The sequence below is a fragment of the Lysinimonas soli genome, from assembly GCF_042655435.1.
In the GTDB taxonomy this organism is placed as follows: Bacteria; Actinomycetota; Actinomycetes; order Actinomycetales; family Microbacteriaceae; genus Lysinimonas; species Lysinimonas soli.
Map to the genome: position 1 here is coordinate 57,260 of NZ_JBHSMG010000005.1, position 101,140 is coordinate 158,399.

The 101,140-nt window shown below is 69.3% G+C and carries 101 protein-coding genes, 2 tRNA genes, 1 pseudogene and 1 riboswitch (1 of these 105 only partly in view); of the genes and pseudogenes, 46 read left to right on the plus strand and 58 right to left on the minus strand.

Translation table 11 applies throughout. From position 1 onward, the window contains the following. The 3 genes from ACFPJ4_RS14400 to ACFPJ4_RS14410 all read right to left on the minus strand — a co-directional run. Window positions 1–843: the 5' portion of a sensor histidine kinase gene (locus ACFPJ4_RS14400; RefSeq protein WP_386741147.1), read on the minus strand. The gene continues 435 nt to the left of window position 1, outside the view; 843 of the gene's 1,278 nt are visible here — the first part of the coding sequence; it begins with the start codon at window positions 841–843; the stop codon falls past the left edge of the window. Further along, window positions 833–1,537 (minus strand): response regulator transcription factor, encoded by a 705-nt coding sequence (locus tag ACFPJ4_RS14405; protein ID WP_386741148.1) that lies wholly within the window; start codon window positions 1,535–1,537, stop codon window positions 833–835. The genes ACFPJ4_RS14400 and ACFPJ4_RS14405 overlap by 11 nt, the downstream gene beginning before the upstream one ends. Before the next feature lie 104 nt (window positions 1,538–1,641). Continuing rightward, window positions 1,642–2,922 (minus strand): class I SAM-dependent RNA methyltransferase, encoded by a 1,281-nt coding sequence (locus tag ACFPJ4_RS14410; protein WP_386741149.1) that lies wholly within the window; start codon window positions 2,920–2,922, stop codon window positions 1,642–1,644. A gap of 92 nt (window positions 2,923–3,014) precedes the next feature. Here ACFPJ4_RS14410 and ACFPJ4_RS14415 point away from each other — a divergent pair, with 92 nt between their 5' ends. Further along, complete coding sequence (locus tag ACFPJ4_RS14415; RefSeq protein ID WP_386741150.1) at window positions 3,015–3,668, plus strand: Maf family protein; 654 nt, start codon at window positions 3,015–3,017, stop codon at window positions 3,666–3,668. Between the two features lie 92 nt (window positions 3,669–3,760). Continuing rightward, window positions 3,761–5,521 carry an acetyl/propionyl/methylcrotonyl-CoA carboxylase subunit alpha gene (locus ACFPJ4_RS14420; protein ID WP_386741151.1) on the plus strand — a complete coding sequence of 587 codons (1,761 nt, stop codon included), beginning with the start codon at window positions 3,761–3,763 and terminating at the stop codon, window positions 5,519–5,521. A gap of 108 nt (window positions 5,522–5,629) precedes the next feature. Here ACFPJ4_RS14420 and ACFPJ4_RS14425 read toward each other — a convergent pair whose 3' ends face one another. Continuing rightward, on the minus strand, window positions 5,630–6,586 hold the full coding sequence (locus ACFPJ4_RS14425) for a hypothetical protein (protein WP_386741152.1): 957 nt from the start codon (window positions 6,584–6,586) through the stop codon (window positions 5,630–5,632). Between the two features lie 193 nt (window positions 6,587–6,779). After that, on the minus strand, window positions 6,780–8,216 hold the full coding sequence (locus tag ACFPJ4_RS14430) for an NAD(P)H-quinone dehydrogenase (RefSeq protein WP_386741153.1): 1,437 nt from the start codon (window positions 8,214–8,216) through the stop codon (window positions 6,780–6,782). 54 nt (window positions 8,217–8,270) lie between these two features. Between ACFPJ4_RS14430 and ACFPJ4_RS14435 the strand changes: the two genes are divergently transcribed. Both ACFPJ4_RS14435 and ACFPJ4_RS14440 read left to right on the plus strand, forming a co-directional pair. After that, entirely contained in the window at window positions 8,271–9,134 is an 864-nt protein-coding gene (locus tag ACFPJ4_RS14435; protein WP_386741154.1) for a purine-nucleoside phosphorylase, read from the plus strand. Next, window positions 9,131–10,792 (plus strand): phospho-sugar mutase, encoded by a 1,662-nt coding sequence (locus ACFPJ4_RS14440; protein WP_386741155.1) that lies wholly within the window; start codon window positions 9,131–9,133, stop codon window positions 10,790–10,792. Before ACFPJ4_RS14435 ends, ACFPJ4_RS14440 begins: the two co-directional genes overlap by 4 nt. Before the next feature lie 4 nt (window positions 10,793–10,796). On the opposite strand, the gene ACFPJ4_RS14445 is transcribed toward ACFPJ4_RS14440, so the two are convergent. Genes ACFPJ4_RS14445 through ACFPJ4_RS14465 form a run of 5 tightly spaced genes read right to left on the minus strand, consistent with a single transcriptional unit; the run spans window position 10,797 to window position 14,582 of the window. Further along, the gene (locus ACFPJ4_RS14445) at window positions 10,797–11,069 is read right to left on the minus strand and encodes a PTS sugar transporter subunit IIB (protein WP_386741156.1); all 273 of its coding nucleotides are present in this window, start codon (window positions 11,067–11,069) and stop codon (window positions 10,797–10,799) included. Then, complete coding sequence (locus ACFPJ4_RS14450) at window positions 11,066–11,548, minus strand: PTS sugar transporter subunit IIA (RefSeq protein ID WP_386741157.1); 483 nt, start codon at window positions 11,546–11,548, stop codon at window positions 11,066–11,068. The genes ACFPJ4_RS14445 and ACFPJ4_RS14450 overlap by 4 nt, the downstream gene beginning before the upstream one ends. Further along, window positions 11,548–12,666, minus strand: coding sequence for an adenosine deaminase (locus ACFPJ4_RS14455; RefSeq protein WP_386741158.1), 1,119 nt, complete (start codon window positions 12,664–12,666; stop codon window positions 11,548–11,550). The genes ACFPJ4_RS14450 and ACFPJ4_RS14455 overlap by 1 nt, the downstream gene beginning before the upstream one ends. Before the next feature lie 9 nt (window positions 12,667–12,675). Further along, window positions 12,676–13,383 carry an IclR family transcriptional regulator gene (locus ACFPJ4_RS14460; protein ID WP_386741159.1) on the minus strand — a complete coding sequence of 236 codons (708 nt, stop codon included), beginning with the start codon at window positions 13,381–13,383 and terminating at the stop codon, window positions 12,676–12,678. Further along, a complete protein-coding gene (locus ACFPJ4_RS14465; protein WP_386741160.1) occupies window positions 13,383–14,582 on the minus strand; it encodes an adenosylhomocysteinase in 1,200 nt (399 codons plus the stop codon). Before ACFPJ4_RS14465 ends, ACFPJ4_RS14460 begins: the two co-directional genes overlap by 1 nt. Window positions 14,583–14,644: 62 nt before the next feature. On the opposite strand from ACFPJ4_RS14465, the gene uriH reads away from it, so the two are divergent. Continuing rightward, entirely contained in the window at window positions 14,645–15,592 is a 948-nt protein-coding gene (gene uriH, locus ACFPJ4_RS14470; RefSeq protein ID WP_386741161.1) for a uridine-preferring nucleoside hydrolase UriH, read from the plus strand. Window positions 15,593–15,616: 24 nt separating this feature from the next. On the opposite strand, the gene ACFPJ4_RS14475 is transcribed toward uriH, so the two are convergent. The 7 genes from ACFPJ4_RS14475 to ACFPJ4_RS14505 all read right to left on the minus strand — a co-directional run bounded on the left by ACFPJ4_RS14475 (window position 15,617) and on the right by ACFPJ4_RS14505 (window position 23,913). Further along, window positions 15,617–16,912 (minus strand): thymidine phosphorylase, encoded by a 1,296-nt coding sequence (locus ACFPJ4_RS14475; protein ID WP_386741162.1) that lies wholly within the window; start codon window positions 16,910–16,912, stop codon window positions 15,617–15,619. Next, window positions 16,912–17,328 carry a cytidine deaminase gene (locus tag ACFPJ4_RS14480; protein WP_386741163.1) on the minus strand — a complete coding sequence of 139 codons (417 nt, stop codon included), beginning with the start codon at window positions 17,326–17,328 and terminating at the stop codon, window positions 16,912–16,914. Before ACFPJ4_RS14480 ends, ACFPJ4_RS14475 begins: the two co-directional genes overlap by 1 nt. Next, window positions 17,325–18,608 carry an ABC transporter permease gene (locus tag ACFPJ4_RS14485; RefSeq protein ID WP_386741164.1) on the minus strand — a complete coding sequence of 428 codons (1,284 nt, stop codon included), beginning with the start codon at window positions 18,606–18,608 and terminating at the stop codon, window positions 17,325–17,327. The genes ACFPJ4_RS14480 and ACFPJ4_RS14485 overlap by 4 nt, the downstream gene beginning before the upstream one ends. Next, window positions 18,605–19,915, minus strand: a complete 1,311-nt coding sequence (locus ACFPJ4_RS14490; RefSeq protein ID WP_386741165.1) for an ABC transporter permease — start codon at window positions 19,913–19,915, stop codon at window positions 18,605–18,607. The genes ACFPJ4_RS14485 and ACFPJ4_RS14490 overlap by 4 nt, the downstream gene beginning before the upstream one ends. Continuing rightward, entirely contained in the window at window positions 19,912–21,426 is a 1,515-nt protein-coding gene (locus ACFPJ4_RS14495; RefSeq protein ID WP_386741166.1) for an ABC transporter ATP-binding protein, read from the minus strand. The genes ACFPJ4_RS14490 and ACFPJ4_RS14495 overlap by 4 nt, the downstream gene beginning before the upstream one ends. Window positions 21,427–21,499: 73 nt before the next feature. Beyond that, the gene (locus ACFPJ4_RS14500; protein WP_386741167.1) at window positions 21,500–22,630 is read right to left on the minus strand and encodes a BMP family lipoprotein; all 1,131 of its coding nucleotides are present in this window, start codon (window positions 22,628–22,630) and stop codon (window positions 21,500–21,502) included. Between the two features lie 158 nt (window positions 22,631–22,788). Then, complete coding sequence (locus ACFPJ4_RS14505; protein ID WP_386741168.1) at window positions 22,789–23,913, minus strand: mannose-1-phosphate guanylyltransferase; 1,125 nt, start codon at window positions 23,911–23,913, stop codon at window positions 22,789–22,791. A 219-nt stretch (window positions 23,914–24,132) separates the two neighbouring features. Between ACFPJ4_RS14505 and sdhC the strand changes: the two genes are divergently transcribed. The 4 genes from sdhC (at window position 24,133) to ACFPJ4_RS14525 (ending at window position 27,733) form a co-directional block, all read left to right on the plus strand. After that, window positions 24,133–24,564, plus strand: coding sequence for a succinate dehydrogenase, cytochrome b556 subunit (gene sdhC / locus ACFPJ4_RS14510; protein ID WP_386741169.1), 432 nt, complete (start codon window positions 24,133–24,135; stop codon window positions 24,562–24,564). Continuing rightward, the gene (locus ACFPJ4_RS14515; protein WP_386741170.1) at window positions 24,564–25,010 is read left to right on the plus strand and encodes a succinate dehydrogenase hydrophobic membrane anchor subunit; all 447 of its coding nucleotides are present in this window, start codon (window positions 24,564–24,566) and stop codon (window positions 25,008–25,010) included. The genes sdhC and ACFPJ4_RS14515 overlap by 1 nt, the downstream gene beginning before the upstream one ends. Window positions 25,011–25,080: 70 nt before the next feature. Next, window positions 25,081–26,880: a succinate dehydrogenase flavoprotein subunit gene (gene sdhA, locus ACFPJ4_RS14520; RefSeq protein WP_386741260.1), complete on the plus strand. Its 1,800-nt coding sequence runs from the start codon at window positions 25,081–25,083 to the stop codon at window positions 26,878–26,880. Window positions 26,881–26,923: 43 nt separating this feature from the next. Next, window positions 26,924–27,733, plus strand: a complete 810-nt coding sequence (locus ACFPJ4_RS14525) for a succinate dehydrogenase iron-sulfur subunit (RefSeq protein WP_386741171.1) — start codon at window positions 26,924–26,926, stop codon at window positions 27,731–27,733. A 304-nt stretch (window positions 27,734–28,037) separates the two neighbouring features. Here ACFPJ4_RS14525 and ACFPJ4_RS14530 read toward each other — a convergent pair whose 3' ends face one another. Further along, window positions 28,038–29,573 (minus strand): sigma-70 family RNA polymerase sigma factor, encoded by a 1,536-nt coding sequence (locus ACFPJ4_RS14530; RefSeq protein WP_386741172.1) that lies wholly within the window; start codon window positions 29,571–29,573, stop codon window positions 28,038–28,040. Between the two features lie 269 nt (window positions 29,574–29,842). Between ACFPJ4_RS14530 and ACFPJ4_RS14535 the strand changes: the two genes are divergently transcribed. Then, window positions 29,843–30,304 (plus strand): MaoC family dehydratase, encoded by a 462-nt coding sequence (locus ACFPJ4_RS14535; RefSeq protein ID WP_386741173.1) that lies wholly within the window; start codon window positions 29,843–29,845, stop codon window positions 30,302–30,304. 31 nt (window positions 30,305–30,335) lie between these two features. Here the strand turns inward: ACFPJ4_RS14535 and ACFPJ4_RS14540 are convergent, their stop codons facing one another. The 4 genes from ACFPJ4_RS14540 to ACFPJ4_RS14555 form a co-directional block, all read right to left on the minus strand. Then, window positions 30,336–31,082 (minus strand): SDR family oxidoreductase, encoded by a 747-nt coding sequence (locus ACFPJ4_RS14540; protein ID WP_386741174.1) that lies wholly within the window; start codon window positions 31,080–31,082, stop codon window positions 30,336–30,338. A gap of 69 nt (window positions 31,083–31,151) precedes the next feature. After that, window positions 31,152–31,715: a hypothetical protein gene (locus ACFPJ4_RS14545; RefSeq protein WP_386741175.1), complete on the minus strand. Its 564-nt coding sequence runs from the start codon at window positions 31,713–31,715 to the stop codon at window positions 31,152–31,154. Beyond that, the gene (locus tag ACFPJ4_RS14550) at window positions 31,708–32,244 is read right to left on the minus strand and encodes an RNA polymerase sigma factor (protein WP_386741176.1); all 537 of its coding nucleotides are present in this window, start codon (window positions 32,242–32,244) and stop codon (window positions 31,708–31,710) included. Before ACFPJ4_RS14550 ends, ACFPJ4_RS14545 begins: the two co-directional genes overlap by 8 nt. Before the next feature lie 108 nt (window positions 32,245–32,352). After that, window positions 32,353–32,850 carry a hypothetical protein gene (locus ACFPJ4_RS14555; RefSeq protein ID WP_386741177.1) on the minus strand — a complete coding sequence of 166 codons (498 nt, stop codon included), beginning with the start codon at window positions 32,848–32,850 and terminating at the stop codon, window positions 32,353–32,355. A 166-nt stretch (window positions 32,851–33,016) separates the two neighbouring features. Between ACFPJ4_RS14555 and ACFPJ4_RS14560 the strand changes: the two genes are divergently transcribed. The 5 genes from ACFPJ4_RS14560 to ACFPJ4_RS14580 are packed head-to-tail and all read left to right on the plus strand — an operon-like array spanning window position 33,017 to window position 37,296. Next, on the plus strand, window positions 33,017–34,078 hold the full coding sequence (locus tag ACFPJ4_RS14560; protein ID WP_386741178.1) for a YihY/virulence factor BrkB family protein: 1,062 nt from the start codon (window positions 33,017–33,019) through the stop codon (window positions 34,076–34,078). 10 nt (window positions 34,079–34,088) lie between these two features. Beyond that, a complete protein-coding gene (locus ACFPJ4_RS14565) occupies window positions 34,089–34,922 on the plus strand; it encodes an exodeoxyribonuclease III (protein ID WP_386741179.1) in 834 nt (277 codons plus the stop codon). Between the two features lie 54 nt (window positions 34,923–34,976). Continuing rightward, the gene (gene trpS / locus ACFPJ4_RS14570; protein ID WP_386741180.1) at window positions 34,977–35,981 is read left to right on the plus strand and encodes a tryptophan--tRNA ligase; all 1,005 of its coding nucleotides are present in this window, start codon (window positions 34,977–34,979) and stop codon (window positions 35,979–35,981) included. Between the two features lie 8 nt (window positions 35,982–35,989). After that, window positions 35,990–36,556, plus strand: a complete 567-nt coding sequence (locus ACFPJ4_RS14575) for a GNAT family N-acetyltransferase (protein ID WP_386741181.1) — start codon at window positions 35,990–35,992, stop codon at window positions 36,554–36,556. Continuing rightward, complete coding sequence (locus ACFPJ4_RS14580; protein ID WP_386741182.1) at window positions 36,544–37,296, plus strand: HAD family hydrolase; 753 nt, start codon at window positions 36,544–36,546, stop codon at window positions 37,294–37,296. Before ACFPJ4_RS14575 ends, ACFPJ4_RS14580 begins: the two co-directional genes overlap by 13 nt. On the opposite strand, the gene ACFPJ4_RS14585 is transcribed toward ACFPJ4_RS14580, so the two are convergent. Further along, complete coding sequence (locus tag ACFPJ4_RS14585) at window positions 37,221–37,472, minus strand: type IV toxin-antitoxin system AbiEi family antitoxin domain-containing protein (RefSeq protein ID WP_386741183.1); 252 nt, start codon at window positions 37,470–37,472, stop codon at window positions 37,221–37,223. The two genes, ACFPJ4_RS14580 and ACFPJ4_RS14585, sit on opposite strands and share 76 nt — an antisense overlap. 227 nt (window positions 37,473–37,699) lie before the next feature. Between ACFPJ4_RS14585 and ACFPJ4_RS14590 the strand changes: the two genes are divergently transcribed. The 7 genes from ACFPJ4_RS14590 (at window position 37,700) to ribH (ending at window position 42,711) form a co-directional block, all read left to right on the plus strand. Continuing rightward, the gene (locus tag ACFPJ4_RS14590) at window positions 37,700–38,047 is read left to right on the plus strand and encodes an ArsR/SmtB family transcription factor (protein ID WP_386741184.1); all 348 of its coding nucleotides are present in this window, start codon (window positions 37,700–37,702) and stop codon (window positions 38,045–38,047) included. Then, window positions 38,044–38,526, plus strand: coding sequence for an SRPBCC family protein (locus tag ACFPJ4_RS14595; RefSeq protein WP_386741185.1), 483 nt, complete (start codon window positions 38,044–38,046; stop codon window positions 38,524–38,526). The genes ACFPJ4_RS14590 and ACFPJ4_RS14595 overlap by 4 nt, the downstream gene beginning before the upstream one ends. Before the next feature lies 1 nt (window position 38,527). Then, window positions 38,528–38,956, plus strand: a complete 429-nt coding sequence (locus tag ACFPJ4_RS14600; RefSeq protein WP_386741186.1) for a VOC family protein — start codon at window positions 38,528–38,530, stop codon at window positions 38,954–38,956. 90 nt (window positions 38,957–39,046) lie between these two features. Next, a riboswitch (FMN riboswitch) is annotated at window positions 39,047–39,179 on the plus strand. 115 nt (window positions 39,180–39,294) lie between these two features. Continuing rightward, the gene (ribD, locus tag ACFPJ4_RS14605) at window positions 39,295–40,341 is read left to right on the plus strand and encodes a bifunctional diaminohydroxyphosphoribosylaminopyrimidine deaminase/5-amino-6-(5-phosphoribosylamino)uracil reductase RibD (protein ID WP_386741187.1); all 1,047 of its coding nucleotides are present in this window, start codon (window positions 39,295–39,297) and stop codon (window positions 40,339–40,341) included. Continuing rightward, the gene (locus tag ACFPJ4_RS14610; protein ID WP_386741188.1) at window positions 40,341–40,964 is read left to right on the plus strand and encodes a riboflavin synthase; all 624 of its coding nucleotides are present in this window, start codon (window positions 40,341–40,343) and stop codon (window positions 40,962–40,964) included. The genes ribD and ACFPJ4_RS14610 overlap by 1 nt, the downstream gene beginning before the upstream one ends. Next, on the plus strand, window positions 40,961–42,238 hold the full coding sequence (gene ribB / locus ACFPJ4_RS14615; RefSeq protein WP_386741189.1) for a 3,4-dihydroxy-2-butanone-4-phosphate synthase: 1,278 nt from the start codon (window positions 40,961–40,963) through the stop codon (window positions 42,236–42,238). Before ACFPJ4_RS14610 ends, ribB begins: the two co-directional genes overlap by 4 nt. Beyond that, complete coding sequence (gene ribH / locus ACFPJ4_RS14620; protein ID WP_386741190.1) at window positions 42,235–42,711, plus strand: 6,7-dimethyl-8-ribityllumazine synthase; 477 nt, start codon at window positions 42,235–42,237, stop codon at window positions 42,709–42,711. Before ribB ends, ribH begins: the two co-directional genes overlap by 4 nt. 44 nt (window positions 42,712–42,755) lie before the next feature. Here ribH and ACFPJ4_RS14625 read toward each other — a convergent pair whose 3' ends face one another. From ACFPJ4_RS14625 to ACFPJ4_RS14635, 3 genes are read right to left on the minus strand one after another with little or no spacing between them, the layout of a single operon-like run. After that, window positions 42,756–43,580, minus strand: a complete 825-nt coding sequence (locus ACFPJ4_RS14625; RefSeq protein ID WP_386741191.1) for an ABC transporter permease — start codon at window positions 43,578–43,580, stop codon at window positions 42,756–42,758. Continuing rightward, a complete protein-coding gene (locus ACFPJ4_RS14630) occupies window positions 43,577–44,446 on the minus strand; it encodes an ABC transporter permease (RefSeq protein WP_386741192.1) in 870 nt (289 codons plus the stop codon). The genes ACFPJ4_RS14625 and ACFPJ4_RS14630 overlap by 4 nt, the downstream gene beginning before the upstream one ends. Further along, a complete protein-coding gene (locus tag ACFPJ4_RS14635) occupies window positions 44,443–45,369 on the minus strand; it encodes an ABC transporter ATP-binding protein (protein ID WP_386741193.1) in 927 nt (308 codons plus the stop codon). The genes ACFPJ4_RS14630 and ACFPJ4_RS14635 overlap by 4 nt, the downstream gene beginning before the upstream one ends. Window positions 45,370–45,468: 99 nt before the next feature. Between ACFPJ4_RS14635 and ACFPJ4_RS14640 the strand changes: the two genes are divergently transcribed. Both ACFPJ4_RS14640 and ACFPJ4_RS14645 read left to right on the plus strand, forming a co-directional pair. After that, window positions 45,469–45,681, plus strand: a complete 213-nt coding sequence (locus ACFPJ4_RS14640; protein WP_386741194.1) for a hypothetical protein — start codon at window positions 45,469–45,471, stop codon at window positions 45,679–45,681. Window positions 45,682–45,736: 55 nt separating this feature from the next. Further along, on the plus strand, window positions 45,737–47,554 hold the full coding sequence (locus tag ACFPJ4_RS14645) for an ABC transporter ATP-binding protein (RefSeq protein WP_386741195.1): 1,818 nt from the start codon (window positions 45,737–45,739) through the stop codon (window positions 47,552–47,554). Window positions 47,555–47,669: 115 nt separating this feature from the next. On the opposite strand, the gene ACFPJ4_RS14650 is transcribed toward ACFPJ4_RS14645, so the two are convergent. From ACFPJ4_RS14650 to ACFPJ4_RS14670, 5 genes are all read right to left on the minus strand, one after another. Next, window positions 47,670–49,136: an NAD-dependent succinate-semialdehyde dehydrogenase gene (locus ACFPJ4_RS14650; RefSeq protein ID WP_386741196.1), complete on the minus strand. Its 1,467-nt coding sequence runs from the start codon at window positions 49,134–49,136 to the stop codon at window positions 47,670–47,672. Further along, window positions 49,133–49,729 (minus strand): isochorismatase family protein, encoded by a 597-nt coding sequence (locus tag ACFPJ4_RS14655; RefSeq protein ID WP_386741197.1) that lies wholly within the window; start codon window positions 49,727–49,729, stop codon window positions 49,133–49,135. The genes ACFPJ4_RS14650 and ACFPJ4_RS14655 overlap by 4 nt, the downstream gene beginning before the upstream one ends. A gap of 27 nt (window positions 49,730–49,756) precedes the next feature. Next, window positions 49,757–51,259 carry a D-alanyl-D-alanine carboxypeptidase/D-alanyl-D-alanine-endopeptidase gene (locus tag ACFPJ4_RS14660; protein WP_386741198.1) on the minus strand — a complete coding sequence of 501 codons (1,503 nt, stop codon included), beginning with the start codon at window positions 51,257–51,259 and terminating at the stop codon, window positions 49,757–49,759. Between the two features lie 57 nt (window positions 51,260–51,316). After that, entirely contained in the window at window positions 51,317–52,300 is a 984-nt protein-coding gene (locus tag ACFPJ4_RS14665; protein ID WP_386741199.1) for a Gfo/Idh/MocA family protein, read from the minus strand. Between the two features lie 68 nt (window positions 52,301–52,368). After that, window positions 52,369–53,256 carry a hypothetical protein gene (locus ACFPJ4_RS14670; protein WP_386741200.1) on the minus strand — a complete coding sequence of 296 codons (888 nt, stop codon included), beginning with the start codon at window positions 53,254–53,256 and terminating at the stop codon, window positions 52,369–52,371. Between the two features lie 297 nt (window positions 53,257–53,553). On the opposite strand from ACFPJ4_RS14670, the gene ACFPJ4_RS14675 reads away from it, so the two are divergent. Then, window positions 53,554–54,171, plus strand: coding sequence for a hypothetical protein (locus ACFPJ4_RS14675; protein ID WP_386741201.1), 618 nt, complete (start codon window positions 53,554–53,556; stop codon window positions 54,169–54,171). A 42-nt stretch (window positions 54,172–54,213) separates the two neighbouring features. Here ACFPJ4_RS14675 and ACFPJ4_RS14680 read toward each other — a convergent pair whose 3' ends face one another. Further along, complete coding sequence (locus ACFPJ4_RS14680; protein ID WP_386741202.1) at window positions 54,214–54,579, minus strand: hypothetical protein; 366 nt, start codon at window positions 54,577–54,579, stop codon at window positions 54,214–54,216. On the opposite strand from ACFPJ4_RS14680, the gene ACFPJ4_RS14685 reads away from it, so the two are divergent. Further along, a complete protein-coding gene (locus tag ACFPJ4_RS14685; protein ID WP_386741203.1) occupies window positions 54,578–55,237 on the plus strand; it encodes an MFS transporter in 660 nt (219 codons plus the stop codon). The two genes, ACFPJ4_RS14680 and ACFPJ4_RS14685, sit on opposite strands and share 2 nt — an antisense overlap. A 495-nt stretch (window positions 55,238–55,732) precedes the next feature. On the opposite strand, the gene ACFPJ4_RS14690 is transcribed toward ACFPJ4_RS14685, so the two are convergent. Next, the gene (locus ACFPJ4_RS14690) at window positions 55,733–56,128 is read right to left on the minus strand and encodes a PNPOx family protein (RefSeq protein ID WP_386741204.1); all 396 of its coding nucleotides are present in this window, start codon (window positions 56,126–56,128) and stop codon (window positions 55,733–55,735) included. A gap of 238 nt (window positions 56,129–56,366) precedes the next feature. Here ACFPJ4_RS14690 and ACFPJ4_RS14695 point away from each other — a divergent pair, with 238 nt between their 5' ends. Beyond that, complete coding sequence (locus ACFPJ4_RS14695; RefSeq protein WP_386741205.1) at window positions 56,367–57,560, plus strand: FAD-binding domain; 1,194 nt, start codon at window positions 56,367–56,369, stop codon at window positions 57,558–57,560. An 8-nt stretch (window positions 57,561–57,568) separates the two neighbouring features. Then, a complete protein-coding gene (locus ACFPJ4_RS14700; protein WP_386741206.1) occupies window positions 57,569–58,189 on the plus strand; it encodes a TetR/AcrR family transcriptional regulator in 621 nt (206 codons plus the stop codon). Window positions 58,190–58,231: 42 nt separating this feature from the next. On the opposite strand, the gene ACFPJ4_RS14705 is transcribed toward ACFPJ4_RS14700, so the two are convergent. Next, entirely contained in the window at window positions 58,232–58,717 is a 486-nt protein-coding gene (locus ACFPJ4_RS14705) for a MarR family transcriptional regulator (RefSeq protein ID WP_386741207.1), read from the minus strand. A gap of 37 nt (window positions 58,718–58,754) precedes the next feature. Next, window positions 58,755–59,246 carry a nitroreductase family deazaflavin-dependent oxidoreductase gene (locus tag ACFPJ4_RS14710; protein ID WP_386741208.1) on the minus strand — a complete coding sequence of 164 codons (492 nt, stop codon included), beginning with the start codon at window positions 59,244–59,246 and terminating at the stop codon, window positions 58,755–58,757. A 64-nt stretch (window positions 59,247–59,310) separates the two neighbouring features. Here ACFPJ4_RS14710 and ACFPJ4_RS14715 point away from each other — a divergent pair, with 64 nt between their 5' ends. From ACFPJ4_RS14715 to ACFPJ4_RS14735, 5 genes are all read left to right on the plus strand, one after another. Beyond that, window positions 59,311–60,279, plus strand: coding sequence for a cytochrome c oxidase assembly protein (locus tag ACFPJ4_RS14715; protein WP_386741209.1), 969 nt, complete (start codon window positions 59,311–59,313; stop codon window positions 60,277–60,279). Beyond that, on the plus strand, window positions 60,276–61,103 hold the full coding sequence (locus ACFPJ4_RS14720) for a cytochrome c biogenesis CcdA family protein (RefSeq protein WP_386741210.1): 828 nt from the start codon (window positions 60,276–60,278) through the stop codon (window positions 61,101–61,103). Before ACFPJ4_RS14715 ends, ACFPJ4_RS14720 begins: the two co-directional genes overlap by 4 nt. 19 nt (window positions 61,104–61,122) lie before the next feature. Next, window positions 61,123–62,253, plus strand: a complete 1,131-nt coding sequence (locus ACFPJ4_RS14725) for a redoxin domain-containing protein (RefSeq protein WP_386741211.1) — start codon at window positions 61,123–61,125, stop codon at window positions 62,251–62,253. 114 nt (window positions 62,254–62,367) lie between these two features. Beyond that, on the plus strand, window positions 62,368–64,329 hold the full coding sequence (locus ACFPJ4_RS14730; RefSeq protein ID WP_386741212.1) for a chloride channel protein: 1,962 nt from the start codon (window positions 62,368–62,370) through the stop codon (window positions 64,327–64,329). 129 nt (window positions 64,330–64,458) lie between these two features. Then, a protein-coding gene (locus ACFPJ4_RS14735) for an IS3 family transposase (RefSeq protein WP_465262172.1) occupies window positions 64,459–65,696 on the plus strand; the annotation gives its coding sequence in 2 pieces (ribosomal slippage) (window positions 64,459–64,740 and window positions 64,743–65,696; 1,236 coding nt in all). Between the two features lie 75 nt (window positions 65,697–65,771). On the opposite strand, the gene ACFPJ4_RS14740 is transcribed toward ACFPJ4_RS14735, so the two are convergent. From ACFPJ4_RS14740 to ACFPJ4_RS14800, 13 genes are all read right to left on the minus strand, one after another. Next, a tRNA-Thr gene (locus ACFPJ4_RS14740) sits at window positions 65,772–65,847 on the minus strand. A gap of 119 nt (window positions 65,848–65,966) precedes the next feature. Further along, window positions 65,967–66,611 carry a TetR family transcriptional regulator gene (locus ACFPJ4_RS14745; protein ID WP_386741214.1) on the minus strand — a complete coding sequence of 215 codons (645 nt, stop codon included), beginning with the start codon at window positions 66,609–66,611 and terminating at the stop codon, window positions 65,967–65,969. A 51-nt stretch (window positions 66,612–66,662) separates the two neighbouring features. Continuing rightward, on the minus strand, window positions 66,663–68,210 hold the full coding sequence (locus tag ACFPJ4_RS14750) for an alpha/beta hydrolase (protein ID WP_386741215.1): 1,548 nt from the start codon (window positions 68,208–68,210) through the stop codon (window positions 66,663–66,665). Further along, window positions 68,207–69,367 carry a DNA polymerase III subunit delta' gene (locus ACFPJ4_RS14755; RefSeq protein WP_386741216.1) on the minus strand — a complete coding sequence of 387 codons (1,161 nt, stop codon included), beginning with the start codon at window positions 69,365–69,367 and terminating at the stop codon, window positions 68,207–68,209. The genes ACFPJ4_RS14750 and ACFPJ4_RS14755 overlap by 4 nt, the downstream gene beginning before the upstream one ends. A gap of 83 nt (window positions 69,368–69,450) precedes the next feature. Then, window positions 69,451–70,080 carry a dTMP kinase gene (tmk, locus tag ACFPJ4_RS14760; RefSeq protein WP_386741217.1) on the minus strand — a complete coding sequence of 210 codons (630 nt, stop codon included), beginning with the start codon at window positions 70,078–70,080 and terminating at the stop codon, window positions 69,451–69,453. A 27-nt stretch (window positions 70,081–70,107) separates the two neighbouring features. Further along, window positions 70,108–72,873, minus strand: coding sequence for a type I DNA topoisomerase (gene topA / locus ACFPJ4_RS14765; protein ID WP_386741218.1), 2,766 nt, complete (start codon window positions 72,871–72,873; stop codon window positions 70,108–70,110). 81 nt (window positions 72,874–72,954) lie between these two features. Then, window positions 72,955–73,311: an Rv3654c family TadE-like protein gene (locus ACFPJ4_RS14770; RefSeq protein WP_386741219.1), complete on the minus strand. Its 357-nt coding sequence runs from the start codon at window positions 73,309–73,311 to the stop codon at window positions 72,955–72,957. A gap of 7 nt (window positions 73,312–73,318) precedes the next feature. Next, window positions 73,319–73,684 (minus strand): TadE/TadG family type IV pilus assembly protein, encoded by a 366-nt coding sequence (locus tag ACFPJ4_RS14775; protein ID WP_386741261.1) that lies wholly within the window; start codon window positions 73,682–73,684, stop codon window positions 73,319–73,321. 5 nt (window positions 73,685–73,689) lie between these two features. Beyond that, on the minus strand, window positions 73,690–73,878 hold the full coding sequence (locus ACFPJ4_RS14780) for a DUF4244 domain-containing protein (RefSeq protein WP_386741220.1): 189 nt from the start codon (window positions 73,876–73,878) through the stop codon (window positions 73,690–73,692). Window positions 73,879–74,029: 151 nt separating this feature from the next. Further along, complete coding sequence (locus tag ACFPJ4_RS14785; RefSeq protein WP_386741221.1) at window positions 74,030–74,572, minus strand: DUF3558 domain-containing protein; 543 nt, start codon at window positions 74,570–74,572, stop codon at window positions 74,030–74,032. Between the two features lie 8 nt (window positions 74,573–74,580). Then, window positions 74,581–76,065, minus strand: coding sequence for a hypothetical protein (locus tag ACFPJ4_RS14790; RefSeq protein ID WP_386741222.1), 1,485 nt, complete (start codon window positions 76,063–76,065; stop codon window positions 74,581–74,583). 56 nt (window positions 76,066–76,121) lie between these two features. After that, complete coding sequence (locus tag ACFPJ4_RS14795) at window positions 76,122–77,045, minus strand: type II secretion system F family protein (RefSeq protein WP_386741223.1); 924 nt, start codon at window positions 77,043–77,045, stop codon at window positions 76,122–76,124. Then, on the minus strand, window positions 77,042–78,073 hold the full coding sequence (locus ACFPJ4_RS14800) for a TadA family conjugal transfer-associated ATPase (protein WP_386741225.1): 1,032 nt from the start codon (window positions 78,071–78,073) through the stop codon (window positions 77,042–77,044). The genes ACFPJ4_RS14795 and ACFPJ4_RS14800 overlap by 4 nt, the downstream gene beginning before the upstream one ends. Before the next feature lie 545 nt (window positions 78,074–78,618). On the opposite strand from ACFPJ4_RS14800, the gene acs reads away from it, so the two are divergent. Next, entirely contained in the window at window positions 78,619–80,595 is a 1,977-nt protein-coding gene (gene acs / locus ACFPJ4_RS14805) for an acetate--CoA ligase (protein ID WP_386741227.1), read from the plus strand. A 178-nt stretch (window positions 80,596–80,773) separates the two neighbouring features. After that, the gene (locus ACFPJ4_RS14810; protein WP_386741228.1) at window positions 80,774–81,193 is read left to right on the plus strand and encodes a VOC family protein; all 420 of its coding nucleotides are present in this window, start codon (window positions 80,774–80,776) and stop codon (window positions 81,191–81,193) included. A gap of 28 nt (window positions 81,194–81,221) precedes the next feature. Here the strand turns inward: ACFPJ4_RS14810 and ACFPJ4_RS14815 are convergent, their stop codons facing one another. Beyond that, a complete protein-coding gene (locus tag ACFPJ4_RS14815; protein WP_386741229.1) occupies window positions 81,222–81,683 on the minus strand; it encodes a RidA family protein in 462 nt (153 codons plus the stop codon). A 14-nt stretch (window positions 81,684–81,697) separates the two neighbouring features. After that, window positions 81,698–81,838 (minus strand): annotated as a pseudogene (locus ACFPJ4_RS14820) (DUF4177 domain-containing protein); the annotation flags it as partial. Window positions 81,839–81,890: 52 nt separating this feature from the next. On the opposite strand from ACFPJ4_RS14820, the gene ACFPJ4_RS14825 reads away from it, so the two are divergent. Continuing rightward, complete coding sequence (locus ACFPJ4_RS14825; RefSeq protein WP_386741231.1) at window positions 81,891–84,467, plus strand: transglycosylase domain-containing protein; 2,577 nt, start codon at window positions 81,891–81,893, stop codon at window positions 84,465–84,467. Beyond that, window positions 84,464–85,414, plus strand: a complete 951-nt coding sequence (locus ACFPJ4_RS14830) for a metallophosphoesterase (RefSeq protein ID WP_386741233.1) — start codon at window positions 84,464–84,466, stop codon at window positions 85,412–85,414. The genes ACFPJ4_RS14825 and ACFPJ4_RS14830 overlap by 4 nt, the downstream gene beginning before the upstream one ends. Before the next feature lie 508 nt (window positions 85,415–85,922). Here the strand turns inward: ACFPJ4_RS14830 and ACFPJ4_RS14835 are convergent. Further along, window positions 85,923–86,381, minus strand: coding sequence for a peptidoglycan-binding domain-containing protein (locus tag ACFPJ4_RS14835; protein ID WP_386741234.1), 459 nt, complete (start codon window positions 86,379–86,381; stop codon window positions 85,923–85,925). A 250-nt stretch (window positions 86,382–86,631) separates the two neighbouring features. On the opposite strand from ACFPJ4_RS14835, the gene ACFPJ4_RS14840 reads away from it, so the two are divergent. Continuing rightward, window positions 86,632–86,708: transfer RNA gene (locus ACFPJ4_RS14840), tRNA-Pro, on the plus strand. A 68-nt stretch (window positions 86,709–86,776) separates the two neighbouring features. Next, a complete protein-coding gene (locus ACFPJ4_RS14845) occupies window positions 86,777–88,027 on the plus strand; it encodes a chloride channel protein (RefSeq protein ID WP_386741235.1) in 1,251 nt (416 codons plus the stop codon). 4 nt (window positions 88,028–88,031) lie between these two features. On the opposite strand, the gene ACFPJ4_RS14850 is transcribed toward ACFPJ4_RS14845, so the two are convergent. From ACFPJ4_RS14850 to ACFPJ4_RS14865, 4 genes are all read right to left on the minus strand, one after another. Beyond that, entirely contained in the window at window positions 88,032–89,348 is a 1,317-nt protein-coding gene (locus tag ACFPJ4_RS14850) for an LCP family protein (protein WP_386741236.1), read from the minus strand. A 102-nt stretch (window positions 89,349–89,450) separates the two neighbouring features. After that, on the minus strand, window positions 89,451–90,119 hold the full coding sequence (locus ACFPJ4_RS14855) for a thymidine kinase (RefSeq protein WP_386741237.1): 669 nt from the start codon (window positions 90,117–90,119) through the stop codon (window positions 89,451–89,453). A gap of 14 nt (window positions 90,120–90,133) precedes the next feature. Further along, a complete protein-coding gene (locus tag ACFPJ4_RS14860; RefSeq protein WP_386741238.1) occupies window positions 90,134–90,844 on the minus strand; it encodes a response regulator transcription factor in 711 nt (236 codons plus the stop codon). A gap of 58 nt (window positions 90,845–90,902) precedes the next feature. Then, window positions 90,903–91,970 carry an Rv2578c family radical SAM protein gene (locus ACFPJ4_RS14865; protein WP_386741239.1) on the minus strand — a complete coding sequence of 356 codons (1,068 nt, stop codon included), beginning with the start codon at window positions 91,968–91,970 and terminating at the stop codon, window positions 90,903–90,905. Window positions 91,971–92,084: 114 nt separating this feature from the next. Between ACFPJ4_RS14865 and ACFPJ4_RS14870 the strand changes: the two genes are divergently transcribed. The 5 genes from ACFPJ4_RS14870 to ACFPJ4_RS14890 all read left to right on the plus strand — a co-directional run bounded on the left by ACFPJ4_RS14870 (window position 92,085) and on the right by ACFPJ4_RS14890 (window position 95,577). Next, entirely contained in the window at window positions 92,085–93,149 is a 1,065-nt protein-coding gene (locus ACFPJ4_RS14870) for an alpha/beta hydrolase (protein ID WP_386741240.1), read from the plus strand. A 128-nt stretch (window positions 93,150–93,277) separates the two neighbouring features. Next, window positions 93,278–93,637 carry a PadR family transcriptional regulator gene (locus ACFPJ4_RS14875; protein WP_386741241.1) on the plus strand — a complete coding sequence of 120 codons (360 nt, stop codon included), beginning with the start codon at window positions 93,278–93,280 and terminating at the stop codon, window positions 93,635–93,637. Window position 93,638: 1 nt separating this feature from the next. Next, window positions 93,639–94,007: a DUF1048 domain-containing protein gene (locus ACFPJ4_RS14880; RefSeq protein ID WP_386741242.1), complete on the plus strand. Its 369-nt coding sequence runs from the start codon at window positions 93,639–93,641 to the stop codon at window positions 94,005–94,007. Then, window positions 94,004–94,816, plus strand: coding sequence for an ABC transporter ATP-binding protein (locus ACFPJ4_RS14885; protein WP_386741244.1), 813 nt, complete (start codon window positions 94,004–94,006; stop codon window positions 94,814–94,816). Before ACFPJ4_RS14880 ends, ACFPJ4_RS14885 begins: the two co-directional genes overlap by 4 nt. Then, a complete protein-coding gene (locus tag ACFPJ4_RS14890; protein WP_386741245.1) occupies window positions 94,813–95,577 on the plus strand; it encodes an ABC transporter permease in 765 nt (254 codons plus the stop codon). Before ACFPJ4_RS14885 ends, ACFPJ4_RS14890 begins: the two co-directional genes overlap by 4 nt. A 58-nt stretch (window positions 95,578–95,635) precedes the next feature. Here ACFPJ4_RS14890 and ACFPJ4_RS14895 read toward each other — a convergent pair whose 3' ends face one another. Beyond that, window positions 95,636–97,114: a malate:quinone oxidoreductase gene (locus ACFPJ4_RS14895; RefSeq protein ID WP_386741246.1), complete on the minus strand. Its 1,479-nt coding sequence runs from the start codon at window positions 97,112–97,114 to the stop codon at window positions 95,636–95,638. 292 nt (window positions 97,115–97,406) lie between these two features. On the opposite strand from ACFPJ4_RS14895, the gene ACFPJ4_RS14900 reads away from it, so the two are divergent. Next, window positions 97,407–98,294: an endonuclease domain-containing protein gene (locus ACFPJ4_RS14900; RefSeq protein WP_386741248.1), complete on the plus strand. Its 888-nt coding sequence runs from the start codon at window positions 97,407–97,409 to the stop codon at window positions 98,292–98,294. Between the two features lie 123 nt (window positions 98,295–98,417). Here the strand turns inward: ACFPJ4_RS14900 and ACFPJ4_RS14905 are convergent, their stop codons facing one another. Continuing rightward, complete coding sequence (locus tag ACFPJ4_RS14905) at window positions 98,418–99,479, minus strand: aspartate-semialdehyde dehydrogenase (RefSeq protein WP_386741250.1); 1,062 nt, start codon at window positions 99,477–99,479, stop codon at window positions 98,418–98,420. 81 nt (window positions 99,480–99,560) lie between these two features. Between ACFPJ4_RS14905 and ACFPJ4_RS14910 the strand changes: the two genes are divergently transcribed. Beyond that, window positions 99,561–101,018 carry a phytoene desaturase family protein gene (locus tag ACFPJ4_RS14910; protein WP_386741252.1) on the plus strand — a complete coding sequence of 486 codons (1,458 nt, stop codon included), beginning with the start codon at window positions 99,561–99,563 and terminating at the stop codon, window positions 101,016–101,018. On the opposite strand, the gene ACFPJ4_RS14915 is transcribed toward ACFPJ4_RS14910, so the two are convergent. Further along, window positions 101,015–101,140 (minus strand): integrase core domain-containing protein (locus ACFPJ4_RS14915; RefSeq protein WP_386740913.1); only part of this gene is annotated, 126 nt, incomplete at its 5' end. The two genes, ACFPJ4_RS14910 and ACFPJ4_RS14915, sit on opposite strands and share 4 nt — an antisense overlap.

Genomic DNA, 101,140 nt, shown 5'->3' on the forward strand with positions numbered 1-101,140 from the left:
CCGACTGGCCACCACACCGCCGCGGACCATGGCGTCGGCATCAGGCGCGGTGGCGACGGCATCCCGCAGGTAGCCGATCGCGTTGCCCGCCATCGTCGCCGCGAGCTCCTGCGCCTCCGGCGTGTAAGCGCGGGCCGCCGACAGCAGGGTGGTCAGCACGCTGTCGTGCACGATGGCGTCGACCTGCACGCGCTCGGCTTCGGTGGCGTGCTGACGCACGGCGTGCGAATACCGCTCCAGCGCCGTGTCCTGCGCGCGGTCGACCGCCCGTGCGGCGTAGCGCAGGATCGTGAAGATGATCGTGATGACCCCGCCCAGGATCACGGCGTACACCGAGTCGAGGGCCGCCTGCAGCACCGTCGAATGACCGCCGGCGGGGGTCAGACGGATCAGGGCATAGATCGCAGGAACCGCGAGCAGGTACACGATCGCCGTGCGGATGCCGAAACCGATCGCCGCCATCGCCGTCGCGATCGTGAGCAGATAGTAGAGCCACGGGCTGTCGGTCGGGGCATGCTCGGGATCGTTGACGGCGAGCGGCCAGGTCACGAGCATGACGAGGTAGACCGCGCAGAAGGTGATGCTCGCCGTGCGGACCCCTCGGCCCCCGATCGAGGTCGCGGCGGCGAAAAGCAGGGCGGCGACGATGAGGCCCACCGAGGCGCCGAAGTAGACGGGATTGACCGAGGACTGCTGCCCGAGCAGCGCGGGAAGCGACTGCAGGAAGAAGGCGATGCCGAACCCGGCGGCCGATCGTGCAACCGCGGACTCGACTCTGGTCAGGCTGAGGGGGTTGGTGACCCGTCGGCCGGGAGGCGGGGTGGGCGGTCCGCTAGCGGCCATCGCCGCCGTCGGGATCGAGTCCAGGCAGGATGCCGTCCTCGACTGCGCGGCGGAGCAGATCGACCTTGGTGGGCGCGGGGCGACCGACCTCGACGTACTTGACCCGGATGCGGTCGAGATACTCCCGTGCCGTCGAGTAACCGATGCCGAGCTGCTCGGCGGCGAGTTTGAGGGGAAGGCCGGACGCGTACAGGTGCAGGATCTCGCGCTCGCGGCGACCCAGCTGCGCCTTGGCGAAGTCACGGTCTGCGTCGATCGCAGTGGCCCACTCGAGGTTGTTGAGCACCTCGCCGCGAGCGACCGTGGCGGCGGCCGCGATCACGGTCTTGGTGGCCGACGACTTCGGGATGACGCCGGCGGCGCCCGCCGCCAGCGCTTCGCGCACGAGGGCCACACGGTCGGCGATGCTGTGCACGAGCACGGCCGACCCGGCGGCCTGCACGCGCTTGACGTTCTCGGTCACCGAGGAGCCGTCGCCGAGCGACAGGTCGAGCACCGTCACATCGACCTCGCGGCCCGCGAGGCCCTCGATCAGCTCGTCGACGTTCGAGGCCGCGATGACGAAGTCGTAGCCGTCTTCGATGAACGCGGCCTTCAGGCCGAGTCGAACCGACTCGTGGTCGTCGACGACGGCGACCTTCACGTGCGCGGTTCCCGGGTCGGACCCCGGTGGACGTTCGATCGTTTGAGCCACGTTCATCCTGTCTCCCCCAGAATCTGCGGGCGGCGAGACGCCCACAGCACATGGTATCGCTCAGACCCCTCACCGACCCCTGTCGCCGTCGTGGCGTTTGCGCGTCACTCCCGCACGAGCAGACCGACCGCCTCCAGGTGATGCGTGTGCGGGAACAGGTCGAGCGCGCGCAGGGCCTGCAAGCGATAGCCGAAGCCGTCCAGGATCGCCACGTCGCGCGCGAACGCAACCGGATCGCACGCCACGTAGACCAGCTGGGCCGGCTTCACCGCGGCCAGGGCCGCGAGCACGGCCTTGCCCGCCCCGGAACGAGGTGGATCGAGCACGACCGTCCCCGCGGCCAGACGAGACAGCTCCCCCGCCGACGACCCGGCCAACTGCCGTACCCAGTGCTCGACGCGGGCGGTGACCGCGGTGGCTCCGACCCACTCGGCGAGGTTCTCGGCCGCGTGCTCGGTGGCGCGGGCATCCGACTCGACGCTCGTGATCCGCACCGTACGCCCGAACCGGTCGCCCACGGCGGCGGCGAGCAGTCCGACACCGCCGTAGAGGTCGAGGTTCGCGGCCCGCGGATCGAACAGAGCCGGGTCGATGGCCTGCTGGACGGCCTCCGTCAGGGCCGACGCGGCACCGAGGTGCACCTGCCAGAACCCGCCGTCGTCGACGCGGAACTCCCGGTCTCCCACGCGCTCTCGCACGACGCTCGGCGCTTGCCGGCCGATGATGAGCCGCGCTCCCCCGGTGCCGGGGGCGAGCACGTCGACGGTGTCCGATCCCGTGATGCGCTCCGTCAGCGGGGCGATCTCGCGAACGGCGGGGACGGCGAGCGGCAGGCTCGTCACCGGGATGACGCGATGCGACCGCGCCGCGTAGGGTCCGACGGTGCCGGCCTCGACGGTCGTCCCGGCCGCGTCGCGATCCTCCCCCGAGGCGACGTGCAGGCGCACCCGGGTACGCCATCCCGTGCCGTCGGCCGGCCCGGGAAGGGCCTCGACCGCGGTCTCGCGTTCGATCCCGGCCATTCGTGAGAGGGCTTCGGCGAGCACCTCGGCCTTGAGGCGGCGTTGGTGCGCGAGATCGATGTGGCCGAACTCGGCGCCGCCGGCGCGGTCGTCGGGGTCGCGATCCACCGAGGCCTCGGGCCAGACGTGCGCCTGCCGGTGCGGACTCGGCTCGAGCACGCGCACGGTCTCGGCGCGCCAGAAGCTCGGCTTGCTGTCATCCGAGATCCGGGCGAGCACCCGCTCTCCCGGGATCGCGTCCGAGACGAAGACCACTCGGCCGTCGAGCCGGGCGACCGAGATGCCGCCGTGGGCGATCTTGGTAGCCTCGAGTTCGACCTCGTGGCCGAGCATGTCGCCCGCGGCGCCCCGCAGCTCAGCCATTCGCGGCACCGCCCACTCGCCCGCCGCGGCTCATCCGCACAGTTCCGTCCACCCCGCACCGTCCATCCACCCGGAAAGCATAGGAGCGAGCGATGCCGACCACCGACCCGGCCGCGGTGCGCCTCTACCTGGCGTCGACCTCACCGGCCCGCCTGGCGACGCTTCGCGCCGTCGGCATCGAGCCGATCACGATCCCCTCGCGGGTCGACGAGGAGGCCGCCGTGCGGTCGGCGGCACCCGGTACGCCCACCGAGATGGTGCAGTTGCTCGCCCGGCTGAAGGCCGAGGCCGTGGTCGAGGGAGGGTCGCTCGACGGCTCGGCGATCGACGGGCTGGTGCTCGGCGGCGACTCGGCGTTCGAGTTCGGTGGCGCCGTCTACGGCAAGCCCCACCTGCCCGAGACGGCCCGGCAACGCTGGCACGAGCAGCGCGGCCTCTCGGGGGTTCTGCACTCCGGGCACTGGCTGATCGACGCACGCGGCGGAGTCGTCGGGGCCGCGATCGGCGGGGTCGCCGACGCGCGCGTGCACTTCGCCGACGACATCACCGATACCGAGATCGACGCCTACATCGCGACCGGGGAGCCGCTCGAGGTGGCGGGCGCATTCACGATCGACTCCAAGGGCGCAGGATTCATCGAGCGCATCGAGGGTGATCCGCACGCCGTGGTCGGGCTCAGCGTTCCCCTGCTGCGGCGCCTCGTGCGGGCCCTCGGCGTCGAATGGACCGATCTCTGGAACGTGTGACGACGCTTGTCGACACTCCCGCATCCGACCGGGCTCTTTCTGTCGGGGTGCGACAAAGTCGGACGTCCGAGTACCCCATAGGCTGGGTGACTATGGCTAGCATCTCGAAGGTCCTGATCGCCAATCGGGGGGAGATCGCGGTGCGAGTCATCCGCGCCGCCCGCGACTCGGGGATCAGCTCCGTCGCCGTCTACGCCGACCAGGACAGGGACGCCCGGCACGTCAAGCTCGCCGACGAGGCCTACGCGCTCGAGGGCACGACGAGCGCCGACACCTACCTGGTCGCCGACAAGCTGCTCTCGATCGCGCGCCGCTCGGGGGCGGATGCCGTGCATCCCGGATACGGCTTCCTGGCCGAGAACGCCGACTTCGCCCGGGCCGTCATCGCCGCCGGACTGATCTGGATCGGGCCCTCGCCCGAGGCGATCGAGCGCCTGGGCGACAAGGTCAGCGCGCGGCACGTCGCCGAGAAGGTCGGCGCTCCCCTCGCACCCGGCACGCTCGAACCCGTCGCGGACGCGGACGAGGTGCTCGCCTTCGTCGACGAGGTCGGCCTGCCGGTCGCGATCAAGGCGGCGTTCGGCGGCGGCGGGCGCGGTCTCAAGGTCGCCAGAACGCGCGAGGAGGTTCCCGAGCTCTTCGACTCGGCCGTGCGCGAAGCGGTGGCCGCCTTCGGACGCGGCGAGTGCTTCGTCGAGAAGTACCTCGACGAGCCGCGACACGTGGAGACCCAGTGCCTGGCGGACTCCGCGGGCAACGTCGTCGTGATCTCGACCCGCGACTGCTCGCTGCAGCGCCGTCACCAGAAGCTGGTCGAAGAGGCGCCCGCCCCGTTCCTCACCGCGGAGCAGATCGAGCTCCTGTACCGCTCGTCCAAGGCGATCCTCAAGGAGGTCGGCTACGTCGGCGCCGGAACCTGCGAGTTCCTGATCGGCAAAGACGGCACCGTCTCGTTCCTCGAGGTGAACACGCGACTGCAGGTCGAACATCCGGTCTCGGAGGAGGTCACCGGCATCGACCTCGTGCGGGAGCAGTTCCGCATCGCCGAGGGCGGCACGATCGACTACGACGACCCGATCGCGACGGGACACAGCTTCGAGTTCCGCATCAACGGTGAGGATCCGGGGCGCAACTTCCTGCCGACGCCCGGACCCGTTCAGGTGCTGCGCTTCCCGGGCGGACCGGGCGTTCGCGTCGACAGCGGCGTGACGACGGGCGACGTGATCTCGGGGGCGTTCGACTCGCTGCTCGCCAAGCTCATCGTGACCGGATCGACCCGCGAGGACGCACTCGAGCGCTCCCGCCGGGCGCTCGACGAGTTCGAGGTCGCCGGACTGCCGACCGTGCTGCCGTTCCATCGCAAGGTCGTGCGCGATCCGGCATTCACTGCCGCGGACGGGCACTTCGGGGTGTACACCCGCTGGATCGAGACCGAGTTCGTCAACGACCTCGAGCCGTGGGGCGGCATCCTGGCCGACGCCGCCGTTCCCGAGAAGCGCCACAACGTGGTCGTCGAGGTCGAGGGCAAGCGCGTGTCGGTCTCGTTGCCCACGAAGCTGCTGCCGTCATCCGGCTCGGTCTCAAACGCTCCCGCCCCGAAACGGCGCGCGGGCGGCGGAGCCGGATTCGCCACCGCGGGCACCGGGGTCAAGGCACCCATGCAGGCCACGATCGTCAAGGTCGCGGTCAAGGACGGCGACAAGGTCGTCAAGGGCGACCTGGTCGTGGTGCTCGAGGCGATGAAGATGGAGCAGCCGCTCACCGCCCACAAAGACGGCACGATCACCAAGATCGACGCCACGGTCGGCGCGACGGTCTCGTCGGGTCACCTGCTGCTCACCATCGAGGACTGAGCGCGCGGGCCTCTCCTTTTCTTCCCTTCCTGTCCCCTTCCTGTCCTGCCTTTGAAGTCAACCCTCCGGTTTGTTTCCCTGGTTTGACTTCAAAGAGGGTTGATCCGCTCAAGGGCGGAGCCCAGCCGCCAACAGCAGCGTCGCCAGCGCCCGAGGGGATGCCGCGACGCCCGAGCCCCAGCGGGAGAATCGGTGGCCTCGCGCTCGGAGGGCGTCCTCACGCTGTTTCTCTTCGTACAGCACCTCTTCGGCGCTGAGTCCGCCGCGAAGTTCTGCTTCGAGGTACTTGGCCTTCCCGTCGAATTCGCCGATGAGGTTCGACTCCTCCCACCAGAAGTCGACGTACCAGAACCCGCCTCCGGGTTTGGGAAACGCCTTCTGCAGCTCGGGCGCGGGAAGCCCGGCGACGGCGATGGAGACGCGGCTCACCGACTCCCACGGCGATCCGGAGCGCCCGTCCGCGAACTCGAGGACGTCACGAGCCCGAGCGCTTCCATGACGCTGCGGGATCGAAGACAACTGCTTCCGAAGATCCGCATGCCCGACCTTCGGCAGTACCTCGCCTGCCGTCGAGCGACCGCTGAGGGCCGCATCCGCGACGACCACCGCAGCGTATCTGTCGGATGATGCGGCGACGTCCACGACCGTCCTCGCTAACGGCGTCACCCGCAGTCCGTCAATGACCACGAAGTCCAGCGCCCGGAGACCGGCGGCATGCCGGATGACGCGCTTGGTCGTCCGCCCCGCGAGCAGAGTGGGGTCGAAAGCATGGACTCGAGCTGTCCACGGACCGTGCCACGGGAGCCGCCACATCGCCGCCGCCGACTCGCGACCGAAGATCAGCTCCGGGCTTGATGTCGCGGCGACCGCGGCGATGCGGGCTCGGTATCGGGCATCCGGCGTGAGGGCACGCCATAGATCGCGACGAAGGTAGGCACCGCGGGAGATGCGGATCAGTTCGCCCTTCCGCACTGCTGCCGCCATGGCGACGCGCTCGCTCGGAAAGCGGGCGTCTCGGGCGAGCAGGAGTTCGTCTCTCCACGCCTCGGTGACCGCGAACTTCATCGCTCAAGCCTCGACGCCAAGTTCCCCGACTCCCGCCGTCACGGGAATCGTCGTGGGGAACCCTCGCCCTCTACTCCCGTGAAGGAGGCGCCGATCCCGCATCCACCGGCACCTTTGAAGTCAATCGGGCGCTACGAGGCTGTGCTCCGACTTCAGACCGGCAGGAGGTCGGGGGGGCCGCCCGGCGGGCCGGTCAGCTGACGATGTGCATGGCGCGCGCGGCGTCGGTCACGCTCGCCGAGAGCGAGGGATAGACGCTGAAGGCACGGGCGAGCTGGTCGACCGTGAGCCGGTGCTCGACCGCGAGCGCGATCGGCAGGATGAGGTCGCTCGCCTTGGGTGCGACGACGACGCCGCCGATGACGGTCCCCGAGCCGGTGCGGGCGAAGATCTTGACGAAGCCGTCTTTGATGCCCATCATCTTGGCCCGCGGGTTCGAGGCGAGCGGCAGCTTGAAGATGTCGCCCTGGGCGACCCCCTCTTCGATCTGCTTCTGCGACCAGCCGACCGTGGCGACCTCGGGCTGGGTGAAGATGTTCGAGCTCACGTTGCGCAGCTCGGTCGGCGCGACCGCGTCGCCCATCGCGTGGTACACCGCCGTGCGCCCCTGCATCGACGCCACCGACGCCAGGGGCAGGAAGTCGCTGCAGTCCCCCGCCGCGTAGACCATCGGCATCGAGGTGCGGGCGACGCGGTTGACCCGGATGTGTCCGCTCTCGGTGAGCTGGACCCCCGCCTCTTCGAGGCCAATGTCGGCCGTGTTGGGCACGGAGCCGACCGCCAGCAGGCAGTGCGATCCCTCGACCGTGCGCCCGTCGCTGAGGGTGACGAGCACGCCCTCCTTGGTGCGCTTCACGGATGCCGCGCGGCTCTTCGAGAGCACATCCATTCCGTTGCGGGTGAAGACGTTCTCGATGACGCGCGCCGCGTCGGCGTCCTCGCCCGGGAGCACCTGCTCGCGACTGGACACCAGGGTCACCTTCGAGCCCAGCGCCAGGTAGGCCGAGGCGAACTCCGCACCGGTCACGCCGGATCCGACCACGACCATGTGCTCCGGCACCTCGTGGAGCGAGTACAGCTGGGTCCAGGTCAGGATGCGCTCGCCATCCGGCTTCGCGGTCGACAGTTCGCGCGGCCGGGCGCCGACCGAGACGACGAGCGTGTCGGCCTCGATCTCGTCGAAGTCGGTGCGGGTCTTGCCCGTGCCGGTCGAGACGACGAGCCGGTTCGGTCCGTCGAGCCGGCCGTCGCCCGCGACGATCCGCACCCCCGCCTTGATGAGCTGCGACTTCATGTCCTCCGACTGCTGGCGGGCCAGCAGCAGCAGCCGCTGATTCACGGCTCCCAGGTTGACCGCGACCTCGGGGCGCACCGGGCGGCCCGCCTCGTTGCGGATGAAGAACTGCACTCCGAGATCGGCTGCCTCGCCCGCCGCGTTGGCCGCCTCGGCCGTCGCGATGAGCGTCTTCGACGGCACGACGTCGGTGAGCACGGCGGAGCCGCCGACGCCGGCGCGTTCCACGAGGGTCACGTCCGCTCCGAGCTGGGCGCCCGCGAGGGCCGCCTCATACCCGCCGGGCCCCCCACCGAGGATGGCGATGCGCTGGGTCCGCTCGAACTCGTATGGCATGCTCCCATTCTCCCGTACCGGGAGTGCGCGTGTCGCCGTTCTAGGCTGGGCGTCATGTCCAGCGTCATCCAGTCCCACGATTCCGCTCACCCGCTCGACGACCCCGCCGCGGACCCGTTCGCGATCGCGAAGCAGGCGGCGGCCCAGCTGGCCGAGGCGACCGGGGTCGAGCGGCACGACATCGCCCTCACCCTCGGCAGCGGCTGGGCGAAGGCCGCCGACCTGATCGGCGAGACGACCGCGACCGTGGCCGCGACCGAGATCATCGGGTTCAGCAAGCCCGCACTGACCGGCCACGTGGGAACCCTGCGCAGCGTGCTGCTGCCGAACGGCAAGCGCGCGCTCGTGATCGGAGCGCGGACGCACTTCTACGAGGGCCACGGCGTGCGCCGCGTCGTGCACTCGGTGCGCACGGCCGCGGCCGCGGGCGCGACGACCATGATCCTCACGAACGGGGCCGGCGGCATCCGCGAGAGCTGGACGCCCGGAACGCCCGTGCTGATCAGCGACCACATCAACCTCACCGCGGCATCCCCGCTGGAGGGCGCGACCTTCGTCGACCTGACCGACCTGTACGCGCGCCGACTGCGCGATCTCGCCCGCAGCGTCGATCCCGAGCTCGACGAGGGCGTCTACACCCAGTTCCGCGGACCGCACTACGAGACCCCGGCCGAAGTGCAGATGGCGAAGACGATCGGCGGCCACATCGTCGGCATGTCGACCGCCCTCGAAGCCATCGCAGCCCGCGAGTCGGGCATGGAGATCCTGGGCCTGTCGCTGATCACCAACCTCGCGGCCGGCATCTCGTCGGAACCGCTCAGCCACGGCGAGGTGCTGCAGGCCGGGCAGGATGCCGAGCCCGTCATCAGCGCCCTTCTCGCGCGGATCGTCGCCAGGATCACCGAGGAGCAGTCATGATCGACGGCGGTCTCGCGACGGCGGCACGAGCCTGGATGGCGCAGGACCCCGACCCGGTCACCCGCTCCGAGCTCGACGCCCTCCTCGCGGCCGCCGAGGCCGGCGACGCACCTTCGGCGGCGGATCTGGCCGAGCGCTTCTCGGGGCGCCTCGAGTTCGGCACGGCGGGTCTGCGCGGCGCGCTCGGCGCCGGCCCGATGCGGATGAACCGGGTGCTCGTGGCCCAGGCCGCCGCGGGACTGGCCGCCTACCTGCTCGGCCGGGGTGGGCATCCGACCGTCGTCATCGGCTACGACGGGCGTCACAACTCGAGCGTCTTCGCACGCGACACGGCAGAGATCATGCGCGGCGCCGGGGTGGAGGCGACCCTGCTCCCCCGCGCCCTGCCGACCCCCGTGCTCGCCTTCGCCGTGCGCCACCTCGCCGCGAGCGCCGGGGTCATGGTCACCGCGAGCCACAACCCCGCGCGCGACAACGGCTACAAGGTATACCTCGGCGGCGCGGACGGCGGATCGCAGATCGTGCCCCCGGCGGACGGCGAGATCGCGAGCGAGATCGCGCGGGCCGCCGCCGGAACGATCTCTGCGCTGCCCCGATCCACCGACTATGCGACCGCGCGCGAGAGCGTCATCGACGAATACGTGCGCCAGACCGCGGCGCTCGCGTCCGGTCCGTCCGCCCTGCGCACCGTCTACACCGCCATGCACGGCGTCGGATGGGAGACCGCATCGGCCGTGTTCTCGGCGGCGGGCTTCGCGGCACCCGCCCCCGTGGAGGCGCAGCTGCACCCCGACCCCGACTTCCCGACCGTCGCCTTCCCGAATCCGGAGGAGCCCGGCGCCCTCGACCTCGCGATCGAGACGGCGAAGCGGGTCGGCGCCGAGCTGATCATCGCGAACGATCCGGATGCCGACCGACTCGCCGTCGGAGTCCCGATCGCGGGTGACTGGCGCCGACTCAGCGGCAACGAGGTCGGCTGGCTGCTCGGCTGGCAAACCGCGCGGCGGCTGCAAGCCGAGGACCGGCCCGGAACCCTGGCCTGCTCCGTGGTGAGCTCGCCCGCGCTCGGCGCGATCGCGAGGCGGTATCGCCTCGACTTCGTCGAGACCCTGACCGGCTTCAAGTGGATCTCGCGCGTGGGCGGCCTCGCCTTCGGATATGAGGAGGCGCTCGGCTACCTCGTCGACCCCGACAAGGTGCGCGACAAGGACGGCATCTCGGCCGCCGTCGCGGTGATCGGGTTGTTCACCGAACTGGCGGCCGCCGGCACCACGCTCGAGCAACACCTCGCCGAGTTCGCCAGGACCTTCGGCGGATTCGCCTCGTCGCAGATCTCGGTGCGGGTCGCGGATCTGGCCGAGATCCCTCGCACGATGGCGCGATTGCGGGCCGACCTCCCGTCACGGGTGGGCGGCATCCGCGTCGAGCAGATCGACGATTTCGCCGACGGCTTCGACCGCTTCCCGCCCAGCGATCTGCTGCGCTTCCACCTCAGCGGCGGCGGTCGCGTGATCGTGCGCCCGAGCGGAACCGAGCCGAAACTCAAGTGCTACCTGGATGCGGTGTCGACCGAGGGGCCCGCCGCGGAACGGGTCGCGGCGGCCGAGGCGACGGTCGCGACGCTCGACGCGGGGATGCGGCAGCTGCTCGCCGGCTGACCGCTCAGCCCAGGGCCGCCTGCAGCTTGGCCGTCAGCTCCTGCGTGTCGAAGTAGTTCTCGACGACGATCACGTCGGCGAAGGTCGGGCCGATCGCCGTGACGAACTCCGGACTGGTCAGGATGATCTGGGCGTCATCGGCCTCCGCGTGCAGCGAGGCGAGATCCACCGCGACGACCGCGGCGTCGAAACCGAGGCGCTGCAGCACGCGCTCGGCGTTGACCTTCAGGACGCCGCTGGTGCCGACGCCGGCCCCGCAGATCGCAACGATCTTCATGCGCTCGCCGCCGCATCCGCTGCCGGACGCCCGACAGCGGCCACCCCGAGGATCCCGCGCACCTCGTCCGCGGTGATCGCCGCGGCAAGGCGGCCCGTCGCATCGCCGTCGTTGAACACGTTCGCGAGTTCGGCCACGAGGGGCAGATGGTGATCGAGGGAGTGGACCGCCAGACCGAGCACCACCCGCACCGGATCGTTGTGCGGATGCCCGAACGCAACCGGGGTCGCAAGGGTCACGACCGAAAGACCGTCTCCCAGTACCTGGGGCCCGGGTCGCGCGTGGGCGAGCGCCAAGCCCGGAGCGATGACGACGTACGGGCCGTGCTCGTCGATCATCCTGATCATCTCATCGGCGTAATCCGCCCTGGCCGCGCCGCTGCGCGCCAGGGCGGCTCCCGCGAGCCCGACGGCCGCGCGCCAATCGGCGGCATCGGCCCGAAGCACGATCGCGGCATCCGGCAGAGGAGGAAGCGGCATCAGGCTCGACCGAAGCCGTCGCGGATGCGGTCGACCAGCTCCTCGCGGTCCTCCAGCGGGAGGAAGGCCACCTCGGCCGCGTTGAGCTGGAACGCCTCGAGGTCGTCCATGCCGTAGCCGAAGGTCTCTGCCAGAAGCGCCAGTTCTCGGGTGAGACTGGTCGCGCTCATCAGGCGGTTGTCGGTGTTGACCGTGACGCGGAAGCCGAGTTGGTAGAGCAGGTCGAAGGGGTGATCGGCCAGGGTGTCTCCCCAGGCGGCGATGGCCCCGGTCTGCAGGTTCGAGCTCGGGCTGGTCTCGAGCGCGATGCCGCGGTCTTTGACCCACTGGGCGACGCGGCCGAGCGAGACGAAGGTGCTCTCGTCGTCGGCGCGCTCGATCGTGATGTCTTCGGCGATCCGCACGCCGTGGCCGAGTCGCAGCGCATGGCCGTCGACGAGCGCCTCGCGGATGCTCTCCACCCCGTCCGCCTCGCCGGCGTGCACCGTTGCCGGGAAGCAGGCCCGGGCCAGAAGGTCGAACGCCTCGGACAGGCGCGACGCCGGGAAGCCCGCCTCGGGGCCGGCGATGTCGAAGCCGACGACGCCGCGGTCGCGGTGCCGCAAAGCGAGCTGCGCGATCTCGGTGCCGCGATCCAGGTGGCGCATCGCGCTCACCAGCTGGCCGGCGCGGACCCAGCCGCCCGCGGCGCGAACGGAATCCGTCGCCTCGTCGATGCCCCGCTGAACGGCCTCCACGGTCTCGTCGAGGGTGAGCCCGCGACTCAGGTGCTGCTCGGGAGCCCAACGCAGTTCGCCGTAGATGACGCCGTCGTCGGCCAGGTCTTCGACGAACTCACGCGCCACCCGGGTGAGGCCCTCGGCCGTCTGCATGACGGCGATGGTCAGGTCGAAGGTCTTGAGGTACTCGACGAGGGATCCGGAGTCGGACTTCTCGGCGAACCAGGCCGCCAGCTCGGGCGCTGTGGCGGCGGGCAACTCGATCCCGAGGGGTTCGGCCAGCTCGATGATCGTCTGCGGGCGGAGTCCGCCGTCGAGGTGGTCGTGCAGCGAGATCTTGGGAAGGTCGCGGATGCCGATCCGGCTGCCGGGGAGGGTGACGTCGTCGGGCGCGCTCATGGGTCCAATCTACCGAGGCGCGGGCTGAGAGGTCGCTGCCGAGGTCCCGGAGAGACGGGCCGAGATGAGCTCCGCGGTCTGGACGGCGGCATCCATCACGCGGTCGACGGGCATGGCGCTGAAACTGGTGGCGACATAGGGCACGGTGAGCGCGCATCGGGTGGCTCCTCGGCGGTCCCTCACCGCCGCGACCAGGTCGGTGATCCCCGCCTGAAGAGGATCGTCGCGGCGCACCGAGCCGACGGAGGTGGTGAGCACCTCGCCGCTCGCGGTGCTCACCACCGGGAAGACGGCGCCGACGCGCACCCGGTACCCGAAGTCGGCCGGGCTCTCGACCTGCGCGATCACCCGGACGGCACCCGCGTCGAGCACGCTCAGGTTGCACGACTGCTGCACCCGCTCGCTCAGCGCGCGCATCGGCGGCAGGGCGGCGTCGAGCAGACCACGCAGCGCAGGCTGTCGGTGCGCCAGATCGAAGGCGGCCATCGAGAAGGAGTACAGGCCCGAGTCGGCGTCGCGCAGCAGCCAGCCGCGCGCCTCCAGCGTGGCGAGAACGCGGAACAGCGTGCTGACCGTCCGACCGGTGGCCTCGGCGATCTCGGTCTGCGACAGCGGACGGGTGCTCTCGGCCAGCAGTTCCAGCACGTCGAACGCCTTGTCGAGCGCCGGCACTCCGTACTCCGGTCTCGTGCTGCCCGGGCGCGGACCCGCGACCATCAGCGCTGCGCCTGCATGGCGGCGAGCATCCGGCGCGCGATCTCGCGGTCGATGGCATCGGGAACGGGTTGGGCGCCCGGCTGCAGTCCCGCGGCGTCCGTCGCGATCCGCTCCAGGGAGAGCGCCTGGAGCAGGAAGCCGAGGTCCATCGACTCGAGCGAGTTGCCCTTCGGCTCGCGGCCGGCAAGGTTCATCATGCGGCCGTCGGCGAGCAGGATGACGTGGTGCTCCCCGCGTCCCGCGGAGGCGGGCAGGTCGATGCGCTCGATGGCGCCGTCGGCCCCGGCGAGCTGCCGTGAGCCGCTCGACATCGCGTGCAGCGCCGCGACGTCGATCTCCCACGGGAAGTGGCCGCAGTTCGCCAGCACCGCACCGTCGGCGACGGTCTCGAAGAAGGGCGCCGTCAGGATGCCGGGGTGTCCGGTCGCGGTGATGAACACCTCGCCCCACTCGGCGAGGTCCATCAGGGAGGCGACCCGGAATCCGTCGAGGGCCGCCTCGAACGCCTTCAGCTCGTCGATCTCGACCACGGCGACCTTGCCGCCGAGCTGCCGCAGGTAGTGCGCGACGCCGCGACCGCACCAGCCGTACCCGGCGACGACGAAGCGGCGCCCCGGGATCATCAGGTTGGTGATGCGCATGAAGCTCTCGACCACGGACTGGCCGACGGCGTGCTTGTTCTCGCCGATGGCCTTCAAGAGGCTGTCGTTGATCACGATCATCGGGAACGGCACGGCGCCCGCGAGTTCGCCGCGCAGCCGGTCGCCCCCCGAGGTCGTCTCCTCGGTGCCGCCGATGATCGCGGCAGCGGTGCCGCGCGCGACCACGCCGGCCGCCAGATCGCCGCCGTTGTCGAGCAGGATGTCGGGCTGTCCGTCGAGCACGGCGTCGATGTTGGCGCGGTGCTGATCGAGGTCGTCCTCGCGGGAGCCGAACACGGTCATCCCCTGCCCGCGGAGGAACGCGACGATGTCGTCCTGGGTGGATCCGTGGTTGCCGGTCGCGACCAGCTCGGCCCCTCCGGCGGCGAGAGTCTCGAGCAGCACGGCGGTCTTCGGCTCCAGGTGGAGCGACATGCCGATCCGTCGGCCCGCGAATGGGCGCGAGCCGCGGAACTGCTCGCGGGTGGCGGCGAGCAGGGGCATGCGCGAGCGGATCCATTCGACGCGCGCCGCGCCCCGGTCTGCGAGATCTGACATGGCCGCATTGTTTCATATATGAAGACTGTTTTCATATGCGTTTCACCCGATAGGCTCGGAGCATGCCGACGAAGATCATCCTCGACTGCGATCCCGGGCACGACGACGCCGTGGCCCTGCTGCTGGCCTGGGGCAACCCCGACATCGAGCTGGTCGGGGTCACGACGGTCGTCGGCAATCAGACGATCGACAAGGTGACGCGCAACGCGCTCTCGGTCGCCCGGGTCGCGGGCATCGTCGGGGTGCCGTTCGCGCGCGGGGCGGAACGGCCACTGGTCCGTCCCATCGAGACGGCCGGGGCCATCCACGGCGAGTCCGGGCTCGACGGCCCCGTGCTGCCCGAGCCCACGATCGCTCTCGACGCCCGGCCCGCGGCTCAGTTCATCGTCGACACCGTCATGGCCTCCGAGCCGGGCGAGATCACGCTCGTACCCACCGGCGGCCTGACCAACATCGCGCTCGCGGCGCGGCTGGAGCCCCGCATCATCCCCCGGGTCAAGGAGGTGGTGCTCATGGGCGGCGGCGTTCATGTCGGCAACTGGAGCGCGACCTCCGAGTTCAACATCGTCATCGACCCCGAGGCCGCCGCGATCGTGTTCGGCGCGGGCTGGCCCGTCACGATGATCGGCCTGGATGTCACGCACCAGGCGCTCGCGACCGATGAGGTCGTGGCAGCCATCGCCGCGGTCGGCACGGCGCCGGCCCGGTTCGTCGGGGAGCTCATGGAGTTCTTCGCCCACGCCTACCGCGACACCCAGGGCTTCGACCACCCGCCCGTACACGACCCGGTCGCCGTGGCGTACCTCATCGACCGCAGCCTGGTGCGCACCGTGGCGGCCCCGATCGAGATCGAGCGCCGCGGCGAGTTCACCCTCGGCATGACGGTCGTCGATCTGCGCGCCGCTGCCCCCGACGACTGCGTCACGCGGGTCGGACTCGACCTCGACGCCGACCGCTTCTGGGCCCTCGTCGTCGATGCGCTCACCCGGATCGGCGACCCGGAGCGCTGACCCCCGTCGCCGGTCGAGCGCGGCTCAGGCGATGCGGCCGGCGATGAGCGGACCGCCGTCGTCGATCGGGTCACCGCTCTCTCCGATCCGGTAGGCGCCCTCGAGCGCCTCGAGGGCCCGCGGGAAACGATCGGGGTCGTCCGTGCCGAGCGTGAAGAGCGGCTGGCCCTCGGCGATCGCGTCGCCGGGTTTCGCGTGCAGCTCGATCCCGGCGGAGTGCATCACCGGGTCCTCCTGCCGGGCGCGTCCGGCCCCGAGCCGCCAGGCCGCGATGCCGAACGGCAGGGCGTGCTGGGCGACGAGCACGCCCGCGCGCTCCGCGCGCACGACGTGCGTCTCCTTCGGGGTCGGGAGGGCGGCATCCGGATCCCCGCCCTGTGCCCAGATCATGGCCCGCCAGCTGTCCATCGCGCGCCCGTTCTTGAGGGCCGACTCGACATCCGCGTCGGGCACGCCGGCGAGGTCGAGCATCTCGCGTGCGAGCGCGACCGTCAGGGTCACGACATCCGCGGGGCCGCCGCCGGCGAGCACCTCCACCGACTCGCGCACCTCGTTGGCGTTGCCGATCGCGCGCCCGAGAGGCACGTTCATGTTGGTCAGGAGCGCCCGGGTGGCGACCCCGGCGTCATTGCCCAGCCTGACCATGGTCTCGGCGAGTTCGCGGCTCCGCTCCGGATCCTGCATGAAGGCGCCCGAGCCGAACTTGACGTCGAGCACGAGGGCGGCCGTTCCCTCCGCGATCTTCTTGCTCATGATCGAGGAGGCGATGAGCGGGATCGCCTCGACCGTTCCGGTGATGTCGCGCAGCGCGTACAGCTTGCGATCGGCCGGAGCCAGTCCGGCGCCGGCCGCGCAGACGACGGCTCCGACCGACTCGAGCTGCGCCATGAACTCGTCATTGGTCAGGGATGCGCGCCATCCGGGGATGCTCTCGAGCTTGTCGAGAGTGCCTCCCGTGTGCCCGAGCCCGCGGCCGGACAGCTGCGGCACCGCGACACCGAAGGAGGCCACCAGCGGTGCCAGCGGGAGGGTGATCTTGTCGCCGACGCCGCCGGTCGAGTGCTTGTCGGTGGTGCGCTTGGACAGCGTCGAGAAGTCGAGCCGCGTGCCGCTCGCGACCATCGCGAGGGTCAGATCGCGGATCTCGTCGCGCCCCATGCCGTTGAGGAAGATCGCCATCGTCATCGCCGACATCTGCTCGTCGGCAACGTAACCCCGGGTGTAGGCGTCGATCAGCCAGTCGATCTGAGCCGCGCTGAGCTCCCCGCCATCGCGCTTCGTGCGGATGAGATCGACCGCGTCGAAGGGCTCGAGCGCCATCAGCCGGCCTCGCCGTCACGGTAAGCCTCGAGCGTGCGCGGCCCGAACGCGTCGGGGATCACCTCGTCGATCGTCCGGATGCCCGAGACGGTCTCGAGCAGCATCCCCTTGGCCGAGTGCTCGAACAGCAGCTGCCGGCAGCGGCCGCATGGCATGAGCGTGTTGCCGTGCCCGTCGACGCAGGTGAAGGCGACGAGCTTGCCTCCGCCCGTCATGTGCAGCGACGACACCAGAGCGCACTCGGCGCACAGGGTCAGCCCGTAGGAGGCGTTCTCGACGTTCGCGCCCGAGATGACGCGGCCGTCGTCGACCATCGCGGCCGCTCCGACCGGGAAGTTCGAGTACGGCACGTAGGCATGCGGCAGGGCGGCGGTGGCCACCCGTCGGAGCGCATCCCAGTCGACGGGGGCGCTCATGGGGTGGTGTACGGCTTTCCGTCGGCCGCGGGTGCGCGGGACTGCCCCACCAGCCCTGCCACCGCGAAGATCGTGATGACATACGGCAGCATCAGCAGGAACTCGCTCGGCACAGGGGAGCCGATGATCCCGAGCGTGCTCTGCAGGTTCGTCGCGAAGCCGAACAGGAGGCCGGCCAGCGCCGCCCGGATCGGATGCCATCGCCCGAAGATCACTGCCGCGAGCGCGATGAAGCCGGCTCCGTTCGTCATCTCCTTGCCGAACGACGAGACCGCGTCGAGCGTGTAGTACGCGCCGCCGATCCCGGCGACCGCGCCGGCGATCGAGACGGTCCAGAACCGGGTGCGTCGAACGTTGATCCCGACCGTGTCCGCGGCTCCGGGGTGCTCTCCGACGGCGCGGACGCGCAGCCCCCACCGGGTCTTGAACAGCATGTACCAGGTGACGAACACCGCGATGTACATCAGGTACGTGATGATCGTCTGCTTGAACAGCACCGGTCCGAGGATCGGGATGTCGGACAACAGCGGGATCGAGACCCGGGGGAACCGGGTCGTCGAGTTCAATGCCGGATCGGCCGTGAGCACCTTCGAGTAGAGGAAGTTGGTCAGACCGGTCACGAGCACGTTGAGCACGACCCCGACGATGACCTGTTCTACCAGGTACTTGATCGCGAAGGCGGCGAGCACCCACGAGACGAGAACGCCGCCGACGACCGCCGCCAGCAGACCGAGAACGGCCTGGTGCGTCGCCGAACCGACGACCGCCGCCGAGAAGGCGCCGAACAGCAGCTGGCCCTCGATGGCAACGTTGACGACTCCCGCCCGCTCGCCGATGACGCCGCCGAGCGAGCCGAATACCAGCGGGGTCGCCAAGGCGAGGCTGCCGATGAGCAGACCCGGCACGGGCACCGGACGGAGCCCGGCCGCCGCCCAGGTGAGGAACAGGAACAGGAACAGGATGGCGAACACGGCATCGAGCCAGAGCGGCACCTTGCCGGCCGCGCTCCGTGCGACCACGATGTGAGCCGCCACCGCCAGCGCGAACAGCAGAATCGACACCACCACCACCGTGCCGACGGTCGGCAGGGTGACCGGCGGGATCTGGAAGAAGTCGGTCGAGGTGGACAGACCGAAGGTGCTGGACCCGGAGCGCGGGATGCCGAACGCGAACACGAGCGCCAGGATGGCGAACACGTCGAGCACGATCGGGATCTTGAGACTGCGGACGACCGCCTTCTCGAGGACGATCGGCGCCGAGGCGGCGGTGACGGCGGTCACTTGGTCACCACCCCCGCCGAGCGGCGCAGTCTCGGCAGTGCGCCGGGCTTGGGCAGATGGAACACCGTGCGAACCAACGGCGGTGCGGCGATGAGGAGGACGATCACCGACTGCACGACCAGCACGATGTCGATCGGGATCTGCTGCGACGCCTGCATGTTGTAACCGCCGGCCTTCAGCGCACCGAACAGCAGTCCACTGAAGAACACCCCCCATGGCCGGGAGCGGCCGAGCAGCGCGACCGTGATCGCGTCGAATCCGATCCCGGCATCCACGCCGGAGCTGAAGCCCGAGGTCGTGTTGCCGAGCACCTGATCCGCGCCGGCCAGACCGACGAGGCCGCCGGAGAACACCATCGCGAGGACGTAGACCATCTTGACGTTGATGCCGGCGACGCGAGCGGCGCTGGGGTTCTCGCCGACTGCGCGGAACCGAAAGCCCAGGCTCGAGCGGTTGACGATGTACCAGACGAAGATCGTGGCGATGATCGCGATGAGGAAGCCGACGTTGACTCGGTAGGTGGTCGGCCCTCCCCCGAACAGCGTGATCAGATCGCTGAGCTTCGGATAAACCGCCGTGGACAGGGCCGCGGGCGACTTCGGGTTGTTGGATCCGGTCGCCTGCAGCAGACCGGGCGTCCGCAGCATGAATGAGATCAGATACAACGCGACGTAGTTGAGCATGATCGTCACGATCACCTCGTGCGCACCCGTGCGTGCCTTGAGCAATCCGGCGATGCCGCCCCACAGCGCACCCCCGACGATCGCCCCGACGGTCGCCACGAGAGCGTGGACGAAGAACGGCATGGGGAACGACCAGCTGATCCACCCGGCGACGGCCGCCGAGATGAGGATCTGGCCGCGGCCGCCGATGTTGAACATGCCGACCCGGAACGCCAGAGCCACGCCGAGGCCGGCGACGATCAACGGCGTCGCGAAGGTCAAGGTCTCGGTCAAGGGCTTGATGCCGTTGGCGAACCCCGGGCGCATGAAGTTGTAGATCGAGCCCTGGAACAGCGACGAGTACGCGCCCCCGACGGAGTTGCCGATGGCCTGGAAGGTGTCACCCGGGCGCGCGAAGAAGTACCCGAGCGCCGACTGGACCCCGCTGTCGGTCGCGGCGATGAGCACACCGGCGACGAGCAGGGCAAGCACCACGGCGAGCACGGTGACCAGCGCGCTGCCGGAGAAGATCTCGCGCAGGACACGGTTTGCCGCGGGCGGCTCCGGCTGGGCCGGCACGTTGGGAGCCTGCCCGGGTTCTGCGGGGAGCACGCTCGGCGTCGACGATGGCAGCTGCTCGCTCATGCCGCCACCTCCGCCGGGGCCTCGCCGGCCATCATGAGGCCGAGTTTTTCACGCGGCGTGTCGCCGGGAACGATCCCGACGATGCCGCCGCGGAACATCACGGCGATCCGGTCCGCGAGCGCGACCACCTCGTCGAGCTCGGTGGACACGACGATGACGGGAATGCCGGCGTCACGCGCCTGGATGATCCGGGTGTGTACGAACTCGATCGAGCCGACGTCGAGCCCGCGGGTCGGCTGCGCCGCGACCAGAAGCTTCAGTTCGCGGCTCAATTCGCGCGCGAGCACGACCTTCTGCTGGTTGCCTCCTGACAGCTGACCCACCCGGGTCGTGATCCCCTGGGCACGGATGTCGAACTCGGTGAGCTTCTGCTCGGCGAACTTCTCGAGCACCCCCAGCTGCAGGGCGCCGGCACGCACGAAGGGGGCGCTCGTGGAGCGGTCGAGCATGAGGTTCTCGGCGATCGTGAACTCCGAGACCAGTCCGTCTTCGTTGCGGTCCTCCGGGACGAACCCGACGCCGGCATCCAGCACGTCGTTGGTGCTGTGCCGGGTCAGTTCGTGCCCGTTCAGGGTGATGGTTCCCTCGACCCGGGGCTGCAGGCCCATGATCGCCTCAGTGAGTTCGGTCTGGCCATTGCCCTGCACGCCGGCGATGACGAGCACCTCCCCCGCCCGCACCGAGAAGCTCACGTGCGAGACGACGTACTGGTCGCTGTGATCGATGACGGAGAGGTCGCTGACCACGAGCGCCTCGGCTCCCGGCTTCTCCGGCCCCTTCTCGACCATCAGCTCGACGGCGCGGCCGACCATCATCGAGGCGAGCTCCTCATTGCTGGCGGTCGGCGGCGCCTCGCCGACCACCTTGCCCAGCCGGATCACGGTGATCCGATCCGCCACCTCGCGCACCTCGCGCAGCTTGTGGGTGATGAACACGATGGACGTGCCGGCCTCCTTGAGCTGACGCATGATCGTCATCAGCTCGTCGGTCTCCTGCGGCGTGAGCACCGCGGTCGGCTCGTCGAAGACCAGCACCTTCGCGTCGCGCGAGAGCGCCTTGATGATCTCGACGCGCTGCTGCACGCCGACCGGCAGGTTCTCGACAAGAGCGTCGGGGTCGACATCGAAGCCGAATCGAGCGGAGATCTCGCGCACCTTTGCACGGGCGGCGGGCAGGTCGAGTCGCCCGCCTGCCTTGGTGGGCTCGTGACCGAGGATGACGTTCTCGGCGACCGTGAAAACGGGGATGAGCATGAAGTGCTGGTGCACCATGCCGATGCCGGCGTTCATGGCGTCGCCTGATCCGGAGAAGTGCTGGACGACATCGTCGAGCAGGATCTCTCCCTCATCGGCCTGGTACAGGCCGTAGAGCACATTCATGAGGGTGGACTTGCCGGCGCCGTTCTCTCCCAGCAGGGCGTGGATCTCGCCGGACTCGACGGTGAGATCGATGTGGTCGTTCGCGACCAGGGCGCCGAACCGCTTGGTGATGGCGCGGAGTTCGAGCTTCATGGGGCCAATCTAGGCTGACGTGCTCCGGGGAGGCCAGCTTCGCCGACCTCCCCGGAGCACTGATTCGGGATGACTACTTCGGCGTGGCCGCGGACGTCACCTTGATGTCGCCGGAGATGATCTTCGCCTTGATGTCGGCGATCTCCTTGGACAGGTTCGAGTCGACCTTCGACGCGTAGTCGTGGAACGGCGCGAGGCCGACACCGTCGTTCTTCAGCGTGCCGACGTAGGGGGTGTTGTTGAAGTCCCCACTGGCAGCGGCCTTGACGACCGCCTCGACACCGGAGTCGACGCGCTTCTGCACCGAGGTGAGAAGGATGTCGCGCACCGACTTGTCGGTGTTGTAGACATCCGCGTCGACGCCGATCATCACGGTGCCGTTCTTCTTGTCCTTGATCGCCTCGGCTGCGCTCTGGTAGATCGGACCACCGACCGGCATGATGACGTCGGCGTTCTGGTCGAGCAGGCCCTGCGCGGCGGTCTTGGCCTCGACACCGGCCGCGAAGCCGCCCGTGAAGACGCCGGTCTGCGACGTGACGTCCCATCCGACGACCTTGACGCTCTTGCTCTTCACCTTGTCGAAGTACTGAACACCCTCGACGAAACCGTCCATGAAGATCGTCACCGGCGGGATCTGGATGCCGCCGAAGGTGCCGACGACACCGGTCTTCGAGTAGCTCGCCGCGGCGTAGCCGGCGAGGAAGGCGGCCTGCGCCGTGTCGAACAGGATCGGCTTGCCGTTGGCGACATCGACCTTGCCATCGCCGGTGGGCTTGCCGTCCTTGCCGGTGGCACCCTCGTTGTCGAGTCCGTCATCCACGATGGCGAACTTCACGTCCGGGTTGGCCTTGGCCGCGGCATCGGTCGCCGAGGAGAGCAGGAAGCCGACGGTCACGATGAGGTTGCAGCCCTGCCCGAGCAGGCTGTCGATGTTGGGTGCGTAGTCGTCGTTGGTGTTGGACTCGACGTGCTTCTCCTTGACGCCCAGGGACTTGGCTGCGGCCTGCAGACCCTGGAGGCCGATCTCGTTGAACGAGTGATCGTCGAATCCACCGGAGTCGGAGACCATGCACGGCAGGAAGTTGGATGCGGCCTTCGTGGTGTTGGTGCCCGTCGGGGCTGCGGAACAGCCGGCGAGCAGGAGTGCGCTCACCCCAAGGGTTGCAAGACCGGCCAATCCGGTCTTACGCGAAGTCAATGTCACTGTGTCCTCCAAGAGCACGCCGGGCAGGATGCCGAGCGAATTGGCTCAACGTTACCCAATGTGACGTTCACCGCCGAGGGACCTTCGACTCTGAATCTGAAGAGTTACAAAGCCGCGACGGAGCCGTAATGACCCGGAAATGATCGCCCCGGTCCCGGCTACAGAACGTCGGATCGCCCGCTCAGTTTGAGCGCATCCACCACGCTCTTGACCCGCTGCGCGTTCTGGCTCGTGGTCACCAGCAGCGCATCCGGGGTATCGACGACGACGATGTCGCGCACGCCGATGAGGGAGATGATGCGGTCGGTCTGGCTGACCACGATGCCGCTGGAGGAATCCGCGAGCACGCGGGCGTTCTTGCCGAGGATCGCGAGGTCCGAGCTGCGACCGCCCGCGTGCAGTTTGGCGATCGAAGCGAAGTCGCCGACGTCGTCCCAGTCGAACGACCCGGGGATGACCGCGAGGCGCCCTGCCGCCGCCGCGGGTTCGGCGACCGTGTAGTCGATCGCGATCTTGTGCAGCCTTGGCCACACGCGGTCGACGGTCGGACCGCGGCGCGCCGGGTCGTCCCAGGCCTCGGCGAGCTCTTCCAGTCCGGCGAGCAGCTCGGGGTCGGACTCGCCGATCTGGGCGAGAAGCACCTCGGCGCGCGCCACGAACATCCCGCCGTTCCAGAGGTGCTTGCCGTCGGCCAGGTACTCCTTCGCGGTCTCGAGATCGGGCTTCTCGACGAAGCTCTCGGCGACGATCGCATCCGGGGCGCCCGGGATGTCGAGATGGCCCCCGCAATGGATGTAGCCGAATCCGATCGCCGGCTCGGTCGGGGTGATGCCGATCGTCGCGATGTAGCCCGCGTCCGCCGCGGCGACCGCCTGAGTCACGGCACGACGGAAGGCCCGCACATCGGCGATCACGTGGTCGGCGGCGAACGAGCCGACGATGACGTCGGGATCCCGGTGATGCAGGATCGCCGCCGCCAGCCCGATGGCGGCCGTCGAATCCTTCGGCTCGCTCTCGAGCACGACGTTGGCGTCGATGAGCTCGGGGATCTGCTCCTCGACCGCGGCCCGGTGCGCACGGCCGGTGACGACCATGATCCGATCCGGGCCGGCGAGCGGCGCGAGCCGATCCCAGGTCGCGCGCAGCAGCGAGCTGCCGGAGCCGGTGAGGTCGTGCAGGAACTTGGGCGCGTCGGCGCGGGAGAGCGGCCACAGCCGCGATCCGATGCCGCCGGCCGGGATGATGCTGTAGAAGCGGTCGAGACCGGCTGCGTCCTTGCTCATGCGCTCAACCCTAACGACGAGGCCCCCACGCCGAGCCCGGAGCCGCCCGTCGGTCTCCCACAACGGACCGCACACCAACCCGCAACTGTCTCGACATCGAGCTAGTGAGGGCACCCTTGTCTGCGCCCCGCGCGCGGTGGGGCCTAGACTTGCAGCGTCCGATTGACGAGCGAACGGCGTGCCACCCGTCGACCGCAACGTGACGCAAGGAGGAGCCCCGTGTCGAGCCAGGCCGCACGATCCGGAGCAGCCGCCGCCACCAAGATCCGCAGCCCGAGGCGCCCCGCAGGGACGCTCTACCGGGGCCGCGAGGGCATGTGGTCGTGGGTGCTGCACCGGATCACCGGAGTCGCCATCTTCTTCTTCCTCTTGGTGCATGTGCTCGATACCGCGGTCGTGCGGATCAGCCCCGAGGCGTACAACTCGGTCATCAACGAGTACAAGACGCCCCTTCTCGGCCTCGGCGAGATCGCTCTGGTCGCGGCGATCGGGCTGCACGCGCTCAACGGGCTGCGCATCATCCTGATCGACTTCTGGAGTGCGGGCACCCGGCACCAGCGCCTGCTGTTCTGGATCGTGATCGCGCTCTGGGTCGTGCTGCTCGTCGGCTTCGTGCCACGGCAGCTCATGCACATCTTCGGAGGCCAGTGATGACCACGATCGACGCTCCCCGCGCCCCGCACACCCCCGCGGTCAAACGCCGCCGGGTGAACTGGGAGAAGTGGGGCTGGCTCTACATGCGGCTGTCGGGCGTCGTGCTCGTCGTGCTGATCTTCGGGCACCTGTTCGTCAACCTGTTCCTCGGACAGGGCGTCAAGGCGATCGACTTCGCGTTCGTCGCGGGCAAGTGGGCGAGCCCCTTCTGGATCGTGTGGGACACCCTGATGCTCTGGCTCGCCCTCATCCACGGCGGCAACGGCATGCGCACGATCATCAACGACTACGCCCACGGCCGGCTGCGCATCGTGCTGCTGACCCTGGTCGCGGTCGCGGTCGTGGCCCTGATCGTGCTCGGCACCCTGGTGCTCACCACCTTCGACCCCTGCCCCGCCGGAGCACCGGCGAACCTCGTCCCGAGCTTCTGCCCCGCCAAGTAACCGAAGTGAGCCTGAACGCGTGAGCACCGAGAATCCCCGCACCAAGCCCGCCGCATCGAGCCCGACGGGGGTGACGGAGTTCGAGGACGGCGCCGTCATCGACGGCGTGCACTATCACCGCTTCGACGTGGTCATCGTCGGCGCGGGCGGTGCCGGTATGCGCGCCGCGATCGAGGCCGGCCCGAAGGCCAGGACCGCCGTCATCACGAAGCTCTACCCGACCCGCTCCCACACCGGCGCGGCCCAGGGCGGCATGGCGGCGGCGCTCGCCAACGTCGAAGAGGACAACTGGGAGTGGCACACCTTCGACACCGTCAAGGGCGGCGACTACCTGGTCGACCAGGATGCCGCCGAGATCCTGGCGAAGGAGGCGATCGACGCCGTTCTCGACCTCGAGAACATGGGCCTGCCGTTCAACCGCACCCCGGAGGGCAAGATCGACCAGCGCCGCTTCGGCGGCCACACCCGCGACCACGGTAAGGCGCCCGTTCGCAGAGCCTGCTACGCCGCCGACCGCACCGGGCACATGATCCTGCAGACGCTGTTCCAGAACTGCGTCAAGCTCGGCGTCAACTTCTTCAACGAGTACTACGCCCTCGATGTCGTGATGACCAAGGTGAAGGGCAAGGACCGCCCCTCGGGCGTCGTCGCGTACGAGCTGGCCACCGGCGAGATCCACGTCTTCCAGGCGAAGGCGATCATCTTCGCCACCGGCGGCTTCGGCAAGATCTACAAGACCACCTCCAACGCGCACACCCTGACCGGTGACGGCGTCGGCATCATCTGGCGCAAGGGCCTGCCGCTGGAGGACATGGAGTTCTTCCAGTTCCACCCGACCGGACTGGCGGGGCTCGGCATCCTGCTGACGGAGGGGGCACGAGGCGAGGGCGCGATCCTGCGCAACGCGAGCGGTGAGCGGTTCATGGAGCGCTACGCCCCCACGATCAAGGACCTGGCTCCTCGCGACATCGTCTCGCGCTGCATGGTGCAAGAGGTTGCGGAGGGCCGCGGCGCCGGCCCGCACAAGGACTACGTGCTGCTGGACTGCACCCACCTGGGCGCCGAGGTGCTCGAGACCAAGCTCCCCGACATCACCGAGTTCGCGCGTACCTACCTCGGCGTCGACCCGGTGACGACCCCGGTGCCGGTCATGCCGACCGCGCACTACGCGATGGGCGGCATCCCGACCAACGTCAAGGCCGAGGTGCTGAGCGACAACGACACGGTCGTACCCGGTCTGTACGCGGCGGGCGAGTGCGCGTGCGTCTCGGTGCACGGGTCGAACCGGCTCGGCACCAACTCGCTGCTCGACATCAACGTCTTCGGCAAGCGGGCGGGCAACAACGCCGTCGAGTACGCCAAGACGGCCGACTTCGTGCCGCTGCCGGCCGACCCGGCCGCCTTCGTGCAGGGCCTGGTCGAAGAGCTGCGCGACTCGAAGGGCACCGAGCGCATCGCGGCGCTGCGCAAGGAGCTGCAGGACGAGATGGACAGGAACGCCCAGGTGTTCCGCACCGACGAGTCGCTCGCGAAGGTGACGCAGACCATCCACGAGCTACGCGGGCGCTACAAGAACGTGTCGATCCAAGACAAGGGGCGTCGCTACAACACCGACCTCCTCGAGGCGATCGAGCTCGGCTTCCTGCTCGACCTCGCCGAGGTGGTCGTCTACTCGGCGCGCAACCGCAAGGAGAGCCGCGGCGGGCACATGCGCGACGACTACCCGAAGCGCGACGACGCCGAATACATGAAGCACACGATGGCGTACCTCACCGGCGACCCGCACTCCGCGGATGCCGCGGACCACATCTCGCTCGACTGGAAGCCGGTCGTCATCACGAACTACCAGCCGATGGAGCGCAAGTACTGATGCGCGCCGCCGAGCTGATTGTGAAACAGGAGAGGAAGTACTGATGTCGGAGGTTGCCAGCAGCGAGGGGACGGCCGCTGTCGCCCCCGTGGCGCCGATCCAGGCGTTCACCGTCACGCTCATCATCCGGCGCTTCGATCCCGAGGTGGATGCCGAACCGCACTGGCAGGACTTCGACGTCGAGCTGTACGCCACCGATCGCGTGCTCGACGCGCTGCACAAGATCAAGTGGGAGCAGGACGGCTCGCTCAGCTTCCGTCGCAGCTGCGCTCACGGCATCTGCGGCTCCGACGCGATGCGCATCAACGGCCGCAACCGGCTCGCCTGCAAGACCCTGATCAAGGATCTCGACATCTCGCAGCCGATCTACGTCGAGGCGATCAAGGGGCTCCCCCTCGAGAAGGACCTCATCGTCGACATGGAGCCGTTCTTCGAGTCGTACCGCGCGATCCAGCCGTTCCTGATCGCGAGCGACAAGCCGGAGAAGGAGCGCATCCAGTCCGTCGCCCAGCGTGCGGTCTTCGACGACACGACCAAGTGCATCCTGTGCGCGGCCTGCACCTCGAGCTGCCCGGTGTTCTGGACGGATGGGCAGTACTTCGGCCCGGCGGCGATCGTGAACGCGCACCGCTTCATCTTCGACAGCCGCGACGAGGGCAGCCAGGTGCGCCTCGACATCCTCAACGACAAGGAGGGCGTGTGGCGCTGCCGCACGACCTTCAACTGCTCGGAGGCCTGCCCGCGGGGCATCGAGGTCACGAAGGCCATCTCGGAGGTCAAGCAGGCGATCCTGCGCGGCGGCCCCGATCTGCCGGCGTCGGACCTGACGTCGGAGGCCGTGCTCGCGGGCTGAGCTCGCCGCCGCGGCATGACGTGCCGAAGGCGCTCCGCTTGTGCGGGGCGGCCTTCGGTCTTTGATGGCCGCATCCGGAGCGCAATCGGTGCGGCACGTTGGCCGATGTTGGGTCGGTGCCCGCAGAGGCTGGGATCTCGACGGGCACCGACCGGATCCGCCCTCACTGGGACGTCAGAGGGCGGAGTGTTGGGGAGGTGTTGTCCTCACCCGAAGAGACGTCGCGGGCGCACGATTATGACGCGGATCGCAGAAAAATGTTCTGCGCGCGGTGCGCCGACGGCCATCCGACGACGCGGGACGCTCACTTGTCGAACAGCGTGAGCGACAGGCCCAGTGAGTTGAGGTTCACCGACAGCGGGGTGAGGCCGAGGAGTCCGAGCAGGCTGCCGAGCAGGCTCGTGTTCTGGGTGACCGTCGCGCTCGAGGTGCCCTGCGGAAGACCCGAGATCGCCAACGACCAGTGCCCATCGGATGCCACGACCGTCGTGTAGACCGCTCCCGCCACCGAGGCCGACACCGTGGCCCCCGGAGTGCCCGAGCCCGCCAGGTTCAGGTCGACGGTCGCGGTCACCGCCGGAGCGCCCCCCGTCACGCCCCCCAGGATCGGCGCGGTGACGTTGTTCACGAGCCCCGTGGCGCCGCCGAGCACGCCGTTGACGGCGCTGCCGACTCCGTCGACGGTCGTGCCCACCGTCTGGCCCACCCCGCCGAGAGCAGACCCTGGCGTCGGGGTCGGGGTCGGCAGCGCGGGCGCGCCCGTCGTCCGAACGCTCGGCAGGGGTGCGGCGATGACCGCCTGAGTCGCGTTCGGCTGCGGAGTGGCGACGGGCGAGCCGGCGGCGCCGACGCCGAGAGCGACGCTGCCCCCGATCACCGCGATGACCGCGAGACTGCCCACCAGAGCTCCCGTACCGCTGGCGGCGCCGAGGGCGAGGCCGCCGAGCACGGGCGCGGCGAGCGCGGGCGCGGCGAGCGCACCGCCGGTGACGACCGCATGCACCGTCGCTGGCAGGGCGGGAACGGCCTCGGCGGCGAGGGCCGCAGCGGGGTGGGCGAGGGACGCGAGCACGGCACCGCCCGCGACGCCACCCAGAAGGAGCGGAAGCATCACCATGGCGAGGTGCGACCCAACCTCGTCCACCTCTTCCGAGATCACCTGACACTTGGTGCAGCCGAGCAGATGCGCCTCGATGCGGTCGGACTCGCGCGCGGTCAGGCTCTTGCGGGTGCGATCGCCGAAGCGGGACATCGCCCACCGGCAGTCCGCCGAGGTGCCCGCATTCGAGATGTGCGCCTGCAGCCAGGCGCTGCGGAGCCCCTCGCGGGCACGGTACGAGAGCGCCGCGACCCCGTTGGCCGTCAATCCCATCAGCGGAGCGACCTCGTGCGGGTCCATGCCCTCGACCTCGGTGTACCACAGCACCGTCTGCCAGCGGTCGGGAAGTGAACGGAACGCTCGAGCGGTCAGGGTGCGGTCCAGCGCCCAGGAAGCGGGATCGTCGGGGATCCGCTCGTCTTCGAACTCGTCGATCATGTCGACCTGCACGTCCCGCGAGGCGGCACCCCAGGTGCTCGCGAGGTTGCGAATGGTCGTGTACAGGTAGGGACGGAACGCTCCGGTGGGTCCGCCGCCCGCCAGAACACGTTGGAAGATGCGTGCATACGCCTCGCTGACGAGGTCATCGGCATCGATCGACGACGTGAACTGGCGGGCGACGCGAGCAGCGGAGCGATAGTGGCGTCGCCACAACTCGGCGAAGGCACCCGTATCCCCCGATCGGGCGCTTTCGATCAACTCCGTGTCCGAAGTGGTGAGCTTCGAAACCTGACTGCTCATCCCCCTGATCCATTCCCGGGCCTCTCCTGTCCCTGAGGGTGAGGTCGTCGCCGCGGGATTCCGCGGTGATGACGTCCTCATACAGAGAGACGGCCCGATGTGTCCACTATGACGCGCGTGTTCGAGGGTACCTCACCCCCCGTTCGGGGGATGAGGTCGGCGCTTCCAGAACACACACGACCGATCGCGGTACGGTCGTTCCAGGACAAGGTCGTCGAAGGGTGCTCCATGGAACCATCGCCCGTTTCTGCACACCCGAGGTCGAGGGCATGACCGCGCGAACGGTGGCCTCGGCCGGGGCTCTCTCGAACCTGGTCGGGTCCGCACTGGTCGGCGACGAGTGGCTCACGATCGACCAGGGCCGCATCGATGCGTTCGCGGGGGCGACCGGCGACTTCCGTTGGATCCACGTCGATCCGCAGCGCGCGGCATCCGGTCCGTTCGGGGCGACGATCGCGCACGGAGCCCTCACCCTGTCGCTGATCCCCCTGCTGACGGACGGGCTGCTCGAGATCGGCGGCACCGCCGTCACGGTCGACTACGGATTCGACCACGTGCGTTTCGTCGAGCCGGTGCTCGCCGGCTCGCGCGTCCGTGCGCGCACCGAGGTCACGGGTGTGACCGAGGACGGGGACGGCTACCGGGTGACCCAGCGCGTGATCATCGAGCTCGAGGGCTCGGACCGCCCCGCCCTGGTGGCTGAGACCGTCACGCTGATGCTCCCCGCCTGAGGCCCGGGCCGTCCCTCCGGGCCTGCCGCCGTCAGAGGACCGATCGCATCGACGCGCCGCCGTCGATGATCAGGGTCTGCCCTGTGATCCAGGCCGCGTCGTCGGAGAGCAGGAACGCGACCGGACCCGCGACGTCCGCGGGTTCGCCCAGCCGGGCGAGCGGATACTGCGCGGCGGCCTGCGCCTCGCGCCCCTCGTAGAGCGCACGGGCGAAGACGGTCTTGATCACGGCCGGTGCCACCGCGTTGACCCGCACCCCGGGAGCCAACTCCGCCGCGAGCTGCACGGTGAGGGCGATGAGCGCTCCCTTCGAGATGCCGTACAGCGCGATGCCCGGCGCCGCCGACAGGCCCGCGATCGAGGCGATGTTGACGATCGAGCCGTGGTCGCGCGCCAGACCGGCGGCCACGGCATCCCGAGACCAGTCCAAGGCCGCGAGCACATTGACGTCGAAGATCTTGCGCGCGACATCCAGATCGACGTCGGCGAGCGGTCCGTAGGCCGGATTGATCCCCGCGTTGTTGACCAGGTGGTCGAGGCGGCCGAACCTCTGCGCGATGAGGGCGAAGACCTCGGCGCGGTGCTCGGGATCGTCGGCCCGGCCGGCGACTCCGACGGCGTGCGTGCCCAGGCCCGCAACGGCCTCATCGAGGGCCTCCCGTTTGCGCGCCGTCAGCACGACCTCCGCACCCTCGGCCACCAGCCGTTCGGCGATACCCAGCCCGATGCCGCGGCTCGCCCCCGTGACCAGGGCGACTCGCCCGGCGAAGCGCTGCACGACGGCCTCCCTGTCGGACCTCCGGCGATCCGTGCCGACTCTAACGCGCGGGTCTGCGCCCGTCGAGCATCAGGGGTGGTGGGTTGCGCCGGGCGCCGACGGCGCGGGTGCGGGATGCGTGGGAGGCGCGGCCGGCGGGGTCTTGCGCTGCGACGGTGTCGGCATCTGGCCGGTCTTGCCCGGTGCCGTGGTTGCGCCGATGCCCTTGCCGGGATGATCGGTGGCGCTCGGATGATCGGAGCTGGTCGCCGAGGGGGTCGGTGTGGAGAAGGGGGTCGGAGTCGCGTGCGGCTCCGGCGCGCTCGTGCTCGGAGCGACGACCGAGCCGATCGAGCCGATCGAGCCGAGCACGGTCTGCACCACCTGCTGCGCCGCCGACCGCACCTCGGGGCTGGCGGCCGCCGTACCGACGCCCAGCCCCAGCGAGCCGAGCACGATCAGACCGGTGACAACGGGGCGACGCCGCCACACCGGTGCGCGTCGCGTGCGCTCGGGCATGAGGGCGGCGACCGCGGCCGACGGGATCGGAGGGACGCCGGTTGCCTCGGCGCGCATCCGGAGCAGAACGTCTTCGAGCTCCCGCTCGCTCGACATGCCTTCCTCGGCGAGCAGCTCGCGGATCGGATCAGTCATGGCTCGCCTCCTTGGTCACGAGATCGCGCAGGGCCTCGAGGCCGCGACGTTGAAGCTGCTTGACGGCACCGACGCTCCGGCCCATCACCTCGGCCGCTTCGGCGAGCGAGAGCTCCGCGATGATGCGCAGGCTCACGGCCTCGCGCTGATCGTCCCCGAGCCGCTCCAGCAGCGCGAGGGTGCTGCGCCCCTCGGCGAGTGCGGTGTGGACGTCCTCAGCCGACGGCACGCGCCGCGGATCGGTCTCGGGGTCGAGGACGACCAGTCCGGGGCGCCGCGCCGCCGCGCGATGGAAGTCGACGATCCGGGCATGCGCGATGGAGAACGTCAAGGTGCGTACTCCATCCTCTCCACCGGTGACCGCCGGGAGTCGCGGATACAGAGCGAGAAAAACATCTTGCGTGACGGACTCGGGATCATCGACCCCGTGGACCCGGAGGTAGCCGAGCACCCGGGGGGACAGCTCGCGGTAGACCGCGGCGAAGCGCTCCGCGTGGAGCGACTCCTCCGAGTTCCCGGCGTCTCCCAATAGCTCGACTTCCTCGTATGCAGGCGTCGAGGCGATCCGTAACCATCGGATCGCCTCGACAACGGACTCACCAGGATCAGGTTGGCACAGTCCGTCCGCGACCTCTGGTCAGTGACCGTGAGAGTCGGCGGCACCGTGAGACGAACTGTCGGAATGCGGGGCCACCGGCGCGCCGGTGTGCACGGACGACGGGATGGGGTGGCTGGTCGGGGCGTGTCCGGCCGAGTGGCCGGGAGCCGTGCTCAGCACCGTGGCGCAGTAGGCGGTGATGTCGCCCCCCGGTGCTGCGGCGTCGAGCGCACCGTACGCGATGGACTTCGTGCTCAGGCCGCCGGCGCTGAAGGCGGTGCAGAGGCCGAAGGCCGCCGGGCCGGTGGCGTCAGGTCCCTTCGGCGAGGCGCTCGACGTGGGGTCCGGGGTCTCCGTCGCGTCGGGGGTCTCACTGGCCGTCGGGCTGGGCGCGCCGACCGTCTGGTGGGCGAACTCCTGAGCCGGGGTGGGCAGCACGCCCGCCGCCGCAGCGGCAGCGGTTCCTCCGCCCAGGGCGGCGAGTGACAGGGCCGCGATGGCAACCTTCGTTCCGATGGTGGTTGCGATGATCGACACGGGTGGTTCCTCCGAACAGATAACGGTCAGTGCTCGCGCGTCCGCCGGGAGGCGACGCGCTCACCTACGTCATCGAACGACGGCCCGGAAAGTTACGGTCAGGGGGAAAGCCCGCGGCGCCACGGCGGCCGCCGCCCCCGCGAACGCGGCCCGTAGGGTGGGTGCCATGGCCGCCCCGCAGAAGTCCGCCGGTAGGCCCTTCGGCCCCCTCGTGGCCCGGGTGTCGGCCGTGGTCGCCCGAGTGCAGAAGCTCAAGCCCGTGCGGGTCTTCATCCATTACGGGCAGCAGCGCGGCCCGATCCTCGCCAGCGGCCTGGCCTTCCAGGGGCTGTTCGCCGTCTTCGCCGCGCTCTGGGTGGGGTTCTCGATCGCCGGCCTCGTGATCAGCGGCGACACCGCCGTGCAGCACGCTCTCCTGACCGCCCTCGATTCGGCCATTCCAGGCCTGATCGACACCGGCGACGGCGGAGCGATCAAGGCGAAGGTACTGCTCTCGGCCGGGGTCTTCGGCTGGACGGGTGCGATCGCGCTGGTCGGCCTGGTGATCACGGCGACCGGCTGGCTGTCGTCGGCGCGCGACGCCGTGCGCAGCATGTTCGAGCTGCCGTCGCCGTTCACCAACTTCGCCTTGCTGAAGCTGCGCGACATCGCGCTCGGCATCGGGCTCTGCGTCGTCGTGATCGCGTCGGCCGCGCTCTCGGTGGCGAGCACGAGTGCGACGAGCTTCCTGCTCGGCCTGCTCGGCATCGAGTCCACGACCGTCGTCGCGACCATCGCGATCCGCATCGTGACGCTCGGGGTGATGTTCCTGCTCGATGCCTTCGTGCTCGCCGCGCTCTACCGTGTACTCGCCGCGGTGCGCATCCCCCGACACCGCGCGTGGGCCGGCGCCCGGCTCGCGGCCCTCGGAATCGGAGTGCTCAAACTCCTGGGCTCGGCGCTGCTGGGCGGGGCGAGCAGCAATCCGCTCATCGCCTCGTTCGCGGTGATCGCCGGCCTGCTGATCTTCTTCAATCTGGCCTGCCAGGTCGTCCTGCTGGGCGCCGCGTGGATCGAGATCGGTCTAGAGGATGCCGGCATCGAGATCGACCCGCGCGTCGCCGCCATCCGTCTCGAGAACGCCCGGCGCCTGGTCGCCGCCCACACCGAGCCCCAGCCCGAGGCCGGAGGGCTGGGAGAGCTGTTCACCGACCCGCCCGAGACCGAGCAGGTCACCGGTCGCGGCTAGAATTGCGAGCATGCCCCGCCCCCTGCGCATCGCTTCGGTGAACGTCAACGGCGTCCGCGCCGCGTACCGCAAGGGCATGGGCGAGTGGCTGGCGCCGCGGGGCGTCGACATCCTGGCGATCCAGGAGGTCCGCGCCGAGACCGACGACCTCACCGCCCTACTCGGGGCCGAGTGGAACGTGCTGCACGACGCCGCGACGGCGAAGGGGCGCGCGGGGGTCGCGCTCGCCAGCCGACGCCGCGCCGAGATCCACCGGGTCGAGCTCGGCCCCGACGACTTCGACAGCGCGGGCCGTTGGCTCGAAGCCGACTACGACGTCGACGGCACGATCGTGACCGTGGTGTCGACCTACGTCAACTCGGGTGAGGCCGACACCCCCAAGCAGGTCGAGAAGTACAAGTTCCTGGATGCCATGGTCGAGCGCCTGCCACAACTTGCGGCGCACAATCCGCTCAGCGTGATCATGGGCGACCTCAACGTCGGGCACCGCACCCTCGACATCAAGAACTGGAAGGGCAATGTGAAGCGTGCCGGCTTCCTGCCCCAGGAACGCGCGTACTTCGACCGCATCCTCGGCGCCGAAGGCGAGCCCGACTACAACGCGGGCGCCGGTCTCGGCTGGATCGACCTGGGGCGCCGGTTCTCGGGCGAGGTCGCCGGGCCCTACACCTGGTGGTCGAATCGCGGCCAGGCCTTCGACACCGACACCGGATGGCGCATCGACTACCAGCTCGCCACGCCGGCCCTCGCCGCCAAGGCCCGCTCGTACACGGTCGACCGCGCCGCGAGCTACGACGAGCGATGGTCCGACCACGCTCCCGTCGTCGTCGACTACGACATCTAGCTCTCCGGGCACCGCCGCCGACTCGGCCGGCCCGATCATCGAACGGACCCCATCATGACCAAGCCCCGACTGTTCTCGGGCATGCAACCCTCCGCCGACTCGCTGCACGCCGGTAACTACATCGGCGCGCTGCTGCAGTGGAAGCAGCTCCAGCAGGACCACGACGCGGTCTTCTGCGTCGTCGACCTGCACGCCATCACGGTTCCGCAGGATCCCGCCAAGCTCCGCGAGGCGACCCGACGCACTGCGGCCCAGTACATCGCCGCCGGGATCGACCCGGGATCGTCGATCCTGTTCGTGCAGTCCCAGGTCTCAGCCCACGCCGAGGCCGCCTGGGTGCTCAGCACGATCACCGGATTCGGCGAGGCCGGCCGCATGATCCAGTTCAAAGACAAGTCGGCCAAGCAGGGGGCGGACTCGACGACCGTCGGGCTCTTCACCTACCCGATCCTGCAGGCCGCCGACATCCTGCTCTACGACGCCGAGATCGTGCCGGTCGGCGAGGATCAGCGCCAGCACGTCGAACTGACCCGCGACCTGGCCCAGCGGTTCAACAGCCGCTTCGGCGAGACGTTCGTGGTGCCCGAGGTGCGCATCCGCAAAGAGACGGCGAAGGTCTACGACCTTCAAAATCCGGGCTCGAAGATGTCGAAGTCGGGCGAGAGCGAGAACGGCATCATCTGGTTGCTCGACGACCCGGCGGTGACCGCCAAGAAGATCAAGTCGGCGGTGACCGACACGGAACGCGACATCCGCTTCGACCCTGCCACCAAGCCGGGCGTCTCGAACCTGCTCACGCTGCTGTCGGTGCTGGGCGGCTCGTCGATCCCCGCGCTCGAGGCCGAGTTCGCCGGGCGCGGTTACGGCGACCTGAAGAGCGAGACAGCGGATGCCGTGGTCGCCGCCTTCGCCCCGGTGCGCGAGCGCGCGCTCGAGCTGCTGGCCGACCCCGCCGAGCTCGACCGCATGCTCACGGTGAATGCGGAGCGCGCGGACGCGATCGCCGGCGCGACGCTCGCGCGCATCTACGACCGGGTCGGCTTCCTGCCGCGGGTGTAAAGGTCGTCGTGGAACCGGTCGAACTGCGCAGCGAACGCCTGGTGCTGTCGGTGCCGGCCGGGTCCGACGACATCGACGCGATCGCGCGCTACTGCCAGGATCCGATGTTCGAGCAGTACCTGACCACCCCGTGGCCGTACACCCTCGATCACGCCCGCGACTTCGTCGAGGGGTTCGTGCCCGAGCGCTGGGCCGACGAGAGCGAGTTCACCTGGGGCGTGCACTCCGGCCCCGATGAGCATGCGCCAGGCGCCCTGCTCGGCATGATCGGCTGGCGCAGCCGGGGCGACGTGGGCTTCTGGATGGGGGCGGAGCACCGCGGTCGCGGCTACATGGTCGAGGCCCTCGCGGCGGTCGTCGAGTGGGCGTTCGTCGAGCGGGGCGCCGAGCGGATCGACTGGGAGACCCTTCCCGGCAACTTCGCCTCGGCACGCGTCGCCCGCGCCGCCGGGTTCCGGTACACCGGGGTGGCCCCCGTGCTCGTCCCCGCGCGCGACGGCTCGCATCCGGACAGCTGGCACGGCGTGCTGCTGCGCGACGACGATCGCGAGATCAAGCCCGGGTGGCCGCTGTGACCGCGGCGGACCGGCCGATCCGGGTGGCGCTCTTCGACCTCGACGACACGCTGTTCGCGCACCGGAGGGCGGTCGAGCTCGGCCTCGCGGCGCATCGCGATGCGATCGGGGGCGCGATCGCCGCGGCCGACCGGGCCACCGAATCCGCGCGCTGGCACGCGCTCGAAGAGCACCACTACCACCGCTACCTCGGCGGCGAGATCGACTTCCTGCAGCAGCGCCGGGAACGGGCCCGCGACTTCGTCGCGCCGTACGGGGTCGAGCTGCCCGCCGATTCGGATGCCGACGCCTGGTTCGACACCTACCTCGCGGAATACGAGAACGGCTGGACCCTCCACGACGACGCGCTCCCCTGCCTCGACGCGCTCGAGGCAGCCGATCCGCCGATCCGGATCGGCGTCATCACGAACGGCGACCTCGCCTTCCAGACGGCGAAGCTGACGGCCACCGGACTGCTGCAGCGGGTCGAGCACACGATCGCGAGTGGCGAGGTCGGGGCCGCGAAACCGGATGCCGCCATCTTTCTCCGCGCCTGCGACGTCTTCGGCGTCTCACCGGCGTCGGCCGCCTACATCGGCGATCGGCTCCACACCGACGCGCTGGGCGCCTCCGGCGCCGGCCTGCTCGGCATCTGGCTCGATCGCACGGGCGACGCCTCGGCCGATCAGCTCGCCGAGGCGCGTGCCGCGCGGGTGCCCGTCATCCGAACCCTCGCCGGGGTACCCGCCCTGCTGCGCTGACCGTCGGCCCGCCTCCGCCCCGTCCCCCGCCCGGCCGCCATCGCCGTCTCGCTGGCATCCGTTCGGGCATGGTGCCCGATGCGCATGCGGATGAGGGCGCCACGGGCGACGGCAGAGCGGATCTGCCTCTCGGACATGCCGGCGGCCCGCAGCTCACGAGTGGTGACGTGACCCATGCCGCCAGCGTGCGGGGCTCGCGGCCACCTGCCGCCGCCGGATGCCGGGGCTGGAGATCCGCGGAACCGGTCGCGGACGAGGAGGAACGGTCGGTGTGAAGAGCGGACGTGAAGAGCGGACGGCGGACGGACGACGAACGAGTGGGGCAGTCGCCCGACCGGGCCCCTTGACAGTCGCCGGGGCGTGCGTCATCCTTATTCAACTGATTGGTTGATAAAGGATTACGTTGAGCACAGAACGTGACGACGCCGAGCTCGACCGGGCCTTCGTCGCGCTGGGGGACCCGGTGCGCCGCGCGATCATCGCGCGGCTGAGTCGGGGGCCGGCCACCGTGAACGAGCTCGCCGAGCCCTTCGCGATCTCGACCCAGGCGGTCTCCCGGCACATCCAGGTGCTCGAGCAGGCCGGCCTCGTCACCCGCAGCCGCGACGCGCAGCGCCGCCCGGTGCACCTCGCCCCGGCCCGGCTCGAAGCGCTCACGGCCTGGATCGATCAGTACCGGCTCGGCACCGAGCGGCGATTCCGCGCGCTCGATGCCGTGCTCGCCCATCCACCGAGAAAGGAAGAATCATGACCAACCCCGTCACCATCACGGCCCCCGCCGGCCTGCCGTTCATCGACATCGAGCGCGAGTTCGACGCCCCCGTCGCCGCGGTCTTCGGGGCGCACCGCGATCCGGCGCTGTACGCGCAGTGGATCGGCCCCAGGGGCTACCGGACCGAGCTCGAGCACTTCGACTTCACGACCGGTGGCGGCTACCGCTTCATCAGCACCACGCCCGACGGCCAGACCGCGGCGTTCCACGGCGTCTTCCATGTCGTGCGCGAGAACGAGTTCGCCATCCAGACCTTCGAATACGAAGGGGTTCCGGATGTCGTGAGCATCGAGTCCCTGACCCTCACCCCGCTCCCGGGCGACCGCACCCGGCTGAGCATCCACTCGGTCTATCCGAGCGTCGAGGCCCGCGACGGCATGATCGCCGGTGGCATGGAGCGCGGCGTCACCGAGGGGTACGAGCGCCTCGACGAACTCGTCGCCGGCAAGGAGAGCTGACATGGACTGGACCCTCGAGGTCGTCGTGCTCCCGGTGAGCGACATCGACCGCGCGGTCGCGTTCTACCGCGACCAGGTGGGCTTCCACCTCGACCACGACACGACCAACGAATGGATGCACGTGGTGCAGCTGACTCCGCCCGGCTCGGGCTGCTCGATCGTGATCGGCGACCTCCCCAGCCAGAACGAGATGGCGCCGGGCTCGATGCGGTCGCTGCATCTCGTGGTGTCGGATGCCGCGGCCGCCCGAGCCGAGTTGGTCGGGCGAGGGGTCGAGTGCTCCGAGATCATGTCGTTCGACGAGCGCGACGGCGCGACCTTCTTCGGCTTCGCCGACCCGGACGGCAACAGCTGGGCGGTTCAGCAGATCCGGGCCCGCGCCGAGAGGCCGCTCATCCCCGTGGAGGCGCGAGGACGCTTCGGCGCCTGAGCGGACCCAGAGCATCGCCGATGCGACACCGGCGGCGACATCGGCGGGGAATATCGTCGTCGGCTTCGCGTTGTAGTCTGTGAAACGAAGCACGTGCTCCGGGGTCGGTGAAAATCCGAGCCGGCGGTAATAGTCCGCGAACCTCCTCTCGAAGGCTGAGGGGAAGCCGATCCGGTGGAATTCCGGGACCGACGGTCATAGTCCGGATGGGAGGAAGCACGCGCTCGCGGACGAGCCGACCGGCGACGCCGCGAGCGACGCCACGCTCGGCGCACCCCCGGAACCGTCTCGACGAGACAGAGGACCGGATGTTGGACACCGAGCGCTACCGAGCCGCGATGGCTCGCGGGTTCGAGCTGGCCGCGCAAGGGCCGGTCACCGGCGGCAACCCCCAGGTCGGCTGCGTTCTGCTGGACGACACGGGTCGGATCGTCGCCGAGGGCTGGCACCACGGGGCGGGCACGGCGCACGCCGAGGTCGATGCGCTGTCGAAAGTCGCCGATCGACCGGACGGGGCGAGAGGGCTGACCGCGGTCGTCACGCTCGAACCCTGCAACCACGTCGGTCGCACCGGTCCGTGCAGCGTCGCGCTGCTGGAGGCCGGGGTCGCCCGGGTGGTCTACTCGCTCTCCGACCCGGGTGCCGCATCGGGCGGCGGGGCGGCGCGCCTGCGCGAGGGCGGCGTCGAGGTCATCGGCGGGGTGTTGGCCGACGAGGCCGAGCTGTTCCTGCACGAGTGGCTCGCCTCGGTGCGACGCGGTCGCCCCTGGGTGACCGTCAAGTGGGCGTCGACGCTCGACGGCCGGGCCGCGGCATCCGACGGCACCAGCCAGTGGATCACGGGAACCGCCGCCCGCCAGCGCGTCCACGAGCAGCGGGCCGCGAGTGACGCGATCCTGGTCGGCACCGGAACCGTTCTCGCCGACAACCCGAGCCTGACCGCACGCGGCGACGGCGGCGAACTGCTCGAGCACCAACCGATCCCCGTCGTGGTCGGCGAGCGCGAGATCCCGGCGGATGCCGCCCTGCGCCGTCATCCGGCCGGCCTGATCGAGGCCGGCAGCCGCGATCTCGCGAGCCTCCTGAGCGAACTGAATCGCCGCGGACTGCGCCGCGTCTACGTCGAGGGCGGCCCGACCCTGGCCAGCGCGATCATCGCCGCCGGTCTCGCCGACGCCTTCTCGATCTACCTGGCGCCCGCCCTGCTCGGCGGCGACAAGCTCGCCCTGGGCGAGCTCGGCATCCCGACCATCGCGCAGGCCCGTCGCCTGCGGATCGATTCGATCGAGCAGCTCGGCGACGACCTGCTGATCCTGGCCACACCGCGCGCGTCCAGCGTGCCGGTGCCATCGGGCGGGCGCCACTCGCTCACGGAAGGAATCTGATGTTCACCGGAATCATCGAAGAACAGGGCGAGGTGCTCGCCTGGGAGCCGTCGGGCGACGCGGCGCGCCTCACCGTCCGCGCGCCGCTCGCGGCATCCGATGCGAAGCACGGCGACTCGATCTCGGTCGACGGCGTCTGCCTCACGGTCGTCGATCAGGGCCCCGACTGGTTCACGGCGGATGTCATGGCCGAGTCGATCGCAGCCAGCACCGTCGCGCGACTCGCCCCCGGCACGCATGTCAACCTGGAGCGCGCGGCCGCCCTCGGAGATCGTCTCGGCGGCCACATCGTGCAGGGTCACGTCGACGGGACCACGACGATTCTCTCGATCGAAGAGGGGTCCGCCTGGCGGGTCGTGCGGCTCGCTCTGCCCGCCTCGCTGGCCGCGCTCGTGACCCGCAAGGGGTCGATCGCGATCGACGGGATCTCGCTCACGGTCAGCGCCGTCTCGGATGCCGCCGAGGCCGAGCAGTGGTTCGAGGTCTCGCTCATCCCCGAGACCCTCGACGCGACGACGCTCGGGGCGAAGGGCCCCGGCGACGCCGTCAACCTCGAGACCGACATCCTGGCGCGCCACGTGCAACGCCTGATGGCGGTCGAACGACAAGGAGTACACGCATGAGCCTCTCCGACATCCCCACCGCCCTTCAGGCGCTTCGCGAGGGCAAGCCGGTCATCGTCGCCGACGACGAGGGCCGCGAGAACGAGGGCGACGTCATCATCGCCGCGGAGTCCGCGAGCCAGGAGTGGGTGGCCTGGATGGTCAAGCACTCCTCGGGCTTCATCTGCGCCCCGATGACCAACGAGATCGCCGATCGCCTCGACCTCCCGCCGATGGTGGCCGTCAACCAGGATCCGCGCGGCACCGCCTACACCGTGAGCGTGGATGCCGCCGATCGTCTCAGCACCGGCATCAGCGCCTCCGACCGCGCCCACACGCTGCGCGTGCTGGCGAACCCGGAATCCCGGCCCGACAGCCTGCTGCGACCCGGGCACGTGCTGCCGCTGCGCGCGGTTGACGGCGGCGTGCGCGAGCGCGACGGCCACACCGAGGCGGCGGTCGATCTGATGAAGCTCGCCGGCCTGGTGCCGGTGGGCGCGATCTCCGAGATCGTCGCCGACGACGGCGAGATGATGCGCCTACCCGGTCTCATCGCGCTCGGGGCGACCGAGGGGGTTCCCGTCATCACGATCGAGTCGCTCATCCGCTTCATGGAGGAGCGTCGCTGCCAGGCCGATCCGGAGGCGGTCGTCGAGATCCCCGAGTCGTCGCGGGTCAGCTTCGAGGTCGAGACCACGGTGCCGACCGAGCACGGACCCTTCCGGGTGCGGGCCTACCGCGACCGCTCGACCGGCGCCGACCACGTGGCGTGGATCTCGGGAGACCCGCGCAACGGCGCCCTGGTGCGCGTGCACTCCGAGTGCCTGACCGGCGAGGCGTTCGGCTCGCTGAAGTGCGAGTGCGGACCCCAGCTGCAGAGCGCCCTCGACACGATCGAGCGCGAGGGCGGCGTCGTGATCTACCTGCGCGGTCACGAGGGGCGCGGCATCGGCCTGATCAACAAGCTCAAGGCCTACCGGCTGCAGGAGCAGGGCTTCGACACCCTCGACGCCAACATCGCCCTCGGGCTGCCGGCCGACGCGCGCGACTACGGGGCCGCCACCGCGATCCTGAAGGATCTCGGCATCGACTCGGTGCGCCTGCTGAGCAACAACCCCGAGAAGGCGCGCCAGCTGCGCGAACGCGGCATCGCGGTGACCGAGCTCGTGCCGCTCGTCGTGGGCGTCGGCGAGTTCAACGAGGGCTACCTGGGAACCAAGCGCGACAAGATGGGACACGCATTGCCCACCGACCAGATCTTGGATTCCAAGGTCGCAGAAGGAAGAACAGCATGAGCGGCGAAGGCCACCCCACTCTCGACACCGACGGCACCGGCCTCAAGGTCACGATCGTCTCGGGTCTCTGGCACCACAAGATCGCCGAGGGCCTGCTGGCGGGGGCGCACCGCGTGCTCGACGCCTCGGGCGCCGAGGTCTCGATCGTTCAGGTGCCCGGCAGCTTCGAACTGCCGCTCGCCGCGAAGGCGGCGCTCGAGGCGGGTGCGGATGCGGTGGTCGCGCTCGGCGTGATCGTGCGCGGCGGCACCCCGCACTTCGAGTACGTGAGCGCCGCCGCGACCGACGGCCTCACCCGGGTCGCCCTCGATACAGGCAAGCCCGTCGGGTTCGGGGTTCTCACCCTCGACGACGAGCAGCAGGGTCTCGACCGTGCGGGCCTGCCCGGCTCGAAGGAGGACAAGGGTGCCGAGGCGGCCGAGGCGGCGCTCGCGACGGCACTCGTGCTCCGCAAGATCCGCGCGGGCGCCTAGCCCTCGCCGGGCGCGCCGGGACCCGATTCCGCAATCGGTACGGTTCAGTCGAGGAACAGCGCCCTCAGCCGCCGAGTGGTGAAGACCAGGCCGCCGACGATCAGCACGAGGTAGTACAGCACGTGCACCAGCATCCCCGGGGTCAGTGCCCCCGTCGTCAGGCCGCGCACCAGCTCGACCCCCTGCCAGAGCGGGAGGGCCTGAATGATCCATTGCAGCCACTGCGGGTAGACGCTCAGCGGGTAGAAGGTCGCTGAGAACAGGAACATCGGCAGCAGCACGAAGTTGATCCAGTCCATCTGCTGGAAGGTCTTCAGATAGCTGGTGATGGCCATGCCGAGGCTCGCGAAGCCGAAGGCGATGAGCAGAACGGCCGGAAGAGCGAGCAGCGCGGTCCAGGCGAGGTTGAGCCCGAGGATCTGCATGATGACCATGAACGCGGTGGCATAGAGGCCGCCGCGCAGCAGGGCGAGCGAGATCTCGCCGAGCGCGACATCCAGCGGCCCGAGGCGCGTCGCCAGCATGCCCTCGTAGAGCTTGCCGAAATGCATCTTGAAGAAGACGTTCCAGGTCGAGTCGTAGACCGCGCCGTTCATCGCCGAGACGGCGAGCAGACCCGGCGCGATGAAGGCGGCGTAGGGGATGTCGCGACCCGCGGCATCCGTGACGGTGCCGATGAAGCCGCCCAGTCCGATGCCGAGCGAGAGCAGGTAGAACACCGGCTCGAAGAAGCCGGAGAGCACGACCCAGTAGTTCGAGCTCTTCGTCGCCAGCAGACCGCGATACATCACGGCGCGCGAATTGCCGGCATAGAGGGCGCGAACGCCGCCGCCCCGCCCGACGACGGCCCGGTCGATCGTCGATGTCATTTGTCGAGCCTCTTCCTGGTGATCCGCACGGCGAGCGCCCAGCCGAGTACGAGAAGCACCACGAGCACCGCGAGATGCACCGCGATCAGCCAGGGGGCGACATCCGCTCCGTACGAGACGACCCGTGCCACCTCGGTGCCGTGCCAGAGCGGCGAGATCCAGGCGATCCAGCGCAGCCATTCGGGCAGCTGGGTCAGCGGGAACATCGTGCCGCTGAACAGGGTCATCGGCACCACGACGAAACGCATGACGAGCGCGAACTGCCCGCGGTCCTCGGTGAGCGACGCGCTGAACGCCATGAGCGGGGCGCCGAACGCCAGGCCGGTCAGGATCGCGACGGGCACCGACAACCAGCCGCTCGAGAACGGCACGGCGCCGAACAGCGAGGTGATGGCGAAGTAGATCAGCGCGGTCACCGACATCCGGATGGCGACGAAGATCACGAGCCCGTTGACGATCTGCCGCGCGCTGAGCGGGGCCGAGTTCATCCCGACGAAGACGGGGTTCCACTTGAAGCCCATCATGATCGGGTAGGTGAACTCCTCCGCGGCGACCGTGATCCCCGCCGCGCAGAGCAGCGCCGGCGCGACGAAGGTCAGGTAGCTGACCCCGTTGATGGCGTGCGGTCCCAGGTGCGCGGTGACCAGGCTCGCCAGGCCGACGCCGAACGCGATCATGTAGAGCACCGGGGTGCCGAACGCGGTTGCGACGACCGTGCCGCCGTAGCCCTTGAGCCGGCGGAGGCTGTGTTCGGCGACGTACCACGAGCCCCAGCGCGCGCTGGAGCTGGGGCGAGGTCCATTTCTGGACCTCACTGCGACGCCAGCGCCGACGCCCGTCTCGGTCGTCGGTTCGTCGACGCTCATTCGATCAGGCTCCGTCCGGTGAGACGCAGGAACACGTCTTCGAGGCTCGACCGGCGCACGAGGCTCGTGATCGGCGACAGCCCGCGGGCCGTGACGGCCTCGAGCGCGGCCTCGCCGGCATCCGTGTAGATCAGGATGCGGTCCGGCAGCACCTCGACCCGCTCGCCGATGCCCGCCAACGCGGTCGCGGCGTCGGCGTTGCGGTCGGAGCCGAAGCGCAGCTCGACCACCTCGCGCGTCGAGTACTGCCGGATCAGGGCCGACGGCGCACCCTCGGCCATGATCGACCCCTTGTCGACGACGACCAGCCGGTCGCAGAGCTGCTCGGCCTCGTCCATGTAGTGCGTGGTGAGCACGAGGGTCGTGCCCTGCTCCTTGAGCCGGAACAGCCGGTCCCAGAGGATGTGCCGGGCCTGCGGGTCGAGGCCGGTGGTGGGCTCGTCGAGCAGCAGGATGCGCGGGTCGTTGACGAGCGCCCGCGCGATCGTGAGCCGCCGCTTCATGCCGCCCGAGAGCTCGTCGACCTTGGCCTTGGCGCGATCGCTCAGCTGGGCGAACTCGAGCAGCTGGTCGGCGCGCCGGGCCACCTGCGCGCGCGGGATGCCGAAGTAGCGCCCGTAGACCAGCAGGTTCTCGCGCACCCGCAGTTCGGTGTCGAGGTTGTCCTGCTGCGGCACGACGCCGAGCTGCGAGCGGATCTCGGGACCGCTCTCGTTCGGGTCGAGGCCCAGGATGGTCAGCTCGCCGCTGGTGCGCGTCGAGACGGCCCCCACCATGCGCATCGTGGTCGACTTGCCCGCCCCGTTGGGCCCGAGGAGCCCGAACGACTCCCCCGGCGCCACGGAGAACGAGATGCCGTCGACGGCCGCGACGTCTTTGTACTTCTTCGTCAGGGCGGTGGCGGAGATCACGGCGGCAGGCACGCACCCGACCCTAACAAGATGCTGCGACATGTTCACAGTGTCAACCGGCGCGGTCAACCCCGGTTGACGCCCGATATTTCGTCAACTACGGTTGACAACATGTCGGACGCCATGCGCACACTCACCTCGCAGGCCGGGGACGAGAACCCGCTGGCCGCGCTGCACGCCGTGAGCCAGCTGCGCGCGGAACTCGACCGCCACGAGGCCAGCCTGGTGCGCAAGGCGCGCAACGCGGGGATGGGGTGGCAGATGATCGCCACCGCGCTCGGCGTCTCGCGGCAGGCAGTCCACAAGAAGTACGGGCGGCGCTAGAGAGTTACCCCGGCCGGAGTACTGGCCACATCACAGATCACGGGAGACTGGAACCATGAGTACCACTGCGCCCGAACGTCGTTCGCCCTTCTCCCGAGGCAGGAAAGACGACGGGCCCCGCGCCAGCTTCCGCCAGCTGCTGCCCTACCTCTTCGAGCACAAGAAGATCCTCGGCGTCGTCATCGCGCTCAGCGTCGTCGGCGCGGCCGCGTCCCTCGCGCAGCCGCTGCTCGTCAGCCAGGTGATCACGGTCGTGCAGAAGGGATCCCCGCTCGGCATGCTCGTCTGGGCCCTCGTCGGCCTTGTGGTCGCCTCCGGCCTGCTCAGCGGATTCCAGCACTACCTGCTGCAGCGCACCGGCACCAGCGTCGTGCTCTCCGCCCGGCGCCAGCTGGTGCGCAGGATGCTGCGGCTGCCGATCAGCGAATTCGACGTTCGGCGCACCGGCGACCTCGTCTCCCGCGTCGGATCGGACACCACGCTGCTCTACGCCGTGATCACGCAGGGCCTCATCGACGCGATCGGCGGCTCGCTCGTGCTGATCGGCGCGCTGGTGGCGATGGCGATCATCGACCCGGTGCTGCTCGGCCTCACCCTGCTGGTCGTGGCGGTCGCGGTGATCACCGTCGTGGGTCTCTCCGGGCGCGTGCGGGTGGCAAGCCGCAAGCAGCAGGAGAAGGTCGGCGATCTGGCGGCGGCGGTGGAGCGCTCGCTCTCCGCGGTGCGCACGGTGCGGGCATCCAATGCCACCGAGCGGGAGATCGCCGCGGTCGAGAAGGATGCGGAGGGCGCCTGGCGCATGGGCATCCAGGTCGCGAAGATCTCGGCGCTGGTGGTGCCGGTCGCCAGTGTCGCGCTGCAGGTCTCGCTGCTCGTCGTGCTGGGAGTCGGCGGCTTCCGCGTCGCGAGCGGGGCCATCACCATCGCCAGCCTGATCTCGTTCGTGCTGTTCCTGTTCATGATGATCGGCCCGCTGGGCACCGCGTTCGGCGCGATCAACTCGGTGAACCAGGCCCTCGGCGCGCTCGGCCGCATCCAGGAGATCATCTCGCTGCCCAGCGAGACCGACGGCGACGCGGCGATCGTGCCGGTTGCGGCCATCGAGACGGACGCTGCGATCAGCTTCGAGGACGTCGCGTTCACCTACCCGGCCGAGGCCGTCGCCCTGCACGACGGCGAGGAACCCCGCGACCTGACCGTGCTGCACGGCATCTCCTTCGCCGCCGAGCGCGGCAAGCGCACGGCCCTGGTCGGGCCGTCCGGAGCGGGCAAGAGCACGATCCTCGCCCTCATCGAGCGCTTCTACGACCCCACCGCGGGCGTGGTGCGGCTCGGCGGCATCGACATCCGCGGCCTCGACCGCACCGACCTGCGATCGCAGATCGGCTATGTCGAGCAGGACGCGCCCGTGCTGGCCGGCTCGATCCGGCAGAACCTGCTGCTCGGCTCCCCCGACGCCACCGACGAGGCCTGCATCGCGGTGCTCAAGGCGGTCAACCTCACCGAGGTGCTCGAGCGCAACGCCCTCGGCCTGGACGCCGCGGTCGGGGAAGACGGGGTCATGCTCTCCGGGGGCGAGCGCCAGCGCCTCGCCATCGCGCGCACCCTGCTCGCCGCCCCGCCCATCCTGCTGCTCGACGAGTCGACGTCGTCACTGGACGGCCTCAACGAGCAGATGCTGCGCGAGGCCATCGATGCCGTCGCCGAGAACCGCACCCTCATCGTGATCGCCCACCGGCTCTCGACCGTCGTCGACTCGGACCAGATCGTCGTGCTCGACCACGGCAAGGTCGTGGGGGTCGGCACCCACTCCGAGCTGGTGGCGAGCACGCCGCTCTACCGCGATCTGGCGAAGCACCAGCTGCTGGTCTGACGCTCTGCCGGGAACGGCGACGCCGCCTAGAACGCGTGCAGGAACACCTTGAGCACGAATCCGACGGCCAGCGCGACGGCGAGCAGCACGCTGACGACCACGAGCAGGCGGGCGATCATGCGAAGGGATCCGGTGTCATGACGTACTTCGTCTCCAGGTATTCGTGGATGCCCTCGAGTCCGCCTTCGCGGCCGAGGCCCGACTGCTTGACCCCGCCGAACGGGGCCGCGGCGTTCGAGATCACTCCGGCGTTGAGTCCCATCATGCCCGTTTCGAGCGCCTCGATCATGCGCTGCCCGCGAGCCAGGTCGCGGGTGTAGACGTACGAGACCAGGCCGTACTCGGTCGCGTTGGCCTTCGCCACGGCATCCGCCTCGTCGGTGAAGGTCGAGATCGCGAGCACCGGCCCGAAGATCTCCTCACGCAGGATGTCGCTGCCCGCGACCACGCCCGTCACGACCGTCGGCCGGTAGAAGGTGCCGGGACCGTCGATCGCCGAGCCCCCCGTGGTCACGGTCGCCCCTCGCTCGACCGCGTCGCCCACCAGAGCGCCGGCCTTGGCGACGGCCTTCTCGTCGATCAGCGGGCCGATCGAGACGCCCTCCTCGGTGCCGCGGCCGATCTTGAGGGCGGCGACGCGCTCGGTGACCCGCGCGGCGAACTCCTCGGCGACCGACTCGTGCACGAGGAAGCGGTTCGCCGCGGTGCAGGCCTCGCCGATGTTGCGGAACTTAGCCTGCATGGCGCCGTCGACCGCCTTGTCGAGGTCGGCATCCTCGAAGACCAGGAACGGCGCGTTGCCGCCGAGTTCCATCGAGGTGCGCAGCACGCCGTCGGCCGCCTTCTTCAGCAGCGCCACGCCGACCGGCGTCGAGCCGGTGAAACTCAGCTTGCGCAGCCGCGGGTCGGCGATGATCGGGTCGGAGACCGCCCCGCTCGTCGAGGTCGTGATGACGTTGAGCACCCCGGCCGGCAGGCCGACCTCGTCGAAGATCTTGGCGAGATAGAGCGTCGTCAGCGGCGTGAGCGCGGCGGGCTTGACCACGACCGTGCAGCCCGCGGCGAGGGCAGGCGCGATCTTGCGGGTCGCCATCGCGAGCGGGAAGTTCCACGGCGTGATGAAGAAGCACGGTCCGACCGGACGCTGCGTCACGATCATCCGGCCGGTTCCCTCGGGGGTCGGCCCGTAGCGGCCGGCGATGCGGGGTGCCTCTTCGGCGAACCAGCGCAGGAACTCGCTGCCGTAGGCGACCTCGCCGCGGGCCTCGCTGAGCGGCTTGCCCATCTCGAGCGTCATGAGCAGCGCGAACTCGTCGGCGCGGTCCTGCACGAGCTGCCAGGCCGCACGCAGCAGCTCGCCGCGCTTGCGCGGCGCCGTGGATGCCCAGCCCGCCTGCGCGGCGACCGCGGCATCCAGCGCGGCAGCCCCGTCGGCCGGTGTCGCGTCGGCGATCGTCTTGAGGGTCGCGCCGGTCGAGGGGTCCGAGACCGTCAGCGCTCGACCCGAGGTCGAATCCACCCACCTGCCCCCGATGAACAGCTTCGCGGGCACCTCGGCCAGCAGTTCGGATTCCGAGATCACGAGAGATCCTTCCCAGTCGACGCTTCGATATCGGCACCGGCATCCGCGAGCTCTCGCAGGGCGGCCGCGCTCGATTCCGAGGCGACCCCGGCGACGAGATCGTCGATCACGCGGACGTGTCGTCCCGCATGCAGCGCATCGAGCGCCGACGCCCGAACGCAGTAGTCGGTGGCGATTCCCACTACGTCGATGTCGGTCACCCCGAGCTTATCGAGCACGGCGGGGAGGCCGAGTCCGTCCTCGGTGGTGCCCTCGAAGATCGAATAGGCAGGTACCCCCTGGCCCTTGCGGATGTGCACGTCGATGAGGTCCGCATCGAGTCCTGGGTCGTACTGTGCGCCGACCGTGCCTGCCACGCAGTGCACCGGCCAGCTGGTCACGAAGTCGGGATCGGATCCGACGGCGAAGTGCCCGCCGTTGTCGCCGCTCGCCTCGTGCCAGTCGCGGGACGCGATGACCGCGTCATAGCGATCCGGATGCGCGCGCAGGTAGTCGGTGATGCCCACCGCGACCGCATCCCCGCCCGCCACCGCGAGCGCGCCGCCCTCGGTGAAGTCGTTCTGCACGTCGATGATGAACAGAGCTCGTGTCATGGGTATGCCCTCATCGGATATCGCGGATCAGTTGTTCGACAGGTTGTCGCCGCAGTTGTACACCGCGACGGTCAGCGTGTCGAGGGCCGCCTTCGCGGTGCTCGAGATGCCGGTGCCGATCGCGTAGAAGGTGAACTCGAGCACCGTTCCGTCGGCCGCCGTGACGGTTCCCGCCAGGCTGTACTCGGTATCGATCCACCCCGTCTTGGCCGCGACCTTGCCGCGCGCAACGGCGTTCGGGCCGGTGAACCTCCCGGCGAGGCTGCCCGTCTGGCCGGCGATCGACAACCCGGCACGCACCAGGTCGAGGTTCGACCCTCCCGCCTGGATCTGCCGGAGCAGTGCGGTCATCGTGGCCGGCGGGACCTGGTTGTTCGCGCTTTCGCCCGAACCGTCGATGATCGTGAGACCGGCGGCTGGGATCGGCGGCGAGAGCCGGCTCAGCGCGCTCGGGATGGCCTGCTGCAGGGACGCCGCCGATCCGTCGAGACCCGAGACCTTCGAGATGTTGCGGGCCAGCATCTCGCCCAAGGTGTTGTCGCTCGGCAGCAGCATCTGCTTGATCAGGGTGCGTACCGGCTGCGACTTCACCTCGCCGAGCGAGGTCGCGCCCGCGGTCGCGCTGCCCGAACTCGTCGTCACCGTGGAGGCCACGACGCCGCCGGTATCGGCGGACTGCAAGGCCGCGACGAAGGCGGCCCCGGCCCGGCCGACCGGGTCGGTGCTGCGCGGGCTGGTCTCGCGTGTCGGGTCGGCGCGGTCGCCGTCCACCTGCAGGGCGGTGACCTCGGACTGGTAACCCTGGGTCTGTTCGGTGCGCTTCCAGCTCGCGTCCCAGCGATCCGCCATGTTCCAGTAGCTCGCGTCGAGCACCACGTTCGTGATCGGGACCCCGGGATGCTTGGTGCCGTACGCCGCGATCACCTGCGCGGCGAGATCCGACAGCTTCGGCGCCCCGGCGTAGACGCCGTCCCGTCCGGAAGGGAGGGCGCTCAGAGTGGCGTCGCCGTGCCCGACCAGCACGATCGTGCCCGGGGTCGACCCGTCGACCACGTCGGTGGCGATCTGGTAGTCCGGGCCGAGCACCACCACCGCCGCGGAGGCGATCAGCAGCTTGAGGGTGCTGGCGGTTCTCGCCGGCGTCGAGGCGCCGTGGTCCCAGAGCGCCTCGCCGTTGTCGAAGCGCACGACGCTGCCGGTGAGGGCCATCAGCCGCGGGTCGGCGGCCGGCCCGGCGACCGAGCAGGTGCGCAGACGACTGGCAGTCGGCAGCGCCGACGGAGTCGGACGCGGCGGAGCAGTAGTCGGCGCCGTCGTCGGCGCCGCCACCGCAACCGGATCGGAGGCGAAGGCCACCCCGGCGAACACGGCCCCGGTGCCGAGCAGGGCGAACACGACTCCCAGCCCCCCGAACAACCAGGCCATCGGGTGCGCTCGGAACAGGGCTCCGATCCCGGTGGGCCGCGGTGGTTCAGCCCCGCCCGCGGTGTCCCGGGCGGCACGACGGGAGATCGGCTGCTCGTCGGTCACCCAGCCATGATAGGCGAGCGCCTCGGCGCAGGGCCGGGCGGCGCCGGCGTCCGCCGCTCACTCTCCGGGGTAGCGCAGCCCGATCTGCCGGCGGATCTCGTCGAGCGTTCCCATGATCGCCACCGACTGCGCGGGGGGCAGCACGGTGCCCGCCAGCTGCCCCGCGGCGACGAGCCGCTCGAGCTCCTCGGCCTGGAACTGCATCCCCCGGCCGGGAACCTCCTGCTCGAAGCGCTCGCGCACGGTGCCGTCCGGTTCGATCAGCGAGAACGCGGTCGGCATGTACCAGGTGCCCTCGATCTCGATCCGCGCCTCGGTGCCGACGATGACCGCGGTGTTGGGGCCGGCGGCATCCAGCACCGTGTGAATGATCGCCTTCTGCCCGCCCGGATACCCGAGCACGATCGCGTCGTTGCCGTCGACTCCGGTGGGGGTCGGGGTCGACAGCGCGTAGACCGACGACGGCGCACCGAACAGGTCCCAGGCGAACGAGATGGGGTAGATTCCGAGGTCGAGCAGCGCGCCGCCACCCAGTTCGGGGTTCTGCAGGCGGTGCTCGGGGTCGGTCGGAAGCTTCTGGTCATGGTCGGCGATCAGGGCGCGCATCTCGCCGAGGGCACCGGCGGCGACGAGTTCGCGGATGCGCACCATGTGCGGCATCCATCGGGTCCACATCGCCTCGAGCACCACGAGCCCCTTGGCTGCGGCGAGCTCGACGACGGCGGCCGCCTCGCCCGCGTTGACCGTGAACGCCTTCTCGACGAGCACGTGCTTGCCCGCCTCGAGCGCGAGGGTCGCGTTCGCGGCGTGGAATGGGTGCGGCGTCCCGACGTAGACCACGTCGACCTCGGGGTCGGCGACGAGTGCCTCATAGCTCGGATGCGCGGTGGCGATCCCGTGCTGGGCCGCGAAGGCATCCGCGCCGGCCTGGGATCGGGAACCCACCGCCGTGACGGTGTGGCCGGTGAGAAGGAGGTCGGAGGTCATCGCTCGGGAGATGAACCCGGTGCCGAGGATGCCCCAGCGCAGTCGGTCGCTCATGACTGCCAAGTTAGCCGATCGGGACGCGCGGGCTGAGAACCGCGCGCCCCGCCGGTGCTACCGCCGCTCTAGCATCCACCCCAGCGCGCCGCGGCGCGGGTGAAGCTCGAGGGCTCGTTCGGAATGCCGCCATGGCTCATGGCGAAGTAGATGCAGACGCCCGCGGTGCTGCCCGAGTAGCTCGGACGGTAGAGCGAGAGCCGGTGCTCGAGGGAGTTCCACCACTTGGTGGCGACCGTCGCGCCCGTGTTGCCGGAGCCGCCGGCGAGGTTGCCGTCGCAGCCGCGCGACGGGACGCCGTCGCTGCGCACCGAGCCCATGTGGCCCCACGCGCTGCTCGGGTCGGTGCTCGGGTCCTCGGCCATCCAGAACAGACGCTGCTCCATGCAGGAGTCGTAGCGGAAGTTGCCGGCCGGGATGGCGTCCAGGCAATTCTGGGCACGGATCGCGTTGAACGTCGACGAAAACGACTGGATGTCGGCGGTCGTGGTGCCCGTGATCATGCCCTGGCCGAGCGAGTCGGCGACGCCGGGAGCGCTGCCGCCTCCGCTGCCCTGAGCCGGGCAGGCCTGGCCCGCGGCCTGGCGCTGCGCACGCCGTGTGGCGACGCCACCGTCTCCGCCCTTGCGCCCCGAGGTCGGTGGTGCGACCACGACGGGCTTCGGCACCGGCTTCTGCGCGACGTGCTCGGAATCGGTGGTGAGCGCCGCGGTCGGCTGGATGACCGACACGACCGTCGCGGTCGGAACGCTGACGGCCGACACGGCCTGCGCCGCGTTCACCTGGGTCACCGCCCCGCTCGCGATGGGCGACGTCGCGGCGACGGGCAACCCGGCGAACGAGGCCTCTGACGCGAGCGCGGGCGTCAGGAACGATGGGCCGCCTCCGCCGACGAACGGCAGAGCCAACACGAACACCGTCGCGAAGACGGTCCCCAATACAACGGTACGTTTCATGGTCTAGTCCCCCCGGACCAAGCTCAGCTCGACCCCCTCCCCCCGGAGCGGTGCCGTGCCCCGAAAGCTACGCCCTCGATGGGGTGGAGGCAAGGCGGTCGGGCCCGATTTCGGCGGTTCTGGCCCCCGCGCGGGGGGCGAAACCGGGCATTCTTCCCCCGGAATGGGGGCGATTCGCTCCCCGCGGGCACCCGAATCGGGGCGTCCCAGCCCGCTCGGAGGTCGTTCTTGGTAGCCTGGGGGCCTGACTCGCCTCCGGGCATGCCGACTCCGTGCCGGCATAGGACACGCAGCCATATGACTTTTCATCCCACCCGCGTCGTCATCGGCGCCGCCATCACGGCGTTCTCACTCGCCGCCGTGCTCGCCGTGGCCCCGCCGAAGCAGCCCGACCAGCTGCAGGCCTACATGTCGATGCATGCGCAGAAGCTGTCGGTCTCAGTGACCGCCGAACCGACCGCGGTCGCACGCGACGACTACACGGCGACGGCCGGGATCGAGTCACTGGTGCAGAGCGGCACCAACTACGACTGGGCCAAGCTCGTGCTGCTCGACGGCGGGTTCCCGATCACCGAGGGCAACGTCACGGTGATGACCCGCTGGATGCGTCAGGAGAACGGCGCCCAGGACTGGTGGAACCGCAACAACCCGCTCAACAACGGCCTCGGCTCGGGCGGCGGCGGCGGGACCGGCACCTACCCGAACCTGCAAGTCGCGGCCCAGTACCTCGCGATGAACCTGCGACGCCCGATGTTCTCGTCGATCGCCGCCCAACTCGAGGCCTCGACCTCGACCACAGCGACGGAGTCGGCGATCTGGGCCTCGGGCTGGGCGACCAGCCACTATGCGAATGGCGCCCACTGGCACTACACGCCGGTCGACGTCGTCAAGGCGCCGGCGAGCGCCTGGGGCTGATCCGGCGCAGACGGCGCCGCGAGCGCCTGAGGCCGACGTCGCCTACTCGGGCTCGGCGTCGCGAAGGGCGGCAACGAGGTAGCGCTTGAGGGCGTCACGCTTGTCGGTTCGACGCGCAGCGGATGGCGCGGCTCCCACTCGATCGTCGAAGGCGCTCATCGTGAGCGCGCCGACCGAGAACAAGTAGGCCCATTCGTGGAACCTCGCCGGCTTGTGGGGCAGTGCGGCGCGGATGGCTTGGGTGAACCCCTCGGCGATCGGCTCGAAGAGTGCACGGATCTCAGGCCGCGTTCCGCTGGAAGGATCAGTGACCTCACGCAAGATCAATTGCGCGGAGGCATAGCCGTCTTCTGACTCATGCAGGTCGAGAACGGGATCGACGAAAGCGGTGACGATCGCCCGGACCATGCAGAAGATCAACCCCAGGTGGACGATGGGGCTCGGATTCCTGCTGTTCGCTGTCGGGGACATCTGGATGTCCACGATCTCGGCACGCGATACGTCCATCGCCGTGATCGTCGCACCACTGCTCATCGTCGGGATCGGATTCGCGTTCTCGATCTCCTCGCTGACCGGCGTCGCCGTCAACACGGTGCCGAACCACTTTGCGGGGATGGCGAGCGGAACGACGAGTCTGTTGCGGGACTTCGGGTTCACGCTCGGGCCGGCTGTCATCGGATCGATCGCGCTCAGCCGGGCCGCCGCGGAAATCCAGAGCAAGGTCGCGTCGACTCCCGCGCTGCAGAAAGCGCTCGAGGCGTTCAACGCCGCACCCGCGCATGCACCTGCCGCGGAGAAGCCCGCTCTCGAAGCTGCCGTCGGTGCGGTCAACTCGGGACCGTTGGGCGCGAACGGAGTGCCCGCAACCGTCAAGCTGCCCACCGGACAGACCGTGCCGTTCAACCCGCTCCACGATGTCGCATTCACGGCACTCGATCGGGCATATGCCCTCGGCTACCTGGTCTGTGGGCTGTCAGCCTTGTTCGCCGCGCTGCTCGTGATGCTCGCGTTAGGGGGCACGACTCACAACACCCAGCTCTCCGCCGAATCGCTGGCCGAGGGCTAGACCGCCCTGGAGTGGGGCGGCCACGATCCCGCCCCCACTCCAGCTCCCTATTGCCGATCACGCCACAGCTGAAGCGCATCCCGCGCGAGAGCTGATCGAGGCGGCCGCCCCCGACCCCGCGCCACTAACCTCGCGCCGTGAGAGGCGCACCGCCTGGCTGCTGATCGACGCGATGCGAGCCGCGAACCTGGGAAACGCGGCGGGACAGCAGACGGTCAGATCCCCGAGATCTCGGCCTTCTTCAGTGGAGCCACCTGAGAGAATCGAACTCTCGACCTATTCATTACGAGTGCTCCGGCTGGGACGAGATCCCCCGTTTCATGCGTTCCTGGGATGCCATGGAACCGTGAAAAGGGCGTGGTTTTCGATGCGGGGGGACGCCGGGGGGACACGGCGCCAAGGTCATCAGTTGAACCGCAACCGATCGACTCATTTCCTCGCAGCCCGACAGTCGAGGAAACGATCCGTGTCTGACAACAGATGCTTCTTTGTCCATTAGCCGACAAGCAGCTTCACGAAGTGGGTGCGTTTGAGCACCTTGAGCACCCTCCTCTGGAACGGCGTGAACGCGGCCATGCCCTCGGCGGTCGTCATCGGCCCGAGCCCGACGATCCTCGTGGTCACGCCGTCATGCACGATCTCGCCGCCGTTGGCCGCAACCAGATTCCGGTACCAGTCGACCTCGGGACCGTAGGTCAGCTCACAGACAAAGCCGCCTTCGATCGGCCGCGCGAGGATCGGGGTCTCGAAGGTCTTTCCGCTCTTGCGGCCCACAGTTCGCACAATCGAGAAGTGCCCGCTGCCTCGGCGGGCCATGCGGCCGGTCAGTCGGTTCAGGCTGTGCTTGATCGTGAACAGCCAACCGCGGCGGAGCATCGACCCGAGACTCATGCAAACAGCCTGGCACGGTGCGGCACGTTCACGTTCCGGCGGGGCGTTGCCCGCTCGGCGCGGGGACGACCAGCACGGGAATCGGCGAGAACTCGAGGATGCGGAACGTGCGCGATGTTTCAATACCGAACTGAGATGGGGATCTGCGCAAGGCCTGCCTCTCCGAGCCTTGATCCGTGCGCCCTCGCGTGTCAATCTTAGACCAGTGGTCTAACTGCTAGTCGAAAGAAGGTGTGGCATGCGGATATTGATTGTCGGGGCTGGGATCGGTGGGCCGACTCTGGCGTACTGGCTCCTGCGATCCGGTCATCAACCGACTCTGATCGAGAGCGCGCCCCGCCTGCGCGAGGGCGGGTATCTGGTGGACTTCTGGGGCGCCGGCTTCGACGTCGCCCAGCGGATGGGGATCGTTCCCGAACTCATGGAGAAGGGCTACCGGCCCCGCGAACTCCGCGAGGTCAAGGCCGACGGGCGAGTTGTCGTCGCCCTCGATCCGCGCCAGATGATCGACGACGCGGCCGGAGGCGTCGCCGGACGATACGTCACTGTCGCCCGCACCGACTTGGCCTCGGCGATCTACGACGCCGCACAGGGCCAAGTCGAGACGATCTTCGGGCAGACCGTGAACCTGATCCGCGACGACGGGACGCGTGTGCAGGTGGAGTTCACCGGCGGCGAGACGAGAGAGTTCGACCTGGTGATCGGGGCGGATGGTCTGCACTCGCGCGTGCGCCGCACCGTGTTCGGACCGGACGCCGACTATCAACGCGATCTCGGCCTGGTGGTCGCCGCCTTCGACGTGGACGGCTATGAGCCGCGCGACGAGATGGTCGCCGTCTCCGACACCGAAGTCGGATTCCAGTCGTTGCGGTTCGCCCGACGCGACGGCGCGACCATGCTGATATTCACCGTCCGCTACGACGGCGAGGTCCCAGAGGAGGATCCCGCGGCGCAGCAGGAACTCCTCCGCGGGCTCCTGGCCGGAGCCGGCGGCGAGGTCCCCGCGATGCTGGCTCGGATGCCGGAGGCGCGCACGTTCTACTTCGACCGTGCCAGCCAGATCCGGATGCCGTCCTGGTCGCACGGACGAGTCGCCCTCATCGGAGACGCGGCCGCCTGCCCCTCGCTTCTGGCGGGTCAGGGCTCGGCACTGGCGATGGTGGAGGCGTATGAGCTGGCGGCGGAGTTGCGGCGCTCGGGCGGCGACCACCTGGCGGCCTTCGTCGGCTACCACCAGCGACTCGCTCCCCTGGTCCTCGCGAAGCAGAACGCCGCCATCGGCCTGGGCGCCGCGTTCGCCCCCCGCAACCGAGCCCAACTGCTCCTGCGCGACACCGCGATGCGGATGATGACCGTGCGATCGATCTCCCGCCTCATCATGCGGCGCAGCCTTCGCGACCCGATCCAGATCTCCCCTGTGCCGACCGGTTGAATAGCTTCATGGTCCGCCCCCGCTTTCACAAGCTCGCCGTCGCGAGACAGGAACACATCCTGAACGCCGCTCTCAGCGAGTTCGCCGCACACGGCTTCGCCGACGCATCCCTCAACCGGATCATCGATGCCGCGGGAATCTCCAAGGGCTCGATGTACTACTACTTCGACGGCAAGGAAGACCTCTACACGCATGTGATCCGCGACCGGCTGGAACGCCTGCTGGGTGGCGCCGGCCCATTCCCTGTGCCGCCGGCCGGCACTCCCGATGAGTTCTGGTCTTCTCTCACCGAGCTTTACCTGCGGCTCATGAAAGTCCTACTGACCTCTCCGGAGGTCGCCGCGCTGCTGCGCGGATGGCTGTCCGGCGGCGGCGCGCCCTCGGTGAGCACGGCCCAGCAGGAGGCCGAGCAGGCCACGCTCCCGTGGTTGCTTGGAACCCTCGCCGTCGGTCAAGAGATCGGAGCCGTACGCACCGACCTCCCCACGGACCTCCTGCTCGCCCTGGTCATGTCGCTCGGACAGGTCATCGACATCTGGCTGATCCGTCAGCCACCCGCTTCCGCAGACCTCGACCGCACCGTGCGAACGCTCATCGACGTCATCCGCCGGGCGGTCGCACCTGACTGAACCGACGACCACAGCTCGCGACGATCGAGGCAGCGGTGCTGATCAGATCCCTAGTATCAACAGGTCGGTCGCGGACGGCTCCCCCGCCGCGAGGGCGAACACCTCGAACCCGCGCCGTACCGCGCGACGCTGTGCCGGGTCCAGTTCACTGAGGATCGTCGCGAGTTCACGCTGACGACGATGGGTGACGTGGTCGACGAGTTGCGCACCATGCGCGGTGAGATCGATGAGGACCTCCCGGCGACTCTCGAGTCGGGACTTCCTCTGGATCCAGCCGCCCTCCACCATCCGGTCGACGAAGCGGCTGAAGGTCGAGGGGTTGATGTTCATCCGCTCGGCGAGCGCTCCCATCCTCAGAGGACCCGCGGTGCGGAGCACGACAAGCACCCGGAATTGCGGAAGCGTCACGACGTCGAGCGCTTCGGCGATCGACCGTGCGACGACCCCGAGCAACGCACGCGACGCGACCAGGGTGGCCTCAACATCCGCGTCGGTCGACTGCTGCTCACCTGAAGGCGCTGTCGTCATTGACACCCTCCCCATGATCGTGCAAGACGATTCCAGCCTATGGGTGCCGACGGTCGGCAAGGTCGAGCACGACGATGCGAATGTCGGGGTTCACGACGCCCTGCGCGATCGCCATGGCCCCACGCAGATGACGCCATGCCGACGGATGGCGTGCCCCATAGCCGACGAGCTGGCTTCGTGACTCCTTCTCGTCGAGAAAGGTGGGCACCGCTCGTCGGGCTCGAAGTCCCGTCAGCGTGACAAATGCGATGCCGTTCGCCACGAGGTTGCGGTACCACTGGGCCGACACCCCGAATCCGGATGCGATGACGACTCGATCCGGCGCCGGGCGATCGACGACCTCGAGGACCACGAAGCGACGTCGACCGGACGCGCGGCCTCGGTGCTCGAGCAGCAGAAGGCGGCCTCCTCCGATCGCGCCGAGACCGATGCGGAACACGGGCACGAGGGCTCGGACCACCCACCGGGTCTGGAGCAGTCGAGCTGCCATCCGATCGGCCAGCGAGCCGCCTTGCTCAGCGGTATGCATACATGCAACTATTGCAGTAATGCACGTGATGGCGCCACCCTCCCCCCACGGCTCCGGCCCCCACATGTCGGGCTCGATGTGGATGCCGACCGAGCCGCCGAGTTTGGCGCGGCTGATCGGCATCCACCTTCAACCCGTCCCCGTCGTCCCCGCGATCGCCATCGCACTGCTCGCTCTGTACGCGCTGGGCGTGGTCGTGCTGGCTCGGCGCGGCGACCGTTGGCCGGTCTCGAGGGTCGTCTGGTGGTGCGCCGGCGTGATCTCGATACTGGCGGTGACGGCGACCGGGCTGGACGGCTACGGGATGGAGCTGTTCAGCGTCCACATGGTCCAGCACATGGTGCTCGGGATGCTGACGCCGCTGCTGCTGGTGATGGGGGCTCCCGTCACGCTCCTGCTGCGTTCGCTCTCGGGCGGTTCGCGACGTCAGGCGATCCGCAGATCTGTGCTCGTCGTCCTGCACTCGCGGGTGATGCGGACGCTGACGCACCCTCTCGTCATCGTCACGCTCTTCCTCTTCAGCCTCTACGGCTTGTACTTCACCCCGGTGTTCGACGCTCTGATGTCCACGATGTGGGGCCACAATCTGATGCTGCTCCACTTTGCGGCCGTCGGCGGCCTCTACTTCTGGGGTGTACTGGGGATCGACCCGGCGCCTCGCCCACGGCGCGAGATCGTCTCCGCACCCCTGCGCCGCGTGCTCGAGCTGACGGTCACTCTCCCCTTCCACGCATTCTTTGGTGTGGCGGTCATGATGTCGACGACGCTGATCGTCGGCTTCTACGCGCACCCGATCGCAGGCTGGGGGATCCGGCCGTTGGCCGACCAGCAGACCGGCGGGGGGATCGCCTGGGCCTTCACCGAGATCCCCACCCTTGCGGTGCTCGGCATCCTCTTCTGGCGGGCGCAGCGCTCGGAGGCGCGGATGAACGCGCGAGTAGAGGCGCGAGCAAGGACCCGAGCGGATGACGAGCTCGGTGCCTACAACGCCTACCTCTCCCAGCTGTCATCACCCGGTGGAGGGTCGGAGTGATTCAGTACGCCCTTCTCGTGGGCATGCTCGCCAGCCTCAATCCGTGTGGCGCGCCGCTGCTGCCCGCGTACCTGGGGCTGTTCTCGATGTCCGGCGACGACGAGCCGACGATCCACCGTGTTCACCGCGGCGTACAGGCAGGTTCGACGATGAGTCTGGGATTTCTCGCCGTGTTCGTCGCCGTCGGGCTGCCGCTGTCGGCAATGGCTGCCGCGATCAGCGCGATCGGACCGGGAGCGATCGGGGTGCTCGGCATCGCCGTCATCGCCGTCGCCGTGCTCGGGCTGCGCGGTCGGGCGCTGCCCCTTCCCGGTCGATGGCTGAGGTTCCGCGGGGGACGCGGCACGGTCGCGATGTTCACGTTCGGCGCGCTTTACGCACTCGGGTCCCTCGGCTGCGAGCTGCCGCTGTTCCTCGCCGCAACTGGCGTGGCCTCGACGCGCGATGCCGTGACTGCGGTTGCCGCTACCATCGCCTACGGCGTCGGGATGGGCCTGATGGTCACGACTCTCAGCGTCATCGTCGCCCTCGTCGGCCGCAGCAGACGACTCCGGCTCCCAACACTCTGGGTCCGCCGGGCGGGGGCCGCCGTCGCCTTGGCGTCCGGGATCTACCTGCTGATCTTCGCGGCAGCGAAGATCTGGATGCCCTCGCTTGCGGCCACGCTGAACGCGCCTATTGTGCAAGGCGAAGCCGGAGTCCAGCAGGCCATGTCCCTGTCGCCTCTGTGGTGGGCGACCGCATTCGCCGCGGTGATCGTCGCGGTCGCCGGCGTCACCGCTGCCGCTGCCGCGATCCGGGATCGAGGTCGTCGACATGTCTGAACGACGATCCCGACCCCGAGTGCGAGTAGCGCCCTGGGTCTTCGCCGCCGCGGGAGGCGTCCTGGTCGTGGGCGTCCTGATCGCAGCCGCGCTGGGCGGCGCACCCGCTCCGTCCTTCGGCGCCGGCCTGTCGGAGGCGGACTCATCACTCGTCGAGCTTCAACAGACCTCGGCGCCGGCGCCGGACTTCTCATTGACCGATCAAAACGGGCATCACGTCGACCTGACCGAATTCCGCGGGCGACCCGTGGTGCTCACCTTCAACGACGACGAATGCACCGACCTGTGCACCCTGCTCGCCCAGGACGTGATCGCCGCCGACCAGGACCTGGGCGCCGACGCCTCCAAGATCGCCTTCGTGTCGATCAACGCCAACCCCTTCCACACCGCGGTCGCCGACGTCCGCGGGTGGACTCGGCAACACGCCCTGGGTACGCTGCACAACTGGTATTACGGCACCGCATCGCGCGCCGGCCTCGCCGACATCGCGAAGCGCTACGGCTGCGACATCGAGGCCGACGCCGCCACGGGGACCGTGTCGCACTGCACCACCATCTACTTCATCGATCCCAGCGGGCAGGAACGCGCCATCGGGGGATTCGGGTCGGACTCCGCCAACACGAGGCCGTTCGCACGGGCCATGGCGCAGATGGCTGCGGACCTGGCCACCAGCACCATTCACGTCGCCGGCTCGCCGCTCGCGAACCCGGCAGGGCGGGGAACAGCCCTCGGGGACCGCGCCCCGTCGCTCACACTTCCCGAGCTGAGTGGGGATCCCTCGCCTCCCAGCCAAGGCGGCTACCGGGTGATCGACTTCTGGTCGAGTACCTGCTCCGCCTGCCGAACCGAACTCCCCGCCCTGGAGCGCGAGCACGTCGCGCTCGGGAGCGCTGTGGACTTCATCGGCGTGGACGTCGACGACACGGCCTCGGCCGGACGGTCATTCACCGCGGCGGTCGGCGCTACGTTCCGATCGCTTCGAGATCCCGACGGCAGCACAGCCGGCACCTGGCAGGTGACCGGGCTCCCCTATCTGGTCATCGTCGACCCCCAGGGCAAGATCGTCGTCCGGCACCCCGGCGCGATGACCCAAGAACAGCTGGATTACATCCTCCGAGATCTCGACGTCGAGCTGGCACCTGCCTCGTAACCCCGACCACCATCTGCCGGTACGAAACCACGCCCCGCGGCCAACCGCCGCTACTGATCCCCTGCCTGACCCCAGGCGCACAACATGCCGCATCACGGCGACAGAGGAACGACCATGACAAACAGCACAGCACGACCCCGCGCCCGGTGGGTTCTCTCGATCACCGACCGGATCGCGGGCGGCCTGCGAGGCTCCCGCTTCGGACTGTTCGGGATCGCCGTCGCCGTGGGCGTCGCATCCGGCATCGGGGCGGTCGTCTTCAGAAACCTGATCTCCTTCCTCACCTGGCTTGTCACCGGCCAGTCCGAGTTCGGGCAGGACGGGTATGTCGGCAGTTCGCATCTGCCGTGGTTGGGGCTCGGCTTCTTCGTTCTCGTTCCGGTCGTCGGCGGCGTCATCTACGGGCCGTTGGTCTACCGATTCGCACGTGAGGCCCGCGGGCACGGCGTGCCCGAAGTGATGATCGCGGTCGCCGAGAACGGCGGCCGCATTCGACCCCAGGTTGCTGTCGTCAAGGCACTCGCCTCCGCCCTGACCATCGCCACCGGCGGATCGGTGGGGCGGGAGGGCCCGATCGTGCAGATCGGTTCTGCTCTGGCCTCCGGCCTGGGGCAGTGGATTCGGATGCCCGAGAATCGCATGCGCATCCTTGTCGCCTGCGGCGCGGGGGGAGGCATCGCCGCCACATTCAACGCACCGATCACCGGGGTCTTCTTCGGCGCCGAGATCATCTTGCGCGAGCTCTCTGTCGAGGCGATGTTCGCGGTCATGCTGTCGGCGATGGTCGCCGATGCGGTGGCCATCCCCTTTCTCGGAGATCACCCCTTCCTCACCGGCTTCCCCTCCGGAATCACGCTGCACAATCCGAGCAACTACCTGCTGATCGCCGTGCTTGCCGTGCTCGCGGCGCTCATCGGCCTCCTGTTCAAGACCGTCCTCTACAAGATGGAAGATCTCTGGGACCTGATCTGGAAAGGCCGCCCCGAGTGGGCTCGTCCCGCTGTCGGCGGCCTGGTGCTCGGCCTCCTCCTCTTGGCACTGCCCCAGATGTACGGGGTCGGGTATCCGGTGATGTTCAAAGCCATCGCCGGCGACTACACCCTCTGGTTCCTCCTGATCCTGGTGGTAGGCAAGATGCTGGCAACCAGTCTCACTCTCGGTATCGGCGGATCGGGAGGGATCTTCGCGCCGTCCCTGTTCATCGGCGTCACCTCCGGAATGGCATTCGGCGTCACGGTCGACAAGTTGTTCGGACCCGCAGCAGGCAACCCAGCCCTCTACGCCGCCGTCGCCATGGGCGCCGTGTTCACCTCGGCCGCGCGCGCACCACTGACCTCGCTCGCCAGCGTCGTCGAGATGACCGGCGACTTCACCCTGACCCTGCCGGTGATGCTGTCCGTCGCCATCGCCACCGCGGTCTCGCGGGGTCTGAGCTATGGCACGATCTACACCACGAAGCTGTTGCGCCGCGGGCAGGACATCGATCGTGCGGCACCCTGGCGAGCCTTCGCCGACCTGAAGGCCTCGGAAGCGATGAGACCGCTCGGGACTCGGCTGGATCTCGACCTCGCCCACCCAGGTGAAACCCCCGAACCCCTCGCTCTTCGCGGTCGAGTCCGGGTCAGCCACGATCCCCAAGCGGTGTTCGCCACAGAACCGCTGGTCGACGTTCTCCGCCAGGTCCGCGAGTACGGACGGGATGGACTCCCCGTCCTTTCCGAGGATGGCCGCCACATCGAAGGCTGGATCACAGATCAATCCGTGCTCGAGAAAGTGACTGAAGAACTCGGGGCTCCCGAATCACAGCCTGAACCCGATGAGGCGGCCGAAGCCACCATCGCACCGGCATCAGAGCGGGGCCAGCGCCCCTCCACGCCCCTTACCGGCTACCTCATCGCGGAGCTGACGCTGGCGGCGGATGCGCCCGAGATCGGTCAGAGACTCGGTGCCGTCGCTTGGCCAGACGACCACATCCCGGTGTCGTTCGTGCGTGGAAATCGAATCGGAGTCCCGGACGCCGACATCGTGCTGAAAGCAGGCGACAGAGTCAACCTACTCGCCCGCAGCGGTCGCTGAAGGACACCCGCCTCGCCGCTCTCCAAGCGACACCAAGGTCAACGACTGGTCGAGCCCAGCCAGACAACTGCCGTCTCCCCACGTGATTCGCCCTGGGTTTGGTTCCGCTTCGTTTAGGAGGATGGAGCTATGCCACGTCAGTATCCGCCGGAGTTCAGGCGGCGCGCGTTGCGGCTGTTGAACGAGGCCCCGCCCGATTACGAGACGGAGTTCGAAGCGATCCGTCAGGTCGCGTCCACGCTCGGTGTGAGCACTGAGGCGCTGCGCAAGTGGCGCCGGTCGTCGGAGATCGATGCGGGTGAGCGGCCCGGGATGACTACTCTCGAGCATGCCGAGTTGCGGCGGTTGAAGAAGGAGAACGCGGAGCTGCGGCGCGCGAACGAGATCTTGAAGGCTGCGTCGGCTTTTTTCGCCGCGGAACTCGACCGCCCCACGGCGAGATGATCGCTTTCATCGATCTGGTGAAGGACCGTTTCGGGGTCGAGGCCACCTGCCGTGTGCTGAACACGACGGACAGTGGGTTCATCACGGCTCGCGGCTATCGCGCGGCGAAGACGCGCCCGCCGTCAGCGAGGCGCCGCTCGGACGAGCTGCTCGGGACCGAGATCGCCCGGCTGCACAAGGCGAACTACGGCGTCTACGGGGTCCGGAAGATGCACCGCGCCATGTTGCGGAAAGGATGGTTGCTCGGCCGGGATCAAACCGGCCGAATCATGCGGGATCTGGGCCTTCGCGGTGTGAAACGGGGCACGAAGGTGTTCACCACCCACGCAGATCCGGCCGGCATGCGGCCCACCGATCTGGTGGAGCGGCGTTTCGTTGCCGACGCTCCTTGCCGGCTCTGGGTCGCGGACATCACCTACGTCCGCACCTGGTCCGGGTTCGCCTACGTCGCGTTCGTCACCGATGTGTTCTCCCGCAAGATCGTGGGCTTCAACGTCGCCTCGACCCTGAAAGCGGACATCCTGCCGTTGCAGGCCCTCGACATGGCGGCATTCGCTGCCGGCGGGGACCTGACCGGGCTGACGCACCACTCCGACCACGGATCGAACTACATGTCGCTGGTCTACACGGATCGGATCGTCGAACTCAGCGCGACCCCCTCGACCGGAACCGTCGGCGACAGCTACGACAACGCTCTCGCCGAGGCCGTCAACGGTCTCTACAAGACCGAACTGATCCGCCGCCGCGGCCCCTGGCGAACCGTCGAACAGGTCGAACTCGCGACGCTGGAATGGGTCTGGTGGTGGAACAACGAACGCCTCCACGGCGAACTGAACTACCGCACCCCAGAAGAAGTCGAGGCGCAGCACTACGCTGACCTCGAATCACCGAGCCTGGCAACCGCCAGCCACGGAAAACCCTAGGAACCAAACCCAGGGAGAATCACCCATCACCCGAATGCCAAACGGCACCAATCAGGCGACGTAACACATCTTCAGTGGAGCCACCTGAGAGAATCGAACTCTCGACCTATTCATTACGAGTGAATCGCTCTACCAACTGAGCTAAGGCGGCGGGAGCCGAACGGATCGGCGCCGGGGAAAAGCATAACCGATCGGCGCATATCCGATTGGCGCGGCGAAGATGCCGTGCGGTCCGAGCGGTTGCCGGATGCCGCGCAGGCCCGGCCCGGCTCAGCGCGGGACGAGCGTGCCGAGCACGACGTGCAGCTCGTCGAACGAGTCGCGCAGCCGCTCGAGCATCGAGTCGCCGTCGCTCGCGCTTTCGGCCCAGCGGCGCCAGGCGTGGTGCACCGCCGCCAACCCGACCATCATGGTCAACTGCGCCCGGCTGTGCAGCCGTTCCGGATCGAGGGCCAGGCTCGGGTCGTCGTGCGCGAGGCGGCGTTGCACGACCGAGACCAGCTGCTCTTCGAAGGCACGGAACGACTGCATCCGCATTGCCGACAACTCGGGATGCGTCGAGACCACGCTCTTGCGCAAACGGATCAGCTCGAGGTCGCTGAAGGCCAGCTCGGCGGTCGACATGAACATCGTGCCGAGATCGCGGATGACATCGCCCGTGCCTCTGGAGACGAACTGCTCGATCGCCTCATCGGAAGGCAACGTGGGACCCTCGCCGACCAGCGCCTCCTCTTTGGAGGGGAAGTAGTTGAAGAAGGTTCGCGGCGAGATATCGGCCACGCGGCTGATCTCATCGACGGTGACGTTCTCGAGTCCACGTTCGGCCACGAGGCGCAGGGCCGCCACGAGGATCGCACGACGGGTCGCCAGGCGCTTGCGCTCACGCAGCCCGGGTTCGGTCGCGACATCCGTCATGGTTCTATTGTTGCATGGACTGCAAGTTTCTGCCGCGTCATCCGGTGGCGGTCAGCACTCGGGATCCTTCGAGGGCACGGTTCCCTTGACGAAGTAGTCGTCGACGGTGTTGTTGACGCACGAATTCGACTTGTTGTAGGCCGTGTGGCCCTCTCCGTGGTAGGTGACGAGGTGGCCGCGGTCGAGTTCACCCGCCAGGTTCTTGGCCCACACGTACGGCGTCGCCGGGTCGTTCGTCGTGCCCACCACGAGGATGTCGCCCGAGCCCTTCGCCTCGATCGGACCACGTACCCGGGTGGACTGGAACGGCCACTTCGCGCAGCTGGTGCCGCCGTAGGCCATCCGCGGGCCGAAGATCGGCGCATCCTTCGCGAGCTGAGCGGCCTCGGTGCGCATCGACGCGATCGAGCTGTCGCTCGCGTAGTCGAGACAGTTGATCGAGACGAACGCCTCGGTCGAGTTCGAGTTGTACGAGCCGTTCTGCGACCGGTCGTTGTAGCTGTCGGCCAGTGCGAACGCCGTCGTCGTGACGCCCTTGCGCACCTCGCTGAAGAGCGTGTTCAGGTAGGGCCAGTTGTCTTTGCTGTACAGCGGCAGGATGATCGCCACGAACATCGTGTTGGCGCCGAGCAGGCGTCCGTCGGAGTTGCGCAGCGGGCTGGCCTCCAGCTGATCGAGGATCTGGCCGGTCTCGGTCATCGCCTGATCGACGGTGCCGTGGAACGGACAGTCCTTCTGCCCGATGCAGTTCTTCAGGTAGGCGCGGAAGGCGCTCTCGAAGCCCTTCGCCTGCACGTCGGTCACCTCGAAGTCGGTCGTCGCGGGGTCGAGCGCGCCGTCGAGCACGAGGCGTCCAGTCTTCGTCGGGTACAGCTCGGCGTAGGTGGCGCCGAGGAAGGTGCCGTAGGAGTAGCCGAGGTAGTTGAGCTTCGTGTCGCCGAGTACGGCGCGCAGCAGGTCGAGGTCGCGCGCGGCGCTCACGGTGTCGACGTACTGGAGCAACGCGCCCGTGCCCTTCAGGCAGTCGGCGCCGAACGCCGCGTTCTCCTGCTCGAGGTTGGCGATCCAGGCATCCGACCCCACCTGCCCCGGCACGATGTCGTAGTTGTAGTGGTCGAGCACGGTGGCACCGCCGCAGTTGACGGCGCTCGACCGCCCGACGCCGCGCGGGTCGAAGCCGACGATGTCGTAGTTGGCCTGCAGGGTCTTGTCGGTGGCGTAGTCGAGGTTGTCGCGAACGAAGTCGACACCCGATGCCCCCGGGCCGCCCGGGTTCACGAGCAGAGATCCCAGCTTGGTCCCGGTGGCCTGCTTGCGGATCAGCGCCAGCTTGATCGAGGCCTGCCCCGGGGTCTTCCAGGTCATCGGCGCGGTCACCGTGGCGCACTGGAAGCTGCCGGAACAGCTCTTCCACGTCAGCACCTGCGAATAGAACGACTGGAGGTCGGCGGCCACCTTCTCGCCCGTCGGGGTCGACGTCGAACTCGTCGCTGTCGGGGCGCGGAACCACGAGACGCACCCGCTGAGCAGCAGGGTCACGACCGCGACGGTCGCGACGGCGCCGATCAGGCGACGGGTGGGGCGGGAGGAGCGGATCACGGGCGGTCCCTTCCGGACGGGGTGCTGAGAGTCTCGGGGGTGCGCACGGCGCTCACGAGTACGGCTTCCAGCGCGAGCGCGGGCGCCACGTTGCCCTCGATGCGCAGTCGCGCTTCGGTGATCGCGTCGAGCGTGCTCAGGGTGCGCGCCGGAGTCGCGGCGCGGGCGGCGGCAGCGAGCTCGGAGTAGATCGCGAGGTTCACCGGTTCGACCTCGACCCCGAGCTGCAGCATCAGGATGTCGCGGTACAGCGACAGCAAATCGACCAGGATGCGGTCCAGCCCATCGCGCAGGCTGCGCGTCGCGCGCCGCTTCTGGTCGTCTTCGAGGTTGCGCAGTTGCGCGCGGAGCGCCGGGGGGATCGTTCCTCCCGGGTCGATTCCGAGTGAGCGCAGCGCGCTCTCGCGCTCCTCGGCATCGCGTTCCTCGGTGATCGCCTTCGCGTCGTCGCCCGCCACCTCGAGCAACTCGGCCGCGGCGAGCACGGCCCCCGAGACCGACCGGATGCCGAGCGCCAGCTCGAGCGTGCGCTTGCGTCGCGCGCGGGCCTGCTCGTTCGTGGCAAGCCGGTGGGCCATGCCGATGTGGGACTGCGCCTCGCGGGCCGCACGGGTGGCCTCGGGCAGGCTGACCCCGTCGCGCCGCGAGATGAGCGCGGCGACGTCGTCGACACTCGGGACCCGCAGCCGCACGCTGCGCACGCGGGAGCGGATGGTGGGGATCAGATCCGCCTCGCTCGGGGCGCACAGGATCCACACGGTGCGCGGCGGCGGCTCCTCGAGGGCCTTGAGGAGCACGTTCGAGGTGCGCTCCGTCATCCGGTCGGCGTCTTCGATCACCATGACCCGATAGCGGCCGACCGACGGAGAGAACTGGCTCGACGCGACGAGCTGACGCACCTCGTCGATCGAGATGAGCACGCGTTCCGTGCTCAGCACCCCGAGATCCGGATGCGTGCGCGCCACCACCTGCGCCTCGGTCGCCTGCTCGTCGCCGGGCCTGGCCAGCAGGGCGGCCGCGAACGCGTAGGCCAGCGTCGAGCGTCCGGAGCCGGGCGGCCCCGTGATGAGCCAGGAATGGGTCAGGCCGTCGCCCTCGGCCGCCGCGCGCATCGTCGAGATCGCCTCGGTCTGCCCGATCAGGTCGTCCCAACTCATCGCCGGCTGTGTCCCTTTCTGTGCCGCCGCCTCCGCGGCGCAGACGCTCCACGGGACGAGCGCGGTCGCCCCCGCTCGCTACCTTATTGGAGCAGCGCTGACACCCGGCCGCGAATGACCAGGGCGAGCTCGTCGATGGGACGGCTGGCGTCGAGCACCAGGAAGCGGTCGGGCTCATCGGCCGCGAGCGACAGGTACGCCTCGCGCACGCGGCTGTGGAACTCGGCGGCCTCGGCCTCGAGCCGGTCGTAGCGGGTCCGGGACTCGTCGAGTCTGCTGCGGCCGATCGCGACGTCGAGGTCGAGCAGCACGGTCATGGCGGGCAGCAGGCCCTCGGCGGCCCACAGCGACAGCTCGCGCACCTCGGCGGCATCCAGCTCGCGACCGACTCCCTGGTACGCGACCGAGGAGTCGAGGTAGCGGTCCTGCAGCACGATCTCGCCGCGGGCCAGCGCCGGGCGCACGACGGTCGCGACGTGGTGCGCGCGATCCGCCGCGTAGAGCAGGGCCTCGGCGCGGGGGGCGATGTGACCACGTCGGTGCAGCACGATCTCGCGGATCTCGTCGCCGACATCCGTTCCCCCGGGTTCCCGGGTGCGCACGACGGTTCGGCCCTGCGCGACCAGCCACTGCTCGAGCAGGGCGGCCTGCGTCGACTTGCCCGTGCCGTCGCCGCCCTCGAAGGTCAGGAACAGACCGGGCCGGGTGCTCATCGGGGGCCCTCGCCGCTCGGCACCGGCTCAGCGCTTCTTGGCGGGCGTGCGCCGGGCGGCGGCCGTGCGGGTGCTCTTCGGCTTGGCCGGACCCTTCGCCCGCTTGTCGGCGAGCAGCTGCACGGCGCGCTCGAAGTCGAGGGCCTCGACCTCTTCGCCGCGCGGGATCGTCGCGTTCGTCTCGCCGTCGGTCACGTACGGACCGAAGCGACCATCGCGGACCTTGATGAGCTTGCCGCTGACCGGGTCGGCCTCGAACTCCTTCAGCGAGCTCGACGGTCGACGCGCGCCGTACTTCGGCTGCGCGAAGATCTCGAGTGCGGCCGGCAGCTCGATCTCGAAGATCTGGTCTTCGCTGTCGAGCGAGCGACTGTCGGTGCCCTTCTTCAAGTAGGGACCGAAGCGGCCGTTCTGCGCGGTGATGTCGACCCCGGTCTCGGGATCCTGACCCACCACGCGCGGCAGGTCGAGCAGCTTGAGGGCCGTCGCCAGGTCGATCGTCGCCGGGTCCATGCTCTTGAACAGGGATGCGGTGCGCGGCTTCGGCGCGGCGGGCGCCTTCTTCTTGACGACCTTCTTCTTCGGCGCAGGCTTCTCGACGGTCTCGACGACCTCGCCGGTGGCCGGATCGACCTGGTGCACCGTCTCGGCGGCGGATTCGACGGTAGCCCCGGCGGCGGCCTCGGCGGCCTCCGCCTCGGGTTCCAGCTCGGTCACATAGGGGCCGTAGCGGCCGTCCTTCGCCACGACCGTCTTGCCGTTGACCGGGTTGACGCCGAGCTCCCGGTCGGTGTTGACGGGAGCGTCGATGAGCTCCTGGGCCTTGGCCGGGGTCAACTCGTCGGGCGCGAGGTCTTCGGGCACGTTGACCCGGCGCGGCGGCTCGCCCTCGCCCTGCGGCACCTCGAGGTACGGGCCGTACTTCCCGATCCGCAGCGTGATGTCGTCGGAGATGCGGATCGAGTTGATCGATCGCGCATCGATCTCGCCGAGGTTGTCGATCACCTTGCGCAGCCCGCGGTGCTTGTCGCTGCCGAAGTAGAACTCGGTGAGCCAGCCGACCCGATCGGCTTCCCCGTCGGCGATGCGGTCGAGGTCGTCCTCCATCTCGGCCGTGAAGTCGTATTCGACGAGATCGCCGAAGTACTCCTCGAGCAGGCGGACCACGCTGAACGCGATCCAGTTGGGCACGAGCGCCGACCCGCGCGGGGTCACGTAGCCGCGATCGATGATGGTCGAGATGATGCTCGCGTACGTGGACGGGCGCCCGATCCCCAGCTCTTCGAGGGTCTTCACCAGGCTCGCCTCGGTGTAGCGCGGCGGCGGGCTGGTCTCGTGGCCCTTGGCCTCGACCGCATCGAGCGCAAGCACCTGGCCCTCGGTAAGGGGCGGCAGTGAGGTATCGGCCTCCTCGGCGTTGCGGGTCTCGTCGCGGCCCTCCTCGTAGGCCGAGAGGAAGCCGCGGAAGGTGATGACGGTCCCGGATGCCGTGAACTCGGCGGTGCCGGCATCCACCGTCGCGCCGGTGATCGCCACGGATGCCGTCGAGCCGCGCGCGTCGGCCATCTGCGAGGCGACCGTGCGCTTCCAGATCAGCTCGTAGAGCTTGAAGTCGTTTCCGCGCAGCACGCTCGACAGCTCCGACGGCGTCTTGAACACGTCGCCGGCCGGGCGCACGGCCTCGTGCGCCTCCTGCGCGTTCTTCGACTTGCTCGCGTAGACGCGCGGCTTGTCGGGAACCGTCTCGGCACCATAGAGCTTGGCGGCCTGACTGCGCGCCGCGTCGATCGCCTGCTGCGACAGCGTCGACGAGTCGGTGCGCATATAGGTGATGTAGCCGTTCTCGTAGAGCCCCTGCGCGACGCTCATGGTCTGGCGCGCCGAGAAGCGCAGCTTGCGGGCCGCCTCCTGCTGCAGGGTCGAGGTCGTGAACGGCGCCGCAGGGCGGCGCGTGTACGGCTTGGATTCGACGCTCGTGACCGTGAAACTCGTGGAGTCGAGCCGCAGTGCCGCGGCGAGCCGCTCCGCCGCGGCCTCGTCGAGCGCGATCGCCTCGCCGCCGAGCACACCGCGGTCGTCGAAGTCGCGGCCGGATGCCACCCGGCGTCCGTCGAGGCGGGCCAGCCTGGCGTCGAATCGGGCGGTCTCACCCTGGGGCCCGAGGGCCGCCGTCAAATCCCAGTAGCTCGCCGAGACGAACGCCAGACGCTCGCGCTCGCGATCGACGACGAGACGTGTCGCGGCGGACTGAACGCGGCCGGCCGACAGCCCGGGGCCGACCTTGCGCCAGAGCACCGGCGAGACCTCGAAGCCGTAGAGACGGTCGAGGATGCGGCGGGTCTCCTGTGCATCGACGAGGGCGGTGTCGAGCTCGCGCGGGTTGTCTTGCGCGCGCTGGATCGCCTCCTTGGTGATCTCGTGGAACACCATGCGCTTCACGGGGACCTTCGGCTTGAGCACCTCGAGCAGGTGCCAGGCGATGGCCTCGCCCTCGCGGTCCTCATCAGTGGCGAGGTAGAGCTCGTCGGCGTCTTTGAGTGCGCGCTTGAGGTCGGCGACGGTCTTCTTCTTCGCGTCGCTCACCACGTAATAAGGAGTGAAGCCGTTGTCGACGTCGACCGAGAACTTGCCGATGGAGCCGGTCTTCAGCTCGGGCGGGAGGTTCTTGGGCTCGATGAGGTCGCGAATGTGCCCGACCGAGGCCTGAACCTCGTAGCCATCGCCGAGGTACTGGGCGATGGTCTTGGCCTTCGCCGGTGATTCGACGATCACCAGCTTCTTGGTGCCGGACACTTCGTCCCCTTCCATCCGTGCGACACCATACACAGTCGCACCTGGTGTCTGCTCGGGCGGCCGGGGCCCGTCGGTGACGGATCAGGGCGGCGGACCCGCCCTCGAGCGGGCCTCGATCGGCATGCCCGCGAACGCTCCGACGACGGTCACCGTCACGATGAGGCCATCGATGTCGCAGGCCGCGAGGCGGCTCGCGTTGCCGCGCGCGACCCGCTCGGCGACCTCGCACGGCGCCCCGGCGATCGCTCCGGATGCCGCATCCGCCGCCCCGAGGGCCGCCAGGTCGGCCGCGCCGATCACCCGCTGCCGGGCGGTCATGGCGGCCGCCACGCCGACCCCGAACACCCCGAACATCACCACGACGGCGAGGATCGCGACCGCGAGCACGGAGCCCGAGCCTCGGTCTTCCCGCCAGGTGTCCCGATCGGCGCGAGGCACCTGCGACTCACCCCTCCGCGACGGCACAGCTCGATGCCGATGCCGACAGGCCGAGCCGGTCGGCGACTCCCCCGGCCGACGAGGTCAGCTGCACGCAGACCAGCTCGCCGGTGCGCGAGCTGCTCCATCGAGCAGAAGGAACCTGACGGGCGAGGCGTACCGAGAGGGCGGCCGCGCCGTCGCCGCGCCCGAGAGTGCGGGCGGCATCGGCGGCGGCATCCTGCAATCGCACCTGGAGGACTCCGAGCTGCACCCCGCCGAGCACCATCGCGAGCACGAGCAGCACGGCGGGCAGGGCGATCGCGAACTCGGCGACCACGCTGCCGCGCTCGTCTCGGGGCCCCAGCCGTGATCTCGCCGCGCGAGCGCGCATTCGCGTCACCCCGCGACGGTGAGGGCCCGGTGAACGAGATCGGTGAGGATGCCCTGCACCTCGCCCGATCGAAGGATCACCACGAGCAGTCCGGCGAATCCGACCGCCGCCATGATCGTGATCGCGTACTCCGCCGTGGCGGCGCCCGTGTCATCGCGCAGGGCGCCGCGCATCGGTCTGATCGACCTCATCATGCCTCTCCCCTCCCGCATCGCGGGGTCGTGGCACGAGCTGATTCCAGTCTCATGGCCGCATCGCACGGCCTGGCCTTCCCCCACCGAGCCCGTGGATCGGAGCGCCGGGCCGCCGCCGGTGGACGAGGAGGCGCGGTAGGCGCGGATGCGTCTAGAGCCGGCCGAGGGCTGTCGCCATCGCGGTCTGCAGCGGGACCACGAAGCCGGCCGCGTCGTCGAGGGTGACGATCCGGATCGAGACCCAGGTGGAGCCGGTACGCGCCCAGATCATCCCGTCCTCCTGCCAGGCCTCGTCTCCGAGACCGGCCGGCTGGGTGAAGGCGTGCTGCAGCTTGTCCTTGTCGATATCGAGTTGCTGCTTGGCACCATCGCCGATGTAGATCTCGACCTGCGCCGTCGGCCCGTTGGGATCGCCGGGGTAGGTGCAGCTGGCGACGTCCGAGTTGGAGGCGCGCTGCGGCTCGGTCAGTTTCGTGCCGATCAGAGTCTCGGCATCCGCCTGCATGAGGATCGTGCAGGCGTCGAGCTTGGTGACGTCGACCGGGCGAGCCGATGACGGGGTCGCCGAGGGGTTCACGGCGCCCGCGTCGCCGGCGTTCGCCGGCAGCTTCGGGGAGGCGGAGCACGAGACGAGCAGGACGGCGACGGCCAGCACCGGCACCGTGGCGAGGGCGCGGAACGGGAGAGGGAACACGGCGATCCTCATTTCTTGACGCAGAACCCGGACTGGGGGAACACCTCGTACTTCGGGGGGAACACGGGAGTCCACCCGTGCGACAGCCCGCCCGAGGTCGAGATCGGGGTGGAGTGGAACGCTTCGAGGAAGTAGTTGACCAGCGTGGCCACCGGAGTGGGGATCGTATAGCCGACGCCGTAGTCCGCCCAGAGTTCGCCCTGCACGCTCTTGCAGTGCTCGATCGGATCCTGAGCGCCCTGCGCGACGTTGAATCCGATCGGCGCGCCGACCGTCGCGAGCACGTGGGCACCGAGTGCGAGGTAGACCCCGGCCACGAACCCCAGGTAGCCCAGCCCCACGGTGAACCGCACGTTGTAGTCGAAGGCCGCGTAGCTGATCCCCACCGCGATCGAGTTGGTCGCGGTGAGCGACGCCGAGGTGTCGAGGCTCGCCGAGGTCGTGTTCGAGAACTTCTTGTCCGCATAGCGAAAGCCCAGGCTCGATCCGAGTTTGATCTTGCCCACCGCATCGAGATGGGCCTGCCCGGGGATGTTCACCTCCATGGTGAACCGCTGTGACACGACCAGATTCAGGGGGACCCCGAAGAAGACGCCCACCGGGACGCTGAAATCGAAATCCATGCCGAGGGGCGGACTGAAGCCGTGGATCGCCGCGTTCGGCTGCGCGGTGGCGCTCAGCTTGGCCGAGATGCCGGCGGCGCCCCGCACGGTGAGGGCGGCGGCGCTCGCGGTGCCGCCCGAGATCTTCAGCGCGAAGTCGGCGGTCGGGCGCTCCATGTCGAGGGCGACGCGTCCGGCCATCGAGAGACCGTTCTTGTCGTAGGCCAAAGAGACCCCGGGGCCGTTCCCGCAGCAACTGCCGGTCAGGTTGAAGCTGCCGGTCGTGGCCTTGACGGTATCCGCCACGATCGCCGCGGGCGACGGCGGGCGGGGCAGGCCCGCGCTCGCCGATCCGCGCGTGGCGACGGCCGGCAGATCCGCGCCGGTACCCTGCGCAACACCGGCCTGCCGCTGCAACTCCGGGTCGGCCCAGAAGGCCCCGGCCGCCGAGTGCACGACCGGATTCGTGATCGGCACGGCTCCCTGCGACGCGAAGTCGCCATCCCGGATGACTCCGGTCAGATCCACCGGCCCGATCGTGACCGCGACGCCCGCCGACGTCGTGCGAACCGCCACGACGCGGCCGACGCCGCGGTCGGTGAGGAACATCACCCGGCCCGGCTTGAGATCCGAGATCCCACCCGCCGAGGGTGAGAGGGTCCAAGTGAGGCCGTCGGCCGTGACGGAGCGGACGGATGACGCCCCACCGTCGACGAGAACGACATCGGCTTGGAAGGTGGTCCCCTTGTCGGGTTGCGGGGCCAGGCCGTAGGCAAGGCCGCCGCCGGACCGCGGGTCCGACGGCGCACCGCCGACCGACCCGACGCATCCGGTGAGCACGGCACAGCAGAACGCCGCGATGACGACGGCAGGCGCTCGGCGGGTGCGCATGACCGACACAGTAGCGGCGCGATGGGGCGGGCGGAATGGGCAGAACGTCGGGAGGATCACCACCCCGACGCGGTGGACGACACGATCGCGAGCAGGACCGGCGCGACCCCGAGCATGATGAAGGCGGGCAGGATGCAGAGCCCGAGCGGAAGCAGCAGACGGGTGCCGAGTTCGGCCGCCCGGCGTTGGGCGGTGCTGCGGGCCGAACGCCGCAGTTCTTCGGCCTCGGCATGCAGCATGGCGGCGGCGGGAACGCCTGCCGCGCGCGCGAAGGCGAGGACCGCGTCGGCCTCCGCGCCGAGCGGAGGCAACTGCCCCTCGGCGAGCGCGAGCTCCACCAGCTGTCGCGAGCGATCGATCGAGGCGCCGCCCGAGACCGCGATCGCGAGCAGCTCAAGCGCCAGCCCGGGGGTGGCGTCCACCGCCCGCGCCCCGGCCACCAGCCGACCGTTCCAGCGGAATCCGACGGCGATGAACGCGAGACCGATCGCTCCGGTGATCCAGCCGGCCGCGGTGGTCACCAGCACGCGCAGCGCATCGAAGCCGAGCAGGGCGCCGAAGAGAAGACCGACTGCGGGAAGCGCGAGAACGATGCGGCTCGTGGCGAGCGGACCGGCGAGAGCGACTTCGACATCGCGCGCGGACTGGGCGAGCGAGCGCAGCATCTCGGCGAATCGCCGGAGGGTGGGCGCGAGCGGCGCGCCGGACTCGACCGCGACCCACCAGGCGGCGCCGAGAGCCGACCACGCCGAGCGCTCGGCCGCCGGGGCGAGCTCGCGGGCCTCGAGCACGTGCTCGGCGATGTCGCGTCCGACCCCACCACGCTCCACGATCGCCGCCGCAACCGGCGAGCCGGAGCCGGCGGCGGCATGGCCCCAGGCCGACACCGGGGCGATGCCGGCATCCAGCAGCACGCCCAGACGCTGCGCGAGGCCGGCGACCACGTCGAAACGTGCGACGCCCCGCACCGCACGGCTCATGTCGTGACCGCCAGCCGCCCGCGACGATCCAACTCGAGGCGGCCGACGGCCGCGAGCCTGCGACCGTTCGCCGACCGCTCGATGTGCAGCACCGCGTCGAACGCGCTCACCGCCTGTCGCGCCATGGCATCGATCGAGAGGGCCGCGAGCGCGGCAAGCGCCTCGAGCCGGGCGGGCACGTCAGCGAGCGAGTTGGCGTGCAGCGTGCCCGCTCCCCCGTCGTGGCCGGTGTTGAGGGCGGCCAGCAACTCGCGCACCTCGGCGCCGCGGCATTCGCCGATCACCAGGCGATCGGGCCGCATGCGCAACGCCTCGCGCACCAGGCGGTCGAGGCCGATGGCGCCCGCCCCGTCGAGGTTCGCTTGACGCGCCTCGAGCGCGACGACATGGGGGTGCGCGATCCGCAGCTCCGCGACGTCTTCGAGCACCACGATCCGCTCCTCCGGCGCGGCGCGAGACAGCAGGGCGCCCAGCAGCGTCGTCTTGCCGCTGCCGCCCGCACCCGTGATCAGCAGATTGGCGCGACGGCGCACCAGCTCGAGCACGTCGTCGACGGCGACGGCCGAGAAGAACGAGTCCGCGATGAGCCGGTCGATCCCGATCGGCTCCAGCTGCTGCAGCCGGATCGAGATAGCCGGGCCGCCCGACGCCACAGGGGCCAGGACGACGTGCACCCGTACCCCGGCACCCAACCGGACGTCCACGCACGGTGTGGCCTCGTCGACATGACGGCCCCCGAGAGCCACGAGGCGCACCGCGAGGTCGCGCGCTTCGTCTGCCGGGATCCGAATGCCCGCCTGCGTGGCCACCCCGCCCCCGCGATCGTGCCAGACGGTTCCGTCCGGGTTGACGAACACATCGCTCGCCTGCGGGTCGGACACGAGCGGTGCGAGCACCCCGAACTCGGGCCCGCCCCGCTGTACCCCGGTGTGGCGGGCTCGTGCACCGGGCCCCGCGGCGCCGAGACGCGCCTCGCCGTCGGCGGGAATCCCCGCAGCGAACGCCGGTGCGAACTTTGACGTCGTCACTCCTCCACGGTCCCGGATGGTCCGCGCGGGCGGGGTGGATCCCTGCCAAGAGGGGCGCATCTCACCCGAGGGCGCTCGGTGGAGGACGGGATGCACGGCGGCGCGGTCGGCGCGGTCGGGCGGGCACGGTGACAGGCCCGTGACAGGCAGCGTCGAGACGATCTCGGTGACGCCGTTAAAGAGAGGGGCGGCGCCCATTGGGGGGAACGGGCGCCGCCACAGCAACGCTGGATTGGGGGGAATCACGCGCGTTGCAAGCCGAGATTGCGCTCGGATATTTGCGAGTGTACTCCAAAAGGAGGACACCGCAACCAAGCGAATACCGCGACTCCGCACCGCCAATCACACGAGTCACAGAGGCCACAAATCGGACCGGAATTCGACGTCGGGAGGCCTCAGGACCCCCCTCCGTGACGCCCGATGACCCGGGTTCCGGGCGGCTGTTCCGAGTGTCTGAGCACCGGCGATAGGATCGGAAGCGTCCACCAGCACACCCCGCGCGACTTCCAGGCACGGTCGCGAGTCGACAGAGGATGACGACGTCCATGAACTCGATTGACAGCCTGCTCCACGAGTCCCGCCGCTTCCCGCCCAGCCCCGAGTTCGTGGCGAACGCGGTCGCGACCCCCGCGCTCGCGGCGGCCGCGGCATCCGATCGTCTCGGCTTCTGGGGCGACCAGGCCCGAGAGCTGCTGCACTGGCATCAGCCCTTCACCGAGGTGCTCGACTGGTCGAACCCGCCGTTCGCCAAATGGTTCGCCGACGGTCGCCTCAATGTGGCGTACAACTGCCTCGACCGGCACGTTCTGGCCGGCAACGGCGATCGCGTCGCCCTGCACTGGGAGGGCGAGCCCGGCGACAGCCGCTCCCTGACCTACGCCGAGCTGACCGCCGAGGTCAAGAAGGCGGCCAACGCCCTCGCCGCGCTGGGCGTCGTGCGCGGCGACCGCATCGCCCTCTACCTCCCCGTCGTGCCCGAGGCCGTCATCGCGATGCTCGCGATCGCCCGCCTCGGCGCGATCCACTCCGTCGTGTTCGGCGGATTCAGCGCCGACTCCCTGCGCGCACGCATCGATGACGCGCAGGCCAAGCTCGTCATCACGGCCGACGGCGGGTGGCGCAAGGGCAAGGTGTTCCCGCTCAAGGCGACCGTCGACGCCGCCGTCGAGGGGACGACGGTCGAGCACGTGCTCGTGGTCAGGCGCGGCGAGAACGACGTCGAATGGACCGAGGGCCGCGACCTGTGGTGGCACGAGGCGGTCGGCACAGCCGACGCCGAGCACGAAGCCGAGGCGTTCGAGTCCGAGAACCCGCTGTTCATCCTCTACACCAGCGGCACGACCGGCAAGCCGAAGGGCATCCTGCACAGCAGCGGGGGCTACCTGACCCAGGTCGCGTACACCCACAAGAACGTCTTCGACCTGCACCCCGAGACCGATGTCTACTGGTGCACGGCGGATGTCGGCTGGATCACCGGTCACAGCTACGTCGTCTACGGCCCGCTCGCCAACGGCGCCACCCAGGTGCTCTACGAGGGCACACCCGACACCCCGCATCCGGGTCGCTGGTGGGAGCTGATCGAGAAGTACAAGGTGTCGATCTTCTACACGGCGCCCACCGCGATCCGCTCGTTCATGAAGCTCGGGCGGGAGATCCCGGATGCCTTCGACCTGTCGAGCATCCGGGTGCTCGGCAGCGTGGGCGAGCCGATCAACCCCGAGGCGTGGATCTGGTACCGCGAGGTCATCGGCGGCGGCCACGCCCCGATCGTCGACACCTGGTGGCAGACCGAGACCGGGGCGATCATGGTCAGCCCGCTGCCCGGCATCACCTCGCTCAAGCCCGGCAGCGCGCAGACGCCGATCCCCGGCATCGAGCTCGCGGTCGTCAACGACGACGGGTCGCCGGTCGAGAAGGGCTCGGGCGGCCTGCTCGTCATCACCCAGCCGTGGCCGTCGATGGCGCGCGGCATCTGGGGCGACAACGATCGTTTCATCGAGACCTACTGGGAGAAGTTCGCGGACGCACCCGGGGGGCCGCTGTACTTCGCCGGCGACGGCGCCCGGCTCGACGAGGACGGCGACCTGTGGCTGCTCGGCCGGGTCGACGATGTGATGAACGTGTCGGGGCACCGCCTGTCGACCGCCGAGATCGAGTCGGCGCTGGTGTCGCATCCGATCGTCGCCGAGTCGGCGGTCGTGGGAGCCCACGACGAGACCACCGGCCAGGCGGTCGTCGCCTTCGTGATCCTGCGCGCCGAGCACGCGGCCGATCACACGCCCGAGCAGGCGAGCGCGGTGCTGCGCGGACATGTGGCGACCTCGATCGGGGCGATCGCCCGACCGCGTGAGATCTTCATCGTCGCCGAGCTGCCCAAGACCCGCTCGGGCAAGATCATGCGCCGACTTTTGCAGGATGTCGCTGAGGGTCGCGCGATCGGCGACACCACGACGCTCGCCGACACCTCGGTCATGCAGATCATCAGCGATCGGATGGATGCCGCGGGCAAGTCGGAGAGCTGATCGCGGTACCCGAAGCCCTGGCCGACAACCTCGGCTTACGCAATCCTCCCCCGCGTTCGTTCCTGTCGGAATCGTTCATTCCGGTCGTTTGTTCGCAAAGCGCCCAGCATCCGAGCCCCTTCCGGTGTCGGAGGCCCCGTGCCACCATGGGGGCACCGATACGGAAGGCGGTTCGACGATGACCACGACCCTCAACCCTTATCTGGGCTTTCGCAACAACGCCCGCGAGGCGATGGAGTTCTACCATTCCGTGCTCGGCGGCGAACTGACGGTCAGCACCTTCAAAGAGCTCAACGCGAGCACCGACCCGAGCGAAGACAACCTCGTGATGCACTCGCAGCTCGTCGGCGCCACGGGCTTGACGCTCATGGGCTCCGACACCCCGGCGCGCATGGAGTACCACCCGGGCGACAACTTCTCGGTGTCGCTCAGCGGCGACGATGAGGCCGAGCTGAGGGGTTATTGGAACAAACTCAGCGAGGGCGCGACCATCACCATGCCGCTGGCCAAAGCCGTCTGGGGCGACAGCTTCGGCATGCTCGTCGACAAGTTCGGCGTCACCTGGCTGGTGAACATCAGCGGCACGCCGGCCGCGTAGCCGGCGGGCACCTGCGTCGCGGCCTCGCCTAGGCGAACTCGAGGATCAGCTCCACCTCGACCGGAGCGTCCAGCGGCAGCACCGCGACGCCGACGGCGCTGCGGGCGTGCTGGCCGACTTCGCCGAACACCTGCCCGAGCAGTTCCGAGGCGCCGTTGGCGATCGCCGGCTGCCCGGTGAAGTCAGGCGTGGATGCGACGAACGCGACGACCTTGACGACCCGGGTCACCCGGTCCAGCGATCCGATCGCGCTCTCGGCCGCCGCGAGCGCGTTGAGCGCGCAGATGCGGGCGAGCGCCGCGCCGTCCTCCGCGGCGATGCCCGCGCCGAACTTGCCGGTCGCGGCCAGAGCGCCGTCGACGAACGGAAGCTGGCCTGAGGTGTACACGAGGTTGCCGGTGACCACGGCCGGAACGTAGGCCGCAACGGGCTTCGCCACCGCGGGGAGCGCGAGTCCCAGCTCGGCCAGCCGAGCCTCGACGGCGCTCATTCCGCGACCTTCTGGCGCTTCAGGTAGGCGACGAGTCCGCCCTCAGGCCCGGTCACGACCTGCACGAGTTCCCAGCCCTGCGCGCCCCAGTTGTTCAGGATCGCCGCCGTGTTGTGAATCATCAGGGGGGTGGTGAGGTACTCCCAGGTGGGCATTGTGGGGCATCCTTCAGCTTGCGTCGGGGACGGATAACGTAGCCTGTAGCCTATGCCCGCCCAGAAAAAGACGGCCAGCAGTCTGTTTGGGGCCGTGATCGGCACTCTCGGATTCAGCGCTCTCGCCGGAGTCCTCGTGACCGTGATGGTCGCCCCCGCCCTCGCCGTGACCGGTATGACCGCCAATAACACCATCGGCATCTTCGAGTCGCTGCCGGAGTACATGGTCATCGGCCAGCAACACGAGCAGAACGAGATCCTCGCCAAGAACGCAGACGGATCCGACTTTCATATCGCCACGGTCTACGACCAGAACCGCGATGAGGTGTCGCTCGACGAGATGAGTGACAACCTCAAGTACGCGGCGGTCGCCGGCGAGGACCGGCGTTTCTACGACCATGGAGGCATTGACGTCCCGTCCGTTATTCGGGCCGCGGTAGGACAGGTGGCAGGAACCTCTGCTTCGGGTGCCTCAACGATCACAATGCAGCTCGTGCGTAACATCCGCGTGCAGGAGGCGTTCAACGAGCCGAATGTCAGCGATAAGCAGCGTCTCAAGGACATCAACGCGGCGGTCTACCCCGACCTCGGACGCAAGCTCCAGGAGATGAAGTACGCGATCGGCCTGGAGAAGAAATACAGCAAGGCGACTATCCTCGCCGCCTATCTCAACATCGTTGGCATGGGCTCGAACACCTACGGGGTGCAGGCTGCGGCCCAGGAGTACTTCGGAGCGACGGCAGGCACCGTCACAGTGGCGCAAGCGGCAAGCCTCGTGGCGATAGTGCAGAACCCGACCAAGAACGGGCTCGACAAGGCCGCGAACTACAAGGCAAATCAGAACCGTCGCAATGTCATCCTCCTCGCCATGCTCGCCGAGCATTACATCACCGAATCGCAGTACAAAGAAGCGGTCGCAACTCCTGTCGACGACAAGTTCGTCCACCTCCACACGCCGACCAATGGTTGCCTGAATGCGGCAGACGGATTCCAGTTCATCTGCGACTACGCAATCCGTTCGGTCGACAACGGAGAGGTCTCCTCGCTCGGCGCTACCAAGACCGGTCAGCTGGCGAACTGGAAGAGCGGCGGCTACAAGCTGTATGTCTCGATCAATCCCGATCTTCAACGCACGGCCGTAGCGGTGGTGAATCAGGCTGCGCCGAGTACGGAGACGCGCTTCCAGTTGGGTGCAACGGCCGTCACGGTGCAAGTCGGAACCGGCCGCATCCTCGATATGGCCGAGAACAAGGGCTACAGCAACCTTCCCGGCAACAAAGACAGCACGAAGACCTCAGTGAACTTCGCGGCCGACTACGTGCACGGCGGGTCGCATGGCTTCCAGCCCGGCTCCAGTTACAAGCCCTATACGCTCATGGCCTTCCTCGCCGCCGGCCACGGGGTCAACGAGTCCTTCGACGCTGGCATACGTCAACTCAACCCCGCGGCCTTCCAGGACAGTTGCCCAGACGCGAACGGAGGCTGGGGTGGCCCTCCCTACGTGTTCCGCAACGATGAGAACGAAAAGGGTGTCCGAACGATCATGAACGCGACCGCCGGGTCGATCAACTCGGTGTTCTTGCAGATGGCCACCAAGGTGGATCAGTGCAGCATTCGCGACATCGCGATCTCCCTCGGCGTGCATCGTGCCGACGGCGCAGCGGACGGGTCGGACCTGCTCACGCGTCCGTCGTGCGTGATCGGCGGTTGCGAGAACAACATCGCTCCCATCACTCAGGCGGCCGCGTACGCGGCGATCGCCAACCAGGGCGTGTTCTGCAAGCCGATCTTGATCGACAGCGTCGTGGACCCGTCTGGCAACTCGCTGCCGGGCCAGAACGCGAACTGCGGACAGTCCGACAAGGTGACTCCCGATGTTGCAAATACGGCGGCATATGCGATGAGAGGCGTCATCACGAACGGCACCGCGGGCAAATCAAACCCCAACGACGGCACGGCCTACATCGGCAAGACAGGAACTACCGACAACGCCTGGCACACGTGGATGGTCGGCTCATCGACGTCGGCCGCAACCGCGGTCTGGGTGGGGAACATCTCGGGGACGCAGAACTTGCGCAATATCAAGGTCAACGGGATCCAGGCGGCCGTCCTGCGTAATCAATACATCTTCAGGCCGATCGCACAAGCGATCGACAAAGTGGTCCCGGGCCACGCCTTCCCACCGCCCGCGGCATCGCTGCTGAACGGTATCCCGGCCACTGTGCCGACCGGTCTGATCGGCGGCACGCCCGCGGCGGCTCAATCCGCCATCCAGCTCGCCGAGCTGACCTATGCCGATGGCGGCCAGATCGACTCCGATCAGCCAGTCGGCACCGTCGCCAAGGTCAGCCCAGGCGAGGGGGCTTCGGTCACCCGCGGAACGACCGTCACGGTGTATACGAGCAACGGCCAGGCGGTCGCGGCACCCAACGTCGTGGGAATGACGTACGCCGCGGGTCAGTCCGCCTTCCAATCGGCCGGCTTCACCAATATCAGCCCCGGCTGTGTGGTGGCGAAACCGGGAGATAAGGACATCGACACGATCGTCACGCAGTCGCCGGCGGCGGGCGCCGTCGTGGGCAAGTCGACGGCGGTGACCTTGACGGTCAAGAAGCTCACCTGTCCATGACCCGTGCGGGTCGCGGGGCCGCCACCGCGCTCGGGGTGGCGGCCGCGGTGGGACTCGGCGCCTTCGCGTGGGGCGCACTGGTCGAACGCACGCGGTTCACGGTGCGCCACGAGGTGCTGCCCGTGCTGGCACGGGGGGCCCGGCCGCTCACGGTTCTGCATCTGAGCGACCTGCACATGGCGCCCTGGCAGGCCGAGAAGCAGGCGTTCATCCAGTCGCTGGTGCGCTACGAACCCGATCTGATCGTCGACACCGGCGACAACCTCGGGCACGTGGACGGCCTCATCTGCGTCAAGGAGGCGCTGGAACCGTTCGAAGGCGTCCCCGGCGTGTTCGTGCACGGCTCCAACGACTACCTCGGCCCCGTGCTCAAGAATCCGTTCGGCTACTTCAGGGCGCCGTCGATCCGGCACGAGCGGTCGGTCGAGCTCGACACGGCGGCGCTCGAGCTCTTCTTCGAGGACGAGCTCGGCTGGCTCGATCTCAACAACACGGCCCGCGCGATGGAGATCCGCGGCACCCGGATCGAGTTCTACGGAACCGGCGATGCCCACCGCGGCTGGGATCGGCTCGCGACCCTCCCCGGCGCGATCGACGAGATGCGCGAGAACGTCGAGTGGGACGAGTCCAGCACCGGGCAGGTGCTCGGCATCGGCGTCACCCACGCTCCGTACCAGCGGGTGCTCAACAGCTTCGTCAATCAGGGAGCCGACCTGATCTTCGCCGGCCACACCCACGGCGGTCAGGTGCGCATCCCCGGGCTCCCCGCGCTGGTCACCAACTGCGACATCCCCCGCGAGCAGGCACAGGGCGTGAGCGTCTGGCGCACGCCGCACGGCGGCGCCTTTCTCGAGGTCTCGGCCGGCATCGGCACCTCGATCTATGCACCGGTGCGCTTCGCCTGCCCGCCCGAAGCCGTCGTCGTAACCCTGGTAGCCCCGAACTAGTCGCAGTTCCCCGTGAGGCTGCGAAGGCGGGCTGCTTGCGTCGAGCTCTCGATGCCGAGGTAGTGTCAGCGGTGACTGTACTGATGGAGCCAGGCCGGATAGTCGCCTGTTCGGATCTTCTTGATGTCAGAGTGCTCAGCACAATGACCCGACGCTCCAGGTGCTGAGAGCTGCGCTACGGTGATCGGTGAGGTCGAGGCGACCAATCCGACATTGGCTTCCCGGCCCGGAAGCGGGCGACCTTTCGACACCGCCGAGGGCGAGCATTGGAACCGTTTCCGCGCCGCGCCGAGCCGACCACCGCTCAACGAACAGCCGGGCCAGACGAAGCCGCCCCTCCGGGCGCATTAACGCGGGTCACGAGGACCTCCGGTTGACGAAGTATGCGGTATCCCACTTCGTTCCGGAGGTCTTCGCTAACTCAAACGATCGCAACGTCCCGAGGAGCCAAGATCAGCGCACCCGATCGGACCCGTCTAAGGCGGGGTTCCTCGATGTTCTCATGAGGTCAATCGCTGTAGAACCAGGACCACATGATGTCAGCAACGTTCTGCCAGTCTGCATCGTCGAGGCTGCCGTCGAGCGACCTCTGACCGTTCGGGGCGTATTGGTTGGTGTTTCCCCACTTGATTAGCCCGTTGTAAGTATTGGGGCCAGGCACCCCGTCTGCCGGCCCCGAGTACCAGCCGTTGTTCTTGAGAAACTGCTGTATACCCTTCCAGCTATTCTTCCCAAGCGCTCCGTCGACCGGCCCGCTGTACCCACCGGCAACCGCGGGCCCCGCCTGCAACTCACACTGGACAGCCGTTGTCGGCTGTCCAGCCGCGTTCCCGTCAGGGTTGTGATACAGATGAGATTGGCAGTAGCTCGTGATCGAGGAATACGCAGACGCGGGCGAAGCCGATATCCCGCTGAGCGCGACCACGACCACCGCAGTGGCGATGCCCCCAAAGACCTTCCGATTCATGCCAATCTCCTTGTCTAAATAGTTGTGCAGTGCTCGTGTTTGTAGAAGGTATCCCTCGGGGGCCGATCTCGCAAGAGACCTCTCGGCACCTCGATCTATGCACCGGTGCGCTTCGCCTGCCCGCCCGAAGCCGTCGTCATGACGCTGACCGCCGCCGACTGACCGGGCCGGATGCCGCAACGCACGGTGCTCGCACCCGCTCGCCGTGGGCTACCATGGACAGGTTGCCACCGGGCCTTCCCGGCGACGACGGGGTATGGCGCAGTTTGGTAGCGCGCGTCGTTCGGGACGACGAGGCCGCAGGTTCAAATCCTGTTACCCCGACCACGCACTCTGCAACGGGCCTCGGTCTCCGAGGCGATCGACGGCCCTGCCGCGATCGATAGCATCGAAGCGTGCCCGTGGAGTCGCGTGATCGCCCCTCGTGGATCCTGCGGCTGATCGTCGTCACGATCCTGGTCGGCGTCGGGAGCGGCATCGGCGGTCTGCTCGTCAGCCTCGTGCTGCACGCGGTCGAGCACCTGGCCTACGGCTACTCCTCGGGCACCTTCCTCGACGGGGTGCTCGCCTCGTCACCGCAGCGGCGTCTCATCGCACTCTGCGTCGCGGGCGTCCTAGGGGCGCTCGGCTGGTGGGCGCTGCGTCGCTGGGGCAGGCCGGTGGTCTCGGTCGAACGGGGCGTCGACGGGGCTCGGATGCCCGCTCTCACCACCGCGCTCAACGCGACGCTGCAGATCGTGGTCGTCGGCCTCGGCGCCTCCGTCGGGCGCGAGGTCGCTCCGCGCGAGCTCGGGGCGCTGGTCGGCGGGTGGCTCAGCGACCGGGCCGGCCTCACGGCACGTGAGCGCCGCATCCTGGTCGCCTGCGGGGCCGGCGCCGGGCTCGCCGCCGTCTACAACGTGCCGCTCGGCGGTGCGGTCTTCGCGATCGAGATCCTGCTCGCCGAGCTGAGCCTCGCGACCGTGCTGCCCGCGTTGGCGACGGCCGCGATCGCCACCCTGGTCGCCCGGATCGGGGTTCCCGCCGACCCGCTCTACGTCGTCCCTCAGCTGTCGGTCACCCCCTCGCTGCTGGTCTGGGCGGTGGTCGCCGGCCCGGTGCTCGGCTTCGCGGCGCTCGGCTTCGTGAAGGTCGTCGACTTCGCCGGCGACCATCGGCCGCGAGGATGGCGGATCCTCGCGATCATGCCCATCGCATTCGCGATCGTGGGGGCGCTCTCGATCGTCTTCCCCGAGATCCTCGGCAACGGCCGCGCGCTCGGTCAGGTGGCCTTCTCGGGCACGCTCGCACTCGGGATGCTCGCCGTCACGGCGCTGGTGAAGGCGTTCGCGACGGCGGGCACCATCGGCAGTGGCGCCGCGGGCGGGACGCTCACCCCCGCTCTCGCGATCGGAGCCTCCCTCGGCATCGTGCTCGGCGGATGCTGGAGTCTGCTGTGGCCCGGCACCCCGGCCGCTGCCTTCGCCTTCGTCGCTGGCGCCGCGTTCCTCGCGTCCTCGCTACGGGCGCCCTTCACGGCGGTGATCCTGGTGGTGGAGTTCACCGGCCAGGGGCCCGTCATCCTGCTCCCGACCATCGTGGCCGTCGCGGGAGCCATCGCCGTCACCCACTACTTCGGGCGGCGAGCACTCGTCGGGATCGACTAGCGAGCTACTTGCCGCTGCCCTTGGCGCAGGTCTGCTCCGACGCGCTCTGACCCGTGATGGCGGCCGGCAAGGCGGTGAGCGGCGTCGCGACGGTGGGGGTCGGGCTCGGCGTGATCCCGCCCTTGCCCTTGCCGACGGTGGGGGTCGCCGCCGCCGTCGGGGTCGGCGTCGCGATGGCCGCGGGGGGCTGGGTCGAGACGATGGCTCCCCGGCCCGTCGTCCCGGTGAGCTGCACGGCGAGGTCCTGCACGAGTGCCCGGTTCACGGCGGCATCGAGGCTCGGTACGGGCACGACCCGATTCGGGAAGGCCGGACTCGTCGTCGTGGGGTACTGGATCATCACGATGTTCTCGAGCGGCACGCTCTTGAGCGCGAGCGCGATGCTCACCATCGTGTCGAGCCGGCCCAGGGTGTCGGAGAGCTGCATGTTCTCCACGGCGGCCTGGGCGAGGCCGTACAGCTCGAGCGGGTTCTTGAGCACGCCGTCGCTCTCGATCTTGCGGGCGAGCGCCGAGAGGAAGACCTCCTGGCTGCTGATCCGCCCCAGGTCGCTTCCGTCGCCGACGCCGTGCCGGCTGCGCACGAACGCGAGTGCCGTGCTGCCCTGGATGGTGTGCTCCCCCGCCGAGAGCGTGAGGCCGACATAGGGGTCGTTGATCGAGTTGGCGACGCAGACGGTGACGCCGCCCACGGCATCCGACATCGCCGCGACGCCGTCGAAGCTGATCGACGCCGCATAGGGGATCGTCACGCCGGTGAGCTTCTCGATCGTCAGCACCGGGCAGGCGAGCCCGCCGCGCGCGAGCGACGAGTTGAGCATCCGGTTCGACGAGGCCGGGTAGCGGCCGCCGTTGGCCGCGGGACAGGCGGGCAGGTTCAGGATGAGGTCGCGCGGAAAGCTGACGACCATCGCGCTGCGGTGGTCCTGGGCGATGTGGAGCAGGATCGTGACGTCGTTGTTGCCCGCCCCCGAGCTGCCGGCCAGCTGGTCCTTCGTGCCGAACTCGCCGCCCTGACCGGTGCGGGTGTCGGTGCCGACCAGCAGCAGGTTCACCCCGCCGGTGATCGCCGCCACCCCGGGCGGGGCCGTGGCGCCGTCGATGTGCTGCAGATGCACGCCCGACTGGATCGACCCGGTCAGGCGCGTCACCGCGATCGCGGCCACCGAGACGGTGCTGATGAGCACGACCGCCAGCGCGAGGGCGATCGTGCGGACGATGGCACCGGCCGGGCCGCGACGCCGCAGCCGTCCGTGGCGAGCGACGGGGTACGGGCGGTCGGCGCGTCGGCGACCCGAAGCTGAACGATCGGCGCGCGACATCCCACCATGGTCGCGGTCAGACCCCGTGAGGACGCTGAGGACGCGCCAGCGGGCGGCAGAACCGCCGCTCGCGAGATCGGGACGCCGACGGCGCCGCCGAGCTCAGCTGAAGTCGGAGTCGGGCGCCGATCCGTAGCTGAAGTCGAGCCGCGGACGCCGGCCCCGGTTGAGCACGCCACCGCTCTCGTCGAGGTAGCAGGCACCGCAGAGCGGCTCGTAGCTGACCTCACGCGCCCCGTCGATCGCGACCTGATCGCCGTCGAAGACGAAGACCCCGTCGACCTTGCGCGCGTTGAACATGGCCTTGCGACCGCAGCGGCAGATCGTCTTGAGTTCTTCGAGGGAGTGGGCGATTTCGAGCAGCCGACGACTGCCGGGGAAGGCCACGGTCTGGAAGTCGGTGCGGATGCCGTACGCGAGCACCGGCACGTCCTCCTCGATCGCGATGCGCAGCAGGTCGTCGACCTGGCCCTCACTGAGGAACTGCGCCTCGTCGACCAGGAAGCAGCTGACATCCTGTTCGGTCGTGCGGATGACCTGCGCGCGCTCGCGCATGAAGAGGGCGAGCACGTCTTCGTCGGGCGCGATCGTGAAATCGACCGGGCGCGATGCCCCCAGCCTCGACACGATCGCGTCGTCGCCACGCGCGTCGATCGCGGGCTTGGCGAGCAGCACCTGCTGGTGACGCTCCTCGTAGTTGTACGCGGCCTGCAGCAGAGCCGTGCTCTTGCCGCTGTTCATCGCTCCGTACCGGAAGTACAGCTTCGCCACTCAGTCCATCCCCACTAGTCGAGCAGACCGTCTTCGGCCGCCCGGCGGATGAGGTCGGCCTTCTTGCTCGCCGGACGGCCGATCTTCGCGTACTTCTCTCGGACCCGGCGCAGATAGGTCTTCGCCGTCTCGTACTGCACGTTCATGCGCCCGGCCACCTCGGTGGTGCTCAGGCCGGCGACGTACAGCTTGAAGGCCTCGAGCTCGCCGGGGCTCAGCTTCGGACGGGCGTGCGGTGCTGCCCCGGCCGGCAGCGGGCGCCAGGGATGCGGATGCCCGCCGTCGCTCTCCATGCCCATCACGCGACGCGCGGCATCCATCACCTCCGACATCGGCAGCGCCTTCGACAGGAAGTCGGCCGCGCCTGCCGCGCGCGCGCGCTCCCGCGCCTCGTCGGTGTCGACGCTCGAGAGCACGATGACCTTGGCGCCGGCCGCGCGACAGGTGCGCACGCGGGCCTCGATCGACACCGCCTCTTTCAGCTGGAAGTCGATGAAGACGAGCTCGGTCGGGAACGCCGGGCTGTGCACGAGTTCCAGCCAGCTCGGCGCCGAGAGCACGACCTCGAAATCGGTCGCGTTCTGGCCGATCCAGCTGGCCAGGCTGTCGAGCAGGACCTCGTGGTCATCGAGCAGGGCGAGGCGCACGCGGGCGTTGCCGTGACGCGCGGGTTCGATCCCGGGAATCCACGACGTCGATGTCGTGGGGTGATCGGCAACGCTCATGTCGCCCAGCCTAGGCGACCGGGGTACATCCGACTCGGAACCCGCGGCCGAGTCGGTCTCAGAACAGGGTCGGCTGAACGGCGGCCGCGGCCGCCGGCGACAGCTCGGCCGCGATCAGGCCGTCGCCGACTCCCCTCGCCCGCACGACGCCCGTGCTTCGATCGAGGCGCGTCGGGCGGTCCAGTCCGTGGCGGCGCAACAGCGGCCGCACGCGGCCGGCGAGCCAGCGGCGGTACTCCTGGGGAGCGTACGACCCCGCCCGATACATGTCGGCATAACGACCGACCAGCTCGGGATGCTCGCGCGCGAGCCAGGCCAGATACCACTCCCGCGCCCCTGGGCGCAGGTGCAGGGCGGAGTAGACGACCGAGGCGGCCCCGGCCTCGGCGATCATGCCGAATGCGCGATCGAGGTGGGCGATCGTGTCGGTGAGGAAGGGCAGGATCGGCATGACGAACACCGCGCACGCCAACCCCGCCTCGTGCGCGGCCCGCACCGTGGCGAGCCTCGCGGCCGTGCTCGGCGTGCCCGGCTCGACGGATTGCTGCAATTCGTCGTCGTAGACGGCGATCGACATCGACAGTTCGACCGGCACCCGCTCGGCCGCGGCCTGCAACAGGGGAAGGTCGCGACGCAGCAGGGTGCCCTTGGTCAGGATGCTGAACGGCGTGCCGGACGCGGCGAGCGCCGCGATGATCCCCGGCATGAGCCGATAGCGCCCCTCGGCCCGCTGATACGGGTCGGTGTTCGTGCCGAGCGCCACCGGATGACGCCCCCAGCCGGGTCGGGCCAGCTCCTTCTGCAGCACCTCGGCCACGTTGACCTTGACGATGATCTGCGTGTCGAAGTCCTTGCCGGCGTCGAGGTCGAGATAGCTGTGGGTGTTGCGGGCGAAGCAGTAGACGCACGAATGACTGCAGCCCCGATACGGGTTGATCGTCCAGCCGAACGGCAGCGCATTCGCGGCCCCGGGCACGTGGTTCAGGGCGCTCTTGGCGAGCACCTCGTGGAAGGTGATGCCGGCGAACTCCGGGGTCTGCACCGAGCGCACGAGCGAACTCAGCTTCACCAGGCCGGGGAGCGCGTCGCCCTGTTCGACCTCGATCTCCTGCCCGCTCCACCGCATGACGACAGTCGAACATATGTTCGAATCGGAGTCAAGCCGACCCGGGCGAGGCGATGCCGCTTCTTGCCCCGAGGCGCTGAGAGACTGTCACTGAATCCGGGGAGAGGGAATCACATGGCGTCATCGCAAGGTCGGGTCTGGTGGCATCGTTTTCGTCCCTCGGAGAAGGCGCGGCGACGGATCGGCGTGGTCGCCGCCGTCGTGCTGACCGTCGTCGTGATCGGAGGGCTCGTAGGCCAGTCCACACCCTGGCCGTCGGCGCTCGTCATCCGCTCGGTGTTCGAGAAGGGCGCCGCCGAGACCGTCGCCGAGATGAACAAACACGTTCCCTCGGCGGCCCTCACCGAGCACCTCGACGTGCAGTACGGCGACGGCTCGGCCGGCGGCAACACCACGCTGGACGCCTTCAGCCCTTCCGGGGGCGGCGAGGCCCTGCCCGTCGTCGTCTGGGTGCACGGCGGCGCCTGGATCTCGGGGCAGAAGTCGGACGTCGACCCCTACCTGCGCATCCTGGCCTCCCACGGCTACGCCGCCGTGAGCCTCAACTACACGATCGCCCCCGAAGCCGTCTACCCGACGGCGGTGCGACAGCTGAACGACGCGCTCGGCTATCTCGACCGGCATGCCGCCGAGTTCCGCATCGACCGGCACCGCATCGTGCTGGCGGGCGACTCGGCGGGAGCCCAGCTCGCCAGCCAGCTCGCGGTGCTGACGACCAATCCGGACTACGCGGAGCTGCTCGGTATCCAGCCCGCCCTCTCGGCGGATCAGCTGGTCGGCACCGTGCTCAACTGCGGCGTCTACGACCTGTCGACGATGGCCGACCTCACCGGCATCGGCAACTGGGGGTTCAAGGTCGCCCTCTGGGCGTACACGGGCACGCAGAACTGGTCGGCGAGCTACCAGGGAACGACGATGTCGACGATCGACTTCGTCACGTCGAAGTTCCCGGCCACCTACATCTCGGGCGGCAACGGCGACGCCCTGACCTGGATCGAGTCGGTGCCGATGTACAACAAGCTGTCGGGTCTCGGCGTCGACGTGACGCCGGTGTTCTACGCGGCCGACCACGAGCCGGCGCTGCCCCACGAGTACCAGTTCCATCTGGACGGCGCTGACGCGCAGCACGCCCTGCAGAAGACCCTCGACTTCCTGGCCCTGGTGACCGCCCAGCACTGAGCCTCCGGCGAGTCCGATCGCCGACGCCCCCGGCGCGACGGCCCTGCTATTCAGTATTGCTATCTACCGGTACTCGGCGTTACTATCTAGCGGTAGTCAGCATCACTGAGTAGCCGAGAGGGCGCCGCATGGGTAAGCAGCAGATGACCGAGATGCTCAAGGGCACTCTGGAGGGCATCGTCCTCGCCGTCCTGGCCGCCCGCCCGGCGTACGGCTACGAGGTCACCGCGCGGCTGCGGGAGCAGGGGTTCTCCGACCTCGTCGAGGGAACCGTCTACGCGCTGCTCATCCGCATCGAACAGCGGGGCTTCGTCGACGTGGAGAAGGTTCCGTCGGAGAAGGGCCCGCCGCGCAAGGTGTACTCGCTCAACGCACAGGGGCGGGAACAACTCGAAGAGTTCTGGAGGGCGTGGGGCTTCCTCTCGGAACGGATCGGACAGCTCCACACCGAATCGCACCACACCGAATCGAATCAAGGAGAGAACTGAGATGGTCGCCAAGTGGATCGAGACCCTGACCGGGTCACTCGAGCAGAAGAAGCAGTACAAGAAGGACAAGGCCCGTATCGATGCCCTCCCCGAGCCGTACGCGACGGCGGCAAAAGCGATGCACCGGTACTTCATCTACTACGGGGGCATCACCGACGGCGACACGCTCATCACGATGTTCGGCGATCTCGCCGACCTCTGGGAGCGCGCCGCCGCCGACGGAACGCCCGTTCGCGAGATCGTCGGCGACGACCCGGTCGACTTCTCGGAGACCTTCGCGCAGGCGTATGCCGGCGAGCAGTGGATCGACAAGGAGCGCGCCCGCCTGACCCAGGCGATCGAGGACGCCGAGCGGGCGGAGCGGAAATGACCGCGGAATCCGCCATCCGGGTACAGGGCATCGAGAAGTCGTTCAAGAAACTCGCGGTTCTGCGGGGTGTGGATTTCGACGTGGCCCCCGGCAGCATCTTCGCCCTGCTCGGGTCGAACGGCGCGGGCAAGACCACGCTCGTGCGGATCCTGTCGACCCTGCTGAAGGCCGACGCGGGCACCGCGACCGTCTGCGGCTTCGACGTCGCCACCCAGCCCGGTGAGGTGCGCGAGTCGATCAGCCTGACCGGTCAGTTCGCCGCGGTCGACGAGGTGCTCACCGGCCGGGAGAACCTCATGCTGGTCGCCCGGCTGCGGCACCTGAAGAACCCGGGTGCGATCGCCGACGGTTTGCTCGCCCGCTTCTCACTCGCCGAGGCCGGCAACCGCAGAGCGGCGACGTACTCGGGAGGCATGCGACGCCGGCTGGACATCGCGATGAGCTTGATCGGCACGCCGCCGATCATCTTCCTCGACGAACCGACGAGCGGGCTGGACCCCCAAGCGCGCATCGAGGTGTGGCAGACCATCAGGCAGCTCGCCGGCCAGGGGACGACGGTGCTTCTCACGACGCAGTACCTCGACGAAGCCGAGCAGCTGGCCGACCGCATCGCGATCCTGCACAAGGGCACCATCATCCAGAACGGCACACTGGCCGAGCTCAAGAAGCTCCTCCCGGCCGCCCAGGTCGAGTACGTCGAGAAGCAGCCCTCGCTCGAGGACGTCTTCCTCGCGCTCGTCGGCGACACCGGCGAGAGCGACGACACCGACAGCGCCGCCACGGCGCCCGTAGGAAAGGACCTCCGATGACCACCCACGCCCTCAGCGACACCGGCACCCTGACCGCCCGTTCGCTGCGCCACATCCTCCGCAGCCCCGACACGATCATCACGACCGCGGTCACCCCGATCGCGCTGATGCTGCTGTTCGTGTACGTGCTCGGCGGCGCGATCCAGACCGGATCCCACGGGTCGTACATCGACTACATGCTCCCCGGCATCCTGCTCATCACGATCGCGTCCGGCATCGCGTACACCGCCTACCGGCTGTTCCTCGATCTGCAGGGCGGCATCTTCGAACGCTTCCAGTCGATGCCGATCGCGCGCTCGAGCGTGCTCTGGGCGCATGTGCTGACCTCCCTGGCCGCCAACCTGGTCTCGGTCGCCCTCGTCGTCGGCGTCGCGCTGATCATGGGGTTCCGTACGGGAGCGTCGGTCGGCGCCTGGCTCGCGGTCGCCGGCATCCTGATCCTGTTCACGCTCGCCCTGACCTGGCTCGCCGTAATCGCCGGCCTGTCGGCGAAGACCGTCGACGGCGCGAGCGCGTTCAGCTACCCGCTGATCTTCCTGCCGTTCATCAGCTCCGCGTTCGTGCCGACCACCTCGATGCCGGGCCCGGTCGCCTGGTTCGCCGAGAACCAACCGGTGACCTCGATCGTCAACACCGTCCGCGCCCTGTTCGCCGGACAACCCGTCGGCAGCACCATCTGGGTCGCCCTCGGCTGGCTGGTGGGGATCCTCGTCGTCGCCTACGCCTTCTCGATCGTCGCGTACCGTCGCCGGATCAGCTGAGGGCGAAGCGTCGGCGGTGAGGACCCGGCGGCACTGGGCCGTCGGGCTGGCCGCTGGGTCAGGCCGGGATGTCGAGTGCCTTCGCCGTGCGGGCGAGAGTCGCCGCGGCCTTCGCCTCGTCGTCACCGAGCAGCGCGCCGTAGCTTGGCACCATCTTCGTCAGCTTCGGAGTCCAGCTCGCCAGCCGATCGGGGAAGCACTTGGCGAGCACGTCGAGCATGATCGGAACCGCGGTCGATGCCCCGGGCGACGCGCCGAGCAGACCGGCGATCGAGCCGTCGGCCGAGGAGACCACCTCGGTTCCGAACTGGATGACCGGCTTGCCCGCGGCATCCCGTTTCATGATCTGCACGCGCTGGCCGGCCGTGATCAGTCGCCAGTCGCCCTTCTTCGCCTTCGGCGCGAACTGCTGCAGCGCGCGGTGTCGCTTGGTGGAGCTCGCGAGCACCTCGCCCACCAGATAGCCGACCAGGGAGAGGTTGGTCAGGCCCGCCCCGATCATCGTGACGAGGTTGTGCGCGCGGATCGAGCCGAACAGGTCCCACCACGAGCCGGTCTTGAGGAACTTCGGGGTGAAGCCCGCATACGGCCCGAACAGCAGGCTCGCGGTGCCGTCGACGACCCGGGTGTCGAGGTGCGGAACCGACATCGGCGGCGAGCCGACCGCGGCCTTGCCGTACACCTTGGCCTTGTGCTGTGCGACGATCGCCGGCTCGTCGGTGCGCAGGAACTGCCCGCTGATCGGAAAGCCGCCGTAGCCGCGGATCTCTTTGATCCCCGACTTCTGCAACAGGTGCAGGGCCGCTCCCCCGGCGCCCACGAACACGAAGCGCGCGGTCAGCTCGAGCGGGGTTCCGCCGACGTCGTGGCGGATGCCGATGTGCCAGAGTCCGTCGCGCTTCTTCAGGCTCGTGACGCGATGCTCGAGCTTCAGGGAGGCTCCGGACTCGACCAGCCCGTCGAGCAGCAGCCGCGTGAGGGAGCCGAAGTCCACGTCGGTGCCCGCGACGATCCGGGTGGCGGCGATGGGCTCGTCCCGGCGACGACCGGGGATGAGCAGGGGCGCCCAGCCGCGAATCACGGTGGCGTCGTCGCTGAACTCCATGCCGCGGAAAAGCGGGTGATCTTTCAGGGCCTCGTAGCGGCGGCGCAGGTAGTCGACGTTCTCCTCGCCCCACACGAAGCTCAGGTGCGGCACCGGGTTGATGAACTTGCGGGGCTGGGGCAGCATGCCCTCGTCGACCAGATACGACCAGTACTGCCGGGTGACCTGGAACTGCTCGTTGACCTTCACGGCCTGGCTCACGTCGATCGTGCCGTCCGGCCGCTCGGGGGTGTAGTTGAGCTCGCAGAGTGCCGAGTGGCCGGTGCCGGCGTTGTTCCAGGCGTTGGAGCTCTCGAGGGCGACGTCGCCGAGCTTCTCGAGGATGGTGATCGTCCACGTCGGCTCCAACTGGCGGAGCAGTGAACCGAGCGTCGCGCTCATGATTCCGCCGCCGATGAGGGCGACGTCGACGGGTTTAGACACGTCTTCCATCCTAGGCGTGGCCGCGCGGGCCCACCGGAACGGGAGTGTCGGCCGGCGTGCAAGATTCGGGGTTTTTGCGGGCGTGGTAGGGCTGGGTGGGCGGGCGCCCGCCGCCGCGTGCGGGGATCAGGATCCGGCAGGCGTGTCGTCGCCGGATCAGGTGCGGCGACCGCGCGCCTGCCCGCCGCATCCTGATCCCGGCGCGAGTCCCTGCCCCCTCCCCAGCCCCCGAATCCCGCCGTTCTCCCCCCTTCGCGTCATCCGGCCCCGTCGCGGAGGCGCCCGCCTGTGGAATGGATGGATGCGCGACCTCCTCCTCGATCTGGCGGCGACAGGCGGCCTGGCTCGAACGCGATCGCTCGTCGCACTCGGGCATTCGACGCGCCGGCTCGCGAGAGCCGTCGAGTCCGGGCTGGTCGCTCGGCCCAGGATCGGCTGGGTCGCGGCACCGGATGCCGAGCCCGCCGGCATCCGGGCGGTTCGGCTCGGCTGCCGGTTGACCTCCAGCAGCGCCTTGGTGAGTCACGGGGTCTGGGTCGACCGGGTCGAGGGCCTCGTCGTGCTCGCCGCGGCGAATGCGTCCCGACTTCCTCCCCTCGGGCCCGGTGAGCGTCGCGTCTGGTTTCGCGAGACCTTCCCCGCCGCAAGCGCACGCGAGTGGCGGGTGTCGGTGCTCGACGCCCTGCTCCACTTCGGGCACGAGCATTCGGCCGCCGCGCTCGTGGCCTCGGTCGACAGCGCCCTCCAGTTGCGACTGATCGGCATGGCCGAGGTCGAGGCGCTCTGCGCGGCTTCCCACTCACGACACCGGCACCTCCGCCGGGATTGCGACGGCCGGGCGGAGTCCGGAACAGAGAGTCACTTGCGGCTGCTGTTGCGAGCGGCCGGATTCCGGGTCGAGTCGCAGGCGTCGATCCCGCTCGTGGGACGAGTGGATCTGCTCGTCGACGGGTGGCTCATCGTCGAACTGGACAGCGCAGCACATCACAGCGATCCGCTCACGCAGGAGAGCGATCGCATCCGCGACGGGAACGCGATCCTGACCGGGCACGCGACGCTGCGGTTCATGCCCGAGGCCGTGCGGAACGCTCCCGACTGGTGCCTCGAGGTGATTCGCGGTCGGATGCGGGACGGGCGACCCGATGCGGAATCAGGTGCGGCGTGGCCGACGCGCCGCGCAGCATCCTGATCGGCGGACTTCGGCGGCGCGCCGCCCTGATCCGCCGACACCGGGGGCAGGGCGGGCCGGTCGGCCGAGCAGGTGAGACCGGGGGCGGGGGCGGGGGCGGGGCGGGGTGGAGCGGGGCCCGGGTCAGGCGACGGGGAGCTTCGCGGCGACCAGCTCGGCGATCTGCACGGCGTTGAGGGCGGCGCCCTTGCGCAGGTTGTCGTTGGAGATGAAGAGCGCGAGCCCGCGGTTGCCGGGCACGCCCTCATCCTGGCGGATGCGCCCGACCAGGCTCGGGTCGATACCGGCCGCGTCGAGCGGGGTGGGGACGTCCATGAGCTGCACGCCCGCGGCATCCGCCAGCAGCTCGCGCGCGCGCTCGGGGGTGATCGCCGACGCGAACTCCGCGTTGATCGACAGCGAGTGGCCGGTGAAGACGGGGACGCGCACGCAGGTCCCGCTGACCCGCAACTCGGGCAGCTCGAGGATCTTGCGGCTCTCGTTGCGCAGCTTCTTCTCTTCGTCGGTCTCGCCGAGTCCGTCGTCGACGATGGAGCCGGCGAGCGGCAGCACGTTGAAGGCGATGTTCTTGACGAACTTGTGCGGCTCGGGCATCGTCACGGCGTGCCCGTCGTGCACGAGCCCGATCGCGTTCTGCGCGACCGCCGACGCGGCCTGCTCGAGCAGCTCCTCGCCGCCCGCCAGACCCGCTCCCGAGACCGCCTGATACGTGCTGACGATGAGGCGCTGCAGACCGGCCTCGGCATCCAGGACCTTGAGCACCGGCATCGCGGCCATGGTCGTGCAGTTCGGGTTGGCGACGATCCCCTTGCGCGCCTCGTCGATCGCGTGCGGGTTGACCTCGCTGACGACGAGGGGCACGTCGGGGTCCATCCGCCACGCGCTGGAGTTGTCGATCACGAGCACGTCGGCCGCAGCGAACCGCGGCGCCTGCACCTTCGACATGGTCGCGCCGGCCGAGAAGATGGCGATGTCGAGTCCGGTCGGATCGGCGGTCGCCGCATCCTCGACGGTCACCTCGTACCCCCGGAACAGCAACGTCGTTCCCGCGCTGCGGGCGCTCGCGAAGAACCGGACCTCGCTGAGCGGGAAGTTGCGCTCCTCGAGGAGGCGACGCACGACCGCGCCCACCTGACCGGTGGCGCCGACGACGCCGAGACGGACTCCCGCTGTGCTGCTGCTCATGGTCAGAGAGCCTAGCCGCGGAAACGCCCCTGCCGCCCGGCGCTGCGTCGGCTTGGCGGCCCGTTCCCCTAGCTTGGCAGCATGAGCACGCCGGACGCGATCGTGGTCGGCGCCGGACCGAACGGTCTGGCCGCCGCCGTCACCCTGGCGAGGGCGGGGTTGGCCGTCGAGCTGTACGAACGCGCCCCGACCGTCGGCGGCGGCGCCCGCACCGCGGCGACGACCGACCCCGGCTTCTTGCACGACCTGGGGTCGGCGGTGCATCCGATGGCGCTCGCCTCGCCCTTCTTCCGCGCCTTCGGCATCGAGCAGCGCGTGGACTTCGTCGTCCCCGAGATCTCGTACGCGCATCCGCTCGACGGCGCCGGCGGCGCGATGCGCGCGGGTCTGGCCTGGCGCGAGCTGGACCGCGCCGCCGCCGAACTCGGCCGGGACGGACGCGCCTGGCATCGCCTGTTCGCCCCGCTGGTGCGGGAATCGGATGCCCTGCTCGACATCGTCGGCGACACACTGCTGCGCCTCCCCCGTCACCCGCTGACCCTCGCCCGCTTCGGCCTGCGCTCGCTCGAACAGGGCGGCCCCGCGTGGAACCTCCGCTTCCGCGACGAGACGGCGCCGGCGATGCTCGGCGGACTCGCCGCCCACGCCGCAGGCCGGATGCCGCATCCGGTGCGCGCCGGCGCCGGCCTGCTGCTCGGGGCGCTCGCACACGCCCGCGGGTGGCCGATCCCGGTGGGCGGAAGCCAGGCGATCAGCGACGCCCTCGCGGCCGACTTCGTGGCGCACGGTGGCCGTATCCATCTGGATGCCGAGGTCGCCGACGTGCGCGAGCTGCCCGCCGCCCGCGCGGTGCTGCTCGACGTCGCGGCGCCGATCGCGGCACGGATCGCCGCGGGGCGGATCCCGGACGCCTCCCGGCGCCGCCTGGCCCGGGTTCGCTTCGGGGCGGGCGTGTTCCGGCTCGACCTCGCCGTGTCCGCGCCGATCCCGTGGCGCGACACTCGCATCGGGGGCGCCGGCACTGTGCACCTGGGGGGAACCCGCTCACGGATCGCCGAGGCCGAGCGCCGCACGCCGAACGGCCTGCCACCGCATCCCTTCGTGCTGCTCTCGCAGCCGACCCTCTTCGACCCGAGCCGTGCGCCCGCGGGCCGGCACACGGTGTGGGCGTACACCCACGTGCCCGCCGGGTCGGCGGTGGATGCCGAGGAGGCGATCCTCGCGACGATCGAGGCCGCCGCCCCCGGCTTCCGCGACACGATCATCGCCCGCGCCTCGCGCACGGCGCCCCAGCTCGAACAGGAGAATCCGAGCCTGATCGGCGGTGACATCTCGGGCGGCCTGATCGACGTGCGGCAGACCGTGTTCCGGCCCCGCGCCCGTACCCCGTGGGCGATCGGCGACGGCGTCTACCTGGCCTCGTCGTCGGCGGCGCCCGGCCCGGGCGTCAACGGACTGGCCGGATGGCGCGCCGCCCTGTCCGCCCTCGGCCGCGAGTTCGGGCTCCCGGCCCCCGGGCTCGGCGCGGAGCCGGGCTAGCTGTAGTGCCCAGCCAGGTTGTTTGAGATGCGGCTGATGGGTGGGAGCTTCCCGATGGCGGTGTGGGGCCGGTGCTGATTGTAGAAGTGCAGCCATGCCGGGAGAGCGGCGCGGCGGGCTGA

Coding starts and splice junctions, on each gene's coding strand:
- ACFPJ4_RS14410 (WP_386741149.1), bottom strand. CDS start 2,922: ATGGCTGAGCTGCGGGGCGCCGCGGGCGACATGCTCGGCCACGAGGTC.
- ACFPJ4_RS14415 (WP_386741150.1), top strand. CDS start 3,015: ATGCCGACCACCGACCCGGCCGCGGTGCGCCTCTACCTGGCGTCGACC.
- ACFPJ4_RS14420 (WP_386741151.1), top strand. CDS start 3,761: ATGGCTAGCATCTCGAAGGTCCTGATCGCCAATCGGGGGGAGATCGCG.
- ACFPJ4_RS14425 (WP_386741152.1), bottom strand. CDS start 6,586: ATGAAGTTCGCGGTCACCGAGGCGTGGAGAGACGAACTCCTGCTCGCC.
- ACFPJ4_RS14430 (WP_386741153.1), bottom strand. CDS start 8,216: ATGCCATACGAGTTCGAGCGGACCCAGCGCATCGCCATCCTCGGTGGG.
- ACFPJ4_RS14435 (WP_386741154.1), top strand. CDS start 8,271: ATGTCCAGCGTCATCCAGTCCCACGATTCCGCTCACCCGCTCGACGAC.
- ACFPJ4_RS14440 (WP_386741155.1), top strand. CDS start 9,131: ATGATCGACGGCGGTCTCGCGACGGCGGCACGAGCCTGGATGGCGCAG.
- ACFPJ4_RS14445 (WP_386741156.1), bottom strand. CDS start 11,069: ATGAAGATCGTTGCGATCTGCGGGGCCGGCGTCGGCACCAGCGGCGTC.
- ACFPJ4_RS14450 (WP_386741157.1), bottom strand. CDS start 11,548: ATGCCGCTTCCTCCTCTGCCGGATGCCGCGATCGTGCTTCGGGCCGAT.
- ACFPJ4_RS14455 (WP_386741158.1), bottom strand. CDS start 12,666: ATGAGCGCGCCCGACGACGTCACCCTCCCCGGCAGCCGGATCGGCATC.
- ACFPJ4_RS14460 (WP_386741159.1), bottom strand. CDS start 13,383: ATGGTCGCGGGTCCGCGCCCGGGCAGCACGAGACCGGAGTACGGAGTG.
- ACFPJ4_RS14465 (WP_386741160.1), bottom strand. CDS start 14,582: ATGTCAGATCTCGCAGACCGGGGCGCGGCGCGCGTCGAATGGATCCGC.
- uriH (WP_386741161.1), top strand. CDS start 14,645: ATGCCGACGAAGATCATCCTCGACTGCGATCCCGGGCACGACGACGCC.
- ACFPJ4_RS14475 (WP_386741162.1), bottom strand. CDS start 16,912: ATGGCGCTCGAGCCCTTCGACGCGGTCGATCTCATCCGCACGAAGCGC.
- ACFPJ4_RS14480 (WP_386741163.1), bottom strand. CDS start 17,328: ATGAGCGCCCCCGTCGACTGGGATGCGCTCCGACGGGTGGCCACCGCC.
- ACFPJ4_RS14490 (WP_386741165.1), bottom strand. CDS start 19,915: ATGAGCGAGCAGCTGCCATCGTCGACGCCGAGCGTGCTCCCCGCAGAA.
- ACFPJ4_RS14495 (WP_386741166.1), bottom strand. CDS start 21,426: ATGAAGCTCGAACTCCGCGCCATCACCAAGCGGTTCGGCGCCCTGGTC.
- ACFPJ4_RS14505 (WP_386741168.1), bottom strand. CDS start 23,913: ATGAGCAAGGACGCAGCCGGTCTCGACCGCTTCTACAGCATCATCCCG.
- ACFPJ4_RS14515 (WP_386741170.1), top strand. CDS start 24,564: ATGACCACGATCGACGCTCCCCGCGCCCCGCACACCCCCGCGGTCAAA.
- ACFPJ4_RS14525 (WP_386741171.1), top strand. CDS start 26,924: ATGTCGGAGGTTGCCAGCAGCGAGGGGACGGCCGCTGTCGCCCCCGTG.
- ACFPJ4_RS14530 (WP_386741172.1), bottom strand. CDS start 29,573: ATGAGCAGTCAGGTTTCGAAGCTCACCACTTCGGACACGGAGTTGATC.
- ACFPJ4_RS14535 (WP_386741173.1), top strand. CDS start 29,843: ATGACCGCGCGAACGGTGGCCTCGGCCGGGGCTCTCTCGAACCTGGTC.
- ACFPJ4_RS14545 (WP_386741175.1), bottom strand. CDS start 31,715: ATGACTGATCCGATCCGCGAGCTGCTCGCCGAGGAAGGCATGTCGAGC.
- ACFPJ4_RS14560 (WP_386741178.1), top strand. CDS start 33,017: ATGGCCGCCCCGCAGAAGTCCGCCGGTAGGCCCTTCGGCCCCCTCGTG.
- ACFPJ4_RS14565 (WP_386741179.1), top strand. CDS start 34,089: ATGCCCCGCCCCCTGCGCATCGCTTCGGTGAACGTCAACGGCGTCCGC.
- trpS (WP_386741180.1), top strand. CDS start 34,977: ATGACCAAGCCCCGACTGTTCTCGGGCATGCAACCCTCCGCCGACTCG.
- ACFPJ4_RS14585 (WP_386741183.1), bottom strand. CDS start 37,472: ATGGGTCACGTCACCACTCGTGAGCTGCGGGCCGCCGGCATGTCCGAG.
- ACFPJ4_RS14595 (WP_386741185.1), top strand. CDS start 38,044: ATGACCAACCCCGTCACCATCACGGCCCCCGCCGGCCTGCCGTTCATC.
- ACFPJ4_RS14600 (WP_386741186.1), top strand. CDS start 38,528: ATGGACTGGACCCTCGAGGTCGTCGTGCTCCCGGTGAGCGACATCGAC.
- ribD (WP_386741187.1), top strand. CDS start 39,295: ATGGCTCGCGGGTTCGAGCTGGCCGCGCAAGGGCCGGTCACCGGCGGC.
- ACFPJ4_RS14610 (WP_386741188.1), top strand. CDS start 40,341: ATGTTCACCGGAATCATCGAAGAACAGGGCGAGGTGCTCGCCTGGGAG.
- ribB (WP_386741189.1), top strand. CDS start 40,961: ATGAGCCTCTCCGACATCCCCACCGCCCTTCAGGCGCTTCGCGAGGGC.
- ribH (WP_386741190.1), top strand. CDS start 42,235: ATGAGCGGCGAAGGCCACCCCACTCTCGACACCGACGGCACCGGCCTC.
- ACFPJ4_RS14625 (WP_386741191.1), bottom strand. CDS start 43,580: ATGACATCGACGATCGACCGGGCCGTCGTCGGGCGGGGCGGCGGCGTT.
- ACFPJ4_RS14630 (WP_386741192.1), bottom strand. CDS start 44,446: ATGAGCGTCGACGAACCGACGACCGAGACGGGCGTCGGCGCTGGCGTC.
- ACFPJ4_RS14640 (WP_386741194.1), top strand. CDS start 45,469: ATGTCGGACGCCATGCGCACACTCACCTCGCAGGCCGGGGACGAGAAC.
- ACFPJ4_RS14645 (WP_386741195.1), top strand. CDS start 45,737: ATGAGTACCACTGCGCCCGAACGTCGTTCGCCCTTCTCCCGAGGCAGG.
- ACFPJ4_RS14655 (WP_386741197.1), bottom strand. CDS start 49,729: ATGACACGAGCTCTGTTCATCATCGACGTGCAGAACGACTTCACCGAG.
- ACFPJ4_RS14665 (WP_386741199.1), bottom strand. CDS start 52,300: ATGAGCGACCGACTGCGCTGGGGCATCCTCGGCACCGGGTTCATCTCC.
- ACFPJ4_RS14670 (WP_386741200.1), bottom strand. CDS start 53,256: ATGAAACGTACCGTTGTATTGGGGACCGTCTTCGCGACGGTGTTCGTG.
- ACFPJ4_RS14675 (WP_386741201.1), top strand. CDS start 53,554: ATGACTTTTCATCCCACCCGCGTCGTCATCGGCGCCGCCATCACGGCG.
- ACFPJ4_RS14685 (WP_386741203.1), top strand. CDS start 54,578: ATGCAGAAGATCAACCCCAGGTGGACGATGGGGCTCGGATTCCTGCTG.
- ACFPJ4_RS14680 (WP_386741202.1), bottom strand. CDS start 54,579: ATGGTCCGGGCGATCGTCACCGCTTTCGTCGATCCCGTTCTCGACCTG.
- ACFPJ4_RS14690 (WP_386741204.1), bottom strand. CDS start 56,128: ATGAGTCTCGGGTCGATGCTCCGCCGCGGTTGGCTGTTCACGATCAAG.
- ACFPJ4_RS14695 (WP_386741205.1), top strand. CDS start 56,367: ATGCGGATATTGATTGTCGGGGCTGGGATCGGTGGGCCGACTCTGGCG.
- ACFPJ4_RS14700 (WP_386741206.1), top strand. CDS start 57,569: ATGGTCCGCCCCCGCTTTCACAAGCTCGCCGTCGCGAGACAGGAACAC.
- ACFPJ4_RS14705 (WP_386741207.1), bottom strand. CDS start 58,717: ATGACGACAGCGCCTTCAGGTGAGCAGCAGTCGACCGACGCGGATGTT.
- ACFPJ4_RS14710 (WP_386741208.1), bottom strand. CDS start 59,246: ATGCATACCGCTGAGCAAGGCGGCTCGCTGGCCGATCGGATGGCAGCT.
- ACFPJ4_RS14715 (WP_386741209.1), top strand. CDS start 59,311: ATGTCGGGCTCGATGTGGATGCCGACCGAGCCGCCGAGTTTGGCGCGG.
- ACFPJ4_RS14730 (WP_386741212.1), top strand. CDS start 62,368: ATGACAAACAGCACAGCACGACCCCGCGCCCGGTGGGTTCTCTCGATC.
- ACFPJ4_RS14745 (WP_386741214.1), bottom strand. CDS start 66,611: ATGACGGATGTCGCGACCGAACCCGGGCTGCGTGAGCGCAAGCGCCTG.
- ACFPJ4_RS14755 (WP_386741216.1), bottom strand. CDS start 69,367: ATGAGTTGGGACGACCTGATCGGGCAGACCGAGGCGATCTCGACGATG.
- tmk (WP_386741217.1), bottom strand. CDS start 70,080: ATGAGCACCCGGCCCGGTCTGTTCCTGACCTTCGAGGGCGGCGACGGC.
- ACFPJ4_RS14775 (WP_386741261.1), bottom strand. CDS start 73,684: ATGCGCGCTCGCGCGGCGAGATCACGGCTGGGGCCCCGAGACGAGCGC.
- ACFPJ4_RS14780 (WP_386741220.1), bottom strand. CDS start 73,878: ATGATGAGGTCGATCAGACCGATGCGCGGCGCCCTGCGCGATGACACG.
- ACFPJ4_RS14790 (WP_386741222.1), bottom strand. CDS start 76,065: ATGCGCACCCGCCGAGCGCCTGCCGTCGTCATCGCGGCGTTCTGCTGT.
- ACFPJ4_RS14795 (WP_386741223.1), bottom strand. CDS start 77,045: ATGAGCCGTGCGGTGCGGGGCGTCGCACGTTTCGACGTGGTCGCCGGC.
- acs (WP_386741227.1), top strand. CDS start 78,619: ATGAACTCGATTGACAGCCTGCTCCACGAGTCCCGCCGCTTCCCGCCC.
- ACFPJ4_RS14810 (WP_386741228.1), top strand. CDS start 80,774: ATGACCACGACCCTCAACCCTTATCTGGGCTTTCGCAACAACGCCCGC.
- ACFPJ4_RS14815 (WP_386741229.1), bottom strand. CDS start 81,683: ATGAGCGCCGTCGAGGCTCGGCTGGCCGAGCTGGGACTCGCGCTCCCC.
- ACFPJ4_RS14825 (WP_386741231.1), top strand. CDS start 81,891: ATGCCCGCCCAGAAAAAGACGGCCAGCAGTCTGTTTGGGGCCGTGATC.
- ACFPJ4_RS14830 (WP_386741233.1), top strand. CDS start 84,464: ATGACCCGTGCGGGTCGCGGGGCCGCCACCGCGCTCGGGGTGGCGGCC.
- ACFPJ4_RS14835 (WP_386741234.1), bottom strand. CDS start 86,381: ATGAATCGGAAGGTCTTTGGGGGCATCGCCACTGCGGTGGTCGTGGTC.
- ACFPJ4_RS14850 (WP_386741236.1), bottom strand. CDS start 89,348: ATGTCGCGCGCCGATCGTTCAGCTTCGGGTCGCCGACGCGCCGACCGC.
- ACFPJ4_RS14860 (WP_386741238.1), bottom strand. CDS start 90,844: ATGAGCGTTGCCGATCACCCCACGACATCGACGTCGTGGATTCCCGGG.
- ACFPJ4_RS14865 (WP_386741239.1), bottom strand. CDS start 91,970: ATGCGGTGGAGCGGGCAGGAGATCGAGGTCGAACAGGGCGACGCGCTC.
- ACFPJ4_RS14870 (WP_386741240.1), top strand. CDS start 92,085: ATGGCGTCATCGCAAGGTCGGGTCTGGTGGCATCGTTTTCGTCCCTCG.
- ACFPJ4_RS14875 (WP_386741241.1), top strand. CDS start 93,278: ATGGGTAAGCAGCAGATGACCGAGATGCTCAAGGGCACTCTGGAGGGC.
- ACFPJ4_RS14880 (WP_386741242.1), top strand. CDS start 93,639: ATGGTCGCCAAGTGGATCGAGACCCTGACCGGGTCACTCGAGCAGAAG.
- ACFPJ4_RS14885 (WP_386741244.1), top strand. CDS start 94,004: ATGACCGCGGAATCCGCCATCCGGGTACAGGGCATCGAGAAGTCGTTC.
- ACFPJ4_RS14890 (WP_386741245.1), top strand. CDS start 94,813: ATGACCACCCACGCCCTCAGCGACACCGGCACCCTGACCGCCCGTTCG.
- ACFPJ4_RS14895 (WP_386741246.1), bottom strand. CDS start 97,114: ATGGAAGACGTGTCTAAACCCGTCGACGTCGCCCTCATCGGCGGCGGA.
- ACFPJ4_RS14900 (WP_386741248.1), top strand. CDS start 97,407: ATGCGCGACCTCCTCCTCGATCTGGCGGCGACAGGCGGCCTGGCTCGA.
- ACFPJ4_RS14905 (WP_386741250.1), bottom strand. CDS start 99,479: ATGAGCAGCAGCACAGCGGGAGTCCGTCTCGGCGTCGTCGGCGCCACC.
- ACFPJ4_RS14910 (WP_386741252.1), top strand. CDS start 99,561: ATGAGCACGCCGGACGCGATCGTGGTCGGCGCCGGACCGAACGGTCTG.